The sequence below is a fragment of the Glycomyces tenuis DSM 44171 genome (genome assembly GCF_000427885.1).
Classification (GTDB): domain Bacteria; phylum Actinomycetota; class Actinomycetes; order Mycobacteriales; family Micromonosporaceae; genus Glycomyces; species Glycomyces tenuis.
The window spans coordinates 281,557-395,029 of the sequence record NZ_ATYW01000001.1; the positions used below are offsets into that span (position 1 = coordinate 281,557).

General features: G+C 70.3%; 105 protein-coding genes, 3 tRNA genes and 1 riboswitch (2 of these 109 running past the window's edge). Of the genes, 63 read left to right on the forward strand and 45 right to left on the reverse strand.

Annotated elements, in window-relative coordinates; genetic code table 11:
* Both YWW_RS0101420 and YWW_RS0101425 read left to right on the forward strand, forming a co-directional pair.
* Positions 1-459, forward strand: the end of a protein-coding gene (locus YWW_RS0101420) for an Hsp70 family protein (protein ID WP_035703897.1). The gene continues 1,050 nt to the left of window position 1, outside the view; the window shows 459 of its 1,509 coding nt (coding positions 1,051-1,509); its start codon lies off the left edge, out of view; its stop codon occupies positions 457-459.
* 267 nt (positions 460-726) lie between these two features.
* On the forward strand, positions 727-1,713 hold the full coding sequence (locus YWW_RS0101425; protein ID WP_026928699.1) for a phosphatase PAP2 family protein: 987 nt from the start codon (positions 727-729) through the stop codon (positions 1,711-1,713).
* Here the strand turns inward: YWW_RS0101425 and purM are convergent.
* The 3 genes from purM to YWW_RS0101440 all read right to left on the reverse strand — a co-directional run bounded on the left by purM (position 1,685) and on the right by YWW_RS0101440 (position 6,458).
* Entirely contained in the window at positions 1,685-2,776 is a 1,092-nt protein-coding gene (gene purM / locus YWW_RS27640) for a phosphoribosylformylglycinamidine cyclo-ligase (protein WP_035697489.1), read from the reverse strand. The two genes, YWW_RS0101425 and purM, sit on opposite strands and share 29 nt — an antisense overlap.
* The gene (gene purF, locus YWW_RS27645) at positions 2,773-4,275 is read right to left on the reverse strand and encodes an amidophosphoribosyltransferase (RefSeq protein ID WP_051325242.1); all 1,503 of its coding nucleotides are present in this window, start codon (positions 4,273-4,275) and stop codon (positions 2,773-2,775) included. Before purF ends, purM begins: the two co-directional genes overlap by 4 nt.
* Before the next feature lie 194 nt (positions 4,276-4,469).
* Complete coding sequence (locus YWW_RS0101440) at positions 4,470-6,458, reverse strand: carboxypeptidase-like regulatory domain-containing protein (protein WP_026928700.1); 1,989 nt, start codon at positions 6,456-6,458, stop codon at positions 4,470-4,472.
* 243 nt (positions 6,459-6,701) lie between these two features.
* Here YWW_RS0101440 and YWW_RS0101445 point away from each other — a divergent pair, with 243 nt between their 5' ends.
* Positions 6,702-7,037, forward strand: a complete 336-nt coding sequence (locus tag YWW_RS0101445; protein WP_035697484.1) for a sterol carrier family protein — start codon at positions 6,702-6,704, stop codon at positions 7,035-7,037.
* 91 nt (positions 7,038-7,128) lie between these two features.
* On the opposite strand, the gene purL is transcribed toward YWW_RS0101445, so the two are convergent.
* From purL to purB, 4 genes are all read right to left on the reverse strand, one after another.
* Complete coding sequence (gene purL, locus YWW_RS27650) at positions 7,129-9,399, reverse strand: phosphoribosylformylglycinamidine synthase subunit PurL (RefSeq protein WP_051325243.1); 2,271 nt, start codon at positions 9,397-9,399, stop codon at positions 7,129-7,131.
* Positions 9,400-9,415: 16 nt separating this feature from the next.
* Positions 9,416-10,111: a phosphoribosylformylglycinamidine synthase subunit PurQ gene (purQ, locus tag YWW_RS27655; protein ID WP_051325244.1), complete on the reverse strand. Its 696-nt coding sequence runs from the start codon at positions 10,109-10,111 to the stop codon at positions 9,416-9,418.
* A complete protein-coding gene (purS, locus tag YWW_RS0101460) occupies positions 10,108-10,392 on the reverse strand; it encodes a phosphoribosylformylglycinamidine synthase subunit PurS (RefSeq protein ID WP_026928702.1) in 285 nt (94 codons plus the stop codon). Before purS ends, purQ begins: the two co-directional genes overlap by 4 nt.
* A gap of 104 nt (positions 10,393-10,496) precedes the next feature.
* Positions 10,497-11,915: an adenylosuccinate lyase gene (purB, locus tag YWW_RS0101465; RefSeq protein WP_026928703.1), complete on the reverse strand. Its 1,419-nt coding sequence runs from the start codon at positions 11,913-11,915 to the stop codon at positions 10,497-10,499.
* A gap of 89 nt (positions 11,916-12,004) precedes the next feature.
* On the opposite strand from purB, the gene purD reads away from it, so the two are divergent.
* Positions 12,005-13,225 carry a phosphoribosylamine--glycine ligase gene (gene purD / locus YWW_RS0101470; RefSeq protein WP_026928704.1) on the forward strand — a complete coding sequence of 407 codons (1,221 nt, stop codon included), beginning with the start codon at positions 12,005-12,007 and terminating at the stop codon, positions 13,223-13,225.
* Positions 13,226-13,291: 66 nt separating this feature from the next.
* Here the strand turns inward: purD and YWW_RS0101475 are convergent, their stop codons facing one another.
* Both YWW_RS0101475 and YWW_RS0101480 read right to left on the reverse strand, forming a co-directional pair.
* Positions 13,292-13,717 (reverse strand): SRPBCC family protein, encoded by a 426-nt coding sequence (locus tag YWW_RS0101475; protein ID WP_026928705.1) that lies wholly within the window; start codon positions 13,715-13,717, stop codon positions 13,292-13,294.
* 211 nt (positions 13,718-13,928) lie between these two features.
* Positions 13,929-15,137 (reverse strand): arginine deiminase, encoded by a 1,209-nt coding sequence (locus YWW_RS0101480; RefSeq protein WP_026928706.1) that lies wholly within the window; start codon positions 15,135-15,137, stop codon positions 13,929-13,931.
* Positions 15,138-15,246: 109 nt separating this feature from the next.
* Between YWW_RS0101480 and YWW_RS0101485 the strand changes: the two genes are divergently transcribed.
* On the forward strand, positions 15,247-15,690 hold the full coding sequence (locus YWW_RS0101485; RefSeq protein WP_155829803.1) for a PAS domain-containing protein: 444 nt from the start codon (positions 15,247-15,249) through the stop codon (positions 15,688-15,690).
* Positions 15,691-15,707: 17 nt separating this feature from the next.
* Here YWW_RS0101485 and YWW_RS0101490 read toward each other — a convergent pair whose 3' ends face one another.
* Entirely contained in the window at positions 15,708-17,708 is a 2,001-nt protein-coding gene (locus YWW_RS0101490; protein ID WP_026928708.1) for a hypothetical protein, read from the reverse strand.
* A gap of 207 nt (positions 17,709-17,915) precedes the next feature.
* Between YWW_RS0101490 and YWW_RS0101495 the strand changes: the two genes are divergently transcribed.
* The 3 genes from YWW_RS0101495 (at position 17,916) to YWW_RS0101505 (ending at position 21,706) form a co-directional block, all read left to right on the forward strand.
* Complete coding sequence (locus YWW_RS0101495; protein WP_026928709.1) at positions 17,916-18,869, forward strand: hypothetical protein; 954 nt, start codon at positions 17,916-17,918, stop codon at positions 18,867-18,869.
* 456 nt (positions 18,870-19,325) lie between these two features.
* On the forward strand, positions 19,326-20,294 hold the full coding sequence (locus tag YWW_RS33610; protein ID WP_051325245.1) for a serine hydrolase: 969 nt from the start codon (positions 19,326-19,328) through the stop codon (positions 20,292-20,294).
* 50 nt (positions 20,295-20,344) lie between these two features.
* Complete coding sequence (locus YWW_RS0101505; RefSeq protein WP_026928710.1) at positions 20,345-21,706, forward strand: FAD-binding oxidoreductase; 1,362 nt, start codon at positions 20,345-20,347, stop codon at positions 21,704-21,706.
* Positions 21,707-22,067: 361 nt separating this feature from the next.
* Here the strand turns inward: YWW_RS0101505 and YWW_RS0101510 are convergent, their stop codons facing one another.
* Entirely contained in the window at positions 22,068-22,922 is an 855-nt protein-coding gene (locus YWW_RS0101510; protein WP_026928711.1) for an aminotransferase class IV, read from the reverse strand.
* A 104-nt stretch (positions 22,923-23,026) separates the two neighbouring features.
* On the opposite strand from YWW_RS0101510, the gene YWW_RS0101515 reads away from it, so the two are divergent.
* The 6 genes from YWW_RS0101515 to YWW_RS0101540 all read left to right on the forward strand — a co-directional run bounded on the left by YWW_RS0101515 (position 23,027) and on the right by YWW_RS0101540 (position 27,314).
* Entirely contained in the window at positions 23,027-23,464 is a 438-nt protein-coding gene (locus YWW_RS0101515; RefSeq protein WP_035697482.1) for a Fur family transcriptional regulator, read from the forward strand.
* Positions 23,461-24,522, forward strand: coding sequence for a CAF17-like 4Fe-4S cluster assembly/insertion protein YgfZ (gene ygfZ / locus YWW_RS0101520; RefSeq protein ID WP_245595319.1), 1,062 nt, complete (start codon positions 23,461-23,463; stop codon positions 24,520-24,522). Before YWW_RS0101515 ends, ygfZ begins: the two co-directional genes overlap by 4 nt.
* Before the next feature lie 22 nt (positions 24,523-24,544).
* Positions 24,545-25,522 (forward strand): asparaginase, encoded by a 978-nt coding sequence (locus YWW_RS0101525; RefSeq protein ID WP_026928714.1) that lies wholly within the window; start codon positions 24,545-24,547, stop codon positions 25,520-25,522.
* 86 nt (positions 25,523-25,608) lie between these two features.
* Positions 25,609-25,691: transfer RNA gene (locus YWW_RS0101530), tRNA-Leu, on the forward strand.
* A gap of 168 nt (positions 25,692-25,859) precedes the next feature.
* Positions 25,860-26,477, forward strand: a complete 618-nt coding sequence (locus tag YWW_RS0101535; RefSeq protein WP_026928715.1) for a bacterial proteasome activator family protein — start codon at positions 25,860-25,862, stop codon at positions 26,475-26,477.
* 120 nt (positions 26,478-26,597) lie between these two features.
* Positions 26,598-27,314: a lysophospholipid acyltransferase family protein gene (locus YWW_RS0101540; protein WP_245595320.1), complete on the forward strand. Its 717-nt coding sequence runs from the start codon at positions 26,598-26,600 to the stop codon at positions 27,312-27,314.
* 5 nt (positions 27,315-27,319) lie between these two features.
* On the opposite strand, the gene YWW_RS33615 is transcribed toward YWW_RS0101540, so the two are convergent.
* From YWW_RS33615 to YWW_RS27675, 4 genes are all read right to left on the reverse strand, one after another.
* A complete protein-coding gene (locus YWW_RS33615; protein WP_051325246.1) occupies positions 27,320-28,243 on the reverse strand; it encodes a peptidylprolyl isomerase in 924 nt (307 codons plus the stop codon).
* Positions 28,198-29,547: an MFS transporter gene (locus tag YWW_RS27670; protein ID WP_051325247.1), complete on the reverse strand. Its 1,350-nt coding sequence runs from the start codon at positions 29,545-29,547 to the stop codon at positions 28,198-28,200. Before YWW_RS27670 ends, YWW_RS33615 begins: the two co-directional genes overlap by 46 nt.
* 135 nt (positions 29,548-29,682) lie before the next feature.
* Positions 29,683-30,753, reverse strand: a complete 1,071-nt coding sequence (locus tag YWW_RS0101555; protein WP_026928717.1) for an inositol-3-phosphate synthase — start codon at positions 30,751-30,753, stop codon at positions 29,683-29,685.
* On the reverse strand, positions 30,746-31,402 hold the full coding sequence (locus tag YWW_RS27675) for a PadR family transcriptional regulator (RefSeq protein WP_081687106.1): 657 nt from the start codon (positions 31,400-31,402) through the stop codon (positions 30,746-30,748). The genes YWW_RS0101555 and YWW_RS27675 overlap by 8 nt, the downstream gene beginning before the upstream one ends.
* A 449-nt stretch (positions 31,403-31,851) precedes the next feature.
* Between YWW_RS27675 and YWW_RS33620 the strand changes: the two genes are divergently transcribed.
* The gene (locus tag YWW_RS33620) at positions 31,852-35,115 is read left to right on the forward strand and encodes a transglycosylase domain-containing protein (RefSeq protein ID WP_051325248.1); all 3,264 of its coding nucleotides are present in this window, start codon (positions 31,852-31,854) and stop codon (positions 35,113-35,115) included.
* 55 nt (positions 35,116-35,170) lie between these two features.
* Entirely contained in the window at positions 35,171-36,670 is a 1,500-nt protein-coding gene (locus YWW_RS27685) for a glycosyltransferase family 87 protein (protein ID WP_051325249.1), read from the forward strand.
* On the opposite strand, the gene YWW_RS0101575 is transcribed toward YWW_RS27685, so the two are convergent.
* Positions 36,561-37,985: a CCA tRNA nucleotidyltransferase gene (locus YWW_RS0101575; protein ID WP_026928718.1), complete on the reverse strand. Its 1,425-nt coding sequence runs from the start codon at positions 37,983-37,985 to the stop codon at positions 36,561-36,563. The two genes, YWW_RS27685 and YWW_RS0101575, sit on opposite strands and share 110 nt — an antisense overlap.
* A gap of 30 nt (positions 37,986-38,015) precedes the next feature.
* Between YWW_RS0101575 and murJ the strand changes: the two genes are divergently transcribed.
* The 6 genes from murJ (at position 38,016) to trxA (ending at position 44,542) form a co-directional block, all read left to right on the forward strand.
* Positions 38,016-39,803 carry a murein biosynthesis integral membrane protein MurJ gene (murJ, locus tag YWW_RS27690; protein WP_162145903.1) on the forward strand — a complete coding sequence of 596 codons (1,788 nt, stop codon included), beginning with the start codon at positions 38,016-38,018 and terminating at the stop codon, positions 39,801-39,803.
* 210 nt (positions 39,804-40,013) lie between these two features.
* Positions 40,014-41,546 (forward strand): protein kinase family protein, encoded by a 1,533-nt coding sequence (locus tag YWW_RS0101585; protein WP_081687108.1) that lies wholly within the window; start codon positions 40,014-40,016, stop codon positions 41,544-41,546.
* Between the two features lie 6 nt (positions 41,547-41,552).
* Entirely contained in the window at positions 41,553-42,278 is a 726-nt protein-coding gene (gene sigM / locus YWW_RS27695; protein WP_081687109.1) for an RNA polymerase sigma factor SigM, read from the forward strand.
* Positions 42,278-43,060, forward strand: a complete 783-nt coding sequence (locus YWW_RS0101595) for a hypothetical protein (RefSeq protein WP_026928720.1) — start codon at positions 42,278-42,280, stop codon at positions 43,058-43,060. The genes sigM and YWW_RS0101595 overlap by 1 nt, the downstream gene beginning before the upstream one ends.
* Before the next feature lie 195 nt (positions 43,061-43,255).
* Positions 43,256-44,188 (forward strand): thioredoxin-disulfide reductase, encoded by a 933-nt coding sequence (trxB, locus tag YWW_RS0101600; RefSeq protein WP_026928721.1) that lies wholly within the window; start codon positions 43,256-43,258, stop codon positions 44,186-44,188.
* 39 nt (positions 44,189-44,227) lie between these two features.
* Complete coding sequence (gene trxA, locus YWW_RS0101605; protein ID WP_026928722.1) at positions 44,228-44,542, forward strand: thioredoxin; 315 nt, start codon at positions 44,228-44,230, stop codon at positions 44,540-44,542.
* Positions 44,543-44,635: 93 nt separating this feature from the next.
* Here trxA and YWW_RS27700 read toward each other — a convergent pair whose 3' ends face one another.
* Positions 44,636-45,325: a GNAT family N-acetyltransferase gene (locus tag YWW_RS27700; protein WP_081687110.1), complete on the reverse strand. Its 690-nt coding sequence runs from the start codon at positions 45,323-45,325 to the stop codon at positions 44,636-44,638.
* A gap of 228 nt (positions 45,326-45,553) precedes the next feature.
* Here YWW_RS27700 and YWW_RS27705 point away from each other — a divergent pair, with 228 nt between their 5' ends.
* Together YWW_RS27705 and YWW_RS0101620 are read left to right on the forward strand one after the other, a co-directional pair.
* Complete coding sequence (locus YWW_RS27705; RefSeq protein WP_051325252.1) at positions 45,554-46,801, forward strand: aminotransferase class I/II-fold pyridoxal phosphate-dependent enzyme; 1,248 nt, start codon at positions 45,554-45,556, stop codon at positions 46,799-46,801.
* Positions 46,798-47,763 carry a D-alanine--D-alanine ligase family protein gene (locus tag YWW_RS0101620; RefSeq protein WP_026928723.1) on the forward strand — a complete coding sequence of 322 codons (966 nt, stop codon included), beginning with the start codon at positions 46,798-46,800 and terminating at the stop codon, positions 47,761-47,763. Before YWW_RS27705 ends, YWW_RS0101620 begins: the two co-directional genes overlap by 4 nt.
* 103 nt (positions 47,764-47,866) lie before the next feature.
* Here YWW_RS0101620 and YWW_RS27710 read toward each other — a convergent pair whose 3' ends face one another.
* Positions 47,867-48,340, reverse strand: a complete 474-nt coding sequence (locus tag YWW_RS27710) for a hypothetical protein (protein ID WP_245595323.1) — start codon at positions 48,338-48,340, stop codon at positions 47,867-47,869.
* Positions 48,341-48,710: 370 nt separating this feature from the next.
* Between YWW_RS27710 and YWW_RS0101630 the strand changes: the two genes are divergently transcribed.
* A complete protein-coding gene (locus YWW_RS0101630) occupies positions 48,711-49,286 on the forward strand; it encodes a GNAT family N-acetyltransferase (protein ID WP_162145904.1) in 576 nt (191 codons plus the stop codon).
* Between the two features lie 632 nt (positions 49,287-49,918).
* The gene (locus tag YWW_RS35640) at positions 49,919-50,083 is read left to right on the forward strand and encodes a hypothetical protein (protein WP_155829807.1); all 165 of its coding nucleotides are present in this window, start codon (positions 49,919-49,921) and stop codon (positions 50,081-50,083) included.
* A gap of 827 nt (positions 50,084-50,910) precedes the next feature.
* On the opposite strand, the gene YWW_RS0101640 is transcribed toward YWW_RS35640, so the two are convergent.
* The 8 genes from YWW_RS0101640 to rpmH form a co-directional block, all read right to left on the reverse strand.
* On the reverse strand, positions 50,911-51,996 hold the full coding sequence (locus YWW_RS0101640) for a ParB/RepB/Spo0J family partition protein (protein WP_026928725.1): 1,086 nt from the start codon (positions 51,994-51,996) through the stop codon (positions 50,911-50,913).
* A gap of 3 nt (positions 51,997-51,999) precedes the next feature.
* Positions 52,000-53,109: an AAA family ATPase gene (locus YWW_RS27715; protein WP_081687112.1), complete on the reverse strand. Its 1,110-nt coding sequence runs from the start codon at positions 53,107-53,109 to the stop codon at positions 52,000-52,002.
* A gap of 1,363 nt (positions 53,110-54,472) precedes the next feature.
* Entirely contained in the window at positions 54,473-55,153 is a 681-nt protein-coding gene (rsmG, locus tag YWW_RS0101650; protein WP_026928726.1) for a 16S rRNA (guanine(527)-N(7))-methyltransferase RsmG, read from the reverse strand.
* Between the two features lie 73 nt (positions 55,154-55,226).
* A complete protein-coding gene (locus tag YWW_RS0101655; protein ID WP_035697472.1) occupies positions 55,227-55,721 on the reverse strand; it encodes a Jag family protein in 495 nt (164 codons plus the stop codon).
* Positions 55,722-55,789: 68 nt separating this feature from the next.
* Positions 55,790-56,920: a membrane protein insertase YidC gene (gene yidC / locus YWW_RS27720; protein WP_081687113.1), complete on the reverse strand. Its 1,131-nt coding sequence runs from the start codon at positions 56,918-56,920 to the stop codon at positions 55,790-55,792.
* On the reverse strand, positions 56,917-57,252 hold the full coding sequence (gene yidD, locus YWW_RS34695; protein ID WP_081687138.1) for a membrane protein insertion efficiency factor YidD: 336 nt from the start codon (positions 57,250-57,252) through the stop codon (positions 56,917-56,919). Before yidD ends, yidC begins: the two co-directional genes overlap by 4 nt.
* The gene (rnpA, locus tag YWW_RS0101665) at positions 57,252-57,689 is read right to left on the reverse strand and encodes a ribonuclease P protein component (protein ID WP_026928728.1); all 438 of its coding nucleotides are present in this window, start codon (positions 57,687-57,689) and stop codon (positions 57,252-57,254) included. Before rnpA ends, yidD begins: the two co-directional genes overlap by 1 nt.
* A gap of 97 nt (positions 57,690-57,786) precedes the next feature.
* Positions 57,787-57,924, reverse strand: coding sequence for a 50S ribosomal protein L34 (gene rpmH, locus YWW_RS0101670; protein ID WP_026925243.1), 138 nt, complete (start codon positions 57,922-57,924; stop codon positions 57,787-57,789).
* Positions 57,925-58,524: 600 nt separating this feature from the next.
* Here rpmH and dnaA point away from each other — a divergent pair.
* From dnaA to YWW_RS0101715, 9 genes are all read left to right on the forward strand, one after another.
* Positions 58,525-60,312 (forward strand): chromosomal replication initiator protein DnaA, encoded by a 1,788-nt coding sequence (gene dnaA, locus YWW_RS0101675; RefSeq protein WP_026928729.1) that lies wholly within the window; start codon positions 58,525-58,527, stop codon positions 60,310-60,312.
* Between the two features lie 289 nt (positions 60,313-60,601).
* On the forward strand, positions 60,602-61,750 hold the full coding sequence (dnaN, locus tag YWW_RS0101680) for a DNA polymerase III subunit beta (RefSeq protein WP_026928730.1): 1,149 nt from the start codon (positions 60,602-60,604) through the stop codon (positions 61,748-61,750).
* A gap of 99 nt (positions 61,751-61,849) precedes the next feature.
* The gene (gnd, locus tag YWW_RS0101685) at positions 61,850-62,725 is read left to right on the forward strand and encodes a phosphogluconate dehydrogenase (NAD(+)-dependent, decarboxylating) (RefSeq protein ID WP_026928731.1); all 876 of its coding nucleotides are present in this window, start codon (positions 61,850-61,852) and stop codon (positions 62,723-62,725) included.
* A 170-nt stretch (positions 62,726-62,895) separates the two neighbouring features.
* Positions 62,896-64,032: a DNA replication/repair protein RecF gene (gene recF / locus YWW_RS0101690; protein ID WP_026928732.1), complete on the forward strand. Its 1,137-nt coding sequence runs from the start codon at positions 62,896-62,898 to the stop codon at positions 64,030-64,032.
* Positions 64,022-64,474: a DciA family protein gene (locus YWW_RS27725; protein ID WP_051325254.1), complete on the forward strand. Its 453-nt coding sequence runs from the start codon at positions 64,022-64,024 to the stop codon at positions 64,472-64,474. Before recF ends, YWW_RS27725 begins: the two co-directional genes overlap by 11 nt.
* Before the next feature lie 339 nt (positions 64,475-64,813).
* Positions 64,814-66,772: a DNA topoisomerase (ATP-hydrolyzing) subunit B gene (gene gyrB / locus YWW_RS0101700; protein ID WP_026928733.1), complete on the forward strand. Its 1,959-nt coding sequence runs from the start codon at positions 64,814-64,816 to the stop codon at positions 66,770-66,772.
* 126 nt (positions 66,773-66,898) lie between these two features.
* Entirely contained in the window at positions 66,899-69,319 is a 2,421-nt protein-coding gene (gene gyrA / locus YWW_RS0101705; protein ID WP_155829849.1) for a DNA gyrase subunit A, read from the forward strand.
* A complete protein-coding gene (locus tag YWW_RS27730) occupies positions 69,320-69,985 on the forward strand; it encodes a DUF3566 domain-containing protein (protein WP_026928735.1) in 666 nt (221 codons plus the stop codon).
* A 295-nt stretch (positions 69,986-70,280) separates the two neighbouring features.
* Positions 70,281-70,354, forward strand: a tRNA-Ile gene (locus tag YWW_RS0101715).
* Between the two features lie 75 nt (positions 70,355-70,429).
* Here YWW_RS0101715 and YWW_RS0101720 read toward each other — a convergent pair.
* A complete protein-coding gene (locus tag YWW_RS0101720) occupies positions 70,430-71,119 on the reverse strand; it encodes a haloacid dehalogenase type II (protein WP_026928736.1) in 690 nt (229 codons plus the stop codon).
* 82 nt (positions 71,120-71,201) lie between these two features.
* On the opposite strand from YWW_RS0101720, the gene YWW_RS27735 reads away from it, so the two are divergent.
* The 6 genes from YWW_RS27735 (at position 71,202) to YWW_RS27740 (ending at position 74,678) form a co-directional block, all read left to right on the forward strand.
* Positions 71,202-71,774, forward strand: a complete 573-nt coding sequence (locus YWW_RS27735; protein ID WP_035697467.1) for a CGNR zinc finger domain-containing protein — start codon at positions 71,202-71,204, stop codon at positions 71,772-71,774.
* Positions 71,775-71,975: 201 nt separating this feature from the next.
* Complete coding sequence (locus YWW_RS36745) at positions 71,976-72,107, forward strand: DLW-39 family protein (RefSeq protein WP_211228391.1); 132 nt, start codon at positions 71,976-71,978, stop codon at positions 72,105-72,107.
* 98 nt (positions 72,108-72,205) lie between these two features.
* Positions 72,206-72,281: transfer RNA gene (locus tag YWW_RS0101735), tRNA-Ala, on the forward strand.
* Positions 72,282-72,468: 187 nt separating this feature from the next.
* The gene (locus YWW_RS0101740; protein ID WP_051325290.1) at positions 72,469-73,404 is read left to right on the forward strand and encodes an RNA polymerase sigma-70 factor; all 936 of its coding nucleotides are present in this window, start codon (positions 72,469-72,471) and stop codon (positions 73,402-73,404) included.
* 93 nt (positions 73,405-73,497) lie between these two features.
* Complete coding sequence (locus YWW_RS0101745; RefSeq protein ID WP_026928738.1) at positions 73,498-74,241, forward strand: SDR family oxidoreductase; 744 nt, start codon at positions 73,498-73,500, stop codon at positions 74,239-74,241.
* Entirely contained in the window at positions 74,238-74,678 is a 441-nt protein-coding gene (locus tag YWW_RS27740; RefSeq protein ID WP_035697466.1) for a hypothetical protein, read from the forward strand. The genes YWW_RS0101745 and YWW_RS27740 overlap by 4 nt, the downstream gene beginning before the upstream one ends.
* Positions 74,679-74,714: 36 nt before the next feature.
* On the opposite strand, the gene YWW_RS0101755 is transcribed toward YWW_RS27740, so the two are convergent.
* Positions 74,715-75,278, reverse strand: coding sequence for an ArsR/SmtB family transcription factor (locus YWW_RS0101755; protein WP_026928739.1), 564 nt, complete (start codon positions 75,276-75,278; stop codon positions 74,715-74,717).
* Between the two features lie 67 nt (positions 75,279-75,345).
* On the opposite strand from YWW_RS0101755, the gene YWW_RS0101760 reads away from it, so the two are divergent.
* A complete protein-coding gene (locus YWW_RS0101760; RefSeq protein WP_026928740.1) occupies positions 75,346-75,915 on the forward strand; it encodes a dienelactone hydrolase family protein in 570 nt (189 codons plus the stop codon).
* A 281-nt stretch (positions 75,916-76,196) separates the two neighbouring features.
* Here the strand turns inward: YWW_RS0101760 and YWW_RS0101765 are convergent, their stop codons facing one another.
* From YWW_RS0101765 to YWW_RS0101780, 4 genes are all read right to left on the reverse strand, one after another.
* Positions 76,197-76,628 (reverse strand): ester cyclase, encoded by a 432-nt coding sequence (locus YWW_RS0101765; protein WP_026928741.1) that lies wholly within the window; start codon positions 76,626-76,628, stop codon positions 76,197-76,199.
* A 32-nt stretch (positions 76,629-76,660) separates the two neighbouring features.
* Positions 76,661-77,035, reverse strand: a complete 375-nt coding sequence (locus YWW_RS0101770) for a DoxX family protein (RefSeq protein ID WP_245595325.1) — start codon at positions 77,033-77,035, stop codon at positions 76,661-76,663.
* Positions 77,036-77,183: 148 nt separating this feature from the next.
* The gene (locus YWW_RS0101775) at positions 77,184-78,356 is read right to left on the reverse strand and encodes a DUF418 domain-containing protein (RefSeq protein ID WP_026928743.1); all 1,173 of its coding nucleotides are present in this window, start codon (positions 78,354-78,356) and stop codon (positions 77,184-77,186) included.
* A gap of 166 nt (positions 78,357-78,522) precedes the next feature.
* The gene (locus tag YWW_RS0101780; RefSeq protein WP_051325255.1) at positions 78,523-80,094 is read right to left on the reverse strand and encodes a carboxylesterase/lipase family protein; all 1,572 of its coding nucleotides are present in this window, start codon (positions 80,092-80,094) and stop codon (positions 78,523-78,525) included.
* A gap of 154 nt (positions 80,095-80,248) precedes the next feature.
* Here YWW_RS0101780 and YWW_RS0101785 point away from each other — a divergent pair, with 154 nt between their 5' ends.
* Complete coding sequence (locus tag YWW_RS0101785) at positions 80,249-80,824, forward strand: TetR/AcrR family transcriptional regulator (RefSeq protein WP_026928745.1); 576 nt, start codon at positions 80,249-80,251, stop codon at positions 80,822-80,824.
* Between the two features lie 60 nt (positions 80,825-80,884).
* On the opposite strand, the gene YWW_RS0101790 is transcribed toward YWW_RS0101785, so the two are convergent.
* Together YWW_RS0101790 and YWW_RS0101795 are read right to left on the reverse strand one after the other, a co-directional pair.
* A complete protein-coding gene (locus YWW_RS0101790) occupies positions 80,885-81,304 on the reverse strand; it encodes a VOC family protein (RefSeq protein WP_245595326.1) in 420 nt (139 codons plus the stop codon).
* 51 nt (positions 81,305-81,355) lie between these two features.
* Positions 81,356-81,979: a TetR/AcrR family transcriptional regulator gene (locus YWW_RS0101795; protein ID WP_026928747.1), complete on the reverse strand. Its 624-nt coding sequence runs from the start codon at positions 81,977-81,979 to the stop codon at positions 81,356-81,358.
* Positions 81,980-82,102: 123 nt separating this feature from the next.
* On the opposite strand from YWW_RS0101795, the gene YWW_RS0101800 reads away from it, so the two are divergent.
* Positions 82,103-83,080 (forward strand): SDR family NAD(P)-dependent oxidoreductase, encoded by a 978-nt coding sequence (locus YWW_RS0101800; protein WP_026928748.1) that lies wholly within the window; start codon positions 82,103-82,105, stop codon positions 83,078-83,080.
* Positions 83,081-83,518: 438 nt separating this feature from the next.
* Here YWW_RS0101800 and YWW_RS0101805 read toward each other — a convergent pair whose 3' ends face one another.
* On the reverse strand, positions 83,519-84,115 hold the full coding sequence (locus tag YWW_RS0101805; RefSeq protein ID WP_026928749.1) for a TetR/AcrR family transcriptional regulator: 597 nt from the start codon (positions 84,113-84,115) through the stop codon (positions 83,519-83,521).
* Between the two features lie 234 nt (positions 84,116-84,349).
* Between YWW_RS0101805 and YWW_RS35645 the strand changes: the two genes are divergently transcribed.
* The gene (locus YWW_RS35645; protein ID WP_035697464.1) at positions 84,350-84,559 is read left to right on the forward strand and encodes a hypothetical protein; all 210 of its coding nucleotides are present in this window, start codon (positions 84,350-84,352) and stop codon (positions 84,557-84,559) included.
* A gap of 79 nt (positions 84,560-84,638) precedes the next feature.
* Entirely contained in the window at positions 84,639-86,012 is a 1,374-nt protein-coding gene (locus tag YWW_RS0101810) for a phenylacetate--CoA ligase family protein (protein ID WP_026928750.1), read from the forward strand.
* A 41-nt stretch (positions 86,013-86,053) separates the two neighbouring features.
* On the opposite strand, the gene YWW_RS0101815 is transcribed toward YWW_RS0101810, so the two are convergent.
* Together YWW_RS0101815 and YWW_RS27745 are read right to left on the reverse strand one after the other, a co-directional pair.
* Positions 86,054-86,950 (reverse strand): transketolase family protein, encoded by an 897-nt coding sequence (locus YWW_RS0101815; RefSeq protein WP_026928751.1) that lies wholly within the window; start codon positions 86,948-86,950, stop codon positions 86,054-86,056.
* 66 nt (positions 86,951-87,016) lie between these two features.
* Positions 87,017-87,691: a transketolase gene (locus YWW_RS27745; RefSeq protein ID WP_035697463.1), complete on the reverse strand. Its 675-nt coding sequence runs from the start codon at positions 87,689-87,691 to the stop codon at positions 87,017-87,019.
* A gap of 58 nt (positions 87,692-87,749) precedes the next feature.
* Between YWW_RS27745 and soxR the strand changes: the two genes are divergently transcribed.
* From soxR to YWW_RS0101850, 6 genes are all read left to right on the forward strand, one after another.
* A complete protein-coding gene (gene soxR, locus YWW_RS0101825; RefSeq protein ID WP_035697462.1) occupies positions 87,750-88,205 on the forward strand; it encodes a redox-sensitive transcriptional activator SoxR in 456 nt (151 codons plus the stop codon).
* Between the two features lie 283 nt (positions 88,206-88,488).
* Complete coding sequence (locus YWW_RS0101830) at positions 88,489-88,977, forward strand: SRPBCC family protein (RefSeq protein WP_026928753.1); 489 nt, start codon at positions 88,489-88,491, stop codon at positions 88,975-88,977.
* Between the two features lie 113 nt (positions 88,978-89,090).
* On the forward strand, positions 89,091-89,480 hold the full coding sequence (locus tag YWW_RS0101835) for a VOC family protein (protein ID WP_026928754.1): 390 nt from the start codon (positions 89,091-89,093) through the stop codon (positions 89,478-89,480).
* 346 nt (positions 89,481-89,826) lie between these two features.
* A complete protein-coding gene (locus tag YWW_RS0101840; RefSeq protein WP_035697461.1) occupies positions 89,827-91,827 on the forward strand; it encodes a serine hydrolase domain-containing protein in 2,001 nt (666 codons plus the stop codon).
* 47 nt (positions 91,828-91,874) lie between these two features.
* On the forward strand, positions 91,875-93,185 hold the full coding sequence (locus YWW_RS27750; RefSeq protein ID WP_162145905.1) for a sensor histidine kinase: 1,311 nt from the start codon (positions 91,875-91,877) through the stop codon (positions 93,183-93,185).
* Positions 93,182-93,838 (forward strand): response regulator, encoded by a 657-nt coding sequence (locus YWW_RS0101850; protein WP_026928756.1) that lies wholly within the window; start codon positions 93,182-93,184, stop codon positions 93,836-93,838. The genes YWW_RS27750 and YWW_RS0101850 overlap by 4 nt, the downstream gene beginning before the upstream one ends.
* Positions 93,839-93,912: 74 nt before the next feature.
* Here YWW_RS0101850 and YWW_RS0101855 read toward each other — a convergent pair whose 3' ends face one another.
* Positions 93,913-95,259: a dicarboxylate/amino acid:cation symporter gene (locus YWW_RS0101855; RefSeq protein WP_051325258.1), complete on the reverse strand. Its 1,347-nt coding sequence runs from the start codon at positions 95,257-95,259 to the stop codon at positions 93,913-93,915.
* Positions 95,260-95,662: 403 nt separating this feature from the next.
* Between YWW_RS0101855 and YWW_RS27755 the strand changes: the two genes are divergently transcribed.
* Positions 95,663-98,134 carry a S8 family serine peptidase gene (locus tag YWW_RS27755; protein WP_051325259.1) on the forward strand — a complete coding sequence of 824 codons (2,472 nt, stop codon included), beginning with the start codon at positions 95,663-95,665 and terminating at the stop codon, positions 98,132-98,134.
* A 5-nt stretch (positions 98,135-98,139) separates the two neighbouring features.
* Here the strand turns inward: YWW_RS27755 and YWW_RS0101865 are convergent, their stop codons facing one another.
* Entirely contained in the window at positions 98,140-98,880 is a 741-nt protein-coding gene (locus YWW_RS0101865; protein ID WP_026928758.1) for an SDR family NAD(P)-dependent oxidoreductase, read from the reverse strand.
* A gap of 118 nt (positions 98,881-98,998) precedes the next feature.
* Positions 98,999-99,251: riboswitch (cobalamin riboswitch) on the forward strand.
* A gap of 41 nt (positions 99,252-99,292) precedes the next feature.
* Here YWW_RS0101865 and metE point away from each other — a divergent pair.
* On the forward strand, positions 99,293-101,524 hold the full coding sequence (metE, locus tag YWW_RS0101870; RefSeq protein WP_026928759.1) for a 5-methyltetrahydropteroyltriglutamate--homocysteine S-methyltransferase: 2,232 nt from the start codon (positions 99,293-99,295) through the stop codon (positions 101,522-101,524).
* Positions 101,525-101,580: 56 nt separating this feature from the next.
* Here metE and YWW_RS0101875 read toward each other — a convergent pair whose 3' ends face one another.
* Positions 101,581-101,952 carry a hypothetical protein gene (locus tag YWW_RS0101875; RefSeq protein WP_026928760.1) on the reverse strand — a complete coding sequence of 124 codons (372 nt, stop codon included), beginning with the start codon at positions 101,950-101,952 and terminating at the stop codon, positions 101,581-101,583.
* On the reverse strand, positions 101,943-102,767 hold the full coding sequence (locus YWW_RS35650; protein ID WP_155829813.1) for a hypothetical protein: 825 nt from the start codon (positions 102,765-102,767) through the stop codon (positions 101,943-101,945). The genes YWW_RS0101875 and YWW_RS35650 overlap by 10 nt, the downstream gene beginning before the upstream one ends.
* A 623-nt stretch (positions 102,768-103,390) precedes the next feature.
* Between YWW_RS35650 and YWW_RS0101880 the strand changes: the two genes are divergently transcribed.
* From YWW_RS0101880 to tsaD, 9 genes are all read left to right on the forward strand, one after another.
* Positions 103,391-103,795 (forward strand): hypothetical protein, encoded by a 405-nt coding sequence (locus tag YWW_RS0101880; RefSeq protein WP_026928761.1) that lies wholly within the window; start codon positions 103,391-103,393, stop codon positions 103,793-103,795.
* A gap of 8 nt (positions 103,796-103,803) precedes the next feature.
* Positions 103,804-104,859: a RuvC family protein gene (locus YWW_RS0101885; RefSeq protein ID WP_026928762.1), complete on the forward strand. Its 1,056-nt coding sequence runs from the start codon at positions 103,804-103,806 to the stop codon at positions 104,857-104,859.
* 7 nt (positions 104,860-104,866) lie between these two features.
* Entirely contained in the window at positions 104,867-105,589 is a 723-nt protein-coding gene (locus YWW_RS0101890) for a hypothetical protein (protein WP_026928763.1), read from the forward strand.
* 335 nt (positions 105,590-105,924) lie between these two features.
* A complete protein-coding gene (gene alr / locus YWW_RS0101895; RefSeq protein WP_245595327.1) occupies positions 105,925-107,073 on the forward strand; it encodes an alanine racemase in 1,149 nt (382 codons plus the stop codon).
* Positions 107,070-108,314, forward strand: a complete 1,245-nt coding sequence (locus YWW_RS27760; RefSeq protein WP_162145906.1) for an alpha/beta fold hydrolase — start codon at positions 107,070-107,072, stop codon at positions 108,312-108,314. The genes alr and YWW_RS27760 overlap by 4 nt, the downstream gene beginning before the upstream one ends.
* Positions 108,277-108,798, forward strand: coding sequence for a tRNA (adenosine(37)-N6)-threonylcarbamoyltransferase complex ATPase subunit type 1 TsaE (tsaE, locus tag YWW_RS27765; RefSeq protein ID WP_051325261.1), 522 nt, complete (start codon positions 108,277-108,279; stop codon positions 108,796-108,798). Before YWW_RS27760 ends, tsaE begins: the two co-directional genes overlap by 38 nt.
* Positions 108,792-109,430, forward strand: coding sequence for a tRNA (adenosine(37)-N6)-threonylcarbamoyltransferase complex dimerization subunit type 1 TsaB (tsaB, locus tag YWW_RS0101910; protein ID WP_026928765.1), 639 nt, complete (start codon positions 108,792-108,794; stop codon positions 109,428-109,430). Before tsaE ends, tsaB begins: the two co-directional genes overlap by 7 nt.
* A 42-nt stretch (positions 109,431-109,472) precedes the next feature.
* Positions 109,473-109,919 (forward strand): ribosomal protein S18-alanine N-acetyltransferase, encoded by a 447-nt coding sequence (gene rimI, locus YWW_RS0101915; RefSeq protein WP_026928766.1) that lies wholly within the window; start codon positions 109,473-109,475, stop codon positions 109,917-109,919.
* Positions 109,916-110,977 (forward strand): tRNA (adenosine(37)-N6)-threonylcarbamoyltransferase complex transferase subunit TsaD, encoded by a 1,062-nt coding sequence (gene tsaD, locus YWW_RS0101920; RefSeq protein WP_026928767.1) that lies wholly within the window; start codon positions 109,916-109,918, stop codon positions 110,975-110,977. Before rimI ends, tsaD begins: the two co-directional genes overlap by 4 nt.
* Positions 110,978-110,995: 18 nt before the next feature.
* Here tsaD and YWW_RS0101925 read toward each other — a convergent pair whose 3' ends face one another.
* From YWW_RS0101925 to YWW_RS0101940, 4 genes are all read right to left on the reverse strand, one after another.
* Positions 110,996-111,805, reverse strand: a complete 810-nt coding sequence (locus YWW_RS0101925) for a hypothetical protein (RefSeq protein ID WP_026928768.1) — start codon at positions 111,803-111,805, stop codon at positions 110,996-110,998.
* Between the two features lie 351 nt (positions 111,806-112,156).
* Complete coding sequence (locus tag YWW_RS27770; RefSeq protein WP_035697451.1) at positions 112,157-112,597, reverse strand: DoxX family protein; 441 nt, start codon at positions 112,595-112,597, stop codon at positions 112,157-112,159.
* A 128-nt stretch (positions 112,598-112,725) separates the two neighbouring features.
* Positions 112,726-113,085 (reverse strand): YybH family protein, encoded by a 360-nt coding sequence (locus tag YWW_RS0101935; RefSeq protein WP_026928769.1) that lies wholly within the window; start codon positions 113,083-113,085, stop codon positions 112,726-112,728.
* A gap of 112 nt (positions 113,086-113,197) precedes the next feature.
* Positions 113,198-113,473: the final stretch of a hypothetical protein gene (locus tag YWW_RS0101940; protein ID WP_155829815.1), read on the reverse strand. 636 nt of this gene lie beyond the right edge of the window; only the last 276 of its 912 coding nucleotides appear in the window; its start codon lies beyond the right edge, outside the window; its stop codon occupies positions 113,198-113,200.

The window sequence follows — 113,473 nt, forward strand, 5'->3', positions numbered from 1 at the left end:
GAGGCCGGCGGCACCGAGGCGACGCCGACGACGGAGGCCGCCACCGAGACGAGCGCCCCCGCCGATGGCGACCTCGGCTCCGGCGGCGCGGGCGGCGCGCCCACGAGCGGCGAGCCGCGGACCCCCGAGCCCGACGACACCGGCGGGACCGGCGGCGCCGAGCCGACGCCGGACGAGGAGGAGGAGCCCTCGCCGACCGAGGACGACCGCGAGGAGAGCGCCACCGCCGGGCCGGTGCCGGACCTCGCGACCATGTCGGCCGAGGAGGCGGGTGCGACCCTCACCGACGCCGGTTTCACCAATGTGGACTACCAGGCCGAGCCCGACCCGCTGTTCGGCCCCTGGTACGACGACTGCGAGGTCAAGGCCCAGGACCCGGCGCCCGACACCCGCCTCGACTTCGACGAGCCGATCACGGTCACCTACTCCGGCACCGAGTCCGACGACTGCGAGCCGTGACGCGGCGCACCGGGCACGTCGTGTGACCACTGAGGCCTGTGAGTCTGGTGTGTGACGTGCATGGGTGTCGGATATCGCCTCGTATCGCCGGAAGCGATTTGATCTGCGTCGCAAACCACACCATATATACCGACCTGATAACAAATTCAGTCCATTTCGGGTGTGGCGGCATCAGAATTTACTTTCACAGGCGAATATCCAGGTATGCCATCCGACTCGAACCGGTCTACGACCGCGCGCCGAAGCGCGAACATACGGGACCGAGGTGTGACCGTCCGCGACGACGCCGTTGTCAAACAGCTCATCACGCCGCTGCGCCGCTACATCCCAGTCAATTGGTTCGATTGGGAGCCGTACGGCAAACGCCCCAAGAGCTGGTGGCCCGACATCGCGCTGATCCTCGCGTTCATCGCCATCGCCGCGCTGCTGACGTTCCCCTCGCCCCTCGTCCAGATGGACTGGGAGATCCGCGAATGGGTGTGGCGCCACAAGGTCGAGTGGGTCCGCGACGTCTCGCGCGTGGCGACCGAACTCGGCCAGGCCCGCACCGTGGCCACGATCACCCTCGCCCTGGCCGTCTGGTCCGCGCTGCGCTTCCGCAGCATCCGCCCCCTGCTGATGTACGCGCTGTCGTTCATCACCCTGGTCGTCATCCTCGGCATGAAGCACGCGATGGGCCGCCCCCTCTCGCAGCACCTGTGGCAGCTGCACGAGGTCTCGCCCGACGGGGCCATGCTGTTCACCTACTACACGGAGGGCGGCGGCGGCAACATCCCCGACGCGACGGCCTTCCCCTCCGGGCACGCGGTCAACACCGTCCTGCTGTTCGGCCTCATCGTGATGCTCATCGGCGGCCTGATCCCCGCCTGGGCGCGCTGGTGCATCGTGCTGATACCGCCGATCGCGGTGTTCGCCTCGCAGGTGTACATCGGCCAGCACTGGTTCTGGGACGAGCCGGCCGGCATCCTGCTCGGCCTGGTCATCATCCGCATCGCCAGGCGGGTGCCGTGGGCGACGATCCCGCTCGGACCCCTCGAGGTCTTCGAGCCGGCGACGCGCAAGACCATCCTGATCTCGACGCTGCTGATCCTGGGCGTCATGGTCACGCCCGCGATGCCGCTGGTCCCCGCGCTGCTGTTCGCCGCGGCGCTGACGAGCTTCGGCCTGGTCTGGCTGCTCTTGAAGCTGCGGGCCGCGAAGCGGAACGCCGTGGCCGTCGAGCCGCCTAGTCAGCCTTCCGATAGCTCCCGGTGAGCTTGACGCCGTCCTCGCCCTCGGCGACCTCGCCGATCGTCCACGCCTCGACGTGGCGGGCGGTGAGGACGGCGAGCGAGCGGTCGACCTGGTCGGGCGCGACGACGGCGACCATGCCGACGCCCATGTTGAAGGTCCGCTCCATCTCCTCGTCGCCGATGCCGCCGGTGTGCTGCACGACGTCGAACACCGGGTTCGGCGTCCAGGTCGAGCGGTCGACGGCGACGCTCAGCCCGTCGGGGATCGAGCGCACGAGGTTCCCGGCGATGCCGCCGCCGGTGATGTGCGCGAAGGCGTGCACGTCGCACTCCTTGGCCAGCTCCAGGCAGTCCTTGGCGTAGATGTGCGTCGGGGTCAGCAGCTCCTCGCCGAGGGTCCGCTGGCTGTGCTCGGCGGTGGCGAACTCGGGTACGACCGTGCCCAGGTCCATCTTCCCGACGCCGAACAGGGCCTCGCGCACCAGCGAGAAGCCGTTGGAGTGGAGCCCTGAGGCCCGCATGGCGATCGCGACGTCGCCGGGCTTGACCCGATCGGGGCCCAGCAGCTCGTCGGCCTCGACGACGCCGACGCCGGTGGCCGAGATGTCGTAGTCGTCGGCCTTCATCACGCCGGGGTGCTCGGCGATCTCGCCGCCGATGAGCGAGCAGCCCGCGTAGCGGCAGCCGTCGGCGATGCCGGCGCCGATGTCGGCGATCCGCTCGGGCACGACCTGCCCGGTGGCGATGTAGTCGAGCAGGAACAGCGGCTCGGCGCCGCACACGACGAGGTCGTCGACGACCATCGCCACCAGGTCGATCCCGACCGTGTCGTGGATGTCGAGCTTCTGGGCGATGACGAGCTTGGTGCCCACCCCGTCCGTGGACGAGGCCAGCAGCGGCCTCCGGTACTTCTCGACGTCGAGCGCGAACAGCCCGGCGAAGCCGCCGATGCCGCCGACGACCTCGGGCCGGGCGGTCTTGCGGATCGAGGGTTTGAGGGCCTCGACGGCCCGGTCGCCGGCGTCGATGTCGACGCCGGAGGAGGCGTAGGAGATGGTCCTGTGAGTGGTGGTGCCGCGGCTCACGCTGTGGTCCCTTCCCGCACTGATGTGCTCGCTGAGTCGGCCGTTCGGGGTGCTGGCGGTTCGAGGAGGTGCTTGCCGATGAGTTCGGCGGCGGGGAGTTCGATCGGGTACTCGCCGGTGAAGCAGGCGCTGCACAGCCTGGAGGCGGGCTGCTCGGTGGCCCTGACGAGCCCGTCGAGGGAGACGTAGCCGAGGCTGTCGGCGCCGATCTGGGAGCGGATGCCGTCGACGTCCAGGGAGCCGGCGATGAGCTCGGCGCGCGTGGCGAAATCGATGCCGTAGAAGCACGGCCACTTGACCGGCGGGGCGGAGATCCGGATGTGGACCTCGACGGCCCCGGCCTCGCGCAGCATCCGCACGAGCGCCTTCTGGGTGTTGCCGCGCACGATCGTGTCGTCGACGACGACCAGGCGCTTGCCCTTGATCTGGTCGACCAGCGGGTTGAGCTTGAGGCGGATGCCGAGCTGGCGCAGCGACTGCGACGGCTGGATGAAGGTGCGCCCGACGTAGGAGTTCTTCGTGAAGCCCAGCCCGTAGGGGATGCCGGACTCCTCGGCGTAGCCGATGGCGGCCGGGATGCCCGACTCGGGGACGCCGATGACCAGGTCGGCGTCGACGGGCTCCTCGCGGGCGAGCGTGCGGCCGACCTCGACGCGCGTGGCGTAGACGCCCCGCCCGGCGAGCTTCGTGTCGGGGCGGGCGAGGTAGACGTACTCGAACAGGCAGCCCTTCGGCTCGGGCGCGGCGAAGCGCACCGAGCGCAGCCCGTACTCGTCGACGGCGATCATCTCGCCGGGCTCGACCTCGCGCACGAAGGTGGCGCCGATGGTGTCGAGGCCCGCGGTCTCGGAGGCGACGGCCCAGCCGGTGGCGAGGCGGCCGAGGACCAGCGGGTGCACGCCGTGCGGGTCGCGGGCGGCGTACAGCGTGTTCTCGTCCATGAACACCAGGCAGAACGCGCCCCGCAGCTGCGGCAGGACCCGCTCGGCCGCGTCCGCCACGGACTCGTCCGGGCGGGCCGTGAGCAGCGCGGTGATCAGGTGCGTGTCCGAGGTGGTGGTGCCCATGTCGATGCCGAGGTTGCCGACCTCTTTGAGGAGCTCGGCGGTGTTGACGAGGTTCCCGTTGTGGGCCAAGGCGATCGCCGTGCCCGCCGAGGTGGACCTGATGGTCGGCTGGGCGTTCTCCCACGTGGGGGCGCCGGTGGTGGAGTAGCGGGCGTGGCCGATGGCGAGGTGGCCTTGCAGCGGTGCGAGCGTGGACTCGTCGAAGACCTGCGCCACGAGGCCGAGGTCCTTGTAGACGACGGTGCGGGAGCCGTCGGAGACGGCGATCCCGGCGGCCTCCTGGCCGCGGTGCTGCAACGCGTACAGCCCGAAGTAGGTGAGTTTCGAGACCTCTTCCCCGGGGGCCCAGACGCCGACGACGCCGCAGGCGTCGCGCGGACCAGGCTGGTCGGGATCGAGTTCCGTGGTGAGTCGACCGTCACCTCGGGTCACTGCAACTCCTCGGTTGGCTGGACTGGCTTCATGGCCCGCTAGCCCTGCGCGCGGAGCTTCCCGGCCCGCGAGCTGCGCCGTGGGATGGAGCTTCGTGGCGGTTCGGCTGGAGGCGCCTTGTCACAGTCTATCCGACCCGCCGGAGAACTCCACCATCTCGATCGGGCGACTGCGGGCCGCCGTCGAGTCGTTCGTCACCACGAGCGGGGACGGTCGTCCCACTCGCCCCAGCCGCGGCGCTCCTCGTCGTCGCGGCGGCGCGAGTTCGGGGAGCCCTCGTCCTCGGGCCGGTCCACGGCGTACGGGGACGGCGAGGCGGGGCTCTGCGAGTGCGATCCGTACGACGGCTCGCCGCCCTGCGGCATCGCCTGGGTCGGCGCCGGGGAGTACGACTCGGCCGGAGGTCCGCTCGCGGGCTGCGACGGCGGCGCGTACGGGTCGCGGCTCAGGCCGCGGCTCGGGTACGGGTCGGCGGACGGCTGCGGCGAGGGAGTCGGCGGCGGCGCGTACGGATCGGCGCTCGGCTGCGGCGAAGGAGTCGGCGGCGGCGCGTACGACTGCGACGGGGGAGCGGGCGAAGGCGACGGGCGCGGCGACGGCTGCGGCGCGTACGGGTCCCTCGAGACCGGCGGCTGCGAGCCCGAGGCGGGCTGCTGCGGCGGCTCGAACATCGAGGCGCTCGGCTGCCTGCCGGTCGGCGGCTGCGGCGGGGGCGGCGTCGGCGACTGGTACGGCTGGGTGGCTCCGGGCTCGGAGAAGGAGCCCTGCGGCGGACGCGAGGACATGTTCGCCTGCGGCATCACCTGCGTGGCGTCGCTCATCGGCGGCGGCGGGACGCTGCCGGGCCGGTCGAGGCCCTTGACCGTCGACAGGATCTGGGTGTCGTCCGGGTTCACCGGCGGCGGGGGCGGCGTCGGCGACTGGTACGGCTGGGTGGCGCCGGCCGCTCCGGCCTGCGGCATCACCTGCGTGGAGTCGTCGCCCGGCCCGTACGCGGGCCCGAACGCGGAGGCGGGGGCGCCCTGGCCCGGGACGAGCGGCCCGTTGTGGACCATGGTGGGCGCGTCCTGGCCCGGCGCGGGGCCGGCCTGGTAGACGCCGGGGCTGCCGACCTGGGCGGCGGTGGGCTGGTGCTCCGGCGGGGCGTCGGGCTTGAAGCTCTCGTCGTCATCGTCGTCCTTGTCCTTGCCGCCGCGCAGCAGGAACACGATGCCGATGATGCCGCCGACGACGAGGAGGGCGCCGACGACGATGAGGAAGATCAGGGTGCCGGAGAGGCCGCCCTCCTCGGGCTCCTCGCTGGGCTCGGGCTCCGATGACTCGGCCGGCGGGGTGGTGGGCTCGGCGGACTCGGTGGGCTCGGCCTGCACGGGGGTCATGGTGAAGTTCCGGTTGAACTCCTCGCCGGCCCCGACGTGGATGGACTCCTCGATGTCCTCGAAGTCCTCCTTGGTGACCTTCAGGGTCATGTCGCCCGGCGCGATGGTGTCCTCGGAGCCGTCGAAGGAGAACTCGCCCTGGTCGTTCGTGTTCGTCTCGTGGTCCGTGCCCTCGCCGTCGGTGAGGACGACCTTCGCGTCCGCGACGGGCTCGGTGTTCGAGGTGATGATGCCGGTGATCTTGGCGGCCGACTCGGGACCGGCGTTCCCGGCGACCGTGACGCTGGTCTTCTGCTCGCCGGAGCTCTGGCCGTTGCCGTTGATCTTCAGTTCGCCGGTCTTGGTCTCGCCGTCGGGCAGGTCCGCCTCGGGGGCGGGGGCGACGGTGAACTGGATCTGGACGGTCTGGTTGGGGAGCACGCCGTCGCACTGGGCGACACCGGCTCCGGCGCGGTAGCAGGCGCCGCCGTCCACCACGTCGACGGTGGCGTAGCCGTCGAGCCCGGACAGGCTCGCGCTGACGGTGATCGACTGACCGGCCGGGTTGGGGTGCTTGGCCTGGACTTCGACGGTGACGGTGGCCGCCGTGCCGCCGATGTCGATGTACGGGTCGTTGCCGCTGGAGATCCAGTGCTGGAAGCTGCCCTGCTGGGCGGAGGCCGGCGAGGCGAGGACGAGCGCGCCGAGCAGGACGCCGAGTGCCGCGGCGAGCCAGGCGAGCCGCGCGCGCAGGCGACCCCATGGCCTCCGCGGGGACCGCGAGACGTTAGTCTTGGTCCGGCTCGGTTCGGCCGCTACGGTCATCTACATCCCCTCCTGGGCATGCCATCGAGCACAACAGTACGGTTCGCGGGCACTCCTCGCCGCGCTCGCGAGGCGCACTTCGGTCGAGCCGCGGTCGGGCACGACTCACCCACGGTCGCGGGCCGTCGTCGCCACTATGCCTGGTCTCGTTTCGGTCACGGGATCCAGGGTGTGAGCACGGCGGCGCACGCCGAATCGCACGACGCCATCTGGCGAAGTCTAACCGGTTCCGGAGGAGATGCTATGGACGCTGTGGTCGACGCCATTGCCGCACTCGACAACGGCGAGGAGCCGGACCGGCAGACGCTCAAGGCGGCGGTGCGCGAGCTGCTCCAGGCGCTCGCCGAGAAGGCCCCCGGCCACACGGTGGAGGTGCGGGTGCCGCCTTACGGTGCGGTGCAGTGCGTCGAGGGCCCCCGGCACCGGCGCGGAACCCCGCCGAACGTCATCGAGTGCCGCCCCATCGTCTTCGTGGAGCTGGCCACCGGCCGGCTCGACTTCGCCGAGGCGGTCGCGGCCGGGAAGGTCATGGCCTCGGGCCAGCGGGCCGACCTCTCCGAGGTCCTTCCCCTGGCCTGACGCCGGCGCGCACATATAAGAGGAACGGAGAACGAGTCACCGCCCCGGCGCCGGGCGCCGGGGCGGTGACTCGTTCGTACGGGAAGATGTGCTATTCGCCCAGGTGGGCGGCGATGCGGCCCTTCCAGGCCCCCTCGAGCTCGGCGCGGCCGATGTCGAAGTGGTCCCGCAGGTGCAGCCCGTCGGTGCTCGCGTCCACGACGCCCAGCGGGGTGATCGGCAGGCCCCGCTGCTCGCACGCCCCGCGCACCGCCAGCTCCTGGCCGCGCGGGATGACGATCAGCACCCGGCCGGTCGACTCGCTGAACAGGTACGTGAACGGGTCCGCCCCTTCGGGGAGCAGGATGTTCGCGCCCATCTCCGAATGGCAGATCGCCTCCACCAGCGCCTGCGCCAGACCGCCCTCGGACAGGTCGTGCGCGGCGGCCAGCTGCTCGGTGCCCGCGAGCCGCGAGAGCAGGTCGGCCAGTTTCATCTCGTGGTCGAAGTCCACCTTCGGCGGGACCCCGCCGAGGTGGCGGTGCGTCGCCCACGCCCACTCCGAGCCGGACAGCTCCTCGCCGGTGGTGCCGATCATCGCGATGGTGTCGCCGGTCTGCCCGAAACCGAGCGGGATCCGCCGCGACACGTCGTCGATGACGCCCAGGACGCCGATGACCGGCGTCGGGTGGATCGCCTCGCGGCCGGTCTGGTTGTAGAAGGACACGTTGCCGCCGGTGACGGGGATGCCCAGCTTCTGGCAGCCGTCGGCGATGCCGGTGACGGCCCGCTCGAACTGCCACATCACGTGCGGGTCCTCCGGGGAGCCGAAGTTGAGGCAGTCGGTGACGGCGATCGGCGTGGCGCCGGTGACCGCGACGTTCCGGTAGGCCTCGGCGAGCGCGAGCTGCGCGCCGGTGTACGGGTCGAGCCGGGCGTAGCGGCCGTTGCCGTCCAAGGAGATCGCGATGCCGACGCCGGTGCGCTCGTCGAGTCGCACGACCCCCGCGTCGTGCGGGGTGCCGAGCACCGTGTTGCCGAACACCGAGGAGTCGTACTGCTCGGTGATCCAGGACTTGTCGCACAGGTTCGGACTGGCGGCCATGTCGAGGACGGTCCGGCGGATCTCCTCGTCGGTGGCCGGGCGCGGCAGCGTCTCGGCGCGGTCGACGGCGATGAGCGCCAGGTCGTTCGGCTCGGAGAGCGGCCGGTGGTAGACCGGGCCCTCGTCGGCGAGGCTCGCCGGGGGGACGTCGACGACGGTCTGCCCGTGGTAGTCGACGACCAGGCGGCCGGTGTCGGTGACCTCGCCGATCGCGGTGGCCAGCAGGCCCCAGCGGCGGGCGCGGGCCAGGACCTGCTCGACGTTCGCCGGGGCGACGATGGCGAGCATCCGCTCCTGCGACTCCGAGGCGAGGATGTCGTGCGGCTCCATGCCCTCGGCGCGCAGCGGCACCCGCTCGAGGGCGACGTGCATGCCGCCGTCGCCCGCGGCCGCAGTCTCGGACAGGGCGCAGGTGAGCCCGGCGCCGCCGAGGTCCTGGATGCCGACGACGAGGCCCGCGTCGAACAGCTCGAGGCACGCCTCGATGAGCAGCTTCTCGGTGAACGGGTCGCCGACCTGGACGCTGGGTCGCGAGTCGGAGTCGTCGTCCTCGGTGAAGGTGGCGCTGGCGAGCACGGAGACGCCGCCGATGCCGTCGCGTCCGGTCTTGGCGCCCAAGAGGATCACGACGTTGCCGACCCCGCTGGCCTGCATGGACTGGAGGCGCTCCCGGGGCAGGACGCCGACGCTGAGCGCGTTGACCAGCGGATTGCCCTGGTAGCAGGGGTCGAAGAGGGTCTCGCCGCCGATGTTCGGCAGCCCGACGCAGTTGCCGTAGTGGCCCACGCCCTCGACGACGCCGGGCAGGACCCGGGCGGTGTCGGGGTGGGAGAGCTCGCCGAACCGCAGCGAGTCCATGACGGCGATCGGGCGGGCGCCCATGGCGATGATGTCGCGGATGATGCCGCCGACGCCGGTGGCGGCGCCCTGCTTGGGCTCCACGAACGACGGGTGGTTGTGGGACTCGACCTTGAACGTCACCGCGAGGTGCTCGTCGATGGCGACCACGCCGGCGTTCTCGCCGATCCCGGCGAGCAGGCGCGGGGTCTTCGGGTTCTTCTGCCCGAACTGCCGCAAGTGGACCTTGCTGGACTTGTACGAGCAGTGCTCGGACCACATGATGGAGTACATGGCCAGTTCGGCCTGGGTGGGGCGGCGGCCCAGGATGTCCCTGATGCGGGCGTACTCGTCATCGGCGAGGCCGAGTTCGGCGTAGGGCTGCTTCTCGTCGGGCGTGGCGTCGGCCACCCCGACCGTGTCGAGCAACTGGCGTGTCATCGCGCGGCTCCCTCGCTCAGACTGGCTGGTCAAATGTACGGCTCGCGGGCCGGGCCGCCAGGACCGAGGCGACGATGCCGAGGCCGTCGGTGGACGGTCCGGTGAGCGCCTCGACGGCGTGCTCGGGGTGCGGCATGAGTCCCACGACGTTCCCGGCCTCGTTGGCGATCCCGGCGATGTCGCGCATCGCGCCGTTGGGGTTGTCGAGGTAGCGGAAGACGACCTGGCCGTTCGCCTCGAGCCGGTCGAGGGTGGCCTCGTCGGCGACGTAGCGGCCCTCGCCGTGCTTGGCGGGGAAGACGACCTCGGCGCCGGGCGCGTACTCGTTCGTCCAGGCGGTGTCGACGCTCTCGACGCGCATGCGCGCGGGGCGGTTGCGGTAGCGCAGGTGGGCGTTGCGCACCAGGGCGCCCGGGAGCAGGTGCGATTCGCACAGCACCTGGAAGCCGTTGCAGACGCCCAGGACGGGCATGCCGCGGCTCGCGGCCTCGCGGACCACGCCCATGACTTCGGAGAAGCGGGCGATCGCCCCGCACCGGAGGTAATCGCCGTAGGAGAAGCCGCCGGGCAGGAAGACCGCGTCGACGCTCTTCAGGACCGCGTCGTCGTGCCACAGCGCCACCGGTTCGGCGCCGCCGAGGCGCACGGCGCGGGCCGCGTCGCGGTCGTCGAGCGAGCCGGGGAAGGTGACGATCCCGATGCGGGCGCTCATGCGGCGTCCTCGTCGAGCACCGAGACGGTGAAGTTCTCGATGACGGGGTTCGCCAGGAGCTGGTCGGCGATGATCTGCGACTGCTCCAAGGCTTTGGCCGCGGCATCGTCACTGTGCTCAGATTCGACTCCTTCGTCGTCGAATTCGATTTCGACGCGCTTCCCGATCCGCACGGATTTCACGTCGTTGACGCCGAGCCGGGGCAGCGCCCCGAGCACGGCCTCGCCCTGCGGGTCGAGGATCTCGGACTTCAGCATCACGTCGACCACTACACGGGCCACGGTCGCACTCCTGTCGGTCACTTGCACGGGACGGACCAAGCATATTCAGCGGGTCTGACCAGGGCCAGCAACGCGCTCAGGGTGTCGGTGCCAGGTCACACGATTCAGAGGATGTCTCCGGGCCCGTAGGCGGCGGCGTCAGGGTGCGCTTTCGCGACCGCGGCCACCCGTTCGGCGACACGGTCGACCTGATCGCCAGCCGCCCCAACGAATTCACCCGTATCGGCTACCAGGGCGTCCAGCGCGGCGCGGTCCATCGGCAGGCGCTCGTCGGCGGCGAGCCGCTCGAACAGATCGTTCTCGCGCTGCCCGGATTCGCGCATCGCGCGGGCGACGGCGACGGCGTGCTCCTTGATCGCCTCGTGCGCGTCCTCGCGTCCGGCCCCGCGCCTGACGGCCTCCATCAGGACCTTCGTCGAGGTCAGGAACGGCAGGTACCGGTCGAGCTCGGCGCCGACGACCGCGGGGTAGGCCCCGAAGTTGTCCAGGACCGTGAGAAAGGTCTCATAGAGTCCGTCGACGGCGAAGCACAGGTCCGGCAGGGCGACGCGGCGGACCACCGAGCAGGACACGTCGCCCTCGTTCCACTGGTCGCCGGCGAGCTCGCCGAGCATCGCCGCGTAGCCGCGGGCGACGACCGCGAGGCCGTTGATCCGCTCCGAGGAGCGCGTGTTCATCTTGTGCGGCATCGCCGAAGATCCCACCTGTCCCTCCACGAAGCCCTCGGTGGCGAGCTCGGCGCCGGCCATGAGCCGGATCGTCAGCGCCGCCGAGGAGGGCGCGGCCACGGCCTGCACGAGCGCCGAGCCGAGCTCGTAGTCCAGCGAGCGCGGGTAGACCTGCCCGACCGAGTCCATGACGCGCTCGAAGCCGAGGTGGGAGGCGACGCGGCGTTCGAGCTCGGCGAGCCTCGCGCCGTCGCCGCCGAACAGGTCGAGCATGTCCTGGGCGGTGCCGACCGGGCCCTTGATCCCGCGCAGCGGGTAGCGGCGCAGCAGCTCCTCGATGCGCTCCAGGGCCGCGAGCAGCTCCTCGGCCCAGGTCGCGAACCGCTTGCCCAGCGTCGTGGCCTGCGCGGGCACGTTGTGGCTGCGCCCGGCCATGACCAGGTCCCGGTGCTGCTCGGCGCGGGCGGCGAGGCGTACCAGGGCGGCGACGATCCGGTCTCGGACCAGTTCGAGCGAGCGGCGGACCTGCATCTGCTCGACGTTCTCGGTCAGGTCGCGGCTGGTCATGCCCTTGTGGATGTGCTGGTGGCCGGCGAGTTCGGAGAACTCCTCGATGCGGGCCTTGACGTCGTGCTTGGTGACGCGCTCGCGCTCGGTGATCGAGGCGAGGTCGACCTGCTCGAGCACGCGCTCGTAGTCGGCGATCACGCCGTCGGGGACGGTCACGCCCAGCTCGTGCTGGGCCTTGAGCACCGCCAGCCACAGGCGCCGCTCGGCCTTGATCTTGCCGACCGGGTCCCAGATGTCGCGCATTTCCTTCGAGGCGTACCGCTCGGCGAGCACATTCGGAGTCACGCTCCGAGTATGCCAACCCGACGCCGCGACGTCATGTCACACTCGGCGCGCCTGTTAACCAGCGTCTATGCACCCCGTAAACTGGCGGGGTGCGAGTACTTCTGATCGGTTCCGGCGGCCGCGAGCACGCCCTCGCGGAGGCCCTGGCCGCCGACGAATCCGTCGACACGCTCATCTGCGCGCCGGGGAACCCCGGCATGGCGCGGCTCGGCGAGTGCGTCCGGGTGAACGCGAACGACCCGGCCGCGGTCGCGTCGCTGGCGGTCACCTCCGCCGCCGACCTGGTGATCGTCGGCCCCGAGGCCCCGCTGGTCGCGGGCGTGGCCGACGCGGTGCGCGCCAAGGGCGTCCCCGTGTACGGGCCGAGCCGCGAGGCCGCCCGCATCGAGGGCTCCAAGGCCTTCGCGAAAGAGGTCATGGCCGCCGCGAACGTGCCCACCGCCGCCGCGCGGGCCTGCCGGAGCCGCGAGGAGATCGAGGCCGCGCTGGACGAGTTCGGCGCGCCGTACGTCGTCAAGGACGACGGCCTCGCCGCGGGCAAGGGCGTCATCGTCACCGAGGACCGCGAGGCGGCCCTGGTCCACGGCCTCGAATGCGAGCGGGTCGTCGTCGAGGAGTACCTCGACGGCCCCGAGGTGTCGCTGTTCGTCGTCTCCGACGGCGAGGCGGCCCGCCCGCTGCTGCCCGCGCAGGACTTCAAGCGCGTCGGCGACGGCGGTTCGGGCCCGAACACCGGCGGCATGGGCGCGTACACGCCGCTGCCGTGGGCCCCGGACGACCTCGTCGCCCAGATCATGACCACCGTCGCCGAGCCGACCCTGGCCGAGCTGGCCCGCCGCGGCACGCCGTTCGTCGGGACGCTGTACTGCGGCCTGGCGCTGACCTCGAAGGGCCTCAAGGTCGTCGAGTTCAACGCGCGCTTCGGCGACCCGGAGATCCAGCCGATCCTGTCGCTGCTGGAGTCGCCGCTGGGCGAGCTGCTGTACGCCGCCGCCACCGGCAGGCTCGCCGACTTCGGCACGCTGTGGTGGCGCGAGGGCGCGGCGGTGTGCGTCGTGGTCGCGAACGAGGGCTACCCGGAGTCGACCGTCACCGGGCGGCCGATCTACGGCGCCGATCAGGAGGGCGTGCTCCACGCCGGCACCGCGCTCGACGCGGCGGGCCAGCTGATCGCCACGGGCGGGCGCGTGCTGAACTGCGTCGGGACGGGCGCCTCGGTGGCGCAGGCCCGGCAGGAGGCGTACGCGCTGGCCGAGGGCGTCAAGCTCGAGGGCGGCCACTTCCGCCGCGACATCGCCGCCGGCATCTGACCCGTACTCGGCGCACGGCGAACGGGGCCCGACCTGAGTGGTCGAGCCCCGTCGCGGCGTTCCGTCTCAGGGCCGGGTGACGTACTCGGCGCACCAGTCGAGGAGCATCTGGCTGCCTTGCTTGGACTGATCGCAGGCCTCCTGGGTGTCGCAGTCCTGGGTGATCGTGAGGCGGGTGCGGTCGTCGCCGATGTCGGCGAACTCCATCCGCATGAGCTCCTGCCCGCCGTCTGGGGCGTCCATGCCCATGTCGAGGCGCTCATGCTCGACGACGTCGATGTAGGTGCCGGTGATCGGGAACTCCTGGCCGTCCGGGCCGACGACGGCGGCGCTCCACTTGCCTCCGGGCCTGACGTCCTGGGCGACCGATCCCGGCGCGGAGCGGCTCCAGGCCTCGTATTCGGTCTCGTCGGTCCACGCCCGCCAGACCCTGGCGACAGGGGCGTCGACGTCGGCGGTGATCTCGTATCGGAACTGCTTCTCGGTGGTCATCGTTCTGCTCCCTCGGTTTCGGATCTCGCTTATACGGGTGTAGACGCGAGCCGACCGCAGGGCTCATCGGTGCCCGAGAACATTTCTTCGCCGCTCGCCCGATCGGCGGCGCGAAGCCGCACCCACCGCTGGACGGCCGTCGCCGTGATGCTCGCCGTCAAGCGGGTCACGAGCCGCTCTGGACGAGGTCCCTCGCGATCGGGAGCACGCTCTACACATGGTCGCGCCCTAGCGGGCACGACATGCACCTGGGGCCGCCGCGGCCCGAGCCCAGTTCGGAGCCGGGGATGGTGATGGCCTTGATCCCGGCGCGCTCCAAACGGGCGTTGGTGACCGTGTTGCGCTCGTAGGCGACCGCGACGCCGGGGGCGAGGGCGAGCGTGTTGTTCCCGTCGTCCCACTGCTCCCGCTCGGCGGTGACCACGTCCCGCTCGCCGGTGTGGATGATCTCGATCCCGTCCGCGCCGATCGCCTCGGCCGCCGCGGCCAGGAACGGCCGCGGGCCCTCGATGTCGAGTTCGGAGTCCTTGCCGGCCCTGAGGGTGTAGGCGTCGAGGCGCCGCTCGGCGGGCGCGTACATGACCATGCGGTGCGAGTCGACCATGGTGCACAGCGTGTCGAGGTGCATGGTGGCGCGGCGCTGCGCGATCGGGACGACGAGGACGGTGTGGACGGTGCCGCGCTCGAAGGCCCTGCGCGCCAGCCGTTCGGCGCCGGCCGGGGTGGTGCGCTCGCCGACGCCGACGGCGAGGACGCCGGGGGCGAGCGCGAGGACGTCGCCGCCTTCGAGGTGTTCGAGGGCGGGGTCGTAGATCTTCGGGACCTCGGCGAAGCGCGGGTGGTGCCGGTAGATGATGCCGGTCAGGGTCGTCTCGCGCCGCCTGGCGGGCATCGCGAGGCTGGTGACGGCGACGGCGTCGCCGATCCACACCGAGGAGTCCCGGGTGAACATCATGTTCGGCAGCGGGTCGATGACGAAGTCGGTGCCGCGCATCAGTTTGTGGCGCAGGCTCCGTGAGGCGCCGAACTCCTCTTTGGTGACGCCTTCGACGAGGACCGCGGTGAGCCGCTCCGGTTCGAGGTCGGCCAGGTAGGCCCCGAGCTCGCCGCCGAGGGTCTCCCCGAGCCGCGCGTCCGAGGCCACCGAGGCGATGACCTCCTCGCGGGCGGCGGGCAGGTAGAGGCATTCGGTGAGGAGCGCGCCGACGTAGAGGACTTCGACACCGTGTTCGAGCAGGGTGCGGGCGAAGCGGTCGTGCTCGGCCTGGGCCCGCTCGACCCACGGGATGCCGTCGAACAGCAGCGCGCCGGTGTTGCGGGGGGTCAGGCGCCGCAGCTCGCCGCCGGGCCGGTGCAGCATGACGCTGCGCAGGCGGCCGACTTCGGAATCGACACCGTAGGGGTGCTTCGTCGAACTCATGATCCAGACAATAGAGGCACTGCCACCGAAGATCAACTTTTCTCTGTTAACGTGGATCGACTGAGCGTGACGACTACCCCCGGGGCGCCCATTGACACAACTCGAACTCGTGATCCCTCTGCGGAGGGCGGTGCCCGGCGCCGAAGGCGCGCACCTTCACCCCGGGCTGGTACCGTGGCGCGCCGCGGTGTGCGCGAGCACCGACGCGTGCATGCTGCTGGCCGCCGACACCCGGATCGTCGCGGTCGCGCCCGCCGCCAGGGACCTGCTCGGTCTGCCGCTGGAGGTGGAGGCGGCCAAACCGCGGTTCCTGCGCTGCGGCCTGGACTTCCTGGACTTCACGGCGGCGGCGCAGCCTTTGCGGGACGCGGAGCTGGCGCGGCTGGCGCCGGTGCAGGCCCTCCAGACCGACGCCTTGGAACGGAGCCTGATCCGCCTCGACCGCGGTGGTGTGCACCGGACCTTCGACGTGGTCGCCTCGCCGCTGCATTCGCCGCCGCAGCTCGACGCGATAGGAGCCCTCGCGTTCTTCACACCCGTGGGTCCCGGCTGAGCCCTGCGGGGAGCCGCTCATTCGAGGCCCGTCTCCTCCTCGCCGATGTGGTAGACGACGGCGCCGCCGTCGGTGCGCTCCACTTCGACGCCGAACGGGTCGGTCTCGTGGTCCATGCCGTCCCAGTCGGTGCCCGGCAGCCACTCGGGGATCACCACCACCGTCTCGATGCCCGCGTCCTGGAGCCCGGCGATCGCGTCCTCGCTGGGGAACGACTGCGACAGCTGCCGGATCGCGGACTGCTCGTCGGTGGTGAAGCCCGCGATCCCGTTGGGCGTCTCCACGAAGCCGTCGATGCTCCAGTACTGCACGCGCGTGTCCCGACCGTCCGAGGGCAGGAACAGCACCGGCCCTTCCAATGAGGACATGTCCACCGGGGCCTCGGGCGGTTCGACGTTCCGCGCGACCGTCATGCCCTCGATGAGGACCAGCACGATCGGCAGGAACAGCAGCGCGTGCGCGCGCCGCGGGGCGCGCACCACCAGCCGCCGGTCCACGCGCGACTCGTGCGCCACCGCGTCGGCCGCGTCCGCCGCGCGCGTCAGCGTCCCGGCCGCCAGGATCGCCAGCAGCAGCGTCAGGTAGATGACCAGCCGCCCCGGCGTCCGGATCGCGTCGAAGCCCGGCGCGTAGTCGTACAGCAGCCGCCACGCCCACGCGCCGTGGTCGAGGAAGTTCGGCCCCATCGCGAACGCGAGCGTGATCCCGACGCCCAGCGCCAGCCAGAACCGCTGCCAGCCCGTCCACGACGACCAGATCAGACCCGCCAGCGCCAGGGCCAGCAGCGTGAACCCGACCAGCAGCGCCTGCTCCGGCGGCCACGTCAGCTTGGCCCGCGCGAGCTCGTGCGCCGCGCCCCACGCCCGAGACTCCTCGGGCGCGATGATGAAGCTCTGCCAGGTGGGGCTGAACACGCCGATGTACTCGTAGTCGCGCATCGCCTCGGGGTAGGCGCGCGCCACGACCGCGTGCCTGTCGGCGATCCACAGCACGCCGAGGCTGAACACGGCGCCGCCGAGGCCGTCGGCGACCAGCGTCTGCCAGCGCAGGCGCGGGCGCTTCGCCAGCCAGAAGAGGCCGACCACGACGCCGATCGCGAGCAGCAGGTACACGAACGGGACGCCGAGCCCGGCGCCGATGCTGAACTGCCACAGCGCGGTGAGCCATCCGGCGACGATCCAGCCGGGCCGCTGCCGCTCGGGCTTGAAGCCGTCCTTGAGCGACCACCCGTGGCCGCGCGCGAGCATGGCCAGCGCCAAGGCGATCCCGCCGCACGAGAGCACCTGGAGGTGCCCGGCCTGGCCGAGTTTCCAAGGGGCGTACGCGAAGGCGGCCGCGGCGACGGCCGAGCCGGCCACGCGCGCGCCGAGCTGGCGCAGCAGCGCGTAGGCGCCGAGGAAGGCCAGCGCGAACGAGCCCATGTAGAGGACGTTGTAGACGACGAGGGCGCTGGTCGTGTCGGTGGCGAACAGCGCGGCGGGCGCGTAGCCCAGGAGCGTGTCGGTGAACAGGTAGGCGTCGGTGGCGGGCCAGAAGCTGTTGGTGTCCCAGATCCCGGCGGGATCGCCGCGCAGCGAGTGGCCGACCCAACCGAGGATGTAGGTGAGCAGGAGCGGGTCGCCCGCGTCGTGGGGGATGACCTTGTCGATGTCCCGGGCGAGCGGCCAGGTCATGCCGACGGCCAGGACGGCGCTGACGAGGGCGGCGATGGTCCACTCGCTGGTGGCGGCGCGGCGCCCGATGCGGCCGAGGCGGTGGATGGGCGTCAGGCGGTGCCGCCCGGCGGCGGAGTCGCCGTCGAGGGCGTCCACGGAGGTGGCGCCGTCGCCGCTGGCGAAGCGCCGCCAGCGGTCGGCGTCCGCGCGGCCGTCGTCGGCGCTCTCGGCCGGACCGTCGGCGGAGGCCTCCGGCGCGACGCCGGTCGGCGTGTCGGTCTCGGACGCGCCGGGCCGCACCGCGGGCTCCGATCCGGGCTCGGGCCCGTCCTCCGCTTCAGGTGCTTTGTCGGTGATCGACATGGGGTAGGTCTCGCCGTCTCGAGTAGTCGCTTCACGGCACATCCTACGGACGCCCCCGAGTGCGGGCCAGCGGGCCGGACCGGGCGAAATCGGCCGAGGCGCGGCCGTCACTTATCCGCCGCCCGCTCGTTGAACGGAGTTGAGACCTGATTCCCGTTGGCGATCAGTCCTTTTCCACACCCAGAATCGCAGTTGGAGACCGCAGGCATGGGAAGACACACCACGAAGCTCGGTGAGGCCTCGCGAGCCGAGAAGCGTCCGCCACTGCCGTACCCCGTGCGCGACGGGCGCGTCTCGCCGCCGAAGCAGGAGGCGATGGACCGCCGCGCGCAGCGGCGCCGCTCGCGCCTGGCGGCGCTCTCGGCGGCCTCGATGCTCGCGCTCGGCGGCGCGGCGAGCGTGGGCATGGCGATGGCCGAGGAACCCGAGGCCTCCGGCGGAGGCGAGATCGTCTTCAGCGGCGACTGCGGCGCTCTCGGCGTCGTCACCCCCAGTTCGAGGCCCAACGCCTCCGAGGTCACGGTCACCGAGGGCTCGCGCGTCAGCTACACCAACGATCTCGGCACCGACGCCGAGCTGCACGTCGGCAACGAGTCCTACGACATCGGCGCCGGTTCGTCGCAGGTGTTCGTCATGAACCGCTCGGCCGAGGTCGCGATGGTCCCCGACTGCCGGGGCCTGTTCGCGCAGTACGAGTCCGCGCAGGTGAACGTCGTCGACGCGCCGCAGTCCGAGGAGCAGGACACCTCCAGCGGCCAGGACGACTCCGAGCCGTCCGAGGCCGAGCTGCCGAGCCGGGGCTCGGGCGAGGACACCGCTTCGGGAACGGACGGTGCCGACGCCGGCCAGGACGCCTCCGCCGAGGACGCCGCGCCGCAGGAGGGCGGGGACCGGCCCGCGGACGGCGAGGAGCCCTCCGAGGAACCGGCCGAGGAGACCTCCGAGGAGGACGAAGTGAACTCGTTCGGGCCGGCCGGCGACGACGCGGAGGGCTCGGGCGAGCCCGGGCTCGACCCGGCCGCCGAGGAGGTCGTCGCGGTGGACCCGAAGGCGGTCTCGGACGGGGCGAGCGGACTGCTCGCGCTGGTCGCGATCGTCTGCCTGGTCGGCGTGAGCGCCGCGGTCATGCGCACGATCCTGAAGCAACGGGCGACGGCTTGATCGCCCCGCGAACGGCCCGAGGCGCCGCAGGCGTCGAGGAGGGCCACCGGCTCGGGCTCGGCGGCGCCGGGTCCGAGGCGTCACACGGTGGAGTCCCCGTGGGGCACTGAACCGGAACCTCGCTGTCGGTCATTTCCTCCCCAGGTACCGCATCGATTCGGACCAGTGCCCCACGGCCAGCCCGAGGGCGCCGTAGCGGCCCTCACACCCCGTCCCGGCCCCTATGAGCCAGGCCTCCGGCGGGCTGGGCCGCGATCAGCGGCCCGCCTCGCCCGGCTTGAGCGCTTCCCCCGCCGCGCGAGCGGCCCCCGAGAGTGTCGCCTCCCTCACGGCCCGTCGGGACACCGGGCGCGGGCCGCGGACGGCACCCCGCTTGCCGTTCGCCGAGCGACTGCTTTAGCGTGGGCCGGAGTCCTTGTCAGCGCTCCCCAGCATTACAAGTCAGGTACCCCAGTCGTGACCCCGAAGCCGAAAACCTCGCGGAGGCTCTGGCCTTACCTCGCCGTCCCGGCGATCGCCGTGCTCATCGCCGCGATCGTCTACATGAGCGACTTCACCGCCGAGGACGTCGGCCTCGGCGGCACCTCCGGCGAGGAGGACCTCCCGGGGTCGCAGGTGGACCAGTCCGAGATGACCGACTCCGAGCTCCAGCCCGACCCCGCCGAGCAGCACGAGGCCGCGCAGCGGCAGTTGCAGGAGATGCTCGACCAGGAGGTCGGGGACTACCTCGCCGAGCTCGACGACGAGAACCTCTACGCGTCGATCGCGGTCAGCGACAGCGAGTTCGAGATCGACTACAACGGCGACGAGCAGCACGACACCGCCTCCATCGTCAAGGTCGAGATCCTCGGGATGCTCCTGCTCGAATACGAGTCGGTCGACGAGATCCCCGATTGGGCCCTCACCGCCGCGGAGAAGATGATCAAGGAGTCGGACAACGAGGCCACCAACGACATCCTCTTCGGACTCCTCGACGGCCACGCGACGATGCGCGAGGCCCACGAGGTCTTCGGCCTGACCGGCACCGAGCCCGGCGAGGGCGAGCGGTGGGGCCTGACGCAGACCACCGCCGTCGACCAGCTGACCATGCTCGAGGGCGCGCTCTTCGAGGGCGTGCTGAACACCGAGCAGATCGAGCTGGCCCGCGAGCTCATGGGCGACCTGGACGACTCCCAGGACTGGGGCGTCGTGGCCGGCGCCGAGGACGGCGAGGCCGTCTGGATGAAGAACGGCTGGGACACCCGCGACGACCTCGGCGGCGAATGGGCCGTCAACTCGATCGGCGTCATCGGCGGCGACGGCGAGGAGCCGATCATGCTCTCGATCCTCACCGGCGGCTCGGCCTCGGAAGAGGAGGGCATCGCCCTGGTCGAGGACCTCGCCGAGATCGCGCGCGAAGTCATCGACACCGACCCGCTCGCTTAGCGACGGGACCGCCGGGCACCGCCCGGAACGGCAGCTGTGACAATCACGGCATGAGCGATCTGCAAACCGCGCTGGCCGAGGCGGGCGTCGCCGCGGTCGTCGACGGCGACATCCTGGCCGCCCACTCGGTCGACCACGCCCGGCTCGTCGCGCCCGGGAAGGCCGCCGCGCTGGTCAGGGCCCGCTCCACCGAGGAGGTGTCCGCGGTCCTGCGCGTCGCCGGGGAGCGCGGCGCGCCGGTGGTGCCGCAGGGCGCCCGCACCGGCCTGGCCGGCTCGGCCACCGCCGTCGACGGGGCGATCCTGCTCGACGTCTCGCCGATGGACTCGATCCTCTCGCTCGACCCGGTCGACCGGATCGCGGTGTGCCAGCCCGGCGTGCGCAACGCCGAGATCTCGCGCGCCGCCGCCGAGCACGGCCTGCGGTACGCGCCCGACCCCGGCTCGTGGGAGACCTCGACCATCGGCGGCAACATCGCCACCGCCGCGGGCGGCATGTGCTGCGTCAAGTACGGCGTCACCGCCGAATACGTCCTCGGCCTCGAGGTCGTCATGGCCTCCGGCGAGGTCATGCGCTGCGGAAGGCGGACCGCGAAGGGCGTGGCCGGCTACGACCTGGTCCGGCTGTTCTGCGGATCCGAGGGCACGCTCGGGGTCATCACCGAGGCGACGGTGAAGCTCTCCCCGATCCCGGCCGACCGCCTGTCGCTGGCGGCGGTCTTCGACACCACGGCCGCCGCCGGGCGCGCCGTCACCGCGATCATGGCCTCCGGCGCGCAGCCGAGCCTGCTCGAACTCATCGACGGCGTCCACCTGCGGGCCCTGGAGGACATGCGGCCCATGGGGCTGCCGACCGACGCCGCGGCGCTGCTGCTGGTCGCGGCCGACACGGACCCGGCCGCCGAGCTGATCGCGATCGAGCGGCTCTGCGAGTCCTCGGGCGCCTCTGAGGTCTTCCGGGCGACCGACGCGACCGAGGCCGACGCGCTGCTGGAGTCGCGCCGCGCGGCGTACCACGCGATGGAGCGCCTGGGCACGGTCCTGGTCGACGACGTGGCGGTGCCGCGCTCGCGCCTGGCCGAGGCCCTCGACGGGGTGGCCGCGGCTGCCGAGCGGCACGGCGTGGTGATCGGGGTGATCGCCCACGCCGGCGACGGCAACCTGCACCCGAACATCGTCGTCCACCCCGAGGACGAGGCCTCGGTGGCGGCCGGGCGGGCCGCGTTCGACGAGATCCTCGAGATGACCCTTGCGATGGGCGGGACCATCACCGGCGAGCACGGCGTGGGGATGCTCAAACGCGATTGGCTCGCAAGGGAGGTGGACCCGGTGAACCTGGCCGTGCAGCGGCGCGTCAAGGAGGCGCTGGACCCGCTGGGGATCCTCAACCCCGGAAAGGTCCTCGCCGGCTGAGGCGGCGGAACGGGGGATATCGGCGCGGTGGGGCATTGGCGCGGAGGAGGGCGTCGGCGTCTGAATCGTCCCGATACATGGTTGTGTCGGACCTGTGACACAGTAATGGGGCCGCAGCGCTTGCCCATTCGCTGCGGCCCCGATAAAGTGGAGGAGCTCCACTTTTCATTGGCACCGGTCGGGCTGTGCCCGATTGCCCTGACCGGTTATGTGCCCCCGGATGTTCCGTGCCTCCCAGAAGACTGCCCATGTCCCTCTGTTCGGCTTGTCGGCGTGACCGGAACGGTTATTACTATGAGGACCGTCTCTGAGCGTGGCCTGTGGCAAGGCTGAAAAAACCCTGGGAATCGATGCGAAACCGTTACGAAGGCACCTCGAATCCGGCGAGTTTATCCAGCTCAGCAGTCACATCCGGGCGTTGAGAAACCACCGCTCCGTCGATGGAAGTGATAAAGGCCACACCGCGCACGGACGAGGTCAGCCAGGCCGCCTCGACCCGCGCCAGCTCCTCCGCCGTGATCAGCCGCTCGGCCGCCTCGAGGCCGATCTTCGAGGCGCTCTCCAGCAGGAACGCGCTCGTCGTCCCCGGCAGGATCCCCGTCGACACCGGTGTGGTGCACAGCGTCTCGCCGTCGAGCCACAGCAGCGAGGAGGTCGGCCCCTCCAGCGCGTAGCCGTCGGCCGAGACCCACAGCGCGTCGTCCGCGCCCTGCGACTTCGCCCAGCGCATGACCGCCATGGTCGTCGCGTACGACAGGGCCTTCACCCCGCCTAGAAGCCACGGGGCTTTCCCCCGCGCGTCGGCATCCACCCCCAAGGAGGCCGTCGCGATCCGCAGGCCGTCCCGCCTGGGCAGGATCCGCTCCCTGGACACCGGGTCGACCGTCGCGAACACCGTCGGCGGCCCGCCGTGCTCCCGCCCGCGCGTGGCGACCAGGCGCAGCGCCCCCTCGCCGGTCCCGCGCTCGCGCCAGGCGGCCAGCGCCTGCTCGGACAGCTCGGCCAGCTCCGAGAAGCCGGGCAGCTCGAACTCCATGCGCTCGGCCGAGCGCGCCATGCGGGCCAGGTGCTTGTCGAGCAGGAACGCCTGCCCGTCGCGCACGTTGATCGTCTCGAACACGCCGTCACCCCGGAGCACCCCCAGGTCGTCGGCGCACAGGATCGGCTCGTCGGAGTCGACGACGCCTCTGTGCAGTACTGCTGTCACTGTTGCCATGGCCTCATTCTGCTCCCGCCCGCACCGGGGCCTCGCACAGCCGGTGCGGGGACGCCCCGAACCGGATTCGACACCGGGCGCGCCACTGGAAGTACCATGCAGACATGCCCACCGAAGCCGAGTCAGAGACCGAACTGGCGGCGGTGCTGCGCTCCAAAGGCATGCGCATGACCGCCCAGCGCCAGCTCGTGCTCGAAACGGTGCGCGAGCTCGGGCACGCCACGCCGGAGCAGATCCACGAACGCATCCGAGACCGGGTGGAGGGTGTGAACATCACCACCGTCTACCGCACGCTGGACCTGCTCGAAGAACTCCAGCTCGTCTCCCACACCCACCTCTCCCACGGCGCCCCCACCTACCACCCCGCCGGCGACCGGGGGCACGCCCACCTGGTGTGCCACCGGTGCGGGCGGATCACCGAAGTCGAACCAGCGGTGTTCGCGGACGCGCGCAAGGAGGTGGCCGACAAGACCGGGTTCGTGCTCGACGTCGGCCATGTCGCCGTGTTCGGAACCTGCGCCGAATGCTTGGAGAAGGCATGATGACCGAGACCGCCCCGTCCCCGCTGCTGGAACTGCCCGGCGCGGTCGCGAACGACGCCGGGCGCGTCGCGTGGCACTACGGCCAGCCTCTGGCCGAGCAGCGCAAGGCGATCGAGAGCGGCGCCGTCTTCGACCGGAGCGACCGCGACATCATCACGATCACCGGCGCGCCGCGCCTGGAGTGGATCCACTCCCTCTCCACGCAGCACCTCACGAGCCTCAAGCCGCACCAGGGCACCGAGACGCTGTTCCTGTCGCCGACCGGCCGCGTCGAACACCACGCGAACGTCTACGACGACGGCGAGACCCTCTGGCTCGACACCGAGCCCGGCGACGGCGAAGGCCTGCTGAAGTTCCTGGAGCTCATGAAGTTCCGCACCGAGGTCGACATCCGCGACGCGGGCGAGGAGTGGGCGCTGCTCACCTACACCTTCGCCGACAACGTGGACACCACCGCGCCCGTGCGGCAGCCGGTGCCCGTGGCGAAGTTCGCCGCCAAGGACCTCCCAGCGGTGCCGACCGCCCTCTACCCCGGCTCCGCCCTCGACCACACCGATGGCTGGACCCGCCGCACCGACAACCTCACCGAGCACACCTACGACGTGATGATCCGGCGCGAGGAACTCGCGGACGACTTCACAGGGCCCGATGCCGCGCACGCCGGCTCCTGGGCCTTCGACGCGCTGCGCGTCGCCGCCGGATGGCCGCGCTTCGGCGTCGACACCGACGAGCGCACCGTCCCGCACGAGGTGCCCCACTGGCTCGCCCACGCCGTCCACCTCGACAAGGGCTGCTACCGCGGGCAGGAGACCGTCGCGAAGGTCCACCACCTGGGGCAGCCGCCGCGGCGCCTGGTGCGCCTGCACCTGGACGGCACCGACGAGCACCCGCCCGCCAAGGGCACGCCGGTCGCCTTGGACGGCAAGGACGTCGGCTTCATCGGCACCGCCGTCCAGCACTACGAGGACGGCCAGATCGCGCTGGCGATGCTGAAGCGGAACGCGGCCGCCGACACTGACGCGCGTCTCATCGCAGGTGATCAGGCCGCGCGGCAGTGAACGCGGCGTTAGTCTCCGCGGTATGACTTCCGCTTATCGCGGCGGCGAACCCGTCGCCGAGACCATCCGCTCCGACTTCCCTGAAAGCCTCCACCGCGGCAGCGTGGCGGTGACCGGCCCCGACGGCGAGCTGATCGCGGCGATCGGCGACGCCGACTCGCCGATCCTCCCGCGCTCGGCCAACAAGCCGATGCAGGCGGTGGCGATGCTGCGCTCCGGCTGGAAGCCCGACAGCGAGGCCGACCTGGCCATCGCCGCCGCCAGCCACAAGGGCGAGCCGATGCACATCGAGCGGGTCGACTCGGTCCTGACGAGCGCCGAAATGAGCGAGGACCAGTTGCAGTGCCCGCCCGACCTGCCCGGCGACCCGGCCGCGCTGCGTCGGGCCCTGTCCAGCGGCAGCCGGGCGAGGCGGCTGTACATGAACTGCTCGGGCAAGCACGCGGGCATGCTCGCCGCCTGCGCGGCGGCCGGCTGGGACCCGGCGACCTACCGCGACCCCAGGCACCCCTTGCAGCGGCGGATCAGGGCCGTGATCGAGGAGCTGAGCGGCGAGACGGTCGAGGCGGTCGGAGTCGACGGCTGCGGCGCGCCGGTGATGGCGCTGAGCCTGGCCGGTCTGGCGCGGGCGTTCAACCGGATGGTCGAATCGGATCCGGAGGCGCACGAGCGCGCGGTGGCCGACGCGATGCGCGCGCACCCGAAACTGATCGCCGGAACGAACGCGCCGGACTCGCGCGCGATGGCCGCGGTGCCGGGCCTGCTGGCCAAGGGCGGCGCCGAGGGCGTCCACGCGCTCTCTGTGCCGGGCGTCGGCGCGGTCGCGGTGAAGATCGACGACGGCGGCGGCCGGGCCTCGATGCCGGTGGCGCTGCGGGCGCTGGCCGTCAAGCTGGACTACCGCTTCCCGGAGAGCGCCGCCCGCGTGATCGAGGAGCTGACCTCCCCGGAGGTCCTCGGCGGAGGCCAACCGGTCGGCAGGCTCCGCACCCTGCTGTAGTGGCATAGGACTCAAGCGGGCCAATACCCTGTCGCCACCTGCCTTGAAGACAAGGTAGTATCGTGCCGTCGCTTCAAGCACCACTCGCGCGAGTGGCGGAATGGCAGACGCGCTGGCTTCAGGTGCCAGTGTCCGCAAGGACGTGTGGGTTCAACTCCCACCTCGCGCACAGACAAGGCCCCGGTGGTTCAGCCATCGGGGCCTTAGTATGTTCATCCTCTCCCCCGGGCCGCTCGGCCCCTCAGCGGGAACACCGCCCCATGCGGCCGCGTTAGGCTCGATGTAGGGGAACCAGACCGAAACTTGCACCTTTGACGACGTGGGGACACCTCAGACGATGAGCGAAGAGAACACGAAGCCGGAGCGCGACGAATACGACGAGCAGGAGTCCGAGGACGAGCTGCTCATCGTCGACGCCGACGGCAACCCGATCTCCGCCGGTGAAGCCCAGGAACGGCTCGCCGAGGCGGCCGAGTCCGACCCGTCCAAGCTGGTCGCCGAGCCCGCCAAGGTGATGCGCGTCGGCTCGATGATCAAGCAGCTCCTCGAGGAGGTCCGCGCCGCCGAGCTCGACGACAAGGGCCGCCAGCGGCTGCGCGACATCCACGCCCGCTCCATCGCCGAGCTCGAGTCGGGCCTGGCCCCCGAGCTCCGCGATGAGCTCGAGCGCCTCTCGCTGCCGTTCAGCGCCGACGAGGTGCCGACCGAGGCCGAGCTGCGCATCGCGCAGGCCCAGCTCGTCGGCTGGCTCGAAGGGCTCTTCCACGGCATCCAGGCCGCCTTGGTGGCCCAGCAGATGGCGGCCCGTCTCCAGCTCGACCAGATGCGCTCGGGGGACATGCGCGCGCTGCCCGCCGGCGCCGGCGGCGAGCTCCCGCCCCAGCTGAGGGCCATCATGGCCGAGCGCGCCGCGCGCGGTGACGACACCGACCACCACCCCGGGCAGTACCTGTAGGCACCGCAGATGCCATAGACTCGGCCTGCCATGGCGCAGCCCGCCGGCGGCGAGCGCGGCCTTCACGGCGACGCTCGCGAGCTGTAGATTGGCACTGCCCGGACCCTCCCGCCGGCCGGGGTGAGAACCACTGGAGAGCTGAACACGGTGCTGTACAAGACGCTGCAATGGACGGCCGCCCCGACGATCAAACTCATCTGGCGGCCGTGGATCGACGGCAAGGAGAACATCCCCGAGGCCGGTCCCGTCATCCTGGCGTCCAACCACCTCTCGGTGGCCGACCATTACTTCCTGGGCCTGACCACCAAGCGGCACATCGCGACCATGGCGAAGATCGAGTACTTCACCGGTGCGGGCATGAAGGGCAAGATCATCTCCAAGACGGTCAAGGCCCTCGGCCAGGTGGCCGTCGACCGCTCCGGGGGGCGGCGCAGCGCCGCCTCGCTGGAGCCGTCGATGAAGGTCCTCGAGGAGGGCCGGGTCTTCGCGATCTTCCCCGAGGGCACGCGCTCGCCCGACGGGCGCCTCTACCGCGGCAAGCCCGGCGTGGCGCGCCTGGCGCTGTCCACGGGCGCGCCGGTGGTGCCGGTCGGCATGATCGGCACCGAGAAGGTCCTCCCGATCGGGGAGTCGCGTCCGCGCGTGGCGCCGGTGGGCGTGCGCATCGGCAAGCCGCTCGACTTCAGCCGCTACGAGGGCATGGAGAACGACCGGGTCATCATCCGGGCGGTCACCGACGAGATCATGGACGCGATCAGGCAGCTGACCGGCCAGGAGTACGTCGACAAGTACGCCAAGCGCAACTCCGCGGGGAAGGACGAGCCCGACTCGGACTGATCCGGCTACCCGGCGGGCGCCGTGGCCGTCTCCTCGGGGGCGGGATCGCCGGTGAAGGCGTCGGTGCCGGGTGTCGTCGGCGTCTGGTCCGCCGCCGTGGGGGTCTGCTCCCCGGTGGGCGGCGCGACGTCGCCGCCGGGCACGTCCGTCTCCTCGATGACGGTGATGGAGTAGACGGTCACCGGCTGGGGCGGCTCGCCGTCGTGTTCGACCGTCTCCGGCAGGGCCGCGATCGCGTCCAGCACCTCGTAGCCGTCGATGACGCCGCCGATGATGCTGACGCCCGCGGTGGGGACGGCCTGGCCGCGGATGAGGGCGAAGGCGCTGCCGGCGTTGCCGGACTCGTCGGTGACCAGCGCGAGGACGTCTTGGACGTCGACGCCCGCCATGCCGACCTCGGCCTGGTAGCGCCAGCCTGGGCCGTGCGTCTCCTCGGATTCGGGGTCGGCGCCGGGGCTGCCGCAGTGGAGGATCGCCGTCGGCATGACCCGCTGGGTGGTGAGACGGTCGCAGTCGTGGCCGTCGTAGAAGCCGACCTCGGACAGGTGCAGGAACGCCGCGACGCCGCACGGGGCGAGATCGCCCCACAGCATGACCTCGAGGTTGCCGTGGCTGGTCTCGATGGTCACGATCGTGCGGTCGGCCGGGGTGTCGAGCCGGGGCGCGTCGACGGTGCGCCCGGCGTCGTCGGCCTCGCTGACCTGGCATTGCTCGTAGATGACGTCACCGGCTTCGCTCTCGTCGCCGCCGTCGTCGCGGAAGGCGAGCCAGGAGACGCCGGCGATCGATCCGGCGGTGAGGACGAGTGCGCCGAGTCCGGCGAGTCCCCGTTTCCATCCGCCTCGGCGCTGCCACGGCGGGGTGCCGCCGAAGGGGTTGGAGGCTACTGGCTCGTGCTCGGTCTCGGCTCGGGTGCCGCTGGGCTCCATGCTTGTGAATCGTACGGTGCGTCGTCTCGCGCCAGGTACGCGTATCCGACGCACATCACCCCGTAAGAGACGGCGACGCCCGCGAGGGTGCCGGGCGCGTAGCCGTCGGCGGGGACGACGAACGCGGCGGCGAACAGTCCCGCGAGGTAGCCGACGTTGTAGATGGTGTCGTTGAGGCTGAAGACACGGCCGCGGTAGGAGTCCTCGACGGCGCGCTGGAGGCTCGTGTCGACGGTGATCTTGATGCCCTGCGAGGCGATGTTGACCAGGAGCACGGCGACGGCGAACATGATCGGCCGCATGGTCCCGGCGAGCGCGGCCACGACCACGGCGCACAGGGCGATGAGGACGACCACCCAGTTCTTCGGCCCCCACGCGCGCGTCGCGCGCGGCGTGACGATGGCGGCGGCCAGGACGCCGAGGTTGCCCAGGACGGCGAGGATGAGGAGCCAGCTGATCGTCGTGGTCCTGGCCGGGTCGGATTCGAGGTCCCAGAAGAAGCCCATGAACAGGGCGATCGCGATGATGAACACGATCCCGTACAGGAAGCGGTGGAGTCCTTGGACGGCCATGACCAGGGCGGGGCCGCGGCGGCGGCTCAGGTGCCTGAAGCCCTCGACCATGCCCGCGGTGGTGGCGACGATGCCGGTCCACAGGCCCGTCGTCCCGGCGTACTCGCTGTCGGGGCCGAGGCCGCGGTGCTTGAACGCGGCGGCGGCGATCGTCGCCGAGACGAGGTAGCCGCAGCCGGCGGCGAGCGCCAGCATCGAGTAGGAGATCCCGGAGTCGACGAGTTTGGCGACGCCGGTGGTCGCCAGGCCCAGGCCGTAGGCGAGCGCGCCGAGCGTGGAGGCCAGCGAGTTCGCGGTGACCAGCTGGGGCTGGTCCACGACGTGCGGGTGGGCGGCGCCGAGGCCGGCCAGGACGAAGCGGTTGGCGGCCAGGACCACCATCGCGCACAGCACCCACGTCCAGTCCAGGCCGGTCTGGATGGTGAAGGCGATGATGACGACGAGCGCGGCGCGCAGGACGTTAGCCGCGCAGATGAGGCGGCGCCGGCTGAAGCGGTCGAGGACGACGCCGACGTACGGCCCGAGCAGCGAATACGGGCCGAGGAGGATCGCGACGGCGGCGGCGTAGCCGAAGGGGTCGGTGTGCTCGCCGAGGGCGGGGTTGAAGAAGACGCTGAGCGCGAGCGATGCCTGGAACATGCCGTCGGCGGCCTGCGAGGTCAGCCTGACGGCCAGCAGCCTTCGGAATCGGCGGCTCGAGGCGAGAATCCGAACGTGCCCGTCGGTGCGCATTGTCTGAGGATAACTCCGTGGACGGGGGAGGGAGACCCTCAAATCGCGAAGCCGGGAAGCCGTGGAACGGCTCGGCTTCGACGACGAGGGCCTCCCTCCGTGTGGCGTTTCACGGGCCCCACGGCCCCGGGCGCCCTACGCTCCTTCGATGAAGGCGTTGACGGACAGCCGCGCCTCTTCGTCGGAGTACTGCTCGGGCGGGGACTTCATGAAGTAGCTCGACGCGCTCAGGACCGGCCCGCCCTGGCCGCGGTCCTTGGCGATCTTGGCGGCGCGCACGGCGTCGATGATGACGCCGGCAGAGTTCGGCGAGTCCCAGACCTCGAGCTTGAGCTCGGCGTTGAGCGGCACGTCGCCGAAGGTGGTGCCTTCGAGGCGGATGTAGGCCCACTTGCGGTCGGTCAGCCACGGGACGTGGTCCGAGGGACCGATGTGGACGTCGGCGCCGCGCATCTCGTGAGGGATCTGGGAGGTGACCGACTGGGTCTTGGAGATCTTCTTGGAGACCAGTCGGGTGCGCTCCAGCATGTTCATGAAGTCCATGTTGCCGCCGAAGTTCAGCTGGTAGGTCCGGTCGAGGCGGACGCCGCGGTCTTCGAACAGCTTGGCCAGCACGCGGTGGACGATGGTGGCGCCGACCTGCGACTTGATGTCGTCGCCGACGATCGGGAGCCCGGCGTCCACGAACTTCTGGGCCCATTCGGGATCGGAGGCGATGAACACCGGCAGGGCGTTGACGAAGGCGCAACCCGCGTCGATGGAGGCCTGGGCGTAGAACTTCGCCGCCTCCTCGGATCCGACCGGCAGGTAGCAGACGACGACGTCGGCGCGGGCGTCACGGAGCGCCTGGGCCACGTCGACGGGCTGCTCGGACGACTCGCTCACCATCTCGTCGTAGTACTGCCCCATGCCGTCGAGCGTCGGCCCGCGCTGGACCGTCACGCCGGTCGGCGGCACCTCGGCGAACTGGATCGTGTTGTTCTCCGAGGCGTTGATGGCGCTGGAGAGATCCTGTCCCACCTTCTTGGCGTCGACGTCGAACGCGGCGACGAACTCGATGTCGCGCACGTGGTAGTCGCCGAACTGCACGTGCATGAGACCGGGGACCCGGTCGTCGACGGCGGCGTCACGGTAGTACTCCACACCCTGCACGAGCGACGAAGCGCAGTTTCCCACGCCGACAATGGCAACGCGTAGTTCACCCATCGCGCTTGCCTCCTTCATCTTGTTTACCTGGTTCTTCATCCTCCGCGGCGGCCCCGTTGGCGCGCCCCGGGTCGGCGAGCCGGTCGCCGAAGTCACTTCGCCGGGGGGCCTGGCTCTGCTCGGTGGCGATGAGCTCGTTGAGCCAGCGCACCTCCCGTTCGGCGGTCTCGAGTCCGTGCCGTTGGAGCTCGAGTCCGTAGGAGTCGAGCCGCTCGGCGGTGCGGCCGAGGGCCTCGCGGATGCGCTCTCGGCGCTCCTCCACCCGGCGGCGGCGGGCTTCGAGGATGCGGAGCCTCGTCGCCGGGTCGGTCCGGGAGAAGAACGCGAAGTGCACACCGAAGAGGGCCTCGTCGGCGGATTCGGGGCCGGCGTCGGCCATGAGCTGCGCGAAGTGTTCCTTGCCCTCGGGTGTGAGCCGGTAGACCTTGCGGGCCCGGCGCCCGGTGAGCAGGGGCTTCTCGACCGTCCCTTCGCCCGGGACCTCCTCTGCGATGAGTCCGCGTTGACGCATGCGCTTGAGAGTGGGGTAGAGGGAGCCGTAACTGAAGGCCGCCCTGATCGCCCCCAGGAGAGAGAGCAGGCGTTTCCGCAGCTCATATCCGTGCATAGGGGATTCGTGCAGGAGCCCCAGAATGGCCAGCTCGAGCATCGGTCCCTCCCCTCCCGGCGGTGGGCGCGGTGCCGCTGATCCTGACATCGCGCTTCGATCTGACGTTACGATGTATCGGCTCGATACATCTGTCAACACCATAGCGCCGGGTCGAAATCACGTCAACCCCGCGGCTTCGCCCCTGTGCAGCCTGGTCCGGATCCGATAAGCTCGGCAGGATTAATCGATCTAGCAGCGTTCTCCCAGATTCGATGTGCGAAACTGCGAGACGACCGAGGCCGCCCTGATCGGCGCCGCCCGCGGACCGTCGCTTCGAACGGCCGCTCGGCGACGCCGGGCCGGACGACCACTGATCGAGAAGAAGCCGCTGCGACCGGGCATCCCCCAACGCCGGGAGCGAACTGAGGCGAAGCCTGCCGACGGCTCGCGCACGCCTGCGGGCGCACCCGCGGGCCTCGGCCGGCACAGCGACACGTGGATGGTTGAGCATGAGCGACTACGGTTATCGTTCGGACCCGCCCCCCGAGGACGGACGATCCTTCGGCGACGCCGGGCATTCGGGCGGCGCCTACGGGAGCGCCTCACCGCGCAATCGGTCCTACGGCAGCGCCTCCGGCAGGCAGCCGAGCAACGGCGACTACGGCTGGGGCGGCGGCGACTCGCCTCAGCCGGGCACCGGCTCGTACGGCTCCGCACCCAGGACGGGCTCCTACGGCGGATCCGCCTCCGGCAGCGCCTCGGTGGGGCGCGCCTCGGGCAGCGCCTCCGTCGGCGCCGGCCGCGCCTCGGTCGGCGGCGCCACGGGCAGCGCCTCGGTCGGCAGTGCCTCCGTGGGCAAGGCCACGGTCGGCTCGGCCTCCGTCGGGTCCGTGTCGGTCGGCAGCGCCCGGCCCGTCAGCCCCGCCGGCGAGAACACCGGCCGCGCCACCGTCGCCGGCAGGCGCCGCGCGGGACGCGCCGGAGCCGACGGCCTCAGCGAGGACGAGCTCAAAGAGCAGCGCAAGCTCAAGAAGAAGCGCCGCCGCCGCAAGGTCTACGCCGGGCTCATCGCCGTGGGCGTCATCTTCGTCGCCGCGATCACCGTCGTCGGCACCTGGTTCTACCAGGAAGTGCCGCCGCTCGACCAGCTCAGCCAGGACGGCGAGCCGACCACCTTCTACTACTCCGACGGGGAGACCGCGGCCGCCGCCTACGGCGAGGCCTACCGCGAGGAGGTCGGCGACCCCGAGAAGATGCCCGAGGTCGTCAAGAACGCGCTGATCGCCTCGGAGGACCGCAAGTTCTACGATCACGGCGGCGTCGACTACATGGGCACCACGCGCGCGCTGGTCAACAACGTCACCGGCGGCGACACCCAGGGCGCCTCGACCATCACCCAGCAGCTGGCCGGCATCGTGGCCGGCATCCGCGACGACATCTCCTACATGCGCAAGGCCCGCGAGGCCGTCATGGCGATGAAGCTGGAGCAGGACTACTCCAAAGACGAGATCATCACCTACTACCTGGACATGGCCTACTTCGGACGCGGCGCCTACGGCGTGGCCGCGGCCTCGGAGGTGTACTTCGGTGTGCCGGTCGACGAGCTGGACGCCGCCCAGGCCGCGTTCATCATCATGCAGGTGAAGTCGCCCAACGGCTACTACGACCCGTACTTCACGGACGCGTACGACGAGGGCGCCGCCACGGAGCGGTGGGAGTACGTCATGGGCGCCATGGTCGAGGAGGGCTACCTCAGCCAGGCGGAACGCGACGGCTTCGAGTTCCCCACGCCGACCGAGGAGTTCGAGGGCCGCGGATCCTGGGGCGGCGACACCCCGATCGGGTTCATCACCAACGAGATCGACGGCTACGTCTACGAAGAGCTCGAAGAGCGGTACGGCCTCACCAAGGAAGAGCTCAAGGGAGCCGAGGACGACACCGGCGGGTACCACGTCACCCTCAGCATCGACGCGGAGATCCAGCAGGAACTGGAGCGCACCGCCGACCGCGGCGAGATCGTGGTGGAACAGGACGACGACGGCAACTACCTCAATGAGAAAGGCGAGATCGTCGACTCGGTCGCGGACGCCGAGAAGGTCCTCACCGACGACGGCTACTGGCAGTTCGACAACTCCAACGACGACGCCGCGCTCGCCGGGTACGACCCGTCGATGATGACCGCGATGGTCGCCGTCGAACCGGGCACCGGCCGGGTCCTCGGCTACTACGGCGGCCCCGACGGCTTCGGCATCGACAAGGCGGGCGACGACTCCCCGCACCCGCCGTCGTCGACGATGAAGATGATCACCGCGGCCACCGCCATCGAGGAGGGCGCCTCCATCGAGTCCTGGTGGGACGCCAGCTCCCCGCGGGCCTTCGAGACGCTCGAACTCCCCGAGAGCGAGTCGTGCATCGGCTCGGGCGACTATCCGGACTGCACGCTGCGCAACGGCAGCCAGAACGAGCCCATGTACCTGACCCTCACCGACGCGGTGCGCGACTCCAAGAACACGCCGATGTACGCCATCGCCGAGGACTACGGCGTCGACACGATCGTCCAGAACGCCATCGAGATGGGCATGACCGAGATGCGTCAGACCGTCCAGCTCTACGACGAGAACGGCGACCCGCACGACGTGCCCGTCACCTACCACCTGTACCCCGACTCCACCTACTCGGTGCACGGGCAGACCGCGACCGCCGACGGCGAGTGGGTCACCGACGATGCGACCGGCGGCGGCATCGACAACGACGCCCCGGTGGCCGTCGACGGCAACACCCCGCAGGTGGACACCGAGGGCCGCCTGCTCGCCGACGAGGACGGCGAGCCCGACCGCCTGGACATCGGCGGCGAGGGCCCGACCGACCCGTTCTACTACCACCTGGCCTTCGGCCAGTACCCGACCAGCGTCCGGGACATGGCCGCCATGTACGCGACCATCGCCAACGACGGCACCGCCGTCGAGACCCACTACGTCGACAAGGTCATCGGCCCCGACGGCCAGGAGGTGCAGCCGAAGCGCGAACTGATCGAGACGCAGGCGCTCGACGCCGGCATCGCCCGCGACCTCCAGTGGGTCGGCTCCGAGATCGACGGCGGCTCCGAGGCACCGAGCCTCGAGCGGGACTTCTTCGGCAAGACGGGGACCTGGGAGGCCAGCGGCAAGGACAAGGACGGCGAGGACTACCCGTCCTCGTACAACGCGCACGCCTGGTACGTCGGCGCCGTCCCGCAGCTGTCCATCGCCACGTGGGTGGGCAACGTGACCTCCGAGTCCGACCCGATCTCCGACCCCGAGGGCAACTACGACAGCGTCTTCGGCGGCAACACCAGCTACCCCGTCTGGTACTCGGCGATGTCGCGGGTGCTCGAGGCCAAGGGCGACAACGACGGCTGGGAAGAGCAGGAGTGGGAGGAGAAGGCCGTCATCGGCTCCCCCATCACGACCGACATCGAAGAGGTCAACGGCACCTACTGCAATGCGAACCCGGAAGACCCGCGTTGCGCCCAGCAGGACGACGGCGACGAGGACCAGTGCGGCGACGAGAACGGCGGCGAAGGCGGCCAGGAATGCGATGACGGCGGCGGCGATGACGACGGCGGCGGCGGCGACGACGACGGTGGCGGCGGCGACGACGAGACGCCCACCGACGATCCGACGACGCCGGGCGAGGACGACGACTGCTGGTTCAACTGCCCCGAGGATCCGACGACGCCCGACGACGGCGGCACCGGCACCGAAGAGAACGGCGACAATAACGGCGGTCAATGACCACCCGGCGCGACCGTGACGAGCACCGACGACGGCATGGGACACAATGTGTGCCATGCCGTCGTCACGTTCCCAGGGCACTGACCGCGAAACCGCGCCAGTCGCACCCTCGCTCTCCGACCGTTTCGCGCGCCTCGCTTCAGGATTCATCGGCGGGCCGCTCGGCGACCGCGCCGTCGACCCGCCGAGGCGCCGCTTCTGGACGCCCCTGCGCGTCATCCTGTTCACCGGCCTGGTCTTCTTCGCCGTCTCCTGGCTCCAGAAGTACCCCTGCTCCGCGGGCTTCCCGGCCGACTGGGGCCAGTACACGCAGGCCTGCTACACCGACATCCGCGCGCTGTGGGGCGTCAGAGAGCTCGCCACGGGCGCCTTCCCCTACAGCGGAGCGGAGAATGAATACCCCGTCCTGACCGGCTGGCTCATGGGCGTCCTCGGCCAGATCGCCTACCGCGCCGGCAACGTCTTCGCCGTCGACGGCGGCACGATCTTCTACCACCTCAACGCGGCCACCCTCTTCGCCTGCGGCGTCGCCGCCATCGCGGTCCTGTACGCGATCCGCGCCGACAACCGCCGCACCGACCTGCTCGACGCGGGCGGCATCGAGGCGCCGCCGGACCGGCCCAGCCGCCCCTGGGACGCGATGATGCTGGCCGCCGCGCCGGTCGTGCTCGTGACCGCCACGGTCAACTGGGACCTGTTCGCCATCGCCCTGTCGATGCCGTTCTTCCTGTACTGGCAGCGGGGCCGCCCGATCCTGGCCGGGCTGTTCCTCGGCCTGGCCGTGGCCGCCAAGTTCTACGCCCTGCTGTTCGTCGGCCCGCTGCTGGTGCTCGCGCTGCGCCGCAGGCAGCTGATGCCGGCGCTCGCCGCCACCGCCACCGCCGCGCTCACCTGGGCTCTGATCAACGCGCCGGTCGCCGCGCTGTGGCAGGACAGGTGGCTGCGGTTCTTCGAGCTCAACTCCGAGCGCCCCGTCGACTGGGGCACCGGCTGGTACGTGGTGCGCGGCGTCACCGGCTGGGAGCAGCTGTGGGACCACGAGTTCGTCAACGACGCCTACCTCGTGCTGTTCGCGGCCGCCTGCCTCGCGATCGCCGCCCTCGGCTACTTCACCCACCGGAACGCCGCCCCTGAAGAGGACGTGGTGCCGCGCCTGGCGCAGCTGTGCTTCCTCGTGCTGGCCGCGTTCCTGCTGTTCGGCAAGGTCTGGTCGCAGCAGTACGTGCTGTGGCTCATCCCCCTGGCCGTCCTCGCCCGCCCCAAGTGGACGATGTTCCTGGTGTGGCAGGCCGCCGAGCTGTTCTACTTCATCTCGTTCTACGGCAAGATGCTCCAGGTCTCGGCCGAGGAGGGCCGCGGCATCCCCGAGTGGCTGTTCCTCACCGCCGCCTCGGCGCGCTGGCTGACCGTCGCCGCCATGTGCGCGATGGTGGTCTGGGAGATCCTCAATCCGCGTCTCGACGTGGTGCGAGGCCTTCGGCCGCGGCCCACGCCAGCAGTTCCGATTCGGCTTCCTCGCGAGTCAGCGGACCCCGCTCCAGCCGCAGCTCCTTGAGGTGCTTCCAGGCCCGGCCGACCTCCGGGCCCGGCGGCAGGCCGAGCAGCTCCATGATCGCGTTGCCGTCCAGGTCGGGGCGGACGGCGCGCAGGTCCTCCTCGGCGCGGATCCGGGCGATCCGCTCCTCGAACGCGTCGTAGTCGCGCTGGAGGCGCTCGGCCTTGCGCCGGTTGCGGGTGGTGCAGTCCGAGCGCACCAGCCTGTGCAGCCGCTCCAGCTCGTCTCCGGCGTCGGTGACGTAGCGGCGCACCGCCGAATCGGTCCAGCCCGACCGCCCGTAGCCGTAGAAGCGCAGGTGCAGGGCGATCAGGAGCGACACCGCCTGCACGTCGGCCTTGGGGAACTTCAGCGCCCGCATGCGCCCGCGCGCCAGGCGGGCGCCCACGACGTCGTGGTGGTGGAAGGTCACATTGCCGCCGGCGGTGACGCCCTTGGTCTCCGGCTTGCCGATGTCGTGCAGCAGCGCCGCCAGGCGCAGGATCACGTCGGGGCCCTCGTCCTCGAGGTCGACGGCATTGCGCAGCACCTGGAGCGAATGCTCGTAGACGTCCTTGTGCTGGGCGTGCTCGTCGATCTCCATGCGCAGCGCGCCCAGCTCGGGCAGGAAGCGCTCGGCCAGGCCCGTGTCCACCAGGATCCTGAGCCCGACCACCGGGTCGGGCGAGGACAGCAGCTTGACGAACTCCTCGCGGATCCGCTCGGCGGTGATCCGGTCCAGCTCACCGGCCATGGCCTTCATCGCCTCGAGCGTGCCGGAGTCGATCGCGAAGTCCAGCTGCGCGGCGAAGCGCGCGGCCCGCAGCATCCGCAGCGGGTCGTCGGCGAAGGACGACTCCGGGCTCGCCGGGGTGCGGATCGTGCGCCGCGCCAGATCGCCGATCCCGCCGAACGGGTCGCAGAAGTCGTGGCCGGGGACGCTGACGGCCATCGCGTTGACGGTGAAGTCGCGCCGCTCGAGGTCGTCGACGAGGTTGTCGCCGTACCGGACGATCGGGTTGCGGCTGACTCGGTCGTAGGCGTCGGCGCGGAACGTCGTCACCTCCACCTGCTGCCCGCGGAACCGCCCGCCGATGGTCCCGAAGTCCGCGCCGGTGGTCCACACCGCCGAGCACACGCCGCGCAGCAGCCGCTCGGTGTCCTCCGGGCGCGCGTCGGTGGTGAAGTCGAGGTCGCTGGTCGGCCTGCGCAGGACCGCGTCCCGCACCGAGCCGCCGACCAGATGCAGTTCGAAACCGGCCTCGGCGAAGACCCGCCCCAAGTCGTCGGCTATGGGCGGGACGGTAATTTCGGTACCGCTAGTGTTGTCAGACATCGCCGGGCAAGCTTAGCGGAGAGAGCGAGAATGGCCGAAAGTAGAGCGCGACCGAACAACGGCCCGCAGTCCGCGCCGTCTGGCCCGCCCTCGCCCATAGTCCCCGTCTACCGCACCGCGAACGCCAACAACAGCCCGGGTCTCGGCCCCATCGCCGATCCCGTGCCGCCCTCGCAGGGCGGCAAGAAGAGCGTGGCCCGCTCCAGCCTCCTGATGGGCGTCGGCTCGCTCATCAGCCGCGTCACCGGTTTCGGGCGCACGGTCGTCATCTCGGCGGCCATCGGCGCCGGGCTCCTGGGCAACTCCTACACGACCGCGCAGTACTTCCCCCAGATGATCTACGAGCTCGTCCTCGGCGGCGTGTTCGCGAGCATCATCCTGCCGCTGTTCGTGCGCTCGCACAAGAACGACCCCGACGGCGGCGACGCCTTCGCCCACCGCCTGCTCACCCTCGCGCTCCTCGTCCTCGGCGCCGCCGCGCTCATCGTCACCCTCGCCGCGCCGCTCATCGCCACCGCCATGGCCGAGCCGGTCCAGCGGGACCTGGTGACGCGCCTGTCCTACCTCATGCTGCCCGCGCTCATGTTCTACGGGCTGTTCGCGGTCCTGTCGGGCGTGCTCAACTCGCGCGAGCGCTTCGGCGCGCCCATGTGGGTGCCGATCATCAACAACCTCGTCGTCATCGCCGTCGGCGCGGTCTTCTTCCTCGTCTACACGCGCGATGCGACCCCCGACGCCGACGGCTTCCTGTTCATGGAGGCCGACCAGGTCAGCGCCGGGATGCTGCTGCTCCTGGGCGGCGGGACCACCGCCGGCGTCGTCATCCAGGTCCTGTTCCTGGCCCCGGCGCTGCGCAAGGCCGGGTTCCGCTGGCGGCTGCGGTTCGACTTCAAGGCGCTGCCGATGGCCGACATCCGGCGCATGGCCGCGTGGACGCTGCTGTTCGTGGCGGCCAACCAGGTCGCCGTCATGGCCGTGGTCAAGATCGCCAACGCCGCCTCCGGGAACGCCGAGGACGGCGGCCCGTTCGTGCCCGGCACCACCGTCTACAACAACGCCTACCTGATGATGATGATGGCCCACGGCATCGTCGCCGTCTCGGTCATCACCGCGCTCATGCCGCGCATGACGCGCGCGGCCGACGACCGGCGCTGGTCGGAGCTCACCGGCCACCTCTCCGGCGGCGTCCGCATGGCCTCGTTCCTGCTGGTGCCGATCAGCGCGGCCTTCATCGCCCTGCACGAGCCGATCGGCATGGCCATCTTCCAGTGGGGCGCCTACGAAGCCGAGCAGGCGCTCGCCACCGGCACCGCCCTCGCGATCGTCGGCGTGATCCTGATGCCGTTCTCGGTCAGCCAACTCCAGATCTACGCCTTCTACGCGCAGACCGACACCAGGACGGTCGCGCTGTTCAACCTGCCGGTGATCGCGTTCCGCATCGGCGGCTACCTGCTGGCGTTCGCGCTGCTGCCCGCGCAGTGGGTCGTGGTCGGGCTGCTCGTCTCGAACGGCGTCTCCTACCTGGTCAGCCTCCTGCTGTCGATGGGCCTGCTGCGCAAGCGGCTCGGCCTGCTGGGCATGCGCAAGGTCGCCTTCGGCCTGCTGCGCACCACCACCGCCGCGGCCCTGGCGGGCGTGGCCGCCTGGCTCGGGTGGCTGGCCTGGCCGGACGTGACCGGATCGAAGCTCGGGCAGCTGGCGGCGGCGGCGGTCCTGGGCACGGCCCTGATAGCCGTCTACATCGCCGCGTGCCTGGTATTGCGGGTCACTGAGATGTCGTCGCTCAAGACCACAGTGCGCGCAAAGCTGCGACGATGAGGCAAGTACCATCCATACGTGTGCCCGACGGCTCCTCGGCCGGCCGGACCCGCGGACGTCCAGGTGGCGAACGCCACGATCCGGCACGGTCCGCCCGGCGGCATTGCGAGCCCTTTGGACTAGCCCATCGGGGTCCGCGGTGAAGTCCGCGAACTCCGGATCGGCACAGACCCCTTGCCGGGTCGCACTTAGAGGGGAGGACCCCGCACCATGAGTTCTGTCGACGTGCCGTCCGTGGGAGACCTGCTCGCGGAACGGTACCGCCTCGAAGAACACGTCGGAGGCGCAGGCGGCCACCGCCAGCTGTGGCGGGGCGTGGACGTCCTCCTGCACCGCAGTGTCGCCGTGGTGCTGCGCTCCCCCGGCGGCGACGACGCCGCCCCCACCATGACAGCGGCGGTGGCCGCCTCGCGGACCCACGTCGACTCGATGGTGGACGTCTACGACGCGGTCGACGAGGGCCGCTTCGCCTACGTCGTCAGGGAATGGGTCAACGGCTCGTCCCTGCGCGGCGTGCTCGCGCAGCAGCCGCTCGCCCCGACGCACGCGCTCGAACTGGTCGCCTCCGTCGCCGACGCGGTCGCCGCCCTCCACGACGGCGGCGTCACCCACGGCGACCTGCACCCCGGCGCGGTGCTGCTGTCCGAGGACGACCGGGTCATGGTCACCGAGCCGCGCAACGAGCCGGGCAACACGCCCGTCGGCGACGTCCGCGCGCTCGGCGCCACCCTCTACGCCTGCCTGACCGGCACCTGGCCGCGCGTCGTCCCGGCCGAGAACACCGGCCTGCCGGACGCGCCCACCGACGAATGGGGCCGCACGCTCGACGCGCGGTCCGTCGTCCCCGCCGTCCCCGAGACGCTGTCCCGCCTCACCGGCGACCTGCTCGACACGGGCGAGGCCCCGCCTTCGGCCGCCGAGCTCGCGATCGAACTGCGGGGGCTCGCCGAGACCGGCGGCGCCGGCGCGGCCGACGGATCGCCCGCGCCGCGGAAGAACCCGCTCGCCGCCATCGGGAAGAACCCGATCGCGACCTTCGGCTCCGGCTCGACCGCGAACCCCGAATCGCCTCCGGCGGGCATGAAGCGCCTGGCCGTCATCGCCGCGATCGTCGCCGCCGTCGTCTTCGCCGGCGTGGTCACCAGCGCCCTCGTGTGGGGCGGCGGCGACGACCCCGGCTCGAACGAGAACTCCCTCGGCCTGACCGGGGACGACGCCTCCTCCTCGGACGAGGGAGAGCCGGCCGACGAGAACACCGAGGTCGCCCCGCCGGAGGCGGCAGAGCTCAGCGCCGAGGACCTGCGCGTCGTCGACCCGCCCCCGGGCAACCGCACCGAGCTGGAGGGCGTCGAGGCCGTCATCGACGACAACGCCTCCACCGGCTGGTCCACCGACACCTACAACGGCGCCGACTTCGGCAACCTCAAAGCCGGCATGGGCATCCTGATCGACCTCGGCGAGGCCCGGGAGGTCACCTCGGTGCGCGTCCAGATGACCAGCGCCGGCGCGACGGTCGGCCTGCTCGCCGGCGACGAGGACCCGGGCGACTCCAGCGACGGCGACCAGGAGATCCTCGACTCGTTCTCGACCCTCGCCGAACCGGTCGAGGACGCCGACACCAACGTCGAACTCCAGGCCGGCGGGACCTCCACCAGGTATGTCGTAGTGTGGATCACGAACCTGCCGCCCTCCCCGGGCGGATACAAGCTCACGATCAGCGACATCAACGTCTTCGTCCGGTAGGAGCCCATGCCCGCCGCCCCGCGCCAGCCCGAACGCGGTTCGCCCTCGGAATTCGACCCCGTGCCGAACCAAGGCCCCACCGACGCCTGGAGCGACGCCGAACTGCTGTCGCGCCACGTCGCGGGCGACAGGGACGCGTTCGGGGAGCTGTTCCGCCGCCACCGCGGACGGCTGTGGGCGGTCGCGGTGCGCACGCTCGCCAACCCCGAGGACGCGGCCGAGGCGCTCCAGGACGCCATGATCAAGGCCTACCAGGCCGCCGGCTCGTTCCGCGGGAACGCCGCCGTCACCACCTGGCTCCACCGCATCGTCGTCAACGCCTGCCTCGACCGGATCCGCTCGGCCGGGCGGCGCCCGACGGTGCCGCTGCCCGAGACCGAGCTCCGCTCGGCGGACGGCGCCGACCCGGCGGCCTCGGCGCTGCGGCTCACCGTGCACCGGGCCTTGGCCGAGCTCCCGTTCGACCAGCGGGCCGTGCTGGTGTACATCGACATGCTCGGCTACCCCGTCGACGAGGTCGCGGCGATCCTGAAGATCCGGCCGGGCACCGTCAAGTCCCGGGCCTCGCGGGCGCGCAAGCGCCTGGCCTCGCGGCTTCCCGAGTTCGATCCGGCGCGCGCGGGCGCCCAGGCCCCGCACCGGCCGCCGGCGGGGAACCCGCCCGAGCGGCGGGGCGTCGAACCGGGTACGACCGACGACCACGGGCCGGTTCGAGAGGAGGGAGGCCGCTGATGAGCACGCGACGCGAAGACGAAGCCGAGACCACCAGGCTGCTGCGTGCCGCCTCGAGCGAGTACGACGACCTCCCGCCGAACGTGGCCGACCGGCTGGACCGGGTGCTCGAGCAGCTGCCGACGGCCGACACCCTCCGCCTCCACGCCCCCGAGGAGCGGCCCGCTCCCAGCTGGCTGGAGCGGCTGCGCGCCCGGCGCCTCCAGTACGCCCTGATGAGCGCCACGGCCGCGCTGCTGGTGACCGTCGGGGCCGTGGCCGCGGCGGTCCAGGTCGTCTCCACCGCCGGCGGCAGCGGCGACGCCGGGGTGATCGCCGAGGAGAACGCCGGCGGAGCGCCCGAGCAGAGCGGGGCCGAGCAGGAGGACGCGGGCGCGCCCGAGACGGCCGAGGAGGACGAGCTCGCGGCCGAAGGCGAACCCGAGGAGCAGGGCACCGAAGGCGTCGACGAGTCCGGCAGCGTGGAGGTGTTCGCGACCGGCACCGATTACAGCTCGGGCTCCGACGTGCTGACCGCCCTGCGCGAACTGGGCGTGGAGAGCCCCAGCGGGACGGTCCCCGAAGAGCTGGCCGGCCTGGCCGAGGGCGGCGTGCTGTGGGAGAACTGCCAGGAGGCGATCGCGCTGCGGTACGACAGCCTGATCGTCGCGGCCGACTTCGCGCGCTTCGAGACCCAGCCGGCCGTCGTCGCGCTGCTCGTCTCGGACTCCGGCGAGATGGCCGTGGCCCTCACCCCCGACTGCGGGAACGGCCACATCGGGGAGCTGTTCGTCCAGGAGTGAGCCCGGCCTGGACGTGAGTCCGGCCACGTCCGGCGGCCCCGCCTGTCACACCCCCGCCACAGGCGCGGGGCGCGGAATTTCCTGTCAATAGGATGACGTTGAAGCTGTCAGCCGCGGGGCACGGCTCACGCTTCACCGAGACGGGGCGAGAGCCCCCGCGACAACCGCCGAAACACCGCTGAGGAGCATATTCCGGTGAGCGAAACACGCGATGTCATCATTATCGGTTCGGGGCCGGCCGGGTACACGGCCGCGTTGTACACCGCCCGGGCCAATATGCGCCCGCTGGTCTTCGAGGGCTCGCAGTTCGGCGGTGCGCTCATGCAGACGACCGAGGTCGAGAACTACCCGGGCTTCCCCGACGGCATCATGGGCCCCGATCTGATGGATCAGTGGCGCAAGCAGGCCGAACGCTTCGGCGCCGAGCTGGTCGCCGACGACGTCACCCGCGTCGACCTCACCGGCGAGATCAAGCGCGTGTGGGTCGGCGACGCCGAGTACGCCGCCCGCGCGGTCATCCTCGCCACCGGCTCGGCCTTCCGGCCCTTGAACGTCCCCGGCGAGAACGAGCTGATGGGGCGCGGGGTCTCGGCGTGCGCGACCTGTGACGGGTTCTTCTTCCGCGACCAGCACATCGCCGTGGTCGGCGGTGGCGACTCGGCGATGGAGGAGGCCACGTTCTTGACCAAGTTCGCCGCCAAGGTGACGATCCTGCACCGCCGCGACGCCTTCCGGGCCTCGCAGATCATGGCCGACCGGGCGCTGGCGAACCCGAAGATCGAAGTCGAGTGGAACACCGTGGTCGACCGGATCCTGGGTGAGGGCGGCAAGGTCGCCGGGGTGGAGGTGTCGGACACCGTCACCGGTGAGCAGCGCAAGCTCGATGTGACCGGTCTGTTCATCGCGATCGGCCATGACCCGCGGTCGGAGCTGTTCGCCGGGCAGGTCGAGCTGGACTCCTCCGGCTACGTCAAGGTCGACGCGCCGTCGACGCGCACCAACCTCGCGGGGGTCTTCGCCGCCGGTGACCTGGTCGACCACACCTATCAGCAGGCGGTCACGGCCGCGGGCACCGGCTGCGCCGCCGCCCTCGACGCCGAGCGCTACGTCTCCAGTCTGGGCGATTGAGCCCGCCCCACAACCCGATCGAATAGCAGGAGGATGCCCATGGGCGCCATCAAAGCAGTCAGCGACACCGACTTCCAGTCCGAGGTGCTCGAATCGAGCAAGCCGGTCCTGGTCGACTTCTGGGCCGAATGGTGCGGCCCCTGCAAGAAGGTCGCCCCGGTGCTCGAAGAGCTGGCCGCCGAGTCCGACGCGGTCGAGATCCGCAAGCTGGACACCGACGCGAACCCGGAGACGACCCGCAAGTTCCAGGTGATGAGCGTGCCGACCATGATCCTGTTCAAGGACGGGCAGCCCGCCGACCAGCTCATCGGCGCCCAGCCCAAGGCCGCCATCAAGCGGTTCCTGGAGAAGTAGCCCGACGAGACCGGAAGGGGCGGCGCATTCGCGCCGCCCCTTCCGTCGTCTCGGCACGGCGGCACGAGCCGCGCCCTCACCCGGAAGCCGGGATCACAAGCCGCCGTAGCGGTGGATGCCCGGCTGATCGGAGCGCGGCCGGATGATGCTCGGTTCGTCGAGGAACTGCTCCAGCTCGAAGTCGTCGAGCTCGAACCACTCCACTGGCTCGGGCAGCTCCGCCGACTCCACCGCCTTCGGCTCCCGGCCGACCGTCGGACGCAGCTCCAGGCGCAGCCGCGGATAGCGCGGATCCGAACGCACCGTCTTGAACCCGACCGAGCGGTAGAAGTCCGCCGGCACCAGGCACGCGTTCGACTCGGCCCGCGCGTCCCCGAACGCCTCCAGCGCGTAGATGCCCCGGCGCGCCACGTCGGCCGCCACGGTCTGCACGAGCTGGCGGCCCAGCCCCGTCCCGCTGTACGCCGGCTTGACATAGGCCGTCATCAGCAGCGCCGCGTCCGGCGACACCGGCCCCGACGGGAACTCCACCGACCGCGGCACGAACTTCGGCGAGGCGTAGGTGATGAACCCCGCGACGCGATCCCCCTCGTAGGCGATCCTGCCGCAGCCGCCCCACTCCAGCAGCGTCTGCGACACCCAGGCCTCCTTCTCCAAGCCCGGGTCGTCCACCTCGTCCGACTCGGCGCACAGCGGCGACAGCTCCCAGAACACGCACGAGCGGCACCGCTCCGGAACGGATTCCAAGGAGTCGAGCGTGAGATTGACCATGCGACGATGCACCAGACCAGATTACGTCGCGCGCATGTCCGCATGATGGAAAACACGCACGTCCCTCGTGGCATGTGCTAGTAGAGTGGGCCGATCGGCGTCTCGACACCGTAGGGTGGTCTTCAGCGCTTCACGCGCGGGCATCGGTTCGATCCCCATCACAGATCCAACGCGCACAACAGACTCAACGCCCGCAGGCGAGGTCCGCGGGCGATGCAGACCCTTGAAGGAGGTCTCCGCGTGTCCGGTACAACGCTCGACGATTACACCGGTCGGTACGCATCCCGGGTTCACGGGATGGCACAGTCGGAGATCCGCGCACTGTTCTCGGTCGCCAGCCGCCCCGAGGTCGTCTCCCTCGCCGGAGGCAACCCCTACACGGCCGCGCTCCCCATGGACGAGCTCGGCGAGATGTTCACGCGCCTGTTCGACCAGAAGGGCGCCGAGGCCCTCAGCTACTGCCCCGGCCAGGGCAGCACCGCGCTGCGAGAGGTGCTGTGCGACGTCATGGACCTGTCCGGCGTCCACGCCTCCGCCGACGACCTCGTCCTGACCAACGGCGCGCAGCAGGGCCTCGACCTGCTCGCCCGCACCTTCCTCGACCCCGGCGACATCGTGCTCGCCGAAGGGCCCACCTACGTCGGCGCGCTCGGCGTCTTCCAGGCCGCGCAGGCCGACGTCCGGCACCTGCCGATGGACGACGACGGCCTCGTCCCCGAGGGGCTCGAGCAGTCGCTCACCGAGCTCGAACGCGAAGGTCGCCGCGCGAAGTTCCTGTACACGATCCCGACGTACCAGAACCCGGCCGGCGTCACGCTCACCGACGAGCGGCGCGAGCGGATCCTCGCGATCGCCGAGCGCCACGGCCTGCTCATCGTCGAAGACGACCCGTACGGCATGATCTCGTTCGACGGCGCCCCGCCGGCGCCGCTGCGCGCCCGCACCGAACGCGGCATCATCTACCTCGGCACCGTCTCCAAGATCTTCGCCGCGGGCCTGCGGCTCGGCTGGGTCCTCGCCCCGCCGGCCGTGCGCGACAAGCTCGTCCTCGCCGTCGAGGCGTCGATCCTGTGCCCCTCGGGGCTCATCCAGGAGGCCACGCTCCGCTTCTTCACCGAGATGGAGTGGCGCCAGCAGGTCAAGGTCTTCGCCACGCTCTACCGCGACCGCCGAGACGCCCTGCTGTCCGCGCTCACCGACTACATGCCCGAGGGCATGAGCTGGACGCGGCCGGGCGGCGGCCTGTTCGTGTGGGCCACCCTCCCCGAAGGGCTCGACTCCAAGGCGATGCTGCCGCGCGCGCTCCAGGAGCGCGTCGCCTACGTGCCGGGCACCGGCTTCTACGCCGACGGCAACGGCCGCCGGCAGATGCGCCTGAACTTCTCCACCCAGTCCTCCGAGTCGATCCGCGAAGGCGTCCGCCGCCTGGCCGGCGTCGTCGCGGGCGACATCGAGCTGCGCGACACCTTCGCGGGAGGCGGGGCATGAGCGACAGCGCGGCGGCAGCCGAGGTCCGCGTCCTGATCCTCGCAGGAGGCATGTCCTACGAGCACGAGGTCTCGCTGAAGTCCGGCCGCAGGGCCGCCGCGGCGCTCCAGCGCCAGGGCATGGTCTGCGACATCCGCGATCTCGGCGGCGACCTGCTGCCGGCCCTTCAGGAGTTCCCGCCGGACGTCGTGCTGCCGCTGGTGCACGGCGCCCCCGGCGAGGACGGCTCGCTGCGCGGCGTCCTGGAGCTGTCGGACATCCCGTTCGTGGGCACCGGCGCCGTCGGCGCCCGGCGGGCGTGGAACAAGTCGATCGCCAAGGACCTCCTGCGCGGCGTCGGCATCCCGACCCCGGACTGGGCGACCATGCCGCGGCAGGCGTTCTCGGACTTCGGCGCGCGGAAGCTCCTGGACCGGATCGGCGCCAAGATGGGCCTGCCGCTGGTCGTCAAGCCGAACTCGGGCGGCTCGGGGCTCGGCGTGCACGCGGTCCACAAGGAGGACGACTTCCCGTCGGCGATGATGGGCTGCTTCTCCTACAGCGACGAGGCGCTCGTCGAGTCGTTCGTCGAGGGCCGCGACATCGCGGTCGGCGTCGTCGACTTCGGCGACGGGCCGACGGCGCTGCCGCCGGTGGAGATCACGCCGCTGCACGGCGACTACGACTACGCGGCCCGCTACAACCCGGGGGCGACGCGCTGGACGGTGCCGGCGGGCCTCGACGATGCCGTGGCGGCGCGCGTCGCCGACATCGCGGTGTCGGTGCACAAGACCCTCGGCCTGCGGGACATGTCGCGAGTCGACCTCATGGTGGACGACGCGGGCGGCATCCAGGTGCTCGAGGCGAACGTGGCGCCGGGGACCACCGAGACCTCGCTGCTGCCGATGGCGATCGAGGCGGCGGGGCTGGACTTCGGCGAGACCCTCGCGAAGATGGTGCGCCTGGCCCTGGCACGGGCCTGAGACCGCGATGTTTCACGTGAAACGGCCGCGACGCCTCCACTAGAGCGCACCGGTCATTCGGCGGGCCAAGTCGGTCCGGCCGCGTTCGTCGGACGAGCCGGCGTCAGTCGTCGGCGAGCCAGGCGGCGATGTACTCCAGGTTCATCTGCCACTCGTGCTCCTCGACCGGCGGCAGGATCTCGTCCCACATCGTCATGAACGGCCCGCGGAGTTGGAGGAAGCCGTGCGGGCGGGCGAGGAACCACTGCTGGAGATGCGCCGTCCCGTCGCCCCAGCGGTTCACGTGGACCTGCGCCACCGACTCCAGCGAGCGGATGGCGCGCTCCAGCCGCACCGTGAGCACCCCGAGCTCGGCGGCGTGCATCGTCGAGAGGTCCCCGAGGTCCAGGTGCGCGCGAGGCTCGAGGATCACCACGACGGGGAGCCCGCTGGGCGCCGGCGGGCTCTTGAGCCGCCAGCGCTCGTTCGACCAGAGGTAGGCGCTGTCTGGCGTATGGCACGCCGTGCACTGCTCCTGGCGGGCGCCGCGCCTGGGCGGCTCGGCGCTGACCGGGTCTTGGAGCGATTTGAGGCGCATGTCTCCCTCGAAGGGGAAGGCCGGCCAGTCGACGAAGGCGGGCAGCTCGGAGCGACTGCCGCTCGCGGGCTGGTTTCGCTGCTGCTGCTTGGGATTCGAGTGTGCTGGCTTGGAATTCTGGCCGGGGGTACTCGCTGATGCCACACCCGAAAGGTACCGCATTCCTGCGAGCCTGGAAAGCACCGGAATCAACCTCTTGGTGAAGCTTGCGAACCATCGCCCGCACGCTGCGGAGGTATCGACTCCCCGCATCGGGTCCGAATGGTGCACATCATGGTCAGACGCGCCGTTTCGGGTCCGATAGTGACGTGCGCCCATATGGCGGGAAGGGGCTGTCGGTCGGGTGCGGGCTTAGGGCAAGCTGGTAGGCGTGCAAGCAACAGTGACTGATAGTTCCACGCCGGAGGTGTCGCCGGTCAACGGCGACGACGTCTCGGTTCTGGTGGATCCGCCGGTCACCGCCGCGCTCGTCGATGAACTCAGCCACCTCTGGGTACGGGTCACGAACGCCGGCGGTTCCGTCGGGTTCGTCCCGCCGGTGAGCATCGACGAGGTTCGCCCTCACACCGTTTCCATTCTCGCGCGAGTGATCGACCAGACTGACACGCTGGTCGCTCTAAAGGAAGGAGCCGCCATTGTCGCTTGGTGTGTTCTCACATCAAACGACAGCCCGCCGAGGCAGGGATGGCGCACCATCCGCCACGTCCAGGTCGACCCGGAGCGTCAGGGCGGCGGCCTTGGTGGCAAGCTTCTCGCGGCGGTCGATCGAGTGGCACGCGAGAAGCTCAAGCTGGAGGCGTTGAGCCTGAAGGTCCGCTCAGGGACCGGTGCCGACGCGTTCTACCGGAGGCACGGCTTCACGGAGGTCGGACGACTGCCGCGCGCGGTGCGCGTGGCCGACGACGATTACCGCGACGACATCATCATGTGGCGCGAACTGAACTGACCCGCCGCGGCGGGACCACGAATGCCAATGGGTGTGGGGCGATGTTTCACGTGAAACATCGCCCCACACTCGTGCCGTGAGTGGGTGCCCCCTCGACAGGAGTGCCGGCGTTCAAGACCCGAAGCACGAGTGTGGACGCGAAGCCGGTCCGAGCCAGCGGCAAGATCGAGCGGTTTGACCGCACCAATGCCGAAGGGGTGCGCCCGCTGCCCCGTGTCGCGCGCGCCGGACGCCGCGCCGCACTGCCCGCCCGGCGCATCATCATGGCGCCCATGCCGCGATCAGAGGCGGTCACCCATCAGACGACTCTGGCCGAGCTCCCAGCCGTCGTGTCTGAGCCGTGTCCTCCGATCCGGGCAATCCGCATTCAGCCCGCCCGCCGGTCGGGCCCACCACCGCCACCGGGCGCCGCTGCGCGGCGGCGAGCTGTGTGCCCGCCCGCTGCGTCGGCGGGAAGCCCGGCTACCACCTCAGCAGCCGGACTCCCTTCCGTCCTCTTGGCAAAGCCATGCACGGCCCGCGAGCTTCGCCGGGAACCTGTTCCGAGTTCGATGGCTTGTCGCGGTCGCCCCTGATGCGATGGGGCGGGCCGACTGTCGGCACCGGCTGCGCGAGCCCTCTATGCTCGCGAGGTGAATATCTGGACGGTGTTGTGCGCGTTGCTGGCCTGGCCGTTGCTCATCAGCGGTGCCGTGATGGCGGTCCGGTCCATCTACCGGCAGCACCGGCTCAAACAGGAAGCAGCTGAGAGGAAACGGTTCATCGACGAGCAGATCCGGCGCAGCGAGGGCGGATGACGGGCCTCCGAGACGGCAAGGCGCTCGGCCGCCGGCTCGCGAAGAGGATCGATGCCTCCGGTCCCCGTCCACCACCAGCCGCACGAGGGTCGGCCTGGCAGCCCGACCGAGCGGATGCCGCGAGCGCGCCCAATCCCCGCCGGGCGGCAGGAAGACGGGGAAGCCGCGAGACGGCCGCTCCGGCGCCTCGCTCCTTCGGTGCTCCGAGACTGTCCGCCGCCCGCGCCCAGGCGGCGGGGAAGGATCTCGGCCCGCGCCGCGCCCCGGCGCGAGGCCACCCCAGTCGCGACGCGCGCGGGCAGTCGCGGCGCCCTTTCGATCCGCCGCGGCGGGCCGCACGACACCGCTGGGCGAGCTCGGGGATGCGGTGCCGGGGAGGGGTGAACGCGAGCCCGTTCGGTCCTGGCGAGCCGGCGTTCACGTGAGCCGTTGCGGCACTCGGGAGCGTCGGGGGCCCAGGGCCCGAGCGGCGCCCGCGAACGTGCAAGACTCGCCGGTGCGCCCGCGCCATAGCCATGCCGCTGGGTGAGAAAGGCCGGGCTGGCCGGGCCCCGCGGGAAAGCCGCGATCCGGGCTCGCCGTCGGCCCTGCGCGTCCCCGAGGACCGGCACTCCGGGGGTCCGGCCCGACGGTGAAGGCGGCCGCCGGATTCAGAGCACGGCGCTCCGCGTCCCGGGGAACGGGTCTCCCCCGCCGGCCGGCTTCGACTCAGGAGCTGCCCGCGGCAGACGGAACAGCAACCCGCGTCACGGCATGGCATGCGCTCGGCCCCGGCCACGGCACCGGCCGTCCCCGCGCGGACGCGAACCGGCGGTGCCGCGCCTCGGTTATTCGACGCCGATCTGCTCGACGATCCTGTCGAGGTCGGCGAGCGAGCCGAACTCGATGACGATCTTGCCCTTCTTCCTTCCCCACGAGACGTTGACCTTCGTCTCGAAGTGATCGGAGAGGCGCTCCCTCAGATCATCGAGACCCGGCGCCTTGACGCGGTCCTTCGCAGACGTCCGCGCCGAGCTCGCCCTCGGCTCGTCGAGTTCCGGCGTCTCCTCCAGGCGGCATGCCGTCACGAGCTCCTCGGTGCTGCGCACCGACAGGCCTTCGCTGATGATCCTCTCGGCGATGTGCTCCTGCGTGTCACTGCTGTCGAGCCCGAGCAGCGCCCGAGCGTGGCCCGCGGTCAGTACACCCGCCGCGACCTTCGTCTGCACGGTCCCCGGCAGGCTCAGCAGCCGGATCATGTTGGAGATCTGCGGCCGGCTGCGGCCGATGCGCTTGGCGAGTTCTTCCTGTGTCACGTTGAACTCTTCGAGGAGCTGCTGATAGGCCGCGCCCTCCTCGAGCGGGTTCAGCTCGACGCGGTGGATGTTCTCCAGCAGCGCCTCGCGAAGCAGTTCGTCGTCTGAGGTGCGCCGGATGATCGCCGGGACGCTCTCCCAGCCCAGCGCCGTGGCGGCGCGAAGCCGCCGCTCCCCCATGACGAGCTCGTACCTGGCGCCGTCGTCGGCGCCGCCCACCGACTCGCTCTCGGCCTTCTCACGGACCGCGATCGGCTGGAGCATGCCGACCTCGGTGAGCGAGATCTGGAGCTCCGCCAGGTGATCCTCGTCGAAGACCAACCGCGGCTGCTTCGGGTTGGTGGCGATCTCGTCGATCCGGATCAGCTGGAAGCTCGCACCGGGCACCGGAACCAGATCGGAGTCGGGCGTCGATGTTTCACGTGAAACATCGACCGTGGCGACCGCCGACGTTTCACGTGAAACATCGCGATCGCCGGGGACCGCCTGCCGCGGCGCGCCGTTCGCCCGGCGGGCCTCGTCGACCTCGTCGACTTCGGTGGTCGTGCTCTCAGCCAGTCCGGTGGGGATCAGTGCCCCGAGCCCCCGGCCGAGCCCTCCACGTTTCGTCGCCGCCATCGACTACTTCCCGCCCTTCTCGTTCTGCTGACCCGCACGCCGCGGGTTCAGTTTCATGCCCCTCCGGGCGATCTCCTCGGCAGCCTCGAAATAGCTCGTCGCCCCTCTCGAACCGGGGTCGTACGTCATGATCGACTGACCGTAGCCCGGGGCTTCCGAGACGCGGACGCTGCGCGGCACCACCGCGTCGAGCACGATCTCGCTGAAGTGGCCGCGCACCTCCTGCTCCACCTGGTCGGCGAGCTTGGTGCGCTTGTCGTACATCGTGAGCAGGATCGTCGACACCCGAAGGCGGCCGTTCAGGTGGGCCTTGACGAGTTCGATATTGCGGAGGAGCTGCCCCAGCCCTTCGAGCGCGTAGTACTCGCACTGGATCGGGATGAGGATCTCCTCCGCCGCGACGAGCGCATTGACGGTGAGCAGGCCGAGCGAGGGCGGGCAGTCGATGAAGATGTAGTCGAGTTCGCCCTCGTAGGCCTCGATGCTCCTCTGGAGCCGGGCCTCGCGGGCGACGACGTTCACCAGTTCGACTTCGGCCCCGGCGAGGTCGATGGTCGCGGGGATGCACTGCAGCGAGGGAATGCCGTCGACGCGTTGGGCGATCTCGTCGAGCGGCATGCCGTCGACGAGTGCCTCGTACACGCTGGCGGTGCCGGCACCGTGCTCGACGCCCAGACCGGTCGAGGCGTTGCCCTGCGGGTCGAGGTCGATGACCATGACGCGGTTGCCGTGAAGCGCGAGAGCCACGGCGAGGTTGACAGCGCTCGTGGTCTTGCCGACGCCGCCCTTCTGGTTCGCCACCGCGAACACGCGCCGCCGCGGCGGGCGCGGCATGGTGACGGTGCCCGCCGGGTTCAGGACGCGGACGGCGCGCTGTGCCTCGCGAGCGAGCGGGAGATCGTCCTCGAGCGGGTCGCTCTGCTGCGGGATCTCGTCACCGTGGTCTGCGGCAGGGGCGGTGTCGTGCTCGGTCGGCGCCGTGGGCTGCTCCGTCTCGAATGCGCGCGAGGCCGCGGATCCTCTGCCCGACGACCGGCGGCCCGTCTTACCGGCCTCGGCCTCCGGTGCAGTGTGGCGCCCGGTCTTGCCTCGTTGCTTTGTGGTTCTGCGCATCCCGTCCCATTCCCCGCCGTCGTCCGACCGATCGTTCTGACTGCGGAAGACCGGGTCGGTGCCGCCGGCCGCGTAGCCGTAGCTTGGACCGGTCTCCCTCGAGACCGATTCTGACCCAGTGGACCCATAGCGCTGCGCTTCGCCACCCGGCGACTGTGAAGTTTCTCGGTAGCGGCGCCGTCGAGGAGTTGAGCCTTCCTCGCTCACTGCGGCATCGAGGATGTTCTTGATGCGGCGTTCCGCCGGGGTGTCACTGCCGAAAGAGTTCTGGTGTTCACGATCTTCTGGGGGAAGGGGGTCGCGCACATTCACCGCCACAGATTACGGGCCAGATGTTTCACGTGAAACATCGACCCCGTTCTTGAAGAACCTTACGAGCCATACACTAGCCCAGCAGAATGAAATCCGCCGTTGTCGCGGCACCGACGAAACCAGGCGGTCATTCACGAAAGCGGTGATTCCCGTTGCGGGAGTTCACCTTTGATTGATCAAGCGGTGCTGTCGGCTTGTGGTCGTTCCCCGACGACGGCAGGCGGCCGGTACGGCCAGCGCCGCGGCCCGCGATCGAGGACGCGCCATCGAGCCGGGGTCACGGCTGCAACGCTCCCGACCGATCCCGACCTTCCTCGCCCGGCAGGCAGCGCATTGCCGCGAGTGCCTGCCCAACCGGCGTCCTTCCCGGCGCCCGCAGGTGCCGCCCATAGCCGACGAGTTCAGCGACTGCCCACGCCGTCCGGTCCCGGGTGTTCGAGGGTGCGGCAGCGGTACTCGTGTGAACGCCGGTTCGCCGGGGCCGAATGACGCCCCTCGGAGGTTCACCCGCTCCGGTTCCCCCGAACGCGCCCAGCGGCCACCCGCCGCGACGCATCGGAGGGACGCCGGGCTGCCCGCGCGGGACGCGAGCGGTGGCCTCGTGCGGGGCCGCGGTGCGGGTTGAGGCCCTTCCCTGCCCGGGACAGGTGGCGATCAGTCGGCATGCCGAGGAGCGGATGTTGCCGGGTTTGCGGCTGCGTGGGATGGCAGACGGCGGGTTGGGGTGGCTGGTGCCGTGGCCGTGGTCGGGTGCGTGCCGTGCTGTGGTGCGGGGTGAGGGTCTTCCCGGTGGTTGGTGGTGTCGGTCCGGTGATCGTGGGTGCTGGTGGCGGTCAGCGGTGTGTCGAGCGGGCGGGGCGCGATGTCGGGGCCGCGAAGCGGCACCCGTGCGAGCCGGGCGGTGTGCCAGAGGCTGGAGACACCGAACCCTTCGCAAGCCGGCGGCCAAGTGCCATGCCCGCGGCGCTGCGGCACCGTGCCCGGCGAGCATCGCACCGGAGCAGGCGAGCGATACAACCCGGCGGCCGACCACAGCGCGGCCGGCCCTTCGCTACCGGATCCGTTCGATCCTCACCACCGTCGTCGGCACCGTGAACCCCGGCTCGGCGAGTTTCTTCTGCCCACACGTCTCCACGCCGACCCCGCCACCACCGGCCGACCTGACCTCCCGCGCGTCCCGCTCCACCTCTTCACCGGCGCTCCGACCCTTGACCGCCAACACCACACCGCCCACCCGAGCCAAGGGCAGGCACCAGCGGGCCAGCTTGCCCAGCGGCGCCACCGCCCTGGACACCACCGCGTCCGCCCGGCCCTTCGGATCCACTTCCTCGGCCCTGGCTCTGAGCACCTCCGCGTTGTCGATGCCGAGGGCCTCCACGACCTCTTCCAGGAAGTCGACCCGCCGCTGCATCGGCTCCACCAAGGTCACCCATACGTCGGGCCGCGCCAGCGCCAGGGGAATGCCCGGCAAGCCCGCCCCCGAGCCCACGTCGATCACGTCCGCGTCCGGGTCGATCAGCTCGCCGATCACCGCGCTGTTGAGCACGTGCCGCCCCCATAGCCGCGGCACCTCCCGCGGGCCGATCAGGCCTCGCTCGATCCCGGCGGTGCTCAGCAGACCGACGTAGTCCTCGGCCTGCCTGATCCGTTCCTCGTCGCCGAAGACAGAGGCCAATGTTTCACGTGAAACATTGGCCTCGGCGTCTTCAGAGCTCGTCGGCTCCTGTGTCATGAGTTCTTTTCGTCTCCGGTCCGCGCCATCGAGGCGGGCCCCGCCGATCGCGGAACCCGCATGGCCCAAGACGCTATTCGGGCTTGACCACGACCCGGCGGCGCGGTTCGGCGCCCTCGGATTCGCTCTGCACGCCCGCGGTCGCATTGATGACGTCGTGGACGCACTTCCGCTCGAAGGCGCTCATCGGTTCGAGCTTCGCCACTTCACCGGTCTCGATGACCTTCTTCGCGGTCTTCTCGGCCAGGTCGGCCAGCTTCTTGCGCCGCCCCGCCCGGTAACCGCCGATGTCCAGCATCAGCCGCGAGTGCTCGCCGGTCTTGCGGTACACCGCGAGGCGACACAGCTCCTGCAGGGCCTCAAGGGTCTGGCCCTTCGGCCCGACGAGCCCGCCGAGATCCTCGCCCACGATCTCGACCTGCGGGCGGTCGCCGACCACCAGCTCGTCGATGTCGCCATCGAGGTCGAGAATGTCCAGCAGGCCTTCCATGTAGTCGGCCGCCACTTCGCTCTGCTCGAACAGTTCGTCTTCGGAGGCCACCTCGTCCTCCCGCACCGTTGCTCCCATGATCGTTAACTATGTCCTATCGCTAGTTATAAGCCTAGTTTGCCCCATTGTGACTGACCCCAAACGGCTTACGCGGCCTGGGAGCCGCCCCCCTTGCCTTTTTTCTTCCCGCCGCCCTGCTGCGCGCCGCTGACCTTCTTGGCCCGCGCGATGCGTTCGGCCCGCGAGAGGTTCTTCCCCGACCCGGGGCCGCCCTGCCTGGCGTTGTTGGTCGAGTTCGAGCCGCCGCCCTTGTTCTGCGCCTTGTCCTGCGGCGACTTGCTCTGCTTCGGCTTCTGTCCCGGCTTCGGGGCCAGCGACTTGCGGCGCTCCTCGGCCTCCCGCTGCTCGGCGAGCATCTGCTCGTGCGCCTTGGTGCCCGGCTTCGGCGGCTTGTTGGCGGAGTTCTGCTGCGGCGGCGGGTACTTGCGGAGCACGTACTGCTGCTGCGCCAGCGAGAACAGGTTGTTGACGGTCCAGTAGATGACCACGCCGACCGGGAAGATGCCGCCGGAGAAGAGCATGATCACCGGGATGCCGTACAGCATCACCTTCTGGATCATGCGCTGGTTGGCGTCCTCGGACCAGCCGGTCTTGAGGATCATCTGACGCGTCGTCAGGTAGGTCGTGAGGATCATCGCGGCGACGAGGATGCCCGTGACGATCTTGACGTTCATCATCGAGGCGCCGACCTCGGAGAGGTCCGCCTCGCCGGTCATGAAGGTGCTCCAGAACGGGGCGCCGAACAGGTCCGCGTTGACGTAGGAGTTCCAGTCCGAGTCCGGGCCGTCGTTGATGCCAGACCAGTAATACTCTTCCGTGAGCTTGGTCTGGTGCGGGTCGGGGCGGCGGAGCACCCAGAACAGGCCGAGGAAGACCGGCGCCTGGAGCAGGATCGGCAGGCAGCCCATGAGCGGGTTGGCCTTCTCCTTGCGGTAGAGCTCCATCATCTCGCGCTGGAGCGTCTCCCGGTCACCCTTGTAGCGCTCCTGGAGCGCCTTTATCTCCGGTGCCAGCTTCTGCATCGCCCGCTGCGAGCGGATCTGCTTCACGAACAGCGGGAAGAGGATCACCCGGAGGGTGATGACCATGCACACGATCGCCAGCACCCACGCCCAGTCGGTCGCCAGGGCGTGCGCGCCGTTGAATACGCTGCTCCACAGGTCGTGCCACAGCAGCAGCAGCCACGACACCGCGATGTAGATCCAGTGCAAGGTCACTGGCGAACTCCAGTCGTCTCAATACCAACAGTTGGCTCGGGTACGGCTCGAGGGGTCGTGCGGTGAAGCTCGTGAGCCGTGTCTGAGCTTCCCCGCGGAGGGGGCACCGGGTCGTAGCCCCCCGGATGGAAGGGGTGGCACCGTCCCAGTCGCCGCAGGCTCAACCATATGCCACGGAGCGGGCCGTGAATGGACAGCGCCTCGAGGGTATATGCGCTGCAACTGGGGTAGAAGCGGCACCGGTTGGGTATGGCCGGGCTTATCCAACGACGGTACGCGACGATCGGCAGGCTCACCACCCGGGTCGCGGCGGCCGAGAGGGGGCCGTTCATCACAGACCCCCGCCCGAGTCGGTTTCGCGCCGGCCCTTGCGAGGACGTCCGCCGCGCGCCCTGGCGACGGCCTCCGCCAGGTCGCGGCTCAGTTCACCGAAGTCGCGCTCGGCCGCCTTGGGGGTGGCGCGCACGATCACGTCGGTCCCGGCGGGCCAGCTCGGCATCTGCTCGGCGACCGCGTGGCGCAGCCGACGCTTCACCTTGTTGCGGACGACGGCGTTGCCGACGGCCTTGGAGACGACAAAACCCGCCCGTGCCGGATCATGTCTCTCGGCATCGGACGGTGTCGTGCGCGGCGGGGACTGCGTCGCCTCCCGGCGCGGAGGGCCGCTCGCCCAGTGGACGACGACGCCGCCTCGGGCGGCCCTGCGGCCTCGCTTCAGCGCCGAGCTGAAGTCCCGACTGCGGCGAATGCGTGCGTCGACTGGAAGCACCTGGTTCACCCTCTCCACGGCCGGCGTCGCGGCCGCGAATGTGACCGGCGGCGAAGCTTGCGAGCGGTGGACTGGCCAGGCGGCAAGCCTCGGCCGCTCAGACGGTCAGGTTCTTGCGGCCCTTGCGGCGACGAGCGTTGATGATGGCGCGCCCGGCACGGGTGCGCATCCGCAGCCGGAAGCCGTGGGTGCGCTTGCGACGGCGGTTGTTCGGCTGATAGGTGCGCTTGCTCACGTCGGATTTCTCCCATTACGAATCAATTGACCGCCCCGGCCCTGCCCGGGACGCAGGAGTCAGCCTAGCAGGGCTTTCACGTCTCGTTTCGGCCGCGGACGGCGGGTGTGGCATGCCCCTCTGGGTCAGCGGGCAACTCGCTCATGTTACTCGGTCCGCCGGAGCTCCCGCCACCGGTGGCGGGGTCGCGGACGAGCTGGATCGGGGCGGTCCGGGCGGCCCCTTCGCCCCTCGGCCGGCCTGTGGATAACTTCGCCCGAATGGAGGACTCGTTCGGCGCCGCCGCAACGCGATCGCCGTCATATGAGCACAAAATCGCAGGTCATGAGCGCAGTTTGAGAAAGATCCCCATGACATGCGGATGTGCACAGGGCAGGTGAGCGCCTGTGGATAACCTGTGGAAAACTGCTTAGACGCACTGCGGGACGACTGCGTGGATCGGTGCCGACGAAGGCGCTCGAGCCCCTGAGAAGCGGGTCGCCCGGGTATCGGATTCTAGCGCAGGCCGCGCCGGCGCTCGCGGGGGACGTGCGCGGGGCTCGAGCAGCCGCGTCGGTGCGGGGGGGAGACGTTGTTGGCTACTGGTGAGGGATGGCGAAGGTGACCGACCAAGATCTGGCCGCAGTCTGGTCGGCGGTGACGGCCGAACTGACCGAGACCTCGGTGCTGACCCGTCAGCAGCAGGCGTGGATGCGTCTGACGCAGCCGGTGGTGGCCGTGGGCGGGACGTTCATCATCGCGGCCCCGAACAAGTTCGCGCGCGCGGCCTTCGAGGCGAAGCTGCGCGAGCCGATCAGCGAATCGCTGTCGCGGCGCCTCGGGCAGGCGACGCAGATCGCGGTCACCATGCAGGACAACTCGGTCGACGCCCCCGCCGAACCGGCGCCCGCCCGTCCCCCCGAGGACGGCGACACGCTGATCTTCGAGATGCCGCGGACCGAGTCCGCGCCGAAGCCGAACGGCGTGCCGCACCAGACCTCACCGGCGAACCCGCCGAGCCTGTTCGACACGGAGGCCTTCCGCGCCGCCGAGCGGCCGGGCGCCGCCCAGCGGTCCGAGCCCGAAGGGGCCGCCGAGACCCGCGAGGAGCGCGCGCCCGAACGGGAGCGGCCCGCGCGGCGGCCGGACCCCGAGCCGGCGCCCGCCGAAGCGGCGCCCCACGACGCGGCTTCCTACGACCGCGCGGAGCAGATGGAGGCCGAGCGGTCCCGGCCGCAGGCCAGGCCCGCCGATTCGCACAATCATTTCCCGCCGGTCGCGCCGCCCCCGTCGTCCGATCCGGATCCCGAGCGGCGCGGCGGCGTCTCGAGCAAGACGGCGAAGACCACCTCGGCCCCGACCGCCGTCGACGGCGTCGGACGCCTCAACCCCCGCTACAACTTCGACACCTTCGTCATCGGCTCGTCCAACCGCTTCGCCCACGCCGCGGCCTTCGCCGTCGCCGAAGCGCCCGCCAAGGCCTACAACCCGCTGTTCATCTACGGCGGCTCCGGCCTGGGCAAGACCCACCTGCTCCACGCGGTCGGGCACTACGCCCACGACCTCGGCACGGCCGCCTCGGTCCGCTACGTGACCACCGAGGAGTTCACCAACGACTTCATCAACTCGCTCTCGGACCGCCGCCAGCAGGCCTTCCAGCGCCGCTACCGGGACGTCGACATCCTCCTGATCGACGACATCCAGTTCCTGATGGACCGGGAGCGCACCCAGGAGGAGTTCTTCCACACCTTCAACGCGCTGCACAACGCCAACAAGCAGCTGGTGATCTCCTCGGACCGCTCGCCGAAGCAGCTCCAGACCCTCGAGGACCGGCTGCGGACCCGCTTCGAGTGGGGCCTGCTGGCCGACATCCAGCCGCCGGACCTGGAGACGAGGATCGCGATCCTGCGCAAGAAGGCCGTCCAGGACGACCTGAACGTGCCGACCGACGCGGTCGAGTTCATCGCCTCGCAGATACACCACTCCATCCGCGAGCTCGAGGGCGCGCTCATCCGCGTCACCGCCTACGCGAGCCTGAACCGCAAGCCGGTGGACCTCGGCCTGGCCGAGGAAGTGCTGCACGACTTCATCCCCGAAGGCGGCCAGACCCCCGAGGTCACCGTCGAGCAGATCATGCAGGCCACCGCCGAGTACTTCGGCGTCCAGGCCGCCGACCTCAAGGGCAACTCGCGCTCGCGCGTGCTGGTCAACGCCCGCCAGGTCGCCATGTACCTGTGCCGGGAGCTCACCGACATGTCGCTGCCGCGCATCGGGCAGGCCTTCGGCGGCAGGGACCACACGACGGTCATGCACGCGAACAAGAAGATCCGCAAGCAGATGGCCGAGCGGCGGGCGCTGTACAACCAGATCGCCGAATTGACCAATCGTCTGAAACACACCGACGAATGAAGGCCCTGTGGACAACCTTGTGGAAAAGCTGTGGAAAACCTGTGGAAACAGCTGTGGACGAGATGTGGAAAACTTCCAGACTGTCGGAGGCTGTGGATAAACTGCCGATTCATCCACAGGTTGTCCACAGTTCGTCCACAGCCCCATACCGATGACTAGCAGCCGAAAGGCACGTTATCCACAGTTTCCACAGCACCGACTACTACGACGACAGTTATATCTATAGAGAGTTCATTAGTAATAGCGCTGTGAACAACCAGGCATCAGCCAGATGAGGAGCGAGCTCGCCATGAAGTTCCAAGTTGATCGAGACACCTTCGCCGATGCGGTCTCATGGACCGCCAAGAGCCTCCCGGCCCGGCCGTCCGTTCCGGTGCTCGCCGGCGCGCGCCTGTCCGTCGACGAGGGCACGTTGACCATCTCCGGTTTCGACTACGAGATCTCCACCCGCGTCACCGTCGACGTCACCGGTGAGTCCCCCGGGACGGCCCTGGTGTCGGGCAAGCTGCTGGCCGAGATCGTCAAGGCGCTTCCGGGCAAGCCGGTCGACTTCACCGTCGAGGGCCCGCACGCCGAACTCACCTGCGGCTCGGCGCGCTTCACCCTGCCGACCATGCCGCTGGAGGACTACCCGAGCCTGCCGCAGATGCCCGAGGCCATCGGCACCATCGACGCCGACGAGTTCGCCAAGGCCGTCGCCCAGACCGCCATCGCCGCCGGCAAGGACGAGACCCTGCCGACGATGACCGGCGTCCAGATCGAGATGACCGGCGGCGGCATCGGGCTGCTCGCCACCGACCGCTACCGCATGGCCATCCGAGACTCGGCGTGGGAGCCGAACGAGAGCGACGTCGACGTCACCGTCCTGGTCCCCGCCAAGGCCCTCGCCGACACCGCCCGGACCTTCGGCAGCTTCTCCGGACCGGTCACCATCGCCGTCCCCTCGGGCGCGGACGGCGCCCCCGGCATGGTCGGTTTCATCGCGGGCGGGCGCCAGACCACCTCGCGCGTCCTCGACGGCCAGCTGCCGCCGCTGCGCAGCCTCCTGGCGACCTCGTACGCCACCGTGCTGCGCGTCAAGACCGCCGATCTCACCGAGGTCGCCCGCCGCGTCGCCCTCGTCGGCGACCGCAACTCGCCGATCCGCCTGTCCTTCGACGAGGACGGCCTCGTAGTCGAGGCCGGCGGCGCCGAGGACGCCAAAGCCTCCGAGGCGATGGACTGCACCTTCGAGGGCGAGGCCGGCAAGATCGCGTTCAACCCGACCTATCTGCTCGACGGGCTCGGCGTGGTCGACGCGCCCGTCACGGCCTTCAAGATGAACGAGCTGGGCAAGCCGGTCGTGATGACCGGGGAGGCCGCGCCCGAAGATGAGGAATCTGACACAAACCACGACGGTTACCTGTACATGCTGCAACCATTGCGTTGGGACGCCTAAAAGGCGCTCTGCCAACGTAGGGCCCGTGGTACGCCTTTCGGGGACGAATCGCGAGGCCGGGCGCGTACATCGCTTGAGTCACGTGGAAGGGGGCGCGGCATGCAACTGGGCATGATCGGGCTCGGCAAGATGGGCGGCAACATGAAGTCGCGGCTGGAGGAGACCGGCCACGACGTCGTCGGGTACGACCGCGATCCGGACAAGGCCGACGTCGCCTCGCTCCCCGAGCTCGTCCAGGCGCTCGAAGCCCCCCGGGCGGTCTGGATCATGGTCCCCGCGGGCGAGGCCACCCGGTCCACCGTCGCCGAGCTCGCCGAGCTGCTCTCCGAGGGCGATCTCGTGGTCGACGGCGGCAACTCCCGGTTCTCCGACGACACCGAGCACGCGAAACTGCTCGGCGAGAAGGGCATCGGCTACGTCGACGTCGGCGTCTCCGGCGGCGTGTGGGGCTTCAGCGAGGGCTACGCGCTCATGGTCGGCGGCGCCAAGGCCGACGTCGACCGGCTGATGCCGATCTTCGACGAGCTCAAGCCCGAGGGCGACTACGGCTTCGTCCACGCGGGCGGGGTGGGCGCCGGGCACTACGCCAAGATGGTGCACAACGGCATCGAGTACGCGATGATGGAGGCCTACGCCGAGGGCTACGAGCTCATGGAGGCCTCCGAGCACGTCGAGAACGTGCCCGAGGTCATCAAGTCCTGGCGTTCGGGCACCGTCATCCGCTCCTGGCTGCTCGACCTGCTCGACCGCGCGCTCGACGAGGATCCGGAACTGGCCAAGATCCGCGGCTGGGTCGCCGACTCCGGCGAGGGCCGCTGGACGGTCGAGGAGGCCATCCGGCTGCGGGTGCCGCTGCCGGCCATCGCCGACTCCCTGTTCGCCCGCTACGCCTCCCGGCAGGACGACTCCCCCGCCATGAAGGCCGTCGCCGCGCTGCGGAACCAGTTCGGCGGACACGCCGTAAAACCGGAATAGTGGCGGACACGCCGTGAAACCGGAGGAGCGGCGGGCACGGGGCCGCGAGGCGGCCGTCGGCGCGGTCCCGCCGCGTCGTCCCGGCAAACCGAACGGCGATCGCCGCCGCGACGGTGTCGCGGCGGGCATCCGGTCCGACACGCGTCGGTGGAAGGCGGCACAATAGAGGCGTGCGTGTACGACAGCTGCAACTGAGCGACTTCAGGTCCTACCCGCACGCCCAGATCGCGCTCGACGAGGGGCCTTCGATACTCGTGGGCCCCAACGGGCACGGCAAGACGAACCTCGTCGAGTCGCTGGTCTACCTCTCGACGCTCCGATCCCACCGGGTCGCGAACGACGCTCCGCTCGTCCGCGCCGGCGCCGAGCAGGCCGTCATCCGCGCCGAGATCGTCCACGACTCGCGCCGCCTGCTCGCCGAGCTGGCGATCATCCCCGGCAGGTCCAACCGCGCCCGCCTCAACAAGCACCCGCTGACCCGCCCCCGCGAGCTCATCGGCGCGCTCAAGGCCGTCGCCTTCGCCCCCGAAGACCTCGCGCTCGTCCGCGGCGAGCCGTCCGTGCGGCGCCGCTACCTCGACGAACTCCTGTGCTCGCGCTATCCGCGCTTCGCCGGCGTCAAGGCCGACTACGAACGCGTCCTCAAGCAGCGCAACACCCTCCTGCGCACCGCCTACCTCGCGAAGAAGACCGGCGGCCGCGGCCCCGGCGGCGCCGAGATGGCCACCCTCGACGCCTGGGACGCGCACCTCGCCGAGCACGGCGCCGAGCTCCTCGCCGGGCGCCTCGCGCTCCTGGCCGACCTCGTCGAGCCCGTCGCCAAGGCCCACGCCCGCATCGCCGACGGGCGCTCGGAGGTGAGCCTCGCGTACACCTCCGAACTCGGCGACGACCTCGCCGCCGACCGGGACGTCCTCACCGCGCGGCTCTCGGCCGCGTTGGCCGGCGCCCGCGCCAAGGAGATCGAGCGCGGATCCACGCTCGTGGGCCCCCACCGCGACGACGTCGACCTCGTCCTCGGCGAGCTCCCGGTCAAGGGCTACGCCTCCCACGGCGAGAGCTGGTCGGTGGCGCTCGCGCTGCGCCTGGGCGCGTTCGAGCTCCTGCGCTCCGACGGCACCGCGCCCATCCTGATCCTCGACGACGTGTTCGCCGAGCTCGACACCACGCGCCGCGAGCGCCTCGCGGAGTACGCCGAGGCCGCGCCGCAGACCCTCATCACCTGCGCCGTCGCCGGGGACGTGCCCGACCGGCTCGTCGGCGCCCGCTTCGACGTCTGGGAAGGGGAGATCCGACGTGTCCTCTGACGGCTACGACTACCGCCCCCGCCCCAAGAGGAGAGGCAGGAGCGACGACCCGCGCTTCCGCCGCGAATGGTCGGGGCCCGGCCCCGACCGGCGCGACCCCGAGGCGATCGGGGCGCTCCTCGGGCAGGTCGTGCGCAAGAAGGGCTGGACCGGGAAGGTCTCCAACGCCTCGGTGTTCGGCCGCTGGACCGAGATCGTCGGTCCCGAGATCGCCGGGCACTGCCGCCCCGAGCAGCTCGTCGACGGCGAACTGCTGGTCGTGGCCGAGTCCACGGCCTGGGCCACGCAGCTGCGGCTGTTCTCGAAGCAGATCTACGCGAAGATCACAGCGGCGCTCGGGCCCGGCGTGGTCAAACGCCTGAAGATCGTCGGCCCCAAACAGCCGACACGTTCCTTCGGGCCTAGGCGGGTACGGTTTAATGGCTCCCGTGACACATTCTGAAGCGGTCCGACCCTAGGGGCCGTAGGGGGGTTCATGTCCGGGTCTCCCGATGCGACTGTGACGACATCACGCCGCAGAGAGACGGTATTCGGAGCGAGGCCGCAGTAGACTTGACGGGTGACGCGGGCTCATTGCGACGGCCCGCGAGCTTCGGCGAGGGCGGTCGGGCGCACAGCTCCGGCCGTCTCGCCATGGCGAGGTCCGTGCGGCGCGCTCCGGCGCCCTCCGGAGCGGCCGACCAGTGGCCGCGGCCCGTGAGCTGCGGGCCGATCGCCGAAAGTGTCACACCCACGGACTAGCTTTCTCACTGACCGTGAACGACGACAGAAGGAGTTGCCGGTGGCGGCGAAGAAGCAGGACGAGTACAGCGCCAGTTCGCTGACGGTCCTCGAAGGCCTCGAGGCGGTCAGGAAACGCCCGGGCATGTACATCGGCTCGACCGGTGAGCGGGGCCTGCACCATCTCCTCCAGGAAGTGGTCGACAACTCCGTCGACGAAGCGCTGGCGGGCTTCTGTACCGACATCGAGGTGGCCATCCTCGCCGACGGCGGCATCCGCGTCACCGACAACGGCCGCGGCTTCCCCGTCGACCTCCACCCGAAGCTGAAGAAGCCGGGTGTCGAGGTCGCGCTCACCGTCCTCCACGCGGGAGGCAAGTTCGACTCACAGACCTACGCGGTCTCCGGCGGTCTGCACGGCGTCGGCGTCTCGGTCGTCAACGCCCTGTCGACCCAGCTGTCGGTCGAGATCCGCCGCGACGGCCACGTGTGGCGCCAGCACTACAAGAACGCCCAGCCGGGCCCGCTGGAGAAGGGCGAGCGCTCGGACGAGACGGGCACCATCCTCAGCTTCTGGCCCGACGGCGACATCTTCGAGACCCTCGAGTTCGACTACAAGACGGTCTACCGGCGCCTCCAGGAGATGGCCTTCCTCAACAAGGGCCTGTCCATCACCCTGCGCGACGAGCGTCCCGACCACCTCGACGAGGAAGGGCAGATCAGGGAGGTCACCTTCCGCTACGACGAGGGCATCGCCGACTTCGTGCGCCACCTCAACGCCTCCAAGAACGCGATCCACCCGACCGTGGTCTCCTTCTCGGCCGACGAGGACGGGCAGGCCGTCGAGGTCGCGATGCAGTGGAACGAGTCGTACGGCGAGTCGGTCTACACCTTCGCCAACGCCATCAACACGCACGAGGGCGGCACCCACGAGGAGGGCTTCCGCACCGCGCTGACCAACGCGGTCAACAAGTACGGGCTCGAGAAGAAGATCCTCAAGACCGAGAAGGACCGCCTCTCCGGCGACGACATCCGCGAGGGCCTGGCCGCGATCATCTCCGTCAAGCTGCGCGAGCCGCAGTTCGAGGGCCAGACCAAGACCAAGCTCGGCAACACCGAGATCCGCAGCTTCGTCCAGCGGATCTGCAACGAGTGGCTGCCCGACTGGCTCGACCGCCACCCCAAGGAAGCCCGCGTCATCGTCCAGAAGGCCGCCTCGGCCGCGCAGGCCCGCAAGGCCGCGGCCCAGGCCCGCAAGCTGGCCAGGCGCAAGAGCCTCCTCGAGACCTCCTCGATGCCCGGCAAGCTGGCCGACTGCCAGTCGACCAACCCCGAAGAGTGCGAGATGTTCGTCGTCGAGGGCGACTCCGCCGGCGGCTCGGCCAAGCAGGGCCGCAACCCGCGCACCCAGGCGATCATGCCCATCCGCGGCAAGATCCTCAACGTGGAGAAGGCCCGCCTCGACAAGATCCTCAAGAACAACGAGGTCCAGGGCATGATCACCGCCCTCGGCACCGGCATCCACGAGGAATTCGACATCGAGAAGCTCAGGTACCACAAGGTCATCCTGATGTCCGACGCCGACGTCGACGGCCACCACATCAACACGCTGCTGCTGACGCTCCTGTTCCGCTTCATGCGCCCGCTCGTCGAGCTCGGCCACGTGTACATGAGCCAGCCGCCGCTGTACAAGATCAAGTGGAACAAGAAGGGCGATCTGGTCTCCTACGCCTACTCCGACCCCGAGCGGGACCGGCTCATCGAGGAGGGCATCGCCCAGGGCAAGTCCGACCCGCGCCGCTCGGACGGCGTCCAGCGCTACAAGGGCCTCGGTGAGATGAACTACACCGAGCTGTGGGAGACGACCATGGACCCGGCCCGGCGCAACCTGCTCCAAGTTCAACTCGACGACGCGGCAACCGCCGACGAGCTGTTCAGCGTCCTCATGGGTGAGGACGTGGAGAGCCGCCGCCGCTTCATCCAGGAGAACGCCAAGGACGTCCGGTTCCTGGACATCTGATGACGGCCCGTTCGTTCACGATCCGCTTTACAAGGCAAGGAAGCACTGGTGCCTGAGAACAACCAAGACCAGCTGGACCTGACGGAGACCCACGGCCGCATCGACCCGATCGGCATCGACGTCGAGATGCAGCGCTCCTACCTCGACTACGCCATGAGCGTCATCGTCGGGCGTGCGCTGCCCGACGTCCGCGACGGCCTCAAGCCGGTCCACCGCAAGATCCTCTACGGGATGTACGACGGCGGCTACCGCTCCGACCGGGGCTACGTCAAGTGCTCCCGCGTCATCGGCGACGTCATGGGCCAGTACCACCCGCACGGCGACGGCGCGATCTACGACTCGCTCGTGCGCATGGCCCAGCACTGGAGCCTGCGGTACCCGCTCATCGACGGCCAGGGCAACTTCGGCTCGCCGGGCAACGACCCGGCCGCCGCGATGCGGTACACCGAGTGCCGCCTCGACCCGCTCGCGATGGAGATGCTCCGCGACATCGACGAGGAGTCGGTCGACTTCCAGCCGAACTACGACGGCAAGACCACCGAGCCGACGATCCTGCCTTCGCGGATCCCGAACCTGCTCGTCAACGGCTCCGAGGGCATCGCGGTCGGCATGGCCACCAAGATCCCGCCGCACAACCTCCGCGAGGTCGCCTCGGCCATCAACTGGTGCCTCGACCACCCCGAGGCCACCGAGGAGGAGGCCCTGGAGGCGATCATGGGCCTCATCACCGGCCCGGACTTCCCGACCGGCGCCACGGTCCTCGGCCGCGCCGCCATCGAGGACGCCTACCGCACCGGCCGCGGCTCGATCAAGATGCGCGCCGTCGTCGAGGTCGAGGAGGACGCCAAGGGCCGCGCCTGCCTGGTCGTCACCGAGCTGCCCTACCAGGTCAACCCGGACAACCTCGCCGAGCGCATCGCCGAGCTCGTCAAGGACGGCAAGCTCACCGGCATCGCCGACATCCGCGACGAGTCCTCGGGGCGCACCGGCATGCGGATCGTGGTCGTGCTCAAGCGCGACGCCGTCCCGAAGGTCGTGCTGAACAACCTCTACAAGCACACCCAGCTCCAGGAGACCTTCGGCGCGAACATGCTGGCCCTGGTCGACGACGTGCCGCGCACGCTGAACATCGCCCAGATGGTGCGCTACTACGTCGCCCACCAGATCGACGTCATCGTTCGGCGCACCCGCTACCGGCTGCGCAAGGCCGAGGAGCGCGCCCACATCCTGCGCGGTCTGGCCAAGGCGCTCGACCTGCTCGACGAGACCATCGCGCTCATCCGCCGCTCGCCCTCGGCCGAGGAGTCGAAGGCCGGGCTCATGGAGCTGCTCGAGGTCGACGAGATCCAGGCGACGGCGATCCTCGACATGCAGCTGCGCCGGCTCGCCGCCCTGGAGCGCCAGCGCATCGTCGACGAGCTCGTCGAGATCGAGACCAAGATCGCCGATCTGAACGACATCCTGGCCAAGCCCGAGCGGCAGCGCGCGATCGTCCGCGACGAGCTGGCCGCGGTCGTGCAGCGCTGGGGCGACGAGCGGCGCACGCAGATCCTGCCCGACGCCGGCGAGGTCTCGATGGAGGACCTCATCGCCCGCGAAGACATTGTGGTGACCATCACACACGGCGGCTACGTCAAGCGCACCAAGACCGACTCGTTCCGCTCGCAGAAGCGCGGCGGCAAGGGCGTCCAGGGCGCGCAGCTCAAGCAGGACGACATCGTCAGCCACTTCTTCGTGTGCACCACGCACGACTGGATCCTGTTCTTCACGAACAAGGGCCGCGTCTACCGGGCCAAGGCCTACGAGCTGCCCGAGGCGAGCCGCACCGCCCGAGGCCAGCACGTCGCCAACGTCCTGGCGTTCCAGCCGGACGAGACGATCGCTCAGGTCATCCAGCTCCAGTCCTATGAGGCCGCCCCGTATCTGGTGCTCGCCACCCGGAACGGCCTGGTCAAAAAGAGCAAGCTGTCCGATTTCGACTCGCCGCGCACCGGCGGCATCGTCGGCATCAATCTGCGCGACGGCGATGAACTGGTCGGCGCCGCGCTCATCGAACCCGCCGATGACCTGCTGCTCGTCTCCCGCAAGGCCCAGGCGATCCGCTTCCAGGCCTCCGACGAATCGCTGCGTCCGATGGGCCGCGCCACGAGCGGTGTGATCGGAATGCGATTCGTGGGAGATGACGAATTGCTCACCATGATCGTGCTGCGCGATAATATGGACATCCTCGTGGCCACCAGCCGCGGGTATGCGAAACGGACTCCGGTCGAGGCGTATCCGCAGCAGGGCCGCGGCGGCAAGGGCGTCCTGACAGCGAAGATCACGGAACGACGTGGTGATCTGGTGGGGGCGCTGTCCGTGACGCCGGAGGACGAGCTGTTCGCGATCACTTCGGAAGGGGGCGTCATCAGGACACCGGCGAAGCCGGTCCGCAGGACTACGGACCGCAACACCATGGGTGTGAAGCTGATCGACCTGCCCGAAGAGGTCTCGTTGCTCGCCATCACCAAGAGCGCCGAAGAACCCGATGATGGGCAGGACGAGTAGATGACGGAAGCGAAGGCTACCGCTGCGGAGACCGAGCGCGATGAGCAGCTCGAGGCGGCGCCCGATCCGGTCGAGCATTCGAAGGACGGCGGTGGGTCGCCGTCTTCGGCCGACGAGGACAAGACGCTGACGATCCGCCGCCCGCCGGGGATGACCCCGCCGCCGGTCACGCCGGAGGCGATCCCCCAGATGCAGACGCCGCCGCCGCCGGCCGCCGGCGTGGCGAGTTCCGCGCGGGTCGCCGACGCGGTCCGCGCCGCCAGGGCCGCCGTGTCGCAGGCCGCCGCGCGCGGCCCGCGCCGGGCGAGACTCAGGCTCAAGCGGATCGACCCGTGGTCGGTCATGAAGTTCTCCTTCGCCGTGTCGATCGTGCTGTTCATCGTGATGGTGGTCGCCACCACGGTGCTGTACATCGCGCTCGACGCGATGGGCGTCTTCGACACCGTCAACGACATGCTGGCGATGCTCATGGGCACCTCGAGCGACACCGGCATCGACACGGAGAACTTCCGGATCACCGCGAAGGGCGTCATAGGGGCGGCCGCGCTGCTCGGTGTGGTGAACATGGTGCTGTTCACGGCGCTGGCGACGCTCGGGGCCTTCATCTACAACGTGTGCGCCGACCTGGTCGGCGGCGTCGAGGTCACCCTCGCCGAACGAGACTAGGCACGGCCGGCGGCCCGTCGGACCTCTCGCGGGTCCGGCGGGCCGCCGTGTTGTGCGCCCGGGTCCCGCGCCGTTCGCGAACCGTGGCGCTCGCCGGTGGCGGTGACGGGGGTTCGATCTCGCGATGGCCGAGCCGCCGGTATCGCGCTTGCAGACGGGTGCCGCGGACCGTAGGCTCGGGAACGCGGGCGGCCGTGACGGCCGTCCCTTCCCAGAGGGGGCCGGGTTCGCATTGCTTCCCCTGGTGGGGTAACCTTTCTCAGCGTTGCCGGACAGGCGATGCGGCACCTGACGAGGGCGTATAGCTCAGGTGGTTAGAGCGTTGAGCTGATAACTCAAAGGTCCCAAGTTCGAGTCTTGGTACGCCCACCGAATGAAATCCCAGCTTCGGCCGTATGCCGGGCTGGGATTTCCGTTTACCCGGGCGACCGCGCTGAACCGGTGCTATGCCGTCAGCGCGGTCGCCAGTTCGTCCAGCCCGCTGAACCGCCGGTCGAAGACGTCGGTGCGCTTCGGCGGATCCCCGACCGGTCGCTCGACGTAGGCGGTCCGCATCCCCCCGGCCTGCGCCCCGCGGAGGTCCCAGGCGTGGGCTGCCACCATGAGCACCCGTTCCGGCGGGCACCCGGCGGTGTCGACGGCGAGCCGGTAGACCTCCGGCGCCGGCTTGTAGGCCATGACGGCTTCGCTCGACAAGGCCTGGTGCCAGCGCAGCCCGGCATGTGCGCCCAGCCGCAGCAGCGTGGTGCCCCCGGCGTTGGAGAGCCCGAGCACGGGCAGCCGCTGCGCGAGCCGCTCGAGAGCGCCGACCGAGTCGCCCCAGGCGGGCAGGCGCCGACTCGCCGTGGCCAGCCGGGCGACGGCCGCCGGATCGTCGAGCCCGGCACGGTCGGCCACCCGTCCGGCGGCCTCCCGGTCGAGGACCTCGGTGTTGACGTACGCGCGGCGTCCCTGCCCGATGCGCCGCTGCTCGAGTTCGACATGCCGCTGCCACACCGTGAGCAGCTCCTCGACGGACGCGTCGTCGGAGGCGGGCACCGCGTCGCGAATCTCCGCTCGAAGCCCGCCGGGTTCGTCGACCAGCGTGCCGAGGACGTCGAAGACGACGACCTCGATGTCGAGGGTTTCGGCCATGAGTGCTCCCGTTCGCATTGTCGTCACCGGTTCAACAGGTGACGATCTTGCCATCCGCTTCATCACCGGTCAAGATGGTGACGTGGATTTCGCGTTCGTGAGCGGCAACCCGGCCCTGGACCTGGCCGGCACCGTGACGTCGCGTCGAGACGAGCCCATCGAGCTCTTGGCCGTGCCCGCGGACCTCGAGCGGTGGGTCGCCGAATGCGACGAGCTCCCCGACCGGGTCACCGCCGACTCGGCCGCCTTCGAGTCCGCGCTGTCACTGCGGGAGGCGATCTACCGACTCGCGTGCGACCGCGTGCTCGATCGGCCCTTCGATCCGGGCGGCCTCGAGATCGTCAACAACGCGGCCGCGGGGCCGATGCCCGCGATCGAGCTCAGCGACGCGGGGCTGCGCATGTCGGGGGACCTCCGCGCGGTGCTCTCCCAGATAGCCAGGAGCGCTGTCGCCGTGCTCGCCGATCCCGGCGCCCGTCTCAAGGAGTGCGGTCGCACCGGCTGCACTCGCATCTATCTCGACCGTTCACGCGGCGCCCGGCGCACCTGGTGCGGGATGGACGAGTGCGGCAACCGCGTCAAGGCCGCGGCCTATCGGGCCCGCAGACGGGCTTTGGCCACGGCCGAGGGGAACGGGTCCGAGGGAACCGCTTGACACCGATGCTCGCCGACGAGGCGCGGGAGCGCCCGCCTGGTCGTCTCGCACTGATTCCTTAGGCCGGTTTACGACTCGCAGAGCCGTCGAGCTGGCCCGGGGGGCGGGCATGGCGGTGTTCGCTATGCTGAGTCGCATCGTGCAATGTCGAACGGGACATTGCTGTACGCGGCAAGCTCTGGTATTAGGGGGCCTGGGTCCATGTGGAAGAAACTGTTGATCGTCGCCGGTGTCGCGACCGTCGCCGTAGTGGTGGCCAAGAAGGTCAAGGCCATCAACGACGAGCGCACCCTGTGGCACGAGGCCACGACCTCCGCCGAAGACATTCGCTGACGAAAGGCGTTAGCCAACTCACTGCGTTCCGGGTATCCTCGCTGGTGCGATGAGCACGGCGGGGATACTCGTACGGTCGCGACCCCCCAGGGGTCGACGGGGCTATAGCTCAATTGGCAGAGCACCTGCTTTGCAAGCAGGAGGTTAGGGGTTCGATTCCCCTTGGCTCCACCATCGGCCGGTAAACGGCCTGTTCAGACGCACATTGTGTAGTTGGTTCGGTCGCGTATTCGGTCAGTCCGCAATTCCCGTGCGGATTCTGTACGGGTCAGGTGGACATCTGCGCCGCCCGGTGAGCGTCGAGGGCGTCGGCGACTTCCCCCACGCGGGCCGGGAACAGGCTCGCGGAGCGAGTCCGGACATGGAGTCGGATCCGTCGAGTGGCCCGAAGGGTGTTGGGGTGGCGGCAGACGCAGTCGAGGAGTTCGAGCGGCATCGCTCGAGACTGTTCGGCCTGGCCTATCGGATGCTGGGATCGGCCGAGGAGGCCGAGGACGTTGTCCAAGAGGTGTTCGTCCGTTGGCACCGTGCGAGCCGGGTCGAGTCACCGTGGGCGTGGCTGGCGAAGGTCGCCACCAACTTGTGCGTGAACCGGTTGACGTCCGCGCGGATGCGCCGGGAGCGCTATGTGGGCTTCTGGCTGCCCGAGCCGGTGCTGACCGCCGACGGGGCGCTGGGCCCATTGGACAGGGCCGAGCAGCGGGAGCTGGTGTCGATGGCCTTCCTCGTGCTGCTCGAACGGCTGAACCCCATGGAGCGGGCGGTGTTCGTGCTGCGTGAGGCGTTCGCGTACAGCCACCGGGAGGTGGCCGAGGTCATCGATTCATCCGAGGCGAACTCGCGGCAGTTGTACGCCCGCGCTCGAAAGCGCCTGGCCGAAGCCCGCGGCGGTGCCGATCGCCGGGCGGAGCCGGTCGCTCGGCCCGACCTCATGGAGCGGTTTCTGGCCGCCGCGGAGCACGGGGACCTGGAGTCGCTGGAGCGGGTGCTGGCCGAGGACGTGACCGTGTGGGTGGACGGCGGCGGCCGTGTCGGCGTGGCCCGGCGGCCGATCCTCGGCGCACACCGGGTGGCCCGCTATCTGGCGGGATCGTTCAAGCTCGCCGGTGGGCGGGTGCGGTTGTCGGTCTCGGAGGTGAACGGCGCGCCGGGCCTGCTGGCCTCGACCGGGGAGGCGCTGATCGGTGTGCTGGTCCCAGAGATCGTGGGGGACCGCATCGTCGGAATTCGCATCATCGCCAACCCCGAGAAGCTTCGGCTGTCACATTCCGCCGGCCTATCCGGTTCTTTACCGTGACCGCGCGCCGGGCTTCGGTGCGCGGCGGTGGCTCGACAGCCGCGCGAGGCCGGCGGATCCGGCATCGCGCCTTATGCGAGGAGGTTTCGACCGGTGGCAGATCCGATTCTCGTGACAGGAGGGACCGGCAGACTCGGTCCCGCGCTCGTGTCGCGGCTGGCCGCGGCCGGCAATGCGGTCCGGGTGCTCAGTCGCGTCCCTTCGCCGAAGGAGTGGAGGTTCCAGGGCGACCTGCTCACCGGCGAAGGGCTGGAGGCGGCCCTGGACGGCGTGGGCACGGTCGTCCACTGTGCGACCAGCAACGGCCGCAAGGACGTCGACATCACACGCAATCTCATCCGAGCGGCGGCGCGAGCCGGGCGCCCGCACCTCTGCTATGCGTCCATCGTCGGCGTCGACCGGGTGAACCTGCCCTATTACCGGGTGAAGCGGGCGTGTGAGCGGCTCGTCGAGCACTCCGGCCTGCCGTGGACGATCCAGCGCACGACCCAGTTCCACGAGCTCGTCGTCTGGATATGCGCCGTGCAGCGACGGCTGCCGGTGATCCTGGTGCCCCGCGGCGTCGACCTGCAGCCCGTCGACGCCGGTGAGGTGGCCGCCCGCCTGACCGGGCTGGCGGGCGCGCCGCCGTCCGGGCGGGTGCCGGACATGGGCGGCCCCGAGATCCGTCCCCTCGCCGACCTGGCCCGCGCCTGTGCCCGCTCGCGTTCCCTCCGCCGGCCGGTGGCGCCGGTGCCGATGGCCGGCTTCGGCATGCGCGGCTTTCGCGAAGGGGCGCACCTGACGCCGGGCCACGCCGACGGGCGGATCACCTTCGACCAGTTCCTCGCCGCATGAGCGCCCGCATCTGGCTCCGCTCGGGACTGGCCTTCCTCGCCGTGGTGCAGTTCGCCGTGGGGTGCTGGGCGTTGGTGCTCCCCCGCTCGTTCTTCGACATCCCCTGGGTGGGCATGCGCATGCCGTACAACGCGCACCTGATGATGGACTACGGCGCGATGAGTCTGGCGACCTCGGTGGTGCTGGGCGTGAGCGCGGTCGTCATGGGGCGGATCATGACCCGGACGGCGCTCGCCGTGTACCTGGTGTTCGCCGTGCCGCACTTGGCGATCCACCTCTCTATGCTGCACCATCTCAAACCCGATGAGCGCATGCCGCTGGTGATCGCGCTCGCGGCGGCCGTCGCGATCCCGCTGGCGCTGCTGCCGTTGACCGGCCGGGACGTCGAGGGGCGGCGGCGCGACCCGGTCGATCACACCGACGACGGTGCCGCCTGAGCGGCTTCCGGGACGGACACGATGCGTCAGGAGCACTTACTCCGCGGGCGGCAGGGTCGGGTGGGCGGTGGGGTAGATGCCGATCGCGAACCCGTAGGTGGTCTCGCCGGATCTCGGCAGTCGGTCGAACTCCTCGACCAGTTCGGCCATGCGGCCCCAGAACTCGGAGACCTGGTCCTCGGTGATGCGCGCGTGCCGGATGAAGCCCCAGAGCCTTCCCTCCTCGAACGCCGCAGCGGACTCGCGGGCGGCCACCTCGAAATCGTTGAAGTCTCCGGATGCCGCCGCGCCGGCAGGCGACGGCTCGGCCGTCACGTAGAACAGGCGCGCGGTGCGTCCGTAGAAGCGCTCTTCGATCGCCCGCACCTTCCGGGTGCGCACCACTTGGAGCAGGCCGTTGCGGGCGAGCACGTCCACGTGGTGCGCGACCGTGCTCTTGGGACGTTCGAGCGCGGTCGCGAGCTCGGTGACGGTCGCGGCCCGCTCGTGGAGGAGCTGCAGGATCGTGGTGCGGAGCGGGTGGCCGATGGCCTTCACCTGGGCCGGCTCGGTCAAGGCCATCCGGTCGGCGAGCTCGTAGTCCGGGGGCTTGTCCGTCATGACAAAACAGACTAGCATCGTGGAATGATCCAAAAAAGTAGTTCAATCGGGAAGTGGAGCCGCTGACATGGCCGAAGTACTGCTGTACCACCACATCCAGGGCCTGACGGACGGAGTGCGGGCCTTCGCCGACGAGCTGCGGCAGGCCGGCCACACCGTGCACACCCCCGACCTGTTCGACGGCCGCACGTTCGGCAGCATCGAGGAGGGGTTCGAATTCACGAGCGACACGGGCTTCGACGCGATCCGCGAGCGCGGCGCCGCCGCGGCGGACGAGCTCGGGACCGAGCTCGTCTACGCCGGATTCTCCTTCGGCGTGATGATCGCCCAGCGACTCGCGCAGACTCGGCCCGGCGCCCGCGGGGCGCTGCTCATGCACTCCTGCATCCCGGTCGCGGAGTTCGGGAAAGCCTGGCCCGAGGGGGTGCCGGTGCAGATCCACGGCAAGGAGGGCGACGAGTTCTTCAACGAGGACCTGCCGGCGGCACGCGAACTCGCCGACTCCACAAGCGACGCCGAGCTGTTCGTCTACCCCGGCGATCAGCACCTCTTCGCCGACTCCTCGCTCGACGCGTACGACCCGGAGGCGTCCGCGCTGCTCACCGAGCGGGTCAGGGCGTTCCTCGCCGCGGTCTGACCGAGCGGGCGGCGCGCGACGCGGCGGTCTTCCACCGCGACGCCCGGTCCCTGTGCTCCCCCCGCTTTTCCGGAGAGGTTTTATTTTGGTTTCCAAGGAAGCCAGAAAGGGACATAGTTCGCATGCCTATTCGGAAAACCGGGGGTAACACACCCGATGCCGTATGACGGCTCTGTCCTGTCGCACCCTGGCTGTGGCGTGAGCGTCGCCCGCGGTCATCGCGGGCGCCCGCCTCCGTGAGTCCCGCCGTCGCCGACGGAACACACCGGCCGCCCGCGGGGTCAGGGGATCTGCACTCCGAGCTGCTGCAGCTGGGAGAAGACGTCGACGATCCCCCATACTTCGGCGACTCTGCCCTCGGAGAATCGAATGATGAACATCTCGTCGTAGGTGATGGTCTTCCCGGTGGCCGCCAGGCCGCGGTACTCGCCCTGATGGGTTCCCGTCACGGTGGTCCGGAAGACGATCTTGTCGCCTTCCGTGATCGTGTCCTCGATCGTGACCTGGATGTCGGGGAACACCCGCCGCAGCATCGCCCAGGCGCCCTTCACGGCCTCGGGCGCCGTCGCGCCCACCGGCCCTCGCACATGGAACACCGCGTCGGGATGGAACACCTCGTCTACGGTTCGCGAGATCAGCTCCAGATCGCGGCGGTTGGTCGCGTCATGGAGCCGCTGGTAGGCCGCCTGGTTGGTCGCTGAGGTGGTCGTCATGAGCATGTCTCCTTTGGTGGTGGTCGAAAGGGTCAGAAGGCGAACTGCCCGAAGCGCAGGACTGCCAGCGCCGCGGCGAGCACCAGCAGCACGAGCGGCAGCACGGTATTGCTCGCCTCACCGCGGCGAAGGTGCACGACGACGGCGCCGGCCATCAGGACGGCCAGGCCCGTCGCCGCGACGGGGCTCAGGACGCTCAGGACACCGACGGCCGGGGGGACGACCAAGCCGATCCCGCCGAGGACCTCCGCTGCTCCGATGAGCCTGACCTGACCCTGTGAGTAGTCTTCGACCCACGGGTAGGCCGCGGCGAGGTCGTCACGGGACTTGGCCAACTTCACCGCGCCGGACGCCATGACCGCGAGGGCGAGCAGGGACGCCGTGATCCACAGGACTGTGTTCATCATGAGTCGCTTTCGTCGTCTGAGAAGTTCGGGAACCCTGGTTTCGTGCTCCCACCACTACGACGACGCAGCCGCGTGAATTATCAGGCCGCCCCTGGGATCTCACAGCCCGGTGGCGTGGTTCGTCGCGCGCCCGGCCCGCGCCCGCCGGTCAGCGGATCAGCTTCTTCTGGAGCATCTCGGCCGGACCGGCCGCGAAGCGCGTCAGCCACAGCCGCGAGCCGACGATGAGGACGGCGCTGATCGCCAGCCAGAGCGAGGCGCCGAACCACGCCGACTCGCCGAACCGGGCCGCCAGCCCCAGGCCCCAGCCGTAGCAGACCGCCGAGGCCACCAGGTTCTGGAGGATGTAGCCGCTCAGCGCGGCGCGGCCCAGGCTCGACAGGCCGTTCATGAGCGGCCCCTGCCGACCGGTCTTCGCCGTGAAGTGGTCGACGATCCAGCCCACCAGCCCGATGTAGCCGAACGCGAGGAACGGGGCGGCGACGTAGCGCTCGACGAACACCAGCTGCTCCGGAGCGAACTGCAAGGCGAGGTTGAGCGGGAGCCCGAGGCCCATGCCCCACAGCAGCATCCGCTCGCGGATGCGCCTGCCGTGCTCGTCGCCGCCGAACGCGCCGGCGCGGAAGAGCCTGACGCCCAGCAGGAACAGGAACATCATCATCGGGAAGGCGATGACCGTCTCGAGGCGGAAGATCGGCCAGTTGGCCAGCCGGAAGTCGACCTGGTCGAGCCATGAGCCGTCCGCGTAGATCGCCTCGACCTCCGGTCCCGCGCCCTGCGGGCCTTCGCCGGCGGCGCCGCTGGAGATCCCGAGCGTCAGCAGCGCCATGAACGCGAGGTGCAGTCCGAGGTGGACCCACATGACGACGCGCTGCGTCGTCTGGGAGCGGGTGAGCAGCCAGGCCACGATGATCGCGGTGACGGCGTAGCCCATGAGGACGTCGAAGGCGAAGATGAGTATGAAGTGGACGGTTCCCTCGACGAACAGGAACAGCGCCCGCCAGTGGTACCTGCCGGGCCAGCGCCGTCCGCGCTTCGCGGCGGACTGGTACTGGATGGCGAGGCCGACGCCGAACATGAACGTCAGCATCGAGATGAACTTGCCGTTGGCCAGGAACATGAAGACGGTCTGGAGCGGGTCGTCGCCGCTGCCGACCGGGTTGCCGGTGAGCAGGACGCCTTCGCTGCCGGCGGAGGTGAAGATCCAGATGTTGGTGGCGAGCGTGCCGAGGATGGCGACGCCGCGAAGGACGTCGAGCAGCGGCAGCCGCTTCGAGTGCGGTTCGCTGCGCGTCGGCGCGGGCGCGGTGGAGGTGTGCATGGCTTCAAGCCTGTGCGCCTTCGGCCTCCGATGAATCCTCCTGCCGCACGGACTTTCGCCCGGAACGGGACGACTTGCGTCGCAAGCCGGACCGCGTCGAACGGCGGAGACGGCGGAGCCGGTCTGCCACTTTGGTGGCAGACCGGCTCCGCCGTCTCGGCTCTCGTCAGGCGTTCAGGGACCGCCAGAAGTCGAGGTGGTGCTCGTCGGCGAAGTCGATGTTCCGCGCGCCGTCGGGCGAGAGTTCGCGCACGTCGGCGTCGCTCGCGTACGGCTCCCACGGGCCTTCGCCGTCCGGGTCGCCGGAGCGGGCGAACTCGGACCAGCTCGCGATCATGAGCTCGGCGAGCGGTTCGTGCGACTCCTTCATCGGTTCGAAGAAGGTGGTGTCGAACAGGAAGGCGCAGTCGACCATGTGGAAGGCGTCGAGGCTGTAGCCGGGGCGCGGGACGTGGGTGAAGTACGGGGCGTCGGTCACCGAGATCTCGTAGGTGAAGGCCGGGACCTGGTCGCCGAGGGCCTCGCGGGTCCGCTCCATGCCGAGCGCCCAGTCGGCGTCGGTCACGACCGCGCCCACCGCCTTGGCGGGGACCTCGAAGTCGTCGAGCGGGTACTCCTCGGCGATCGCGGCGGCGTCGTCGCCGAACATGGTGGTCAGGGCGGCCAGGTAGCTCTCCTCGTCCACGACGCCCGCGCCCGCGGGGATGCCCTGCATCTCGTCGCTGTTGACGCCGTGCAGGACCGGGACGCGGTTGAACTCGCCGGAGGCGATCGCCTCGCCCGTCGGCACCGGCATGACCGGGCCGCCGACGACCGGCTGGGTCTCGAAGAGCTCACTTCCGGCGGCGATGAGCTCGGCGGTGCCGAGCTCGCGCAGGCACGCCGCGACGTCGACGGTGTTCTCGTCGCAGCCGAGGTCTTCGGCGATCCCGACGCCGAGGGCCTGCCCTGCTTCGCGGCTCGTCGCCCAGTCCGTGGCGCACATGGCGCTCTGGACGATCGCCTTGTCGAACAGGCCGGCCGAACCGGCGGAGGCGAGGTGGGCGCACACGTCGTAGCCGCCTCCCGATTCGCCGAAGAGGGTCACGTTGCCGTCGTCGCCGCCGAAGGCGGTCGCGTTGGCGCGGACCCATTCGAGGGCGGCCTGCTGGTCTTGGAGGCCGTAGTCGCCCGAGAGGATCTCGCCGTCCTCGCCGTCGAGGGCCGGGTGGGCCATGGTGCCGAACAGGCCTTGGCGGTAGTTCACGGTCACGACGACGACCTCGCCGTCGGCGACGAGCCGCGAGGGGTCGTACTGCTCGGCGGCGCCGTAGGCGTTGCCGCCGCCGTGGAACCAGACCATGACCGGCAGCTCGTCGTCGGCGGTCTCGGGCGCGTAGACGTTGAGGTAGAGGCAGTCCTCTGCCTCGCTGGGGACGCTCGGCATGCCCATGGCGGACTCGCCTTGGGCGCAGGCGGGCGCGAACTTGTCGGCGTCGCGGACGCCGTCCCAGGGTTCGGCCGGTTCGGGGGAGGCCCAGCGGAGCTCGCCGACGGGCGGGGCGGCGTAGGGGACACCGAGCCAGGAGCGGACGCCGTCGCCGGTCGTGCCCTGGAGCCGTCCCTGCTCGGTGGCGACCAGGGTGGGGTCGGCGTCGGCGGCGCCGGCCTCGGCGGTGCCGCAGGCGAGGGACGCGGCGACGAGGCCGGTCGCCGCGGCGGCCCCGGCGAGGCGCTTGGCGATGGTGTTGCGGTGCATGGGGGAGTCCGTTTCCGTTCGGGACCGCGGTCGCGGTCGGGCTTGCGGAGGAACCGTATCAAAGATTTGGGCAAATGCGCAATGCGATCGCGCAAAAAACTTGCCTAAGGCGTTCGATCTAGGCAAACGCCCAGTTCATTGCTAGGATCGGCCCATGGGAAATCGCGAGGCGCTGCTCGACGGGGCGAAGAGATGTCTGCTGGAGAAGGGCTACGACCGGACCACGGTGCGCGACATAGCGTCCGCGGCCGGAGTGAGCATGGCCGCGATCGGCTACCACTACGGCTCAAGGGAGGCGCTGCTGCAGCAGGCGCTGTTCACCTCGCTCCACGACTGGGACGCCGGATTGAAGGAGGCCCTGGCGGCACTCGACGCGCCGCGCGGCTCGGGCCGGTTCGCGGCGATCTGGAATCTGCTCATCGAGCACTTCCAGCGGCACCGGCCGCTGTGGATGGCCAGCTTCGAGCTGTTCCTCCAGGCGCAGCGGTCGCCGGAGCTGCTGGAGCAGTACGCGAAGGGTCAGCCCGGCGCCTTCTCGGCTATGGCCGCGTTGGCCACCGGCGAGATCGAGGAGGACGTCTCCGATGAGACCGCCCGCACGGTCGGCTCCGTGCAGCTGGCATTGGTGAGCGGGATCGTGATGCAGTGGCTGAGCAACCCGGACACCGCGCCGGGCCCGGCCGAGATCGCCGCGGGACTGCGCGGTCTGGTGGACACCATCGACTCCTGAGGAATCGGCTCCTGAACGCCGGAACGGGCCGGGAATCCCAACGGCTGTTCCGAAGCTTCCTCAGCTCGGCGGCGTGAAGGACTTGACGACGAGCTCGACCTCGAAGCCGTCCCGGTTCTCCAGGTACGCCGCGTAATGGCCCTCGCCTCCGGCGAAGGGGTGGCGGTCCGCGAACAGCATCGTCCACCCGTGGTCTTCGCCTTCTGCGGCCAGCCGCTCGACTTCGGCGTCGTCCCGGACATGGAACGCCAAGTGGTTCAGGCCGGGTGCGCACCGGTCGTGGCGCTCGCCGGTCAGCGCCGGCGACTGCTCCACCACCAGGTAGGTGGGGCCGAGGCGCCAGCTGCGCCCCGCTTTCCACTCCTGATGCGCCTCATAGCCGAGGCGCTCCAGCAGCCATCCCAGGGAGGCGACGGCCCGGCCGAGGTCTGGCACCCACAGCTCGACATGGTGCAAGGCGCCGTGGGCCGGAGATTCCATGCCCGACATGCTAGCGCGGCGGGACGCCCCCGCCCGCCGCCGTGAAGCGGCTCAGCGGCTCTCCTCGCCGAGGGCGTCGAAGGCGTGCAAGGCGATCGCGGCGGCCTGCCGCATCGCCTCCGAGGTGGCCTCCGGCGCGTCGCCGTCCTGGAGGCTCGCCATGGCGGCCGCGCATACGGCGCCCACCGCCGCGCCGACGACACTCGCCGCGGTCGCCCGATCCAGCGTCTCCGGATAAGCGGCCCGCAGGGCTTCGGCGATGCGGGCCTGCGCGGTGAAGACGGCGCGGAGGACGCGGGCCTGGACCGCGGGCGAGTCGACCATGAGCCGGGCCCGCAACGCGGCCATGCCGTTCGGCAGTTCCCGGGAGGCGGTGTCGGCGATCATCGCGTGTATCGCCTCGGCGAGGACCTCGCGTGGCGGCGCCTGCGGAGCCCGCTCGTCGATCACCCGCAGCGCGAGCTCGACCCGCGCGGGCCCGTCGCTCAGGAGCACATCCTCTTTGGTCGGGAAGTGCAGGAAGAACGTGCGCTTGGTGACGTCGGCGGCTTCGGCGACGTCGGCCACGCCCGTCGCGTCGTACCCGCGCTCATTGAACAGCCGCGCGGCCGTCTCGATCAAGGTCCGCCTGGTCTGCTGCTTCTTGCGCTCACGGCGCCCGAGTCCCTCCGCCACGCACCGAGCCTAATGCATCGGGAATAAAAGTATACCTGGTGTAGTAAGTTACCTAGAATATTAGTATACTTGGTTCACTCAAGTCCTCGAACCGAGGCGTGACACCGAGAAGAGGTTTCGGCAATGGGTGAACTGACAGGTCGGACGGTGCTGGTGACCGGCGCGGGCAGAGGCATCGGGCGGGCGGAGGCACTGCACCTCGCCTCGCTCGGCGCGAACGTCGTCGTGAACGACCCCGGCGTGACGATCGACGGCCGCGGCCCCGATGACAGCGTCGCCGCGGCGGTGGTGGAGGAGATCCACGAGCTCGGCGGCCGGGCCGTCGCCGACACCGGCAGCGTCGCCGACTGGGACGCCGCCGGGCGGATGGTCGAGCGGGCCGTCGAGGCGTTCGGCGATCTTCATGCGGTGGTCAACAACGCCGCCATCGAAGTCAACAAAGGACTCGAACGACTCACCGAGGCCGAGTTCGACGACGTCGTGGCCGTGAAGCTCAAGGGCACCTTCGCGGTGAGCCATTGGGCCGCCGCGCACTGGCGGCGTCGGTCGGACGCGGGCTCGAAGGCCGATCGCGCGATCGTGAACACCGCCTCGGGGTCGGGGCTGTACAACCCGCTGCCGTCCCAGTCGAACTACGCGGCGGCCAACGCCGGAGTCGCCGCCATGACCACAGTGCACGCACTGGAACTGGGCCGATTGGGTGTGCGCGTCAACTGCGTCGTCCCCTCCATGGTCCGCACCCGGCTGACCCGCGAGGTGCCGGGCATGGACCAGGCCCCGCCGACCGACGGGCCCGACCCGAGGGACCCGTCGGTCGTCGCACCACTCGTGTCCTACCTGGTCAGTCAGGACTGCCCGCTGACCGGGCAGTTCCTGTCGGTGCGGGGCGGCACCGTGATCGCCTGCCGTGGATGGACGATCGGCGATCAGGTCCACAAGGACGGTGAAGGCTGGACGGTGCCGGAGCTGGCTCGGCAGCTGGAGTCACTGCCGCTGGACGATCCGTTCGAACGGCTGGCGGGCGCGCTCGGCACGGCTCTCGGGTCCCAGGGGCGCGAAGCGCTCCAGGCGATGATCAGCGCCGAACTCGACAAGTCCTGAACCGAGCGTTTCAGCCTTCGCAGCCTTGCCGGCAGGTGTACCAGGCCGGGGCTGCGGCTTCTTCGAGGCGGGTGCGGTCGCGTTCGAGGACCCAGTCGCGGCGGGTGGTCTCGCAGTGCCGCAGTTCGGGTTCGGCGAGGCACCGGATGCGAGGCCGCCACCGTGGTATGGGGCCGTCCCGGGATGAACTGGTCGGCCGAGCGGCCACTCCCATGCACATGCCGGGACCACCCGGTCGGGGCTGCGGTTCGCATCCGGGCGCAGCCGATTGGCGACGTCCACGGCCAGGACGATCCGGCAGGTGAACGACCGCCCCGGCCCTGTTCGTGTCAGCCCGGCCTGCCATGGGCGGAGCAGCCCGCGATCGGCGTCGAGTGCGTCGGCGCCCGGCCCGGTCTCCGGCATGCCGGCCCTGGACAGGTACGCGGAGGGGCGCGGTCAGCCCGCTGTGCGCATCAGCGGCATGACGATCACGTCGACGACCTCATCGATGTCGGAGTGACTCGGCACCCCTTTGCCCATCACGAGATCGTGTCGGAGCAGCTTCATGGGGAGCGTCAGGATGCGGTCCGAATACGGTCCGGGACGGACCTCGCCGCGTTCGGCGCCCCGCTCGAAGATCGCCCTGAAGACGTCCTCGAATCGGTGCGAGCCGATCCGCTCGCTGATCTGCCGCGCGAGTTCGGGATTCTGGACGGTGCTCGCGACCAAGCCCGGGATGGCGTCGGGTGGCAGATCGGCGAGCAGGCCACACGCCTGCATGAGGAATTCGCGGAGGTCGTCGCGCACGCTGCCGGTGTCGGGGACCTCGAGGTCGAGGCTGCGTCGGCGCAGGAGGTCCAGCACCAGTTCGGACAGGTTCGGCCAGCGCCGGTACAGGACCGCCTTGCCGGTTCCGGCCCGCTCGGCGATGCCTTTGACGGTCGTCTTCGTGAAGCCGCGTTCGGTCAGTTCGGATTCGGCCGCCGCGAAGATCGCGTCTTCCAGCGCCGTACCTCTGCGCCGCACGACGTTCGCGTCTGCGGCAGCACCCATCCTTTGAGTGTCTGCGTCAGTCATCACACTTTCCTAAGGAACCTTGCGTCTCTTATCGGTCAAATTTACCCTCTCAAATAAGAGACCAAGTGTCTCCTATTTGAGAGGGGAACTTCATGGACCGCAGCATCGCAGACAACCCGTGCCGCCGAACACTCATCGACACCGCCCCCAGACCCCCGCGCCGGCCGATCGGCCGAACCTGCCATTTCACGCCGCCGCGCATGCGACGCCATGCGCGAGCAGGAGACCAGCCTCGTCACACTGGCGGACGGCAACCGGGCCCGGCTCATCACCGGCCATGCCCCGGCCCTCGAGGTGCTCACCACTCCCACCACCTCCAGCTTCCTCGCCGCACCCCGATACCCGCAGTCCACTCCCGCGGTCAGCAAGGCCACAAAGCAGCGGCAGGGCTGCCATCCCCCACCGGGACCGCGACGCTGATCGCCATCGCCGAGCCAGGTGACCGCACACCGTCCCGGTCTGCGATCGTCGGCGACACGCACCTCGGGGAGGCGGAGCGGTGACCGGTTCGAGGAGACCCTCGCCTGTTCGGGCGCTCACCGATGCGCGGGCCGCCGAACGGGGTGGCGAGCGGGCGATGGTCGAGCGGCAGCGGACCCGGCTGGCCGCGCTGATCGCGCACGCGCGCACCCGCTCTCCGTTCTACCGCGAGCTGTACCGAGGCGTGCCCGCCGAGACGAGCGAGCTGGCCGCGCTGCCGGTCACCGGCAAGCGCGAGCTGATGGCCGCCTTCGACGACTGGGTCACCGACCCGGCCGTCACGCTGAAGGCGGCGCGGGCCTTCACCGCCGACCCCGCGGCGATCGGACACCCGTTCCTCGACCGCTACACGCTGACCACCACCTCCGGCACCACCGGCCACCACGGCATCTTTCTGCAGGACGCCCATGCGGCCGCGGTGATCCCCGCGATGCTGGCGCGCATGCTCGCCCACTGGCTGACCGTCCGCGACGCCGCCAAGATCGCCGCCGGGGGCGGACGCACAGCCTTGGTCGTGCCCGAGGGCGGGCATTTCGCCTCCACTGTGGCCGCAGAACGGCTGCGGGGCCGCTCCCGTACGGCCGTCTTGAGCGTGCACCGGCCGCTGGCCGAACTGGTCGAGGCGTTGAACGCGTTCCGCCCGGCGCTGCTGGCGCCCTACGCCACCATCGGCGCGCTCCTGGCCGACGAAGCCGAAGCGGGGCGGCTGCGCATCGATCCGACGCTGGTCACTTTGAGCGCCGAAGGCCTGCCGGTGCCCGAATACGAACGCATCAGCCGCGCCCTCGGAGCGAAGGTGTGCACCAGCTACGCCGCCAACGAGTGCCCCTTCCTCAGCTACGGGTGCCGTGAGCGCTGGTTGCACGTCAACGCCGACTGGGCCGTCCTCGAACCGGTCGACGAACGCCACCGGCCCGTGCCGCCGGGCGAGGCCTCCCACACCGTGCTGCTGACCAACCTCGCCAACCGCGTCCAGCCGATCCTGCGCTACGACCTGGGCGACGCCGTGACCGTCAGGCCCGACCCCTGCCCATGTGGCAGTCCCGGGCCGGCCCTGCGCGTCCAGGGCCGTGCCGCCGACACGCTCGCCTTCCACGGCCCCGACGGGACATCGGTCACGCTCGCACCGCTGCCGCTGTCGACGCTGCTGGAAGCCGTCCCCGGCCTGGAGCTGTTCCAGATCGTCCAAACCGGTCCGGCAAGACTGCGGCTGCGCATGCGCGCCGCGCTCGGCGCCGACCCCGACACGGTGTGGCGCACCGCCGAGGTGCGGCTGCGCGAACTGCTGACCCGCCACCGCCTCGAAACCGTCCAGATCGAACACGCCACCGAGGCACCCCGGTACAGCGCGGGCGGCAAAGTGCGCACCATCATCCCCACCGACCAGATCTGACCGAGACCACGATCCCACCGAACACCGCCGCCGACTGTCGTTCAGGCATCGGCGGGATCCAGGAACCGCCGTATGCGGGCGGCGATGCCGTCGGGGTCGAGTCCGTGGAGGCGTTCGTGTTGGGCCGCAGTGCCGTAGCGGCGGAGTTCGTCGCGGCCGACCCCGATCGACAGTAGGCGGTGGGGCCGGTCGGCGAGCGCCCGGGTGATCAGCCAGTCCGAGGTTCCCTCCAGGTAGGGCTCGACCATGACCACGGTGTCGCCGGTGAGTGCGGCCAGGTGTCGCAGGCCCGTCGAGTCGAGGGGGCGGGGCGTGTTGGTGTAGGCGATGGTGACGTCGACTCCGGCCGTCGCGGCGAGGACGTTGTCGAGGACCGGTCCGACCGCGACCACCGTGGCGCGGGTGCCGCTGCGCAGCACCGTGAGGGTGTCGTCGGCGTCGCCGTGGGGTACCGCGTTGTGGCGCAGGGACAACCGCAAATAGGCGCCCTGGTCGGAGTCGACGGCCCGGTCCAGGAGCGCCGGCACTTCGGCGGCGTGGCCGGGGACGAACACCCGCCAGCCGGGCAGGGTGTCGAACAGTGCGACGTCGCGGGGGCTGAAGTGGGTGAAGCTGCCCTCGGCCCAGTCATAGGAGGCGCCGACGCTGACCAGTACCCCGCTGGTGCCCTGGTGCTCGAAGTCGAGTTTGACCTGCTCGAAGGCGCGCTCGACCAGGAACGGGGCGTAGGTGTGAGCGATGGGGCGCATTCCGGCGAGCGCCAGGCCGCCGGCGACGCCGATCATGAGTTGTTCGCGGATGCCGACGTTGATCACCCGGTGGGGGTGGATCGCGGCGGCGGCGCGGAAGCGGTCGGCGGAGATGTCGGCCAGAACCACGGCGGTGCGCGGGTCGGCGTCGAGCAGATCGGCGGCGTGTGCGGCGAAGGCGTCGCGCATGGTCGGTTGCTGGTGATCGTCGGTCAGCGGGTCTGAGCGGAACATGGTCGGTCCTCGGTCGGGAAGTCAATGGCGGACGGCGGCGACCGTGACCTGCGGCCGGTCGTGGTGTGGTGCGGTGAATGCCGCATGGAGCGCGTCGTGGTCGCCCATGTCGGCGGTGGCGGCGGCCCAGCCGTGGACCTCGAACCGGGAGGCGATGCCGCCGGGCCACCCGTGCGTGGCCGAGGCGTTGTCGGCGACGACCACGTTGAGGTTCGCGAGCCCGATGGCGCCGGCGTAGGCCATCGCCTCGTGGTTGGAGCCCTCGTCGAGTTCGGCGTCGCCGATGAGGACGTACACCTGCGCATCGGCATATCGGGTGGCGCGCAGACCCAACGCGACGCCGACCCCGAGGGGCAGGCCGTGGCCGAGCGATCCGGAGGAGATTTCGGCGCCCGGTACCAGCGTGGCGTCGGGGTGCGATCCCAATGGCGATTCCAAGGCGGCGACGGTGTCGAGCCAAGCGACCGGGATGAATCCTTTGGCGGCCAGGACTGCGTAGAAGGCGCTGGGGCCGTGGCCTTTGGACAGCAGGAATCGGTCTCGCGCCGGATCGTCGAGGCTCTCGGGGTCGACTCGCAGGACACGGTCGTAGAGCACCCAGATCGCATCCAGCGTGTAGGTGCTGATGTGGGGGTATCGCGCATCGACGACGGTGCGCCTGGCCAGTTCTCGGGCCTCTTCGAAGGTGGCGGTCATACCGGGCATCATGTAACTTCAAGTCGACTTGAAGTAAAGGATCTGTGAGGACCGCCATATGACCGCGCTGGACGCCCGGGCACTGCTCTCGATCGGCGATTTCGCCGCGCGTGCCGGACTGGCCACTTCGGCGATCCGCTACTACGAGTCGCTCGACCTGATTCATTCGGTGCGCACCGGCGGGAACCAGCGCCGCTACCACCGAAGCGAGTTGCGCCGGGTGGCGTTCATCCGGGCGGCCCAGTCGGTGGGCCTGTCGCTCGACGAGATCAAGGACGCCCTCGACCAGCTTCCCGAGCGGCGCATCCCCGTCCGGGCCGACTGGCAACGCCTCTCCGCTTCGTGGCGGCAGCGCCTGGACGACCAGATCGAACGTCTGCGCAAACTGCAGGACGACCTCGAAAGCTGTATCGGCTGCGGCTGCCTCTCACTCGACCACTGCTCGATCTACAACCGAGACGACGCCCTGAGCGCCGACGGCCCGGGTCCCCGCCGCGGATTCAGCACCACATGACGTCCCCGAAGAACCCTCACCGCCGGTGACGACAAGTGCCGCAGTGGTACTGGAGCTGGGAATTCGCGCACCGCACGCGAAGACCATCAACACGCGCGATCTTCCGATTCCAACGGCCGCAGCGCGGTCATGGTGGTCGCACCGAATTGCCGCAATGCAAAAGCGTTTGATACGCGGGAGATCCAGGGCCGCCGGTCCGATCAGAGGACCGTGAGCCGGGGATTGAGTGGAAGCGGGGCCGTAGCGTTGAAAGGTCAGTGACTCCTGCCCGCAAGGAGGCCGCATGCCGCAGGTCGAGGTCCGTCGGACGGTGGAGGTGCCGATCCGTGTCGCGTTCGCGGTCTCGCAGACGACCGGACCGGTGCGGGCGCAATGGGATCCGTTCATCCACTCGCAGTCCTTGATGGATGGCGCCGAGCGCCCCGGCAAGGGCGTGCGCACGCTTACCCGCCACCGACTCGGATGGCGGATGGTGAGCGAGTACGTCTCCTATCAACCGCCTCGCAATGTCGGCATGACGATGCGCGAGGGGCCGTGGTTCTTCCGCGTCTTCGGCGGCGGATGGCGGTTCACCGAGGACGCGCCCGATCGCACCACCGCCATATGGAAGTACACCTTCTCGTGCCGCCCGGGATGGCTGAGGCCGATCGCCGAGCCGATCGGGATGCGGCTGCTGCGCAGGGACATCGAACGCCGCATCGACGCCTTCGTCAAGGCGTGCAACGACCCGGACGTGGTCGCGGCGGCCGTCGGGCCCGACGCCGACGACTGACCTGAAAGGACGCCATCTGGAGCACGGTTCGGGATGGACGGCCGGGCGGCGGCGGTTGCTACCATCCCGGGAAGCGATCCGAGTGGAATGACGGCGAGGTGCGGGCGATGGTCATGGGCGAGCGGCAGCTCAAGGTCGGGCTGCGCGTCCGCGATCTGCGCCGGTCGGCGGACCTGTACCTGCGCCTGGGGTTCAAGGAGATTCCGAACCTGGAGCAGCCGAATCTGCGGTATCTGACCTTCGGCCATACCTGGCTGATCCTCTCCGACCTCACCGCTCACGGCTACCACACCGAGGAAGCCGAACGGGCCGCCCGCTCGCAGCGGTTGGGCGTCGGCTTCGTCCTGACGATCCCCACGACCGACCTCGACCGGTCCTACGCGGTCTGGCGTGAGGAAGGCCTGGCGGTCACGGTCGAGCCCGAGGACGCGGGGTGGGCGCGGATCTTCTACGGCCGCGATCCGGACGGCTACGAGGTCATGTTCGAGGAGTTCCGCGCCTGAAGCCGACGGCCGGGGCCCGGGCGTCCTCACGTCGACTGGCCTGTCGGGGACCGGGCTCGGAAGTCCCGGATCAGCGGTTCTCGCGCCGATCCGGTCGCGGCGCCGCGCGGTGCGGCGGCGGTTCCCCGAACGGCTTGGCGCGCAAGTCGTGAAGGGCGCGTTCCGCCGCACGGGGAAAGTCTGCGACGCGCGCCTCCCCCAAAGGTCGCAAGCCGATTTCCGACTCGCGCCAGAAGCCGCCGACCACCCCTCCAAGTGAGTATGGATCTGTTCGAACGCAAGGGTTTCCCGCCCGATCGCATCAGCGGTCAACCGAAAAGGACAGACCAACTCACCAGGAGCTGACATGCCCGCCATCCAAGCCGCGCCCCGCCGGAAGGCGAGCGGCGTCGCGACCCGGATCGGAGCCGCGTTCGGCGTCGCCGCGATCCTCGCGACCACCGCCGCCTGCGGCCAGACCGACCCCGAACTGCCCGAACCGCCCTCCGGCGACGGCGCCGCACCCGAGGAGCTCACCCAGGCGAACGTCGACGCCTGGCTCGACGAGACACTCCCCGAAGAGCTGGAACGCAACGGGATCGCCGGAGCCGTCGTCTCGGTCGTGAACGACAGCGCCGTCCTCACCAACCGCGGCTTCGGCTACGCGGACACCGGCGAAGACGGCTCCGAGCCGGTCGAGGCCGACCCCGAGGACACCCTGTTCCGCGTCGCGTCGGTCTCCAAGGTCTTCACCGCCACCGCCGTGATGCAACTGGTGGAACAGGGCGAACTCGACCTCGACGCCGACGTCTCGGAGTACATCGACTTCGAGCTGGAGCGCGAGTACGACGACGACATCACCCTGCGGCACCTGCTCACCCACACCGCGGGCTTCGAAGAGCGCATCTTCGGCCTCATCGCCTACGGCGACGACCCCGTCGACCTCCGCGCGGTCCTCGCGACCGACCCGCCCGAGCAGGTGTACCGCCCCGGCACCACGCCCTCATACTCCAACTACGGCAACGCCCTCGCCGGATACATCGTCCAGCGCGTCAGCGGCGAGACCTTCGAGGAGTACACCGAGAACCACATCTTCGAGCCGCTCGGCATGGACTCCTCCACCTTCCGCCAGCCGCTGCCCGACCACTTGAGCGACCGCGTCTCGAACGGCTACCTCGACGGCTCGGGCCCCGCCCGGGAGTTCGAGATGGTCGGCACCCCGCCGGCCGGGTCCCTGTCGATCTCCGCGAACGACATGTCCCAGTTCATGCTCGCGCAGCTCGGCTCCCTCCCCGAGCAGTCCCTGCTGCTGAGCGACGAGACCCGTGAGCAGATGTACACCCCGGCGCTGACCGAGGAGTCCCTCGGCGCCTTCGCCGAGTCGGAGCGCATGACCCTGGGATGGTTCCAAGAGGACCGGGGCGGCCACCGCATCGTCGGCCACGGCGGCGACAGCAACTTCTTCCACTCCCACCTCCAGCTCTACCCCGACGACGGGACCGGGATCTTCATCTCGCTCAACAGCTCCGGCAGCGAGGGCGCCGACACCGTCGCCCTGCGCGCGGACTTCATGGACGAGTTCACCGACCGCTACTTCCCCGCCGACGCCGAGAGCGCCGAGACCGTCGACGAGGCGGCCATGAAGGAGAACGCCGAGCGGATCGCCGGGACCTACGTGACCTCGCGAGGCTTCCAGAGCACCTTCATGTCCGCGCTCGACCTGCTCATGAACACCGAGATCACCGCCCTCGACGACGGCCGCCTGTACTTCGAGGCCGACCCCGGCACCGGCAAGCCCGGCGTCTACGAGCAGATCGACGAGTTCACCTGGCGGGAGGTGGGCGGCGACCGCACGATCGCCGTCCGGATGGAGAACGGCGAGGTGACCGGCATCGTCCACGACGCGGCCTTCACCCTGCTGCCGCTCGACATCGACCGGGCCATCGGGCTGCCGCTCCTCATCGGAGCCGCCGCGCTGCTCGTCCTCGGGCTCCTCGCCTGGCCGGCCGGCGCGATCCACCGCAGACTGCGGAAGCGCCCCGCCCCCGAGCGCGAAGGCCGACTCATGCGGGTCCTGGTCCGCGTCGGCGCCGCCTGCACCGTGCTCGCCATCGCCGGATGGGTGGCGATCGTGGTCGCCATCATGGGGCTCACCGATCCCCCCGCCGCCGCGATCCGCGCCGTGCAGGCGCTCCAGCTGATCGGCGCGCTGGGCATGGCCCCCGCGGTGGTCAAGCTGGTCGGGGAGATCCGGCGCAAGTCCGGTTGGAAGCCGATCACCGGAACCGTGCTGACGTTGCTGGCCCTGTCGGCCGTCGCCAACTTCGCCATCGAGTTCCAGCTGCTGTCCCCGAACATCTCCTACTGACCGGTGCGGCCGTCGCCGATTCGAAAGGGCGAGTGAAGATGAACCACATGACCAAGAGCCCCGACGAACCCGCGACGGCCGCACCGGCCGGCGGCCGACGCCACGAGGAGCTGTTGTCCCGCTTCGGGGCCCGGGGGATCTTCGCCCAGGACGCCGTCCTGGCGCTGGTCGTCGCCGCGCTCACCTTCGGGATGTTCGTGGCCCTGGCCAACGTGGCCCCCACCGACCCGACGATCGACCTGTCGGGCGCCGAGGCCCGGGCCGTCACCGCGGTCGGCGTCGTCCAGTCGCTGCTGCTGTGCCTGCGGCGTCTGCGGCCCGTGCTGTGCGTCGCGGCGGTCATGGCCTGCCAGACCGTCATGATCGCCCTCGCGCCCGACATCTCCGGCAACGGCATCGGCCCGGCCGTCGTCATCTACACCGTCGGCACCATCGCGACGCTCTGGCTCACGATCGCCGTCGTCGCCGCGGCGGTGCTCGTCCAGACTGCCGCCGCGGCGGCAGTGAGCCTGGGTGAGGACGACATGCTCACCGTGGTGGCGAACCACCTGAGCTCGAACGCGGTGATATTCACCGCCGCCGCCTTCATCGGCGTGTACGCCGCGGCCCGGCGCCGCAACAGGACGCTCGAACGCGAACGCGCCGCCGAGGCGGTCCGGGCGCAGCGCGAGCGGGCCGAGGCCGCCGTCGTCTCCGAACGCGCCCGGATCGCCCGCGAACTCCACGACGTGGCCGCGCACCACCTGTCGGGCATGGTCATCCAGGCCGCGGCGGTGGAGCGGCTGATCGGCCGGGACGCCGAGGCGGCCAAGTCCGGGGCGGCGTGGATCCGCTCGCAGGGCAAGGCGACACTGGAGAACCTCCGCCAGGTCGTCGGGCTGCTGCGCGACCGGGGCGGCGACGGCGACGGCAACGCCCCGATCCCGGGGGTCTCGGCGCTCCCGGCGCTGGTGGCCGAGGCCCGACAGCTCGGATCTGAAGTGGACTTCGAGTGTTCGGGAGATCCGCTGCGGCTGCCGCCGATCGCCGACATCTCGCTCTACCGGATCGCCCAGCAGTCGCTGACCAACGCCAGGCAGCACGCGCCCGGCGCGGGCGTGCGGGTCAGCCTCGCCTACGGCGACGAGGACGTGACGCTCGAAGTGGCGAACGGCCCCGCCGCCCGCGGCGAGCTCGCCGACGTCGGACGGGGCGGGACGGGCCTGGTCGGCATGCGCGAACGCGCCGACCTGGTCGGCGCCGACCTCACCGCCGGTCCGAGCGGCGACGGCGGCTGGCGCGTGAAGGTGGAACTGCCGGTCCGCGACGCCGAGCGGCGGGCCGAGGACGTCGAGTTCGAGACGGGAGACCGGACATGATCAAGGCACTGCTCGTGGACGACCAGGCGGTGGTGCGCGCGGGGTACCGGGTGCTGCTCGAAGAGGTCGGGGACATCGAGGTCGTCGGCGAGGCCTCGAACGGCCCTGCCGCGGTGAAGGAGGCATCGCGCCTGCGCCCCGACGTCGTCTGCATGGACGTGCGCATGCCCGGCGGCGACGGGATCGAGGCGACCCGCCGCATCGTCGCCGAACGGGATGGGGACCTGCCCGCGGTCCTGGTGGTCACCACCTTCGACCTCGACGACTACGTCTTCGGCGCTTTGGAGGCGGGCGCGAACGGCTTCATCCTCAAAGACTGCGAACCGGAGGAGCTGGTCGAGGCGGTCAGGAGGCTCGCCGCCGGCGAGGGCCTGGTCGACCAGGCGGTGACGCGGCGGGTCATCACCGAGTTCGCCAGGCGCCGCAGGAAGGCCGAGCCCGAGCCCGGCGTGACCGGAGTCCTCACCGCTCGGGAGACCGAGATCGTGCTGCTGCTGGCCCGCGGCATGTCCAACGCCGAGATCGCGCGGGAGCTGTTCGTCGAGACCAGCACCGTCAAGTCGCACCTGGGCCGCGCCATGACGAAGATCGGCGCCAGGGACCGGGTCCAGACGGTGGTGTGGGCCTACCGCAACGGGCTCGTCGAGCAGTAGACGTCCCACCCCGGACGGGGGCGTGGGGGCGCGCCGCATGCGGCACGCCCCCACGGTTCGGGAGAGAGAAAGACCTATGTGGCCGGTTGCGGTTCCGGCCTGAGGGCCCGGCCCTCAGGCTCGGGCGCCTCCTCGGCCTCGTCGGGCGCGTCCAGCGGCCGCGGCGGGGCGTCGTAGACCTGCTGGTCCAGCAGCCCTTCGGACTTCGCCACCAGGACCGGCACGGTCATCTGCCCGGCCACGTTCGTGGCGGTGCGGATCATGTCCATGATCGGGTCGATCGCCAGCAGCAGGCCGACGCCCTCCAGCGGCAGGCCCAGCGTGGACAGCGTCAGCGTCAGCATGACCGTCGCGCCGGTCAGACCGGCGGTGGCCGCCGAGCCGATGACCGAGACGAACGCGATCAGCAGGTAGTCCTGCACGCCGAGCGTGATGCCGTAGACCTGCGCCACGAAGATCGCGGCGATCGCCGGGTAGATCGCGGCGCAGCCGTCCATCTTGGTCGTCGCGCCGAACGGCGAGGCGAAGGAGGCGTAGTCGCGGCTCACCCCGAGCCGCTCGACGACGGTGCGCTGCGCCAGCGGCATCGTGCCCACCGAGGAGCGGGAGACGAAGGCGAACTGGATCGCCGGCCACGCCTTCTTCAGGAACTGGAGCGGGGAGACCTTCGCGACCAGGCGCAGCAGCACCGGGTAGACCACGAGCATCACCAGCAGGGCGCCGACGTAGATGTCGATGCTGAACACCGCGAAGCGGCCCAGCAGGTCCCAGCCGTAGGAGTACACCGACTTGCCGATCAGCGCGGCGGTGCCGACGGGCGCCAGGCGGATGACCCACCACAGCGCCTTCTGTATCAGATCGAGCGCGGACTGGTTGAACTTCAGGAACGCCTCGGCCTTGTCGCCGACCTTCGCGGCGGCGGCGCCCACGATGATCGCGATGAACACGATCTGGAGGACGTTGACGTTCACGAAGGCGTCGACGACGTTGGTCGGGATGATCCCGGTCAGGAAGTCGGTCCACGAGCCGGTCGTTTCGGGCCGCTCGGCCGCGTCGTCGAGGGCGATGCCCCCGCCGGGGTTGGTGGTGAGGCCGATCGTCAGGCCGATCGCGACGGCGATCAGCGACGTGGCGAGGAACCAGCCGAGCGTCTTGGCGACCAGCCGCCCGGCGTTGGCGAGGTTGCGCAGGTTCGCGATCGCGGCGACGATCGCGGTGAACACGAGGAACGGGACGACGAGGAACAGCAGCTGCACGAACAGCGTGCCGACCGTTTCAAGGGCGGTGCCGAGCCAGGCGAGCGACCACTGCCGGGCCGCGTAGCCCAGGGTGAGGCCGAGCGCCAGACCGATCAGGAGCTGCGCGGCGAAGGGGATCTTCCACCACCGCTTCGGCTCGACCGCGGCATCGGTTTCGGACATAAGGAGAGCACCTCTGCATATCGGGCAGGCGGGCACGGCGCGGCGCGACTGCCGGAACTGGATGATCGCTGGAGTGGGCCCGGTCCAGCTGAGAAGAGAGGATTACGTCGGCGAGCCCGCCGGTGGGGTCGATCGAGCTAACGACACAGGAGGGTGGACACGCGGCAGAAGTCGAGGTGACGCCTGCGTGTCAGATGCTGGTTCGTAACGGTGTAGCTCATCGCTCGGCAAGTCTACGGACCGCGCCGCCCCGCGCGCAAGCCTCGGTGAGCGAAGGCATAGGGCACCACTCGCCGCCGCCGCTTTCGCGCCCGTTCACGCGACACGCCGAGCCCGGATCCGCCGCCCGCGCCCGCCCATGCCCGACGATCGGGGTCCTGCCACCGAACGGAGAGGACCCCCGATGCCGGGTCAACGCCCTCTGGCGCTCGCCGCCGCCCTGCTCATGCCCCTCGTCGCGCTGCCCGCCGCGGCGCAGGAGACCGACTCCGAGGCGACCCGGGGCGTCTGGCTCGTCGAGTTCGACCCCGGCGTCTCGGCCTCCGACTTCGAGGACGCCGTCGCCGGGATGGACGTGACGATCCGCCACGACTTCGAGCGGGTGTGGAACGGCGTCTCCATCGGCACCGACGCGGCCACCGCCCGCCGCCTCGAATCGCTCGGCGCGGTCGACCACGTCTGGGCCGACGTCGAGTTCGCCGCCCCCGACCTGCCCGAGCAGCGGACCGAGCTCGCGCTCGCCACCGAGACCACGGGCGCCGCCGAGGCGCACGAGCACGGCATCGACGGCAGCGGCGTCCGCGTCGGCGTCATCGACACCGGCATCGACTACACCCACCCCGACCTCGGCGGCTGCTTCGGCGACGGCTGCCGCGTGGTCACCGGCACCGACTTCGTCGGCGACGACTACAACTCCGACGACCCCGAGCACGCCGAACCGGTCCCCGACGACGACCCGGCCGACTGCGGCGGCCACGGCACCCACGTCGCCGGGATCGTCGGCGCCGACGGCGAGGTCACCGGCGCCGCCCCCGATGTCGAGTTCGGCGCGTACAAGGTCTTCGGCTGCGAGGGCAGCACCAGCGCCGAGGTCGTCATGCGGGCCTTGGAGGCCGCCCTCGTCGACGACATGGACGTCGTCAACCTCTCACTGGGCCAGGCGTTCCAATGGCCCGGCTACCCGACCTCCGAGGCCGCCGACACGCTCACCGAGCAGGGCGTCACGGTCGTCGCCTCGATCGGCAACGACGGCGAGTCCGGCGTCTGGGCCGCCGCCGCGCCCGGCGTCGGCACCGACGTCATCGGCGTCGCCTCCACCGACAACCCCGCCGAGCGCTTGAGCGCCGCCCGCGTCGAGGCCCTCGACCGCAGCATCGGCTACAAGCCCATCGCCACCGTCCCCGAACCGGAGGCGGGCGCCGTCACCGACCCGCTCGCCTGGCTCGGGCGGGCCTGCGCCGACGACGCCTCCGAGAACGACGTCGCGGGCAAGACCGCCTTGATCGTGCGCGGCACCTGCACCTTCAAGGAGAAGTACGAGCGGGCCGTCGCCGAGGGCGCCACCGCCGTCGTCATCTACAACGACCGCTCCGGGCCCTTCGGCGGCGCGGGCGTCGACGACCTCGGCGTCCCGGCGGTGGGCATCACCGACACCGACGGCGAGGACCTGCGCGACCTGGCCGCGATCGGCGCCGAACCGCGCCTCGAGTTCACCGGCGGCACCGTCATGGTCGATCTGCCGCGCGCCGGGCTCGCCTCGGAGTTCACCTCCTACGGGCCCGCCCCGGACCTGACGTTCAAGCCCGACCTGTCCGCGCCCGGCGGCGGCATCTGGTCGACCTACCCGGTCGAGGACGGCTCGTACACGTCCCTGTCCGGTACGTCGATGGCCTCGCCGCACGTGGCCGGCGCCGCCGCGCTGCTGCTGGAGGCCGAACCGGGCCTCGACCCGGCGGCCGTGCGGACCCGCCTTGCCAACACCGCCGAGCCCGTCGAATGGGGCGAGGACCCGGACCTCGGTCATCTGGAGGCGACGCACCGCCAGGGCACCGGCGTCATCGACGTGATGGCCGCGCTCGGCGCCGAAGGGGCCGTCACTCCCAGCGGCGTCAACGTCGGCGACGGCACCGGCACGCGCACCTTCGAGCTCGAACTGGCCTCGCGGCCGGGAGCGGAGTGGCCGGGCGAGACCTACCGCCTGCGGCACCAGACCGCCGTGGCGACCACCGGCGACATCCGCGCCACCGAATTCCACGTCGCCGAGCCCGAGGTGTCGTTCGAGCCCGAGACCGTCGAGCTGCGCCCCGGCGAGAGCGAGACGGTGACGGTGACGGTCACCCCGGGCGCCGAACTGCCCGAAGGGAGCGTCTTCGGCGGGCGCGTCGTCGCCGAACCCGAGGACGGCGGCGTGCCGCTGGCGGCCGCGTACTCCGGCTACTTCGGCGACTACCTCGCCATCCCGGTCCTGGAGCACCCCGACTACCCGAAGCTGGCCGTCGAGGTCGCCGAGGACCCCGAGACCGGCGAGGCCGAATACCGCGACCTCGAGGAGGGCGAGACCTTCGGCATCGCCGCGGGCCCGCTGCCGACCGCGCTGCTCTTCCTCAACCACCACCCGGCCGTGGTGGAGGTCGACGTCGAGCACGTCGACACCGGCGAGGTCGTCGAGTGGCACCGCGAGGAGTTCGTGGGCCGCTCGGCGGGACCCGACGACACGGTCGCCGTGGACCTCGCCCGCTTCGCCGAGGAGCTGCCGGGCGTGCTGGAGCCCGGCGAGTGGCGCATGGAGGTCCGCGCGCTCAAGGCGCTCGGCGACGAGTCGAACCCCGAGCACTGGGAGACGTGGCGCTCCCCGGCGTTCACGCTCACCGCGTGAGCGGGTCAGCCCTCGACGCGGTGGACGATCTGCGCGGCGGCCTGGTCGCGCGGCATGATCGTGAGCCGGTCGACGTTGACGTGCGCCGGGCGGGTCGCCACCCAGGCGACCGACTCGGCGACGTCGTCGGCGGTCAGCGGCGTCATGCCGCGGTAGACGGCGTCGGCGCGATCGCGGTCGCCCTCGAAGCGGACGAGGCTGAACTCGGTGTCGACCATGCCGGGGTCGATCTCGCACACGCGCACCGGCCGCCCGAGCAGCTCCAGGCGCAGCACGCGGGTGAGCGCGGCCTCGGCGTGCTTCGCGGCGTTGTAGCCCGCGCCGCCGGGGTACGGCTCGTGCGCCGCGATCGAGGCGATGGTGATGACCTGCCCGTCGCCGGAGGCGAGGAGCAGCGGCAGCAGGGCCTTGGTGACGCGGACGGTGCCCAGGACGTTGACGTCGTACATCCGCTGCCAGTCGTCCAGGTCGGCCTCGGCGACCGAGGCGAGGCCGAACGCGCCGCCCGCGTTGTTGACCAGGACGTCGCAGCGGTCGAGCCGGGAGGCGAAGGCGGCCACGGACGCCTCGTCGGTGACGTCGAGCGGCAGCGGCGTCCCGCCGCACTCGGCGGCCACCTCGATCAGGCGGTCCGCGCGCCGCGCGCCGAGGACCACCTCGAATCCGGCTCGGGCCAGCGCTCTCGCCGAGGCGGCGCCGATGCCGCTGCTGGCTCCGGTGACGACGGCGACGGGACGATCGCTCATGGTTCCTCCGTGGGTGGTGCGGTTCCGCCCGTGACGATACCGATCCCGCCCAATGGGAACCGTGGCGCGCAACCATATTCACGTCGGTCGAATGAACGGGGCCCGACCCGCCGCCCGTACCATCGGAGTCGACGCCGGTTCCGGGACGGCGGCCAGCCGCCCCGGCCAAGAGGGAACTCTGGTGCGAATCCAGGACTGCCCCGCAGCGGTGAGAGGGAACGAAAGTCGCCATGAGCACTTGGCCCGCGTCTCGAACCCCACGGGGAGCAACCCGTGGGCCCGCGGGACCGGCCTGGGAAGCGACGGCCGGTAGGCGCCCGGAGACGGGCATGCCCTCGAGTCCGAATACCTGCCGACGTACCGCGCGCACGGGCGCGCGGTCCAGCTGTCGCACGTTCGAGGGAACTGACACATGAACGACTCGAAGCAGACCGTGCACGCCACGGTCCTCGGCTACCCGCGCATCGGCGCGGACCGGGAACTCAAACGCGCCGTGGAGGCGCACTGGTCCGGGCGGCTCGACGAGGCGGGCCTGGAGGCCGCCGCCGCCGCGATCCGCTCCCAGATGCTCGATGACCTCGCCTCGGCGGGCCTGGACTCCGTCCCGACGGGCGTGTTCTCGCTGTACGACCACGTGCTCGACACCGTCGTCGCGGTCGACGCGCTCGCGCCGAGGCACCGCCGCGAGAGCGAGACGGCCGCCTACTTCGCCGCCGCGCGCGGCGACGCCGAGGCCGCGCCGCTCGAGATGACGAAGTGGTTCGACACGAACTACCACTACCTGGTCCCCGAGATCGGGCCCGGCACCGCGTTCCGGGCCCGGCCCGGCAAGGCCCTGGCCGAGTACCGCGAAGCGGTCGGGCGCGGCCTGAACGCCCGCCCGGTCCTGCTTGGGCCGGTCTCATTCCTGCTGCTGGCCAAGGCGAGCGACGACGCGCCGATCGGCTTCGAGCCGCTCGACCGGATCGGGGACCTGGTGCCGGTCTACGCCGAGATCCTGTCCGCGCTCGCCGAGGCGGGCGCCGAGTGGGTCCAGCTCGACGAGCCCGCGCTGTGCGCCGACCGCGGCGCCGTCGAACTCGAAGCGGTCAGGACGGCCTACGAGCGCCTGAGCTCGATCGCGGAGCTGCTGGTGACCGGCGGATACGGGCCTTTCGGCGAATCGCTGCCGGTGCTCCTCGAATCCGGCGTCCAGGGCCTCGCGCTCGATCTCGTCCGAGGCGGCGTGGACGTCGACGTCCTTGAGTCGCTGAACGTTTCACGTGAAACATTCATCTCGGCCGGGGTGGTCGACGGGCGCAACATCTGGCGCACCGACCTGCTCGCCGCCGCCGCGGAGCTCGAGCGGCTGCACCGCCTCACCGACCGGCTCGGCGTCTCGTCCTCGTGCTCGCTGCTGCACGTCCCGGTCGACCTGGACGCCGAGACGGAGCTGCCCTCGTCCCTGACCGAGCGGCTCGCCTTCGCGCGGCAGAAGCTCCGCGAGGTCGTGAGCCTCGCCGAGGCGGACGCGCCGCGCCTCCAGCGCCCTCCCGCTCCCGACGACTGGCACAGCGAGACCGTGCGCGCCCGCCTCGACGCCCTCCCCGAGGACGCCGACCGCCGCGTCGACTACGCCGAGCGCGTTGCGGCGCAGGACGAGCTGCCGCCCCTGCCGACCACCACCATCGGCTCCTTCCCGCAGACCGCCGAGCTCCGCAGGGCCCGCGCCGCCCACCGGAGGGGCCTGATGATCGACGCGGACTACCACGCCCGCATGAAGGCCGAGGTCGCCGCCGTCATCGCCGAGCAGGAGAAGCTCGGCGTCGACGTCCTCGTCCACGGCGAGCCCGAGCGCAACGACATGGTGCAGTACTTCGCCGAGCAGCTCACCGGCTTCGCGACCACCGCCGCCGGATGGGTCCAGTCGTACGGCTCGCGGTGCGTGCGCCCGCCGATCCTCTACGCCGACGTCGTCCGGACCGGGCCGATGACCGTCGAGTGGACCTCGTACGCGCAGTCGCTCACCGACAAGCCGGTCAAGGGCATGCTCACCGGGCCGGTGACGATCCTCGCGTGGTCGTTCGTCCGCGACGACCAGCCGCTGGCCGACACCGCCGAGCAGGTGGCGCTGGCGCTGCGCGATGAGGTGGCCGACCTGGAGGCGGCCGGGACGGCGATCATCCAGGTCGACGAGCCCGCGCTGCGCGAGCTGCTGCCGCTGCGCCGCGACGGCCGGGCGGCCTACGCCGCGTGGGCGACGCGCGCGTTCCGCATCGCCACGTCCGGCGTGAAGCCGGAGACGGCGATCCACACGCACCTGTGCTACTCGGAGTTCGGCGACGTCATCGACGCGATCGCCGAGCTCGACGCGGACGTGACCTCGATCGAGGCGTCCCGTTCGAAGATGGAGGTCCTCGCCGACCTCGACCGGGCCGACTACCGGCGCGGGGTGGGGCCGGGCGTGTGGGACATCCACTCGCCGCGGGTGCCTTCGGTCGAGGAGATGGCCGCCTCGCTGCGGCTCGCGGTCGCCGCGGTCGACCCGCGGCGGATCTGGGTCAATCCCGACTGCGGCCTGAAGACCCGCAGGTACGAGGAGGTGCGGCCCGCCTTGGCGAACATGGTCGAGGCCGCCCGCCTCGTCCGGTCCGAACTCGCATAGCTCTGAAACACCCACCGGCCCGGCGGTCGAACGACCGCCGGGCCGGTGGCTGACGGTCAACCGACGCAGGCCCGAACGCAGTCCTCCCACACTCTGACGGCGGCCGTCTTGATCTGCGTGGTGTGGTCGCCCTCGCGAATCCAATCTTCATGCGCGTAGTCCGAGATCCACAGGTCAGGATCACCGGAGGACAGTCCGGTGAGGAACCAGAACGGTCGCAAGCCATCTTGCTCGAAGCCGACCCACAGCCGAGGACTGGCGGTGAAGGTGCAGAAGGCCAGGTCCCCGCCCGCGACGGTTGCGGTGGCGAGGACGGTCAGCTGTACGGGATCGGGCATGCAGGCCGACCGCTCGGGGATCGGCAGCGCGGCCAGCGCTCGCAGGTAGGCCTCGCGGACCCGATGCGGGGCAGTGCGTCCTACGCCCATGCGGCCACCCCGGCCCGAGCCCGGCGAGCTCCGGCGACGGCGCGGGCCATGGCGGCGGCCCCCCGCGGCCCGGTCGACGGGCCCCGCCTGGCGCGGCAAGCTCGGTTTCGCCGCCGATCCTGCTGCGGCCGGGAGTCCCTTGTGCCCGTGTCTTCTGACCGACTTCGGACGAGTGACCCCGCCCGCGAAAGAGAGCGGCTCCGCCGCTCGCCTCGCCGGTGCGGCGAACCGGCGAGCAGGGCGACCAGCCATCGGGCCAAGCTGATCCACAATGCCCACCCGAGCCCGGCTTCACGTGCCATCGCCGAGCGTCGGCGCGAAGGCGTGTGGTGCGCGGCGGCCAGTGGCGTGGAGTCGATCAGCCAGCGGTCCCAGGCGTCCTCACGGAGCCGGTCGAATCGGTGCGGCTCATCGGCTTCTGTCCCGAGACGCCGCCGCCCGCGCGGGCTCGGACTGGGTCTGTCCTGTTCGGCCGGAAGCGGGTCGGGCAGTTCTCCCCGCCGATGGCGGCCGGTGCGCTGGTCCTGGTACCAGCCGGGCGTGCCGTAGGGGCCGGGGCCGTCGGCATCGTATGGTTTCCCGCCGATCTCCCAGTGGTCGCCGGGCTGGTGGCGCAGGTGCGGCGGCTCGTAGCGCGGATTCGCCGGATCGGTCTCGGGCGCTGTGGGGTCGCAGGTGTCGGGGTCGTGCCGGTAGCGGTAGGCGCCGGGGGTGTCCGGGTCGGGGGAACCGTCCGGCAGGAACAGCCGCCGCCCGGCGGCGTCGTGGCAGCCCGAACCACCGACCCATCCGAGGGCAGGGTTCGGCCCGCTCACTCGGTAGTGGTGAGCTGGGGAAACGATGGCGTTTTGGTCTGGCGCGGCCGCCTGGTTCTGGCGTACGCTGATGCTTACCACGGGAGGTTTCCTCTCTGGTGAAGGTAGGCGGGCCGCCACTGCGATTGGCGTTGTTAGGGGCGGCCCGCCGCCCATGTGGAATTAAGTCGATGGGACGTGCCACTGGCACGTCCCATCAGGGTTGCACAACGATCTGTCACAGAGCAAGCGCGACACACGTTCGCGTCCAGAAGCGTCTAGGTCCACAGTCGTGTGACTGAGCGGGTTCGTCTGTACCCCACCCGTAGCGGCGACCCGTTATGATCAGGATCGATTACCCCCGATTCGTCACCCCTGGAGGCCCTGTCGTGGCCCAGCACGTCCTTGATCCGGAACACCTGTTGGTGCTCTCTGACCGGCCCGATGCCCGTTCCACGCTCCTCACCGAAACCCTCGACAGGGTTTCGACGGTGATCCCCGACTGTTCCGTAGACCACTGCCCCACACTGACTGTCGCTCGCCCTCGGTCAAATTGACCGGACGCTACGGGTGGGGCGGACTCCAGATATACCGGCTTCACTTCGGCGATTAAGGGATCCGATTGCAATAACAAGGAGGATTTGATGTCCAGAGAGTATGACATCGACGAGATTCGAGAGATCGGCAGTACCGCCTGTCCCGCGATCGCCGAGAGCTACGAGGATGTCGCCGCGCGCGTCAGCCATGTGAGCATCGATTCAGACGGTCTCTTCGGCAACCACTCCGCAGGGGAGACCTGGCATGAACTCTACAAGCTCATCAAGACCGCCATGGACGAGTCGGTCATCAGCATTGACGCCATGGGTCAGACTTTGGTCGCGATCGCGGACGGGTACCAAGCGGATGAGGACCAGACTGTCGTCGACCTTGACGAAGTGATGAGCGACAGCGAAACTCACTACAATGACACGGAGAGGCCGGAGACGGAAGGCGAATACCTCAATCCGATCGATGAATCCAACCGCTACGCGGACCAACTCACCGAATAGGGATCCCGATGAGTGAAGACTACACGCTGGACGACGTCCCCCCGAGATACAAGTACACGGACATGATCGACGGATTGGAGCCGGCTTTCGTAGAGGCATACAGCCGCAAGGAAGGCGCGGACAGGTATCCCGATATCGCCTTTCTCATCAACAAGTCCCAGGAGCAGATCGACTCACTCCTCGGGGGAGGAGAGATCGAATACTATGGGGATGGACTGTACAAGTCCTTGGGCCAGGAGGTGCGATGGTCCGAGATCACGAATTTCTTCCTGCCTTATGATGCCGACACTTCAGTCGACAGCGAAATCATGAGTATTGCGGAAGAGCAGGCATCCTCTGACATCACGTCGATTCATGAGGAGTTTCTGGCCCTTTTGGATGAATGCGACGTCATCGCATCGAAGAGTACCCTATCGAGGCTCACTCATGTAGCCGATTCGCTGACGGAGCTGATCGAGAAGCATGAGAACAACGAGTTCGCACAGGTTGAAGAACTGTTCGAAACATGGAAAGGCGATGACGCTGACAGTTGCTTCGAGACGTTCGGCTCGCGCCTGCGGGGCGCCACGGGCCTTCAGCGGAGAATGCTCGCCGATTTGATCAGCGCCGCCAGCGCGGAGGCGAGTGCACAGGCCATGGCACTCTGTACCGCGTACAATACTTTGGTCGGGGCATACGAAGTACTCGCTGAGCTGCAGAACAGCGCCGTGTCCAAAGATGCGTTCGCTCGGCTTGTCGGAACGTTTCTGGTGAATCGGGTCCCATATCTGGGCGACGCGGTCGCGCTTGCCGATTTCACCATCGAAGTCCACAGCGACGGGGCGACACAGGGTGGAGCATCAGGGATGATATCGAGGCTTATCTCCAAGATTCTCAAGACGGTGACGATTCCGCCTCCACCGGACATCGACACCCAGATCGGAGAATGGCTTCGATGCGCGCCCGCCGGTTACCTGGCGACACTTGAAGATGAGAGAGCATCGATCGCCTCGGAATTGGGAACGGCGCTTTCCGACTGGAGCGCTCAGGATCTGTGCTCGATAGCGCCGGGCGCGAAGGACTGACGGATAGATGGGCCACAGGCTGAACCGATGGGTTTACACAGGGCTCATCCCGTTGCTGCTGGGGGCGTCCTGCACGTCCGGCTCTCCCGAGGTAGACGAGGACGGGACGAGTACGGGGACCAGCGATCCGGTGATCGAGAGTCCCGAGCGCGCCGCTGAATGGGATGACCTGTGCGGCACCCTCGGCCTCACGGTCGTCGAGCGAGACTTCGGCGTCAATTCCTATGCCGTTGACGAGTCGGAAGAATTCGATGATGCCTTGGGATGCGGGTTGTCCATCTCTCAGGACGGCCGCAACTCGCTGCAGTTCAATATATTCCTCGAGACGTTCACGACAGCAGAGGAAGCGGTCGATGAGTTTCATTCGATGACCGATCCCGAGTACGAAGGCCTCGATGGCGAAGGTGGTCAGTCTTATCGGATGGGTCTGCCCCACGAGAACATCGTCGACGAATATTTCGATGACCCATGGCATCTTGGAATGATCAGAGCCGGCACCGACTCCACCGAGTATGACGAGGTTCATGGAGTAGGCCAATACGATGCCATCGTCCTTGGCACGGTCACGCGGTTCTATTCATCTTCCGACAACGTGTGCGAGCACGGCCTTGAGGAGCCCGGTGCGGCCGACTGCGCGATAAGCGCCGAACATTTCCAGACATGGATGAGCGAAGTCTACATGCCGGAAGTGCTCCCGCTGATTCTCGCGCGTTATGACGGTTCTGACTGACGAGCCGTCAGGGTCCGACCCGCTCACCCAGTGGTGGTGATCTGGGGAAACGTTGGCGTTTTGGTCTGGCGCGACTGCTACGTCTGCGGCGTTGCGGCCCCGGACTCGTGCCCCGCCCGGTCCGCTGCGTTCGCTTCCATCGCCGCACCCCCGCCGCATCGAGTCACGACGACCTTTCGGCCACGCCCCGGGCGGCGCGACCGCCGTCACTCCTCGGGGCGGGGGCGGTGAGCTGCGGGTTCGCTTGAGATGCCGCTTCGGGCTCAGCGTGCCCGGATGTGGCTCGCCGTTCGGGCACGTAATCTTGATGTGTGGCGATTGACAACTATCGGATCGTGTCCGAACCGGTTTTCGGCGACATGTCGGGTATGGCCAAGGCGAGCATGGACTGGCGGCGTCTCGCCCACAACGTCGAGGCGCTGGCCGCGCTCACCGAAGCACCGCTGATGGCGATGGTCAAGGCCGACGCCTACGGCCACGGCGCGGTCCCGGCCGCGCGCGTCTGCGCAGAGGCCGGGGCCGCGCGCCTCGGCGTTGCGAGCCTCCGCGAGGCCTGGCGGCTGCGGCGCCTGGCGGACCTGGCCGAGACGCCGGTGATGGCCTTCCTCTACACGCCCGAGCAGCCGGGCCTGGCCGAGACGATCGAGGCCGGAGCCGAGCTCGGGATCTCCTCGCTCGCGGGCCTCGCGGCCGTCGCCGCCGCGGCCGAGCGCGCCGGCACCCCCGCCCGCGTCCACCTCAAAGGCGACACCGGGATCTCCCGCGGCGGCGTCGCCGAACACGAATGGGAGGCCTTCGCCGAGGCCGCCGCGAAGCACCGGGCCGCCGGGGCGATCGACGTCGTCGGCGCCTGGAGCCACCTCGCCTGCGCCGACGAGATCGGCCACCCCGCGAACGGGATGCAGAAGGCCGCCTTCGAGCGCTTCCTCGCCGCGCTCGGCGCCGCGGGCCTCGAACCGGAGGTGCGGCACCTCGCCAACTCGGCCGCGCTCATCGCCGACCCCGAGACCCACTACGACCTCGTGCGGCCCGGCATCGCCCTCTACGGCTACAACCCGGTGCCGCGGATCCCGGTCGACCTGAAGCCGGTGATGGAGCTGCGCAGCAGTGTCGCCGCCGTCAAGCGCCTCCCGGCCGGCACCGGCATCTCCTACGGCCACACCCGCCATCTGGAGCGCGACTCGAACGTGGCGCTGGTGCCGCTCGGCTACGCCGACGGCGTCCCGCGAGCCGCCTCCGGCCGCGCCGAGGTCTACCTGGCCGGGCGCCGCCGCCCGGTCCTGGGCCGGATCTGCATGGACCAGTTCGTGGTCGACCTCGGCGACGACGCCGTGGCGCCCGGCGAGCCGGTGGTCCTCATCGGCGCCGGCGAGCACCACCCGGACGCCGACGACTGGTCGGCCTGGGCCGGGACCATCCCCAACGAGATCCTCACCGGGATCGGCGCCCGCGTCCCGCGCTACTGGAACCGGGGCGTCGAGTGAGCCGTCGGCCCGGGCTGCGGGGCCTCGCCGTGGCCGGCGGCATAGCCGCCGGGGCGGCGATCGCCATCGGCCTGCCCCGCTACATCGCCCGGCGCACCCGCGCCTCGTCGAAGGACCCGTACGCGAGCGAGCCCTTCGAGCTGCCGCCGACGAACTCCGTGCGCACGGTCGTCAACCACGACGGCGTCCCGGTCCACGTCGAGACCGTCGGCGCCGAGGACGCCGGGCTGACCGTGCTGTTCGCCCACGGCTACCTCCAGGACTCCTCCACGTTCTACTTCCAGCGCAAGGCGATCGCCGCGGCCGCCTCAGCGGGGGCCTCGCTGCGGGCGGTGTTCTACGACCAGCCGGGGCACGGCCGCTCGGGGCCGCTGCCGCGCACCGAGTACTCCATCGACGAGCTCGCCGAGACCATGCACGACATCATCGCGGCCGTCGCCCCCCGCGGCCCGCTCCTGCTCGTCGGGCACTCCATGGGCGGCATGACCGTCCAGGCCCTCGCCCGCCGCCGCCCCGACTTCTTCGCCGACCGCGTCAAGGGCGTCGCGTTCCTGTCGACCAGCCCCGCCGGGCTCGACACCGTCGAGACCAAGCCGATGCGGGCGCTGCGGCGGGTGCGGCGCACCGTCCTGCCGACGCTCCAGCAGATCACCGGCTGGACGCCGCAGCTCATCGACCGGGCCCGGCTGCTGTCGGGCGACATCGGCTACCTCGTCACCCGCCGCAACGCCTTCGCGCACGCCGACCCGCCCCATTCCCTGATCAGCCTGGTCGAACGCATGAACCGCCACACGCCCGTGCAGAGCGTCGTGGGCTACGTGCGCGCTATCCTCGACCACGACGAGACGGCGGCGCTGCCGCGGTTCGCGGGCATCCCGGTGCTCGTCGTCGTGGGCGACAGCGACCTCTTGACGCCGCCGCAGCATTCGCGGCGGCTCGCCGACGCGATCCCCGGATCCCGATTCGTGGTCATAGCCGAAGCGGCCCACTCGCCACAGCTCGAGTATCCTGGTGAGATCTCACAACTGTTGTTGGAGATGATCGACAAAATCATGGTCTCGGTCGATGCGGCAAGAGGCCGTGAGGCCGAGACGGACCAGGCCGGCGCCACCGGGCTCGGCGGGGCGAACCGCGCGCGTCCGAGGCGCGCCAGAGACGGATCGCACCCGTCGCCGAGGCGGAGCTGGTCCCCGTTCTCCCGTCATGCCGAACGCGGAACCCATACGCATACAGAGGAGTGACATCGTGAGGCTGAGCATGCCGACGGCCGAAGACACCCACGAATTCGGGAAACGCCTCGCAGGGCTGCTGCGCGCGGGCGACCTCGTGATCCTCACCGGCCCCCTCGGCGCCGGGAAGACCGCCCTCACCCAGGGCATCGGTGCCGGCCTCGGCGTCGACGGCCGCATCACCAGCCCCACCTTCGTCATCGCCCGCACCCACCGCGCCGGAGAGGCGGGCCTGCCGCTCGTCCACGTCGACGCCTACCGGCTCGAAAGCCTCGACGAACTCGACGACCTCGACCTCGACACCGACGTCGCCACCTCCGTGACCGTCGTCGAGTGGGGCGCCGGACTCGCCGAGCGCCTCGCCGAGTCCCACCTCGAGATCGCCATCGACCGCGCCGCCGACGAGACCCGCGAGCTCGTCCTCCACGGCCGCGGCGGCGACTGGACCGCCCGCCTCGAAGCCTTCGACGCCCCGGTCGGTGCGGCCGCATGCTAGTCCTCGCGGTCGACACCGCCACCAGCGCCGTCCAGGCCGCGCTCGTCGAGGTCGACGGCGACGAGCTGTTCCTCGGCGCCTTCCGCCGCGAGATCGACAGCAGGGGCCACGTCGAGCGGCTCGCCCCCTTCATCGAGGAGTGCCTGGCCGAGTCCGGGCGCTCGAAGAGCGAGATCGCCGCCGTCGTCGCCGGGATCGGGCCCGGCCCGTTCACCGGGCTGCGCGTGGGCATGGTCACCGCCGCCGCCTTCGCCGACGGGCTCGGCGTCCCCGTCTACGGCGTCTGCTCGCTCGACGGGATCGGCGGGAACACCCGCGGCCGGGCGCTCGTGGCGACCGACGCGCGCCGCAAGGAGATCTACTGGGCCGTCTACCACAGCGGCGAGCGCCAAGGCGAGCCGCAGGTGGGCAAGCCCGCCGAGCTGCCCGACCTCGACGTCGACTACGCGATCGGCGAGGGCGCCGGCAAGTACGCCCAGGAGCTGGCGATGCCGGCCGAACCGGAGGCGGCCTACCCGGACCTGGTGAAACTCGTCGAACTGGCCGGGCCGCGCATCCGCGGCGGCGAGCCGAGCGAGAAGCTCACGCCGCTGTACCTGCGCCGCCCCGACGCGAAGCCCGCCCGTGCCTGAGCCGGGGGACGCGCGGCCCCGGTCCGTGGTAAAGCTGGGATGATGGACGGCGAGTTGCGCATGGGCCGGCTGCGCTGGTGGCATCTGACGGCCGTGGCGCGCATGGAGCGGGTGGTCTTCGGGCCCGAGGCGTGGAGCGAAGGTCTGCTGTGGACCGAGCTGGCGGCCGGGCACGATTACCGGGCGGTGTTCGACGCCGACCGCGTCGTAGGCTACGCCGGGGTGGCCCTGGGCGGGCACGAGGCCTGGATCAACAACATCGCCGTCGACCCGGAGCGGCGGCGGCGAGGCGTCGCGACGATGCTCATGGACGACATCGTCGCCCGCGCCCGCGCGGCCGGCGCGAAGGCGGTGTTCCTGGAGGTCGCCGTCGACAACGAGCCGGCCCAGCGGCTCTACGACCGTTACGGCTTCTACGGCATCGGCGTGCGCAAGAACTACTACCAGTTCACCGGCACCGACGCCGCGGTGATGAGGATGGATCTGTGAACAGCGAACCGATCGTGATGGGCATCGAGACCTCGTGCGACGAGACGGGGGTCGGCATCGTGCGCGGCACCGAGCTGCTGGCCGACGCCATAGCCTCCTCGGTCGAGGAGCAGGCCAGATTCGGCGGCGTCGTCCCCGAAGTGGCCTCCCGCGCGCACCTGGAGGCCATGGTCCCCACCGTGCAGCGGGCACTCGACGAGGCCGGGGTGACCCTGGCCGACCTCGACGGCATCGCCGTCACCGCCGGGCCCGGGCTGGCCGGGGCGCTCATGGTCGGCGTCGGCGCCGCGAAGGCGTACTCGCTGGCCACCGGCGTGCCGCTGTACGGCGTCAACCACTTGAGCGCCCACATCGCCGTCGACACGCTCGAGAACGGGCCGATCCCCGAGCCCGCGATCGGCCTGCTCGTCTCCGGCGGGCATTCGACGATCATGATGGTCGAGGACCTGGCCGGGGAGGTCACCCAGCTCGGCGCGAGCATCGACGACGCCGCGGGCGAGGCCTTCGACAAGGTCGCGCGCCTGCTCGGCCTGCCCTTCCCCGGCGGGCCCCACATCGACAAGGCCGCCCGCGACGGCGACCGCGCCTACGTCGAGTTCCCGCGCGGCCTGAGCGCGGCGAAGGACATGGAGCGCCACCGCTACGACTTCTCCTTCTCCGGGCTCAAGACCGCCGTCGCCCGCTGGATCGAGGCGCAGCGGGCCGAGGGCCGCACCGTCCCGGTGAACGACGTGTCCGCGGCGTTCCAGGAGGCGGTGTGCGACGTGCTGACCCGCAAGGCGATCCTCGCCGCCAAGGAGCACGGCGTCGAGACGCTGCTGCTGGGCGGCGGCGTCGCGGCGAACTCGCGGCTGCGCTCGCTCGCGGTCGAACGCGCCGAGAAGGCCGGGATCAACCTGCGCTACCCGAGGCCGCGCCTGTGCACCGACAACGGCGCGATGGTGGCCGCGCTGGGATCGCACCTGGTCGCCGCGAAGGTACCGCCTTCGGAGATGCGCTTCCCGGCGAACTCGTCGATGGACGTGACGATCGTCAGCCTCGCGAACGACCTGTTCTGACCGGGCCGCGGGGCCGCCTCAGACGGCGGCCTCCGCCTCGATCGCCGCGGCCATCGCCGTGAGGACCTTGAACTCGTCCCCGGTCGAGGCGTCCGAGCCGCCGAACCAGATCTCCACGGAGAGGTACATGTTCCCCGAGGCCGCCAGCAGGCGGTGCGTGTGCCCGAGGATGACGCAGTCCTCCGCGCCGGTGAAGTACACCGAGCGCTCCCAGATATCGGCGGCGGCGTCCTCGGTGACCTCGCAGCCGCCGCCGATGACGGTGGTCTGGAACTCCAGCTCGGCGACCCCGCCCGCCGGGTCGTCGGGGAAGACGCTCTGGGTGACGTAGATGCCGGGGCGCTCGAAGGCGTCGGTGAACTCGCCGACCATCTCGCATCCGGAGTCGTCGCCGGTCCGCTCCGGCACGGTGCCCTCGGAGTCGACCGTCATGTATTCGGCGGCGATCGGCTCGATCACGGCGCAGACGTTCTCGAGCGAGGTGTAGGCGGCCGTCTCGGCTGCCGCCGTCTCCTCCGGCTCCGATGTCTCCGCTGCCGCCGTCGTCGGTCCGGCCTCGGCCGTCGCGGACTCGGTGCCGGGCGCGGTCACCGCGCCCTGCTCGTCCTCGCCGAGCACGCCCGTGACGAGCACCGTGCCGAGGACGCCGAGGGCCACGCCCGCCGCGAGCGCGGCCGCCGCCAGCGGCCACCGCGGTCGGCCCGGCCGCGCGGGCGGCGGGAAGCCGCCGGGGACGGGGCCGGGCGGAAGCGGTTGCGGCCGGTACGAGCCCGGCGCGGGCGCGCCGGGGTTCGCCCCGCCGCCGGGGGGATCCATCGGGTACTGCAACAGGGCTTCCTTTCGCGGAGCGGGGCCCACCGGGGCCACAGCGTTTAGGGCCTGTCTTGTGAATCAGACCGGGCGTTATCCGGCCTATTCGCCCGCTCGCTGCGTTGTCGGGGCGCCCAGATCCAACACCGGGATCTGGGCGCCCCTCCGCCTTGCGAGCGAACAAATAGACTCGGATACCGCCTCGCCCTGATTCACAAGACAGGCCCTAGAAGCCTCGGCCGCCGTTGCACGGAAACGGCACGGGATCCGCACGCTCGCGCCGGGCACGGCCGAGCGCCGGGCGGGATGGTCCCGACCGGCGCTTCGACATGGTTCGGTTGCTGACGATGTGCAGTGGCCGAGCGGTGTTCAGCGGCCGATCAGCTCGAGCAGCCGCCGGTTCTGGTCGCGGCGGTACCAGGCGATGGCGGCGAAGGCGGCGGCGAACACGATCGTGTTGACGCCCGCCCACAGCGGCATGTCCAGCGGGACCTGGTTGACCCAGGTGGCGCAGAGCATCACGATCGCCAGGCCGGCGGCGGCCAGGCTCGACAGCCTCGGCACGACCAGGCCGATCGCCCCGGCCAGCTCGACCAGGCCGGTGACGACGCGGAACCACTGGCCCGCCCCGATCTGCTCGAACGAGGCGACGTTGGCGTCGTCGCCGAGGATCTTCGGCACCGAGGCGAAGACGAAGAAGGCCGCGAAGAGCGCCTGGGCGACCCAGACGGTGATGTTCAGGCCGCGGCGGCGGCCCTTCGCGGTGGAGGCGGCGGGGGAGGTGACTGAGGTGTAGGTCTGAGCGGTCATTGCGATCACGTCCTTGTCGAGGCGTTGTGTTTCGTGCTTCTGCCTCTAGGTCGATCGGTGCGACGCGATTTCGACGACCGCCGCGGATGTTCTTCGAGAATTCTTTCGCGACCGCCGCTGCCGTGCCGCTACCTCACCTCCGGGCGGTCGATGATGCGCTTCCAGGTGCCGTCGGATTGCTTGCGCAGCACCTGGACGCGCATGCCGGTGCCGTCGGCGGCGGTCGTCGAGGCCAGCGCCAGGTCCTCGAAGCGGACCGTCGGCAGCTGCTCCTCGTCGGTGGCGAACCGGACGTTCTGCTCGGCCATCGCCCGATAGATCGCCTTGATCGACTCGACGCCGGAGGTGGGGTCGTCCGGCGGGTAGGCCAGGACCGCGTCGGTTTCGTACAGTTCGGCTATCCCGTCCACGTCGCCCGCGTTCAAGCGCTCGGCGATCAGCCGCGTCACCTGCTCGGGCTCGGTGGCCCGCTTGCCGTCCGCTGCCATCGGAGCTCCTTTCGTCGGTTCGGAGTCGTTCCCGTTCAGCTTCGCACCGGACGCGGGCGACGGGGCGGAAACGCGGACGCCGCCGGGCCCGCTCGCAAGACGCGGCGCGGCCTCAGTTCGGGGCTTCGGACATCCGCGTCAGCAGCGGCAGGGCACTCTCGAATGTGGACTGAATCGCGGCGCCGGCCTCCGCCAGCGCCAGGAAGACGCGGGCGGCCCTGATGGCGAGGTCGACCAGGAGGCACACGGTCTTGCAGATCCTGAGGCCCAGCGCGGCGATGGCGCCGGGGAGGCTGAGGGGGTCGACGGTCGACCATATGACGCCGATGAACGAGCTGACGATGTCGGCCAGGTTCTGTATCGAGAAGTTCATCAGCGCCTCGGCGAG

Bases quoted from the DNA above. Each gene is read 5' to 3' on its own strand.
- YWW_RS0101440 (WP_026928700.1), bottom strand. From the start codon at position 6,458: ATGACCGTAGCGGCCGAACCGAGCCGGACCAAGACTAACGTCTCGCGG.
- YWW_RS0101445 (WP_035697484.1), top strand. From the start codon at position 6,702: ATGGACGCTGTGGTCGACGCCATTGCCGCACTCGACAACGGCGAGGAG.
- purL (WP_051325243.1), bottom strand. From the start codon at position 9,399: ATGACACGCCAGTTGCTCGACACGGTCGGGGTGGCCGACGCCACGCCC.
- purQ (WP_051325244.1), bottom strand. From the start codon at position 10,111: ATGAGCGCCCGCATCGGGATCGTCACCTTCCCCGGCTCGCTCGACGAC.
- YWW_RS0101475 (WP_026928705.1), bottom strand. From the start codon at position 13,717: ATGACCACCGAGAAGCAGTTCCGATACGAGATCACCGCCGACGTCGAC.
- YWW_RS0101480 (WP_026928706.1), bottom strand. From the start codon at position 15,137: ATGAGTTCGACGAAGCACCCCTACGGTGTCGATTCCGAAGTCGGCCGC.
- YWW_RS0101490 (WP_026928708.1), bottom strand. From the start codon at position 17,708: ATGTCGATCACCGACAAAGCACCTGAAGCGGAGGACGGGCCCGAGCCC.
- YWW_RS0101495 (WP_026928709.1), top strand. From the start codon at position 17,916: ATGGGAAGACACACCACGAAGCTCGGTGAGGCCTCGCGAGCCGAGAAG.
- YWW_RS0101505 (WP_026928710.1), top strand. From the start codon at position 20,345: ATGAGCGATCTGCAAACCGCGCTGGCCGAGGCGGGCGTCGCCGCGGTC.
- YWW_RS0101510 (WP_026928711.1), bottom strand. From the start codon at position 22,922: ATGGCAACAGTGACAGCAGTACTGCACAGAGGCGTCGTCGACTCCGAC.
- YWW_RS0101515 (WP_035697482.1), top strand. From the start codon at position 23,027: ATGCCCACCGAAGCCGAGTCAGAGACCGAACTGGCGGCGGTGCTGCGC.
- ygfZ (WP_245595319.1), top strand. From the start codon at position 23,461: ATGATGACCGAGACCGCCCCGTCCCCGCTGCTGGAACTGCCCGGCGCG.
- YWW_RS0101525 (WP_026928714.1), top strand. From the start codon at position 24,545: ATGACTTCCGCTTATCGCGGCGGCGAACCCGTCGCCGAGACCATCCGC.
- YWW_RS0101535 (WP_026928715.1), top strand. From the start codon at position 25,860: ATGAGCGAAGAGAACACGAAGCCGGAGCGCGACGAATACGACGAGCAG.
- YWW_RS33615 (WP_051325246.1), bottom strand. From the start codon at position 28,243: ATGGAGCCCAGCGGCACCCGAGCCGAGACCGAGCACGAGCCAGTAGCC.
- YWW_RS27670 (WP_051325247.1), bottom strand. From the start codon at position 29,547: ATGCGCACCGACGGGCACGTTCGGATTCTCGCCTCGAGCCGCCGATTC.
- YWW_RS0101555 (WP_026928717.1), bottom strand. From the start codon at position 30,753: ATGGGTGAACTACGCGTTGCCATTGTCGGCGTGGGAAACTGCGCTTCG.
- YWW_RS27675 (WP_081687106.1), bottom strand. From the start codon at position 31,402: ATGCTCGAGCTGGCCATTCTGGGGCTCCTGCACGAATCCCCTATGCAC.
- YWW_RS33620 (WP_051325248.1), top strand. From the start codon at position 31,852: ATGAGCGACTACGGTTATCGTTCGGACCCGCCCCCCGAGGACGGACGA.
- YWW_RS27685 (WP_051325249.1), top strand. From the start codon at position 35,171: ATGCCGTCGTCACGTTCCCAGGGCACTGACCGCGAAACCGCGCCAGTC.
- YWW_RS0101575 (WP_026928718.1), bottom strand. From the start codon at position 37,985: ATGTCTGACAACACTAGCGGTACCGAAATTACCGTCCCGCCCATAGCC.
- murJ (WP_162145903.1), top strand. From the start codon at position 38,016: ATGGCCGAAAGTAGAGCGCGACCGAACAACGGCCCGCAGTCCGCGCCG.
- YWW_RS0101585 (WP_081687108.1), top strand. From the start codon at position 40,014: ATGAGTTCTGTCGACGTGCCGTCCGTGGGAGACCTGCTCGCGGAACGG.
- sigM (WP_081687109.1), top strand. From the start codon at position 41,553: ATGCCCGCCGCCCCGCGCCAGCCCGAACGCGGTTCGCCCTCGGAATTC.
- YWW_RS0101595 (WP_026928720.1), top strand. From the start codon at position 42,278: ATGAGCACGCGACGCGAAGACGAAGCCGAGACCACCAGGCTGCTGCGT.
- trxA (WP_026928722.1), top strand. From the start codon at position 44,228: ATGGGCGCCATCAAAGCAGTCAGCGACACCGACTTCCAGTCCGAGGTG.
- YWW_RS0101620 (WP_026928723.1), top strand. From the start codon at position 46,798: ATGAGCGACAGCGCGGCGGCAGCCGAGGTCCGCGTCCTGATCCTCGCA.
- YWW_RS27710 (WP_245595323.1), bottom strand. From the start codon at position 48,340: ATGCGCCTCAAATCGCTCCAAGACCCGGTCAGCGCCGAGCCGCCCAGG.
- YWW_RS0101640 (WP_026928725.1), bottom strand. From the start codon at position 51,996: ATGGCGGCGACGAAACGTGGAGGGCTCGGCCGGGGGCTCGGGGCACTG.
- YWW_RS27715 (WP_081687112.1), bottom strand. From the start codon at position 53,109: ATGCGCAGAACCACAAAGCAACGAGGCAAGACCGGGCGCCACACTGCA.
- rsmG (WP_026928726.1), bottom strand. From the start codon at position 55,153: ATGACACAGGAGCCGACGAGCTCTGAAGACGCCGAGGCCAATGTTTCA.
- YWW_RS0101655 (WP_035697472.1), bottom strand. From the start codon at position 55,721: ATGGGAGCAACGGTGCGGGAGGACGAGGTGGCCTCCGAAGACGAACTG.
- yidD (WP_081687138.1), bottom strand. From the start codon at position 57,252: ATGAACGGCCCCCTCTCGGCCGCCGCGACCCGGGTGGTGAGCCTGCCG.
- dnaN (WP_026928730.1), top strand. From the start codon at position 60,602: ATGAAGTTCCAAGTTGATCGAGACACCTTCGCCGATGCGGTCTCATGG.
- gnd (WP_026928731.1), top strand. From the start codon at position 61,850: ATGCAACTGGGCATGATCGGGCTCGGCAAGATGGGCGGCAACATGAAG.
- gyrA (WP_155829849.1), top strand. From the start codon at position 66,899: ATGCAGCGCTCCTACCTCGACTACGCCATGAGCGTCATCGTCGGGCGT.
- YWW_RS27730 (WP_026928735.1), top strand. From the start codon at position 69,320: ATGACGGAAGCGAAGGCTACCGCTGCGGAGACCGAGCGCGATGAGCAG.
- YWW_RS0101720 (WP_026928736.1), bottom strand. From the start codon at position 71,119: ATGGCCGAAACCCTCGACATCGAGGTCGTCGTCTTCGACGTCCTCGGC.
- YWW_RS36745 (WP_211228391.1), top strand. From the start codon at position 71,976: ATGTGGAAGAAACTGTTGATCGTCGCCGGTGTCGCGACCGTCGCCGTA.
- YWW_RS0101740 (WP_051325290.1), top strand. From the start codon at position 72,469: ATGGAGTCGGATCCGTCGAGTGGCCCGAAGGGTGTTGGGGTGGCGGCA.
- YWW_RS27740 (WP_035697466.1), top strand. From the start codon at position 74,238: ATGAGCGCCCGCATCTGGCTCCGCTCGGGACTGGCCTTCCTCGCCGTG.
- YWW_RS0101755 (WP_026928739.1), bottom strand. From the start codon at position 75,278: ATGACGGACAAGCCCCCGGACTACGAGCTCGCCGACCGGATGGCCTTG.
- YWW_RS0101760 (WP_026928740.1), top strand. From the start codon at position 75,346: ATGGCCGAAGTACTGCTGTACCACCACATCCAGGGCCTGACGGACGGA.
- YWW_RS0101765 (WP_026928741.1), bottom strand. From the start codon at position 76,628: ATGACGACCACCTCAGCGACCAACCAGGCGGCCTACCAGCGGCTCCAT.
- YWW_RS0101770 (WP_245595325.1), bottom strand. From the start codon at position 77,035: ATGATGAACACAGTCCTGTGGATCACGGCGTCCCTGCTCGCCCTCGCG.
- YWW_RS0101775 (WP_026928743.1), bottom strand. From the start codon at position 78,356: ATGCACACCTCCACCGCGCCCGCGCCGACGCGCAGCGAACCGCACTCG.
- YWW_RS0101780 (WP_051325255.1), bottom strand. From the start codon at position 80,094: ATGCACCGCAACACCATCGCCAAGCGCCTCGCCGGGGCCGCCGCGGCG.
- YWW_RS0101785 (WP_026928745.1), top strand. From the start codon at position 80,249: ATGGGAAATCGCGAGGCGCTGCTCGACGGGGCGAAGAGATGTCTGCTG.
- YWW_RS0101790 (WP_245595326.1), bottom strand. From the start codon at position 81,304: ATGGAATCTCCGGCCCACGGCGCCTTGCACCATGTCGAGCTGTGGGTG.
- YWW_RS0101800 (WP_026928748.1), top strand. From the start codon at position 82,103: ATGGGTGAACTGACAGGTCGGACGGTGCTGGTGACCGGCGCGGGCAGA.
- YWW_RS0101805 (WP_026928749.1), bottom strand. From the start codon at position 84,115: ATGGGTGCTGCCGCAGACGCGAACGTCGTGCGGCGCAGAGGTACGGCG.
- YWW_RS35645 (WP_035697464.1), top strand. From the start codon at position 84,350: ATGCGCGAGCAGGAGACCAGCCTCGTCACACTGGCGGACGGCAACCGG.
- YWW_RS0101815 (WP_026928751.1), bottom strand. From the start codon at position 86,950: ATGCGCGACGCCTTCGCCGCACACGCCGCCGATCTGCTCGACGCCGAC.
- YWW_RS27745 (WP_035697463.1), bottom strand. From the start codon at position 87,691: ATGACCGCCACCTTCGAAGAGGCCCGAGAACTGGCCAGGCGCACCGTC.
- soxR (WP_035697462.1), top strand. From the start codon at position 87,750: ATGACCGCGCTGGACGCCCGGGCACTGCTCTCGATCGGCGATTTCGCC.
- YWW_RS0101830 (WP_026928753.1), top strand. From the start codon at position 88,489: ATGCCGCAGGTCGAGGTCCGTCGGACGGTGGAGGTGCCGATCCGTGTC.
- YWW_RS0101835 (WP_026928754.1), top strand. From the start codon at position 89,091: ATGGGCGAGCGGCAGCTCAAGGTCGGGCTGCGCGTCCGCGATCTGCGC.
- YWW_RS0101840 (WP_035697461.1), top strand. From the start codon at position 89,827: ATGCCCGCCATCCAAGCCGCGCCCCGCCGGAAGGCGAGCGGCGTCGCG.
- YWW_RS27750 (WP_162145905.1), top strand. From the start codon at position 91,875: ATGACCAAGAGCCCCGACGAACCCGCGACGGCCGCACCGGCCGGCGGC.
- YWW_RS0101850 (WP_026928756.1), top strand. From the start codon at position 93,182: ATGATCAAGGCACTGCTCGTGGACGACCAGGCGGTGGTGCGCGCGGGG.
- YWW_RS0101855 (WP_051325258.1), bottom strand. From the start codon at position 95,259: ATGTCCGAAACCGATGCCGCGGTCGAGCCGAAGCGGTGGTGGAAGATC.
- YWW_RS27755 (WP_051325259.1), top strand. From the start codon at position 95,663: ATGCCGGGTCAACGCCCTCTGGCGCTCGCCGCCGCCCTGCTCATGCCC.
- YWW_RS0101865 (WP_026928758.1), bottom strand. From the start codon at position 98,880: ATGAGCGATCGTCCCGTCGCCGTCGTCACCGGAGCCAGCAGCGGCATC.
- metE (WP_026928759.1), top strand. From the start codon at position 99,293: ATGAACGACTCGAAGCAGACCGTGCACGCCACGGTCCTCGGCTACCCG.
- YWW_RS0101875 (WP_026928760.1), bottom strand. From the start codon at position 101,952: ATGGGCGTAGGACGCACTGCCCCGCATCGGGTCCGCGAGGCCTACCTG.
- YWW_RS0101880 (WP_026928761.1), top strand. From the start codon at position 103,391: ATGTCCAGAGAGTATGACATCGACGAGATTCGAGAGATCGGCAGTACC.
- YWW_RS0101885 (WP_026928762.1), top strand. From the start codon at position 103,804: ATGAGTGAAGACTACACGCTGGACGACGTCCCCCCGAGATACAAGTAC.
- YWW_RS0101890 (WP_026928763.1), top strand. From the start codon at position 104,867: ATGGGCCACAGGCTGAACCGATGGGTTTACACAGGGCTCATCCCGTTG.
- tsaE (WP_051325261.1), top strand. From the start codon at position 108,277: ATGCCGAACGCGGAACCCATACGCATACAGAGGAGTGACATCGTGAGG.
- tsaB (WP_026928765.1), top strand. From the start codon at position 108,792: ATGCTAGTCCTCGCGGTCGACACCGCCACCAGCGCCGTCCAGGCCGCG.
- rimI (WP_026928766.1), top strand. From the start codon at position 109,473: ATGGACGGCGAGTTGCGCATGGGCCGGCTGCGCTGGTGGCATCTGACG.
- YWW_RS27770 (WP_035697451.1), bottom strand. From the start codon at position 112,597: ATGACCGCTCAGACCTACACCTCAGTCACCTCCCCCGCCGCCTCCACC.
- YWW_RS0101935 (WP_026928769.1), bottom strand. From the start codon at position 113,085: ATGGCAGCGGACGGCAAGCGGGCCACCGAGCCCGAGCAGGTGACGCGG.